The organism is Streptomyces sp. NPDC014864 (assembly GCF_043081525.1).
Taxonomy (GTDB): domain Bacteria; phylum Actinomycetota; class Actinomycetes; order Streptomycetales; family Streptomycetaceae; genus Streptomyces.
In genome coordinates this window covers 452,148-532,974 of record NZ_JBIBWT010000002.1, presented here as the reverse complement: position 1 = coordinate 532,974, position 80,827 = coordinate 452,148, and the positions used below count along the sequence as shown (strand labels likewise).

The window sequence follows — 80,827 nt, the reverse complement described above, 5'->3', positions numbered from 1 at the left end:
TCGAGAATCCGGCCTCGTCCTCGATGACGAGCCAGGCCCCGAGCGCCGCCACGGTCCTTCCACGCTCGGCCAGGTCTCCTTCACCCAGCCGGCCACCGCGGCCTCGTCCCGCTCGATCGCACGTCGGGCGGGGACCTGGCAGCTCCAGCCGTGCCGCTTGAGCAGGGCGGCCACCCCTTGCACGGTGTAGCTCTTGTGGAAGCGGCGCCCGATCAGCGTCTTGATCCGCGACAGGGTCCAGGTCTGGTCCGGCCAGCCGTGTGCCACCGGCCCCTTGGCCAGCTCCCGCTCCAGCACGGCGAACAGTTCGTCACTGAGCAGCGGCAGCGATGCCGGGCCCTTCGAGGCCAGGGCCCGGGGCCCGTTCTGCGACCAGGCTCTGCGCCAACGCTGTACCGACCGGATGCTGACCCGCAGGTCGTGAGCGATAGCCGTGTTCTCGTCGCCCTGCCGGAACCGCTCGGCCGCCTCCAACCTCAACTGCTCACGGAAGGCCCGCCGTTCGTCGGTCAGTCCGCCCCCTTGCGCATACCTCATGCGCTCGGCATACCGCAGGGATCAAGAGACGTCAGCCCCTACGACACCACCCTTTGAAGGTCAGTAACGGGAGTACACGCCCTCAACGCCGCCCGAGCAGCCGCCTATCCGCGCGACCTCTTAGCCGCGCCAGTACCGCCCGGCGGCGGTGCTCACTGCCGTGACGGGATGCGCGCCGCGAGCTCCTTGACCCAGCGCCCGGCCGCAGGCGCATGCGGCCCGCCGTCGGTGACGACGTCCCGCAGCCAGTCCAGCAGGTTGTGTGCCTCGTCCAGAGTCAGCAGCGGCAGCCTCTCACCGACCCCCTCCAGCGAAGCGAAGTCGATCTCGTCCAGTTCCAGGTCCTCATTGCTGTCCACGACTGTGGCAACGCCTTTGCTGCACCCACGGTCACGCCGACACCAGCGCGGACACGGGTCAGCCCCGGTGGCATGTTCACCACCGGGGCTGACCCGTCAGAGAAGTGTGATCGTGAAGGGCGGTCGCCTTCGCGGCGAAAGGCTATGCATGGCTTCAGCCGAACGATCGTCCCTGCAGGCAATAGGTGAGGCCGGGGACACTGTCCCTTCACCACCACGCCGTCTACAAACACGGCGGCCCAGCCCGCATTCCCGTCGCGCCCCCCATCCGAATCACCGGTCGGGCTTCTCCGGGTACGGCGCCGGTGCTCTCGTCGACGAGCACGGCGCCGTCGGCGGTTCACCGGGTCCGCGGGGCCTGCGATGACACGGTCGGCGGAGATCAGTAACGTGTTCACGGGGGTGGGGGTCTCCTCCCGTGCCTGCTGCTTCCCTGCGAAGCGTTCCGCGAGCCCTCCTACGGGAACTGCTTCTCCTCGCGGCCGATGTCGTCGATCGGGCCGAGAATCGTCCAGCCGGGCCCGAGGGGGCGGGTGGAGCGGAAGCCGTGGGCGTCCGCGTACTCCTCGGCCTCCTCCGCGGTGTCCTCGGGGGCGCGCATGATCGTGTAGCGCGGGGGGTCCTCGTGGTAGAAGCGGTAGAACGTGCGGCCCTCGTCCTTGGACTGGTAGAGGATCACGCTGACGCCCCAGAGGGCGTCGTACACCTTCTGGTCGCGCGGGGGCGTCGTCGTGCACGTGTCGGAGGGGCGGCCGGGCTCGCGGACGCAAGTCCGGTAGCCGCTCCAGTCGATGCGTACGGCGCGGGGGTGTTCCGCGATCAGCTTCCGCATCCGGGCGTCGGCCCGGGCGAAGGCGTCCTCGCGGCGGTCGTACTCCTGCTGCAGCCGGTTGAAGCGCTGCTCGTCCAGGCCGCTGCCGAAGTGGGCCTCCAGGCCCACGAGGACGGCGACCCGCCAGGCCAGGTACCCGGCCGTCACCACGAGCAGCGTGACGACCAGGACCCGGCCCGGCGATCGCCTGTGGGGCATCAGGTCGGCGAGGTCAGAACGTGCCGCTGATGGGGATCTCGATGTCCGCCTGCGCGATCGCCGGGGGGTACTTCCCGTCGAACCGGTCATAGTGCTGGAGCGTAAACCAGTCGATGAAGCCGTAGTTCGTGATCTCGTCGTCCGGGTCGAGACCGAAGTGGTCGTAGGAGTGGAAGACGAGCTTGCCGGAGAAGGAGTTCCCCTCGACCTTGTAGTCCTTCAGCGCGATCGTGTGGCCTTGGAACTGGTGGATCGCGATGGAGAGGGCACGCTGGTTGCCGTCCCAGAGCGAGAAGTCGTACACCGGGTACTTCACGTCCTGGCGGAGGAACTCCTGGAAGAGGAAGTTCTGGGTGAGGTCCTCCTGGACCTTGAGCTGATCGGTGCGGCCCTTGTTGTCGATGAGGGACTGCTTGATGATCTGGCCGGCCTTGTCGGTGTACGCCTTCTCCTGCGGAGAGGCGCCGACGGCGCGGGAGAGGGCCGTGCCGGAGCCGCTGTAGAGGTAGCGGCCGGGGTCGAAGTTGTCGTCGACGGTGACCGTGCCCGCGCTCTGGCCGCCGCGGCCGTAGCGGAAGGTGTTGCGGAGGTCGTCGACGGACTGGGCGTTGTCGGCGTCGGCGCCGAGCTTGCCGAAGTTCATGATGTCGTTGAACTCGGCCCACATCCAGGACTCGGGCGTGATGCCGGCGTCCCAGAACTCCCAGCCGAGGTCGGTGAGTTTGTCGTAGTTGTAGTCGTTGAAGGTGAGGTCGTCGGCGACGCGCGGGTCGGCCGGGACGGGCGGGTGCAGGGGGTCGGGGGCCTTGCGGTGGCCCTCGAGGTAGGACGACTGGTGGATCAGCATGTCGGTCGGGGGCGGGTCACCCGGGTCTCCGCCGTCGCCGGGGCCGTCGTCGAGGATTCGCTTGCCAGGGGCCTTGGGGCCTGCCTTGTCGAAGGCGTGGCTGTCGAGGACGACGTACTTGGCGGAGCCGTCGGCCGTGGCGGTGGCCGTGATCGTGCTGCCGCTGCGCTGCTGGCCCGACTGCTTGACGAGGTGGCGGGCCTTCTCGTCGTAGCGGTAGAGGGCCGGTGCGGTGCCCTCGATACGGTCGGGGTCGAGGCGGAAGGTGAGCCTTGCGGCGCCGTGCGCGGGGGCGGAGACCTGGAAGCCGTTGCCGAGGTAGCCCGGAGTGGACTTCGGGAACTCCCGCTGGTTGGCAGGGAGCCTGGTGACCTGGAAGCCGCCGACCTGCTTGGCGCGCAGGCCTTTGAGCGTGGCCTCGGCGGCGGTGGCGCCGCCGTCCGCGCGGCGGGTCACGTCGAAGGCGGAGTTCTTGGCGCGGGGGGAGGCGTTGAGCCTCGTCTCCTCGCCGTCCTGGACACCGTCGCCGTCGGTGTCGGCCTTGGTGGGATCCGTGCGGAGCTTCAGCTCGCGGGCGTCCGCGAGGCCGTCCTGGTCGGTGTCGGCGCGGGTGGGCGTGGTACGGAGCTTGAGCTCGCGGGCGGCCGTGAGGCCGTCCTTGTCGGGGTCCTCGGCGCCGTCCTTGGTGCCGTCGCCGTCGGTGTCGGCCTTGAATGGGGAGCTGAAGCCGTAGCCGAGCTCGGCGAAGTCGGAGAGGCCGTCGCCGTCGGTGTCCTCGGACTTGGGGTCGAGCCCGGCGCGCACCTCCAGGTCGTCGGGGAGGCGGTCGCCGTCGGTGTCCTCCGTCGGCGAGATGCCGTGCGTGGCGAAGGACGCCCAGGTCGGGGTATCGACCTCGGAACCGGGCTCGGCGCGGTACCAGACGGTCTCGATCCTGCCCGGCTGGAGGGTGTTCGTGGGGCCGACGCCCTGGAGCGTCGTGCGCGCGTCCTGGGGAGCGGCGAGCTTCGCGGCGGAGGTGTCCGTGATGCGGTCAGAGAGCTCGAAGGTCAGCGACCATTTGGAGACGGGGTGATCGGAGACGTTCTCGAGCTGGAGCCGGGCGACGTACGAGCCCTCCGTCGCTCTGCCGCGGAGGGCGGCCGGGACCTGGCTCCACGCCGCGTCGCCGGGGGCGACCTGGCGGTAGGAGACGTCGACCGTGTTGTCGCGGTAGAGCGTCGCCCCGTCGGTGGCCGCGCCGTCGCCGGGAGTTCCCGCGGCGGCGGGCACGGCCGTGCCGAGGAGAAGGAGTAAGGCCGCGCCGAGTGGCACGGCGGCGCTTCTGTTCATGGGTCCTCCCATGTCTGAAGCCATGTCTGAAGACATGCCTGTTGTCTCGAAGCTGCCGCTGTGCCAAGGCAGTTCGGAATCGAACGGGAAAGCTAGCAGACGTGGGGGATGGTTCCCAAGGTCCGGTGGCGACGAAATTGAGATGTTTGGGAGATTGGTAAGCCCTGTTCCGCTTGTGTTCCTGCTCTGCCTGGGCACCCGCCTGGCGACCAAGGAGGAGCTCGCGGCCAACGTCGGCTACGTGCTCTTCCCGAGCAATCCGACCTTCGAGTCCTACAACGTGGTCCTCTCCGGCGGCGTGGTCACGCGGGCCGCGGTGGTCAGCGTCGTCATCACCCTGGTCGGCACGGCGCTCAGCCTGCTCTGCACGGTGGCCCTGGCATACGGGCTGTCGCGGCCGGGCACGGTGGCGGGCAAGCCGCTGCTGATGATCGTCCTCGGGACTTTCCTCTTCACCCCCGGCATCATCCCCAACTACCTGGTCATCCAGGAGCTGGGCATGATCGACACATATGGTGCGCGACTGGCGTCGTCGATGGCCGGTTGAGGACACACGGACAGCATCCTGCGGTCCGTCAGGACGGCACTGACGCCGATGCCCGCATCGAGGGGACGCGCGTGGGCGTGGAATCGACGGCCCGCCAGAGCTTCCGGCACGGGGCTGGCGCGCGTCAGCAGCTTTCGGACCTGGTTCGCGTTAGCCCGCGGGAATGATTCACCGGTGCCGCTGGGTGAACTGTGGACGGTGTTTCCGCGTCGGTGGCAGTCGTAGGCCCGCGGCCGTTAGCGTCGGCTCCTGTGCCGCACAGCTACGCATTCGTGAACCTCAAGCCCGGAGTGGGGAAAACGACCAGCGCCGTCTGGTTGGCCCACGCACTGCACGCCTCGGGCCTGTCACCGTTGCTTGTGGACAGCGACCCCGCGTCCTCCGCGCTGCGCTGGAGCGAACTAGCGGGCGGGTTCCCGTTTCCCGTGCTCGCTCTGCCGGTGGGCGACGTGCACCAGCGGGTGAACGACTTCCTCGACAACCGGCGGGCCGTGGTGTTCGACGCCCCGCAGATGGAGGACCACGCCCACATCGCCCGGTCCATCATGAGGTACGCGAGCGAGTGGATCGTGCCCGTGACCCCGGCTCCCATCGAGCTGGACCGCATGGCCCCCATCGACCGGGAAATGGACGACATGCAGTCCCTGCGCACCAATCCGGCCCGGGCAGCCGTCTTGCTGAACCGCACCAATCGTCCCGACGCCACGCGGACCGGCCCCGATGCCGACGCCCGCGAGGCCCTCAGCGAGCGGGGTTTCGACGTGTTGTCCACGCACATCCCGCGGCTCGACCTGTACTCCCAATCCTTCGGCAGCCCCGTCGAGGTGAAGGGAACGGCCTACATGGACCTTGCCGACGAACTCATCAACCGTCAGGACTCCGTGTGAACCAGCGCAAGGACGCCTATCGAGCCGCGCTGCGGCGTCGGCCGGACGGCACCACTCCCGCCACCGACACCACTACCACCACCACGGTCACGACGCTGGAAACCCGCTACGTCAAGGTGATCATCGAATTGGACCACACCGTGGCGCGTGCCCTCAATGACTGCTTCGGACAACCGCTGTCCGCGCTCAAGCGCGCCGGTGCGGCGAGTGTGCGGCTGCTGAGACACAACCCGTAGCCATCACGCGCTCCAAGCCAGCATGGCCACAGGCGCCATGGCCACCGCTGCGCGGAGCACGTTGCGGCTCCGCTCGCAGGGAACCGGGACGGCATGCCCACCATGACTGACTGACGCACATTCAAGTCCCAACCTCCGTAGTCCAGGCATGCCCGGAGAGGCCGTCCGCGCAGACGTCGTGCCATCTCGACGCAGACGAACTCCCGGTGGGCGTCCTCGGCGAGGTGGTGCAGCGCGCGGTGGGGTCGTGTTCCAAACGACGGCATCGCTGTTGAGGCTGCGGCCAAGATCCGGACCGTTCCCGGACCACTGAGCCGCCTCAAACTTCGGTGGCACGAACTGCCCCTGGTCACCAATCTTCAGTGACCACGCTCAACCTTCGTTGCTACAGAGCAGCCGGCACGAGAAGGGCCGAGCTGGCGGCCGCGGTCCGGTTCGTGGTCGCCGCGGTTAAAGGTGTCGTGAAGCCTTGGCCATCACCTACGTCGTCGGGGAGATCGCCGCGTTCTCTGTGGCGTTCGCGATCAGCCCGAATCCGAAGGACGACAGTCCTCGCCGCCGTGCTGTGCCCGAGTGCGACCAAGGCCGTCGACGCGGCCCTGCTGCTGGCGGAGATGGCCGTCCCGCACCCCGCCCGCCTCACCTGGCCGGACATCCTGCGCGTGGACCATGCCCCGGCACCCCCCACCGGCGGCTGGCCACGCTGGACGAGCGCCTGGCCCAGGCCGCGGAGGGAAATGGGAGATCCACTACGACCCCCACGACATCCGCCAGATCTGGGTCCGCCTGCCCGACAGCCGGCTGACCGAGATCCCGTGGATCCACCGCGACCACGTCCACCAGCCGTTCAGCGACCGCACCTGGCAGCACATCAGAACCCTCGCCCTGCACGGACGAGGACGACAGCATCGACGACCTCAACGACCGCCCCGACACCGAAGACGACGGAACCGGCCTCCCCACCCCGTACACGGGATTCGGGCTCTACGACGCATACGAGGAAGCCGGCAGGTGGTGAACCCCCGCCCCCACAGCACCGCACCGGCCAGCACCACCGCCGACGGGGGCGGCGGCGCGGCCGAGCCGTCCTGGCCTCTGACCACCTGGCAGGGCTGGGACCGCTTCGCCACCACCGACCCGCCCGCCCCGCCCCGCAACACTGAAGAGCGTCTCGCCTACCACTCCGCGTTCGTCACCATCCGTACCCCCGCCATCAGCACCCTCGCCACCCAGGTCCGCACCCTGATGATCCTCGGCCGCCACCACCAGGCCACCGCACGGCCCTCGCTGATCGTCACCGGCCCCGCCGCAGCCGACAAAACCACCGCCCTCCTCCACGTCGGCCGCGCCTGCCACCTCGCCCACACCCGCAAAATCCCCACGCTGCCCGGGACAGCAGCCCACACCGCGGTATCTGTGGCGTACGTCCTCGTCCCGCCCGGCGCCACCGCGAAAACCCCCATCACCGAATTCGCCCGCTACCCCGGCATCCCCACCACCGCCCGCGTGCCCCAGACCCAGATCACCGACGCCGTCTGCCACACCTACACCCACGCCGGCATCCAACTCGTCCTCATCGACGAAATCCACCGCCTCAACCCCCGCACCACCACCGGCGCACAAGCAGCCGACCTCTTGAAAGACCTCACCGAACGCCTCCCCGCGACCTTCGTCTGCGCCGGCATCAACCTCCCCGACACCCCCCTGGTCACCGGCACCCGTGGCGCCCAACTCGCCGGACGCGCCACCCTCATCGACTGCCGTCCCCTCCCCGCCCGCCACGGATCACGTGAACCCTTCCGCGATGTCATCACCGACATCGAAAACGCCCTCGACCTCTCCCACCACAAACTCGGCACCCTCACCCACCACAAACCCGGCACCCTCCCCCGCCGCGCCCCCAACCTCCACCAGCGCCCCGCCGGCCGCATCGGGAGCCTCACCCGACTCATCCGCCAAGCAGCCATCACCGCCATCTGCGACGGCACCGAACGCATCACCAAGCAATCACTCGACACCATCCGCCTCGACCACCTCGCCGAACAACACAACCGCCCCACACAAATCCGCCGACTAACCCCACCCGCCGAGCACGCAGAACAGCCCTCACCAGCACAAATACACGCCCGACCTTTCGACGCTGGCGCTAGCTTCAACGAGCCCGGCCCCACTCAGTGCAAAAGACACAAACCCAGCTCACACACCCTGACCTCACCGCCCAAACCACTCCCCCAGCCTCTCAACGAACCATCAACACACCAGGCCAGCCGCCACCCCGTACACCAACAAGCCCCCCTCCGAGCGTCAGCAGTCCGTTCCGACACAACCCTTGACACTGCAGACGTCTGACGACTTAGCTACGCGGCACCGGCGGCGATCCGCAGAGCACCGCCGACGCGGCCGGGATGGCCCGTGTGCGGGATTGGCCCGTACCACCGTAGGAGGAATGTCCGTGACAGAGATGTCCAAGGAGAGCGCGACGCAAGAATCTTCAGGCCTGCGTCGCAATGCTGTCGGGCTTGGTGGTGCCGTGGTCATGTCCGCGGCCATCATGGGTCCGGCGGTGTCCACGTTCTTCAATCCGCAGTTCTCGATGCCGTTCTCCGGGGCGGCGACCCCGCTGGTCTACGCCCTGTGCCTGGTGGCGATCCTGATCACCGCCAGCGGCATCATGGAGATGTCCTCGCGGCTCCCGAGCGCCGGTGCGTTCTACACCTACGTCACGCGTGGCATCGGCCCGAAGTCCGGGTTCGTCACCGGCGGTCTGATGTTCGTCGCCTACGCTCTGCTGCCGCCCGCCGAGGTCGGCCTTGTCGGATCGTATCTGCAGAGCACTCTGCGCGACGAGTTCGGCATCGCGGTGCCGTGGTGGGCGATCGGCCTCGTGCCGGCCGCGCTCATGATCTTCCTGGCACTCGAAGGTGTCCAGTCGTCGCTGCGCACCGCGCTGGTGCTGTTCACTGCCGAGGTCGTCATCGTCGTGACGCTGGCGGTCATCGTCGTGGCGCACGGCGGCAAGCACGGTCTCACGCTTCAGCCGCTGTCCCCGAGCGCGTCGCCGCACGGGGTGGGCGGTCTGGTTACCGGTTTCGTGTTCGCCGCGCTGAGCTTCGTCGGGTTCGAGGCGGCGGCGACGCTCGGCGAGGAGGTGCGCAAGCCCGCCCGCAATGTGCCGAAGGCGATAGGACTGTCCGTGCTGTTCGTCGGCGCCATCTACGTCTTCTGCGTGTGGGCCGAGGTCGTCGGCGTCGGCGTGGGTGCGGCCAACAAGATCGACGGCACCTCGACCCCCTGGAACGATCTCGCCGCGACGTACGCGCCGTGGGCGAAGCTGCTCGTCATTCTCGCCGCGGTCTCTTCGATGTTCGCCGTCATGGTCAACTCCAACACCGGCGTCGTACGGATTCTGCACGTCATGGGGCGTGAGGGCATGCTGCCCAAGCTGTTCGCCCACGTCGATCCCAAGCGGAAGACCCCGACGTACGCCGTCCTGGTCCAGGGCATCTTCTCCGTCGTCATCGCGCTGGTCGTGGGGGCGGTCGCCGGAGGCCTCGGCAGCCCGGAGGGCGGCTCCAACGTCTACGGATATCTCGGCTTCCTGCTCACGCTGGGCATCCTGCCGGTGTACGTGCTGACGAACATCGCGACCATGCGCTTCTTCCGCAAGGAAGGCGGCTTCCGCCTCGTCCGCCATGGAGTGCTTCCGGGCCTGGCGATCCTGCTGATGGTGGGACTGCTCGTCGGCCAGGTCCAGCAGCAGACGACCGCGCCGTACACCTGGTTCCCCTGGCTGATCGCGGCCTGGGTGGCGGTCGTGGCCGCCGGCGCGATCTGGCTGGGCCGCCACCAGCCGGAGAAGCTGGCAGTCGCGGGCGCCGTCATGGCGACCGGAGAGGCGGAGGAAGGGCACGTCGTCACCCACGAGGCGGCGAGTGGTTCGGTCACCACCGCCCCCTGAGGTTGTCGGGAGGGGGCGCGGCCTTGGTGCCGCACCCCCCCATGTAAAGTCATCTGACGTCTGGAGACTTGGAGGCCGATATGGCTTACGTGATCGGGGTGGACATCGGCTCGCAGAGCATCAAGGGTGTCCTTCTCGACGAGTCCGGCAGTACGAGGGCTGTCGCCAGTGCTCCACTGACGATGCGCCACGCGCAGAGCTGCTGGGCCGAGCAGAGCCCCGCCGACTGGACGGCCGGCCTCAGCCTCGTCGTCCGGCAGTTGCTCGAGGGACGCTCGGTCCGGGTCGACATGCTGGGCCTGGCCAGCCAGGTCGACGGCGTCGTGCCCGTCGGCGCCGACGGCGCACCGCTGCGCGACGCGCTCATCTGGCTCGACCGCCGTGCTACGGCGCAGACCGAGGCACTCGTGGCCGCGGCAGGCGAGGATCAGCTGTTCAGGACCACGGGCCTGAACGCCGACGCCTCCCACAGCGCCCCCAAGATGATGTGGATACGCGACCACGAGCCGCAGGTGTGGCGGGAGACCCGCCGGCTCCTCCCCGTCGGGGGCTACCTGCTCGCCTGGCTCACAGGCACATGCCTGCAGGACCCGGCGAACGCCTCGTCCACCATGCTGTACGACCTGCGGACCGGCGACTACGACCCGCAGCTGTGCCAGGCAGCGGGCATCGACCCGGCGATGCTGCCCGCGGTCGCACCCGCGACCCGGATCGCGGGACGGCTCACCGCCTCCGCAGCCGAGGCCCTGGGGCTGCCACGAGACTGCGAGGTCATCGTGGGGACGGGCGACGAACACGCGGCCTCGCTGGCCGCAGGCGTGGTCGCGCCGGGCATCATCGCAGACGTCACGGGCACGGCCGAGCCGGTCACCGCAGCGGCCCGCGAGCTGGTCTTCGACGACGGCCGCCTCGTCGAGACGCACGGGCACGCGGTCGCCGACATCTACCTCGTGGAGAACCCGGGCTTCGTCTCCGGCGGGAGCACCCTGTGGCTGGCCGCGAACGTGCTCAGCGTGCCGCAGTCGGCCGTATTCGAACTCGCCGCCGAGGCACCCGCCGCCAGCGACGGCGTCCTCTTCGTCCCGGCCCTGACCGGCTCGACGGCGCCGCGCTGGAACGCCGGCATGCGCGGCAGCTTCAACGGCCTGTCCATGAACCACAGCCGCCCGCACCTCGCCCGCGCCGTGCTCGAGGGCTGCGCCTACGCCCTGCGGGACATCGTCGACCGGCTCGACTCGCTGGGCCTGGCCGGAGACGAGGTCCGCATCGTCGGCGGCGGCGGCCGCAGCCCCCTCTGGTGCCGGATCAAGGCCGACGTCCTCGGCCGACCGGTGCGCCAGGTCCTCTCCCAGGAGGGCACCGCCCTCGGCGCGGCGATGCTGGCGGGCATCGCCTCCGGGGTCTTCCGGGACGTCGAGGACGCCGTGGAGCAGGCCGTGCAACTGGCACCCGAACCCATCACACCCGACCCCGCCGCCACCGTTGCGTACGCCGAGTCCTATACCCGCTACCGCGCCCTGTTCGACGGCGTGGAAGGAGCCCTCGCATGACCACCGTCGGCGACACTCGTCGCCTTCCATCACTCGAGGACGTGGCTGCCGCCGCCGGCACCCCCGTCTCCTCGCTGGCGTTGCGCCATCTGTACGTCGGCCCGGGGGCGCTCGGCCAGGCCCCGCGCCTGGTCGGCGAGTTGGCGGCAGACCGGCGCGGGGACGTCGTCGTCCTCGCCGACAACGTCCCCTACGCGGGCCCGAACGGCGAGGTCAAGCGGAGCCTGCTCGACTCGCTCGCAGAGCGCGGGGCCATGCGCCTGGTCACCCTCCGCAGCGGCGCCGACCGGGTCCACGCGGACGCCGCGACGCTCGATGCCGCCAGCCGGGACGTCGGTCCGGCCGCCGTGCTCGTCACCGTCGGCTCAGGCACTCTCGCCGACATCGGCAAGGTGGTCGCCGAGCGCCACGACCTGCCCCACCTCGTGGTGCAGACCGCGGCCAGCGTCAACGGGTTCACCGACGACCAGAGCGTGCTGCTGGTCTCGGGAGCGAAGCGGACCACCCCCAGCCGATGGCCGGACGCACTGATCGCTGACACCGACGTCATTGCCGCAGCGCCCCGGGAGCTCAACCGGGCCGGCGTCGGCGACCTGCTGTCGATGTTCACCGCACCGGCCGACTGGCTGCTCGCCGACGCTGTCGGCCTCGGCCGCCCATACAACCCCGCACTCGTCGATCTCGTCCGCCCGCACGGACCGCGGCTGCTCGAGATCGCGGCCCGCCTCGACGAGCGCCGCCCCGAAGACCTCGCGGACCTGGCCCGTCTGCTGTCCATCAGCGGGCTCACCATGGGGCTGGCCGGTGCGACAGCACCGTCCTCCGGCACCGAGCATGTGATCTCCCACCTTCTCGAGATGCGGCTGACGGCCTCCGGCCGGGAAGCCGCCTGGCACGGTCAGCAGGTCGGCGTTGCCACGCTCGTGGCAGCCACCGTCTGGCGTCGCCTGCGCGCCACGGTCGGGGAAGGGCCGCTGCCCGCGCTGAGCCTGCCCGACGAGGACCACGCCCGGGAGCGGGTGCTGCGCGTGTTCGCACCGCTCGGGGAGGCGACCGCCCAGGAATGCTGGCGCGCCTACGCGAGCAAGCTGGCCACCCTCGCGAGGGAACCCGCGCGGCTTGCGGATCTGCGCCGCCGGTGGCCGGCCCTGCAACCCTCCCTGGACGCGCTGCTCGCCGCCCCAGCCGACCTCGTGGAGGCGATGCGCAGCGCCGGCGCCGCAGTCCGTTTCTCCCAGTTGGGTGAGGGCTACGACCCGTCCACGGTGACGTGGGCCGTCGCCAACGGCCACCGCATGCGGGACCGCTTCACCGTGACCGACCTCGCGGAACTGCTCGGGCTGTGGAACAACGGTGACGTCGACAGCGTCCTCGACGAGCTCGACGGGCTGGGGGCGGGACGATGAACGAGACGGCCACAGCGCCCGTCGCCACCGCTGCCGCCCCTGCGGCCGCCCTGCGTCCGTCGACGCGCCGCTACGCCGGCTACGCCCTGGACCTCGACGGCACGGTCTACCTGGACGATCACCTGCTGCCCGGTGCGGACGAGGCCATCGCCAGACTGCGCGCCGAGGGTGCCAGGGTGGTCTTCGTCACCAACAAACCCCTCGACCTCGCCCACGGCTATGCGGACAAGCTGACCCGGCTCGGCATCCCGACAAGCGCCGAGGACGTCGTCACCGCCCTCGACGCCCTTGTGCTCTACCTGCGGGAGCGCCACCCGCAGGCCCGGGTGCTCACGGTGGCCGAACCCCTGGTCGACTCCCTTCTCGTAGACGCCGGATTCACCTTGGGCTGCGAGCCCGAGGACGTCGACATCGTCGTCGTCTCCTTCGACCGCACCTTCGACTACGCGAAACTGCACGCCGCGTACCGCGCCGTCCGGGCGGGCGCCGCGATCGTCGCGACCAACCCCGACCCCTACTGCCCCACCGCCGACGGCGGTCTCCCGGACTGCGCCGCCATGCTCGCCGCCATCGAGGCGTGCACGGGGGCCCGCGCAGAGGCGATCGTCGGCAAACCGAGCTCCCACATGGCCAGGGCCTTCCTCGACCGGCTCGGTGTACCCGCGTCCGAGACGGCGATGGTCGGAGACCGGCTGGCGACCGATGTCGCCATGGGCAACACGGCGGGCATGGCGGGAATTCTCGTGCTCAGCGGTGCCACCACGCCGTCCGACCTCGCACGATCCGACGTTCGGCCCCACGCCGTCGTGTCCTCGCTGAGGGACCTGCTCTGATCCCCGTTCCTGTCATCCCACCCCGCTCCCACTCCTGAGAAAAGGAAGACCGATGATCGAGTTCATCTTCATGCTCACCCACAACGACCGCACGGTCGACGACGCCCCCGAGGTCCTGGAGTCCCTGCGCGACAGCGGTCTGCGCTACGTCGGCTTCAAGGACGTCGGCGCCACGCCGGAGCGCCAGCGCGAGCTCACCGAGGCCGCCCACCGGCTCGGCATGGAGGTCATGCTCGAGGTCGTCTCGACCTCCCGAGAGGACGAGCTCAACTCGCTGCGGGCGGCCCGCGAGGCCGGCGTCGACTGGGTGCTCGGCGGCACCAACGCCGACGCGGGCCTGGAGGTCCTCGCCGGCTCCGGCGTCCGCTACTGCCCCTTCCCGGGCGTGGTCTCCGGCCACCCCAGCGCGCTCTCCGGAGAGATCTCGGAAATCGCCGACCACGCCAAGAAGTTGACCGCCCTCGACGGCGTGCACGGCGTGGACCTGCTCACCTACCGTCATGCCGGGGCGGACCCCGAGGAGCTCACCCGGGCCGTTGCCGAGGCGGCCGACGGACCGGTCATCGCAGCCGGCTCGGTCGTCACCCAGGAGCAGATCCGGCTACTGGCTCACGCCGGCGCCTGGGGCTTTACCATCGGCGGAGCGATCTTCGAGCGCAAGCTGCCGGGCGGCGACACCGTGGCCGGGCAGGTCAAGGCCGTGCTCGCCATGGCGGCTGACGCCTGATCAGGGCTGTTCCAGAGCAGCCTCGAACAGGCGCAGCGCCAACCGCCAGGAACCGGCGAGGCCCAACCCAGGAGGACACATGCCACGGATGACCCTGGTGGAACAGGTGCGCAACGACTTGCTCCGCGAGATCGCCGGCGGCAAGCGCGTACTCGGAGAGAAGCTCCCCAACGAAGACGTGCTCGCCCAGCGCTTCGACGTGTCGCGGGCCACGGTCCGCGAGGCCGTCCGGGGACTCATCGAGGCCGGGTACGTCAGCCGGGTACACGGATCGGGCACGTACGTGACCCGGCTCCCGCGCCGGGAACACGCGCTGGACGCAAGTCTCAGCTACACCGAACTGATCGCCGCAGCGGGCGCCGAGCCGGGCATACGCATGCTCGACGCCCGCTTCTGCGAGGCCACGGCCGAGGCCGTGGCCCGGCTCGGTCTCGACGCCGAGGGCACCGAGGTACTGAGGGTGGAACGGGTCCGTACCGCCGACGAGCGGCCCGTCGTCTACTCCGTGGACCAGATCCCCCGCGACCTCATTCCGGACGCGGAGGCCGACCGCCTCAAGCCGTCGCTGCACACCCTGCTGGCCGACCACGGCCACGCGGTGCGCCAGGCCACCGCGCGCCTGCTGCCCGTCGTCGCCGACACACGCCTCGCCCGCGTCCTCGACGTCCGGCCCGGCACCCCCCTCCAGCACATCGACCAGACGGACTTCGACACCACCGGGCGAGCAGTCATGCTCTCCGCCGAGTGGCACGTCCCCGATGTCTTCGAACTGAGGATCAACAGAAGGGCCTGAACCCGATGAGCGGCCTCACCTTGAGGTGTGCGCAGAACCTGTGTGCCACGGCCCTGGCCGAAGCACGCGCCCTCGGAGCGAAAATCTCCTGCGCCGTCGTGGACAGCGGCGGCAACCTGATGGCCTTCGCCCGCGACGACGGCGCCGAGATCGCCGGCCCTGTCCTGGCCGTCGACAAGGCGTACACCGCAGTCGCCAACCGCATCGCCACCGACGAACTCGCACTGCTGGCCGCGCCGGGCCAACCCCTCTACGGCATCCACGCCACAGCCCAAGGCCGCTTCGTCGTCTTCGGCGGCGGCATACCGCTGACCTTGAGCGACGAGGTGGTCGGAGCCATCGGCGTCAGCGGCGGCACCGTCGACCAGGACGTCCGCTGCGCCCGGGCGGCCGCCCAGGAGTTCCCCACCCTCACCCAGGACCAAGGGGTCGGCCATGCCCACGTCTGACCTGAGCCCGGACGCTCGGCGCCGCGCACTCGCCGGGATCGACGTGACGACCTACGACGTGCTGGTGATCGGCGGTGGAGTGACCGGCGCGGGCGCGGCACTCGACGCCGCCAGCCGAGGTCTGAGCGTCGCACTGCTCGAGAAGCGCGACTTCGCCGCGGGCACGTCGAGCCGCTCGAGCAAGCTGCTCCACGGTGGCCTGCGCTACCTCGAACAAGCCGACTTCGCCCTCGTACGCGAGGCCCTGCAGGAACGCAGTCTGATCCTCACGCGACTGGCGCCGCACCTGGCCCGGCCCGTTCCCTTCCTCTACCCGCTCAAGCACCGCACCTGGGAGCGTGCCTACGTCGGCGCCGGTGTCGCCCTGTACGACGCGCTGGGAGGGCGCCGCCCGGCGGTACCGCGCCACCGGCACCTGTCGAAGACGGCGGCCCTGCGGCTGGCCCCCTCCCTGGCCGAGGACTCGCTGACCGGGGCCGTGCGGTACTTCGACGCCCAGGTCGACGACGCGCGCTTCGTCGTCACGCTGCTGCGCACCGCAGCGTCGCTAGGCGCCGTCTGCCTCTCCGGCGTCACCGTGACGTCGTTCCTGGAGGAGGACGGACGCGTCTGCGGAGTCCACGCGCACGACGCCGAGACCGGCAGCGAGCACACCGTACGGGCACGCGTGGTGATCAACGCGACGGGTGTGTGGACCACCGGGATGGAGCGGCTGGCCGGCGTGGCCGAGCCGATCCTGGTCAAGGCGTCGAAGGGCGTCCACCTGCTTGTGCCGCGGGAGCGCATCGAATCGGAGGTCGCCTGGATCCTGCGCACCGACAAGAGTGTGCTGTTCGTGATCCCCTGGTCCTCGCACTGGGTCATCGGCACGACCGACACCTCCTGGTCGCACGACCGTGACCATCCGGCCGCCTCTGCGGCTGACGTGCGCTACCTGCTCGACCACGTCAACCGCCAACTACGCCCGAGCGAGGCGCTGACCGAGGCCGATGTCGTCGGTGTCTACGCGGGGCTGCGGCCACTGGTGTCCAGGCCCGAGTCGGACTCGACCGACACCACCCGCATCTCACGGGAGCATGTGGTCCGGCTCGGCAAGCCCGGTTTCGTCAGCGTCGCCGGCGGCAAGTACACGACCTACCGCGTCATGGCCGAGGACGCCGTTGATCTGGCGGCCGAGCAGCTCGGCGTGCCCGTGGACGCCAGCCGGACCCGGGACCTGCCGCTCCTCGGGGCCCGCGGCCTGCCCACGGCCCGTGCACGCGTCCACGAGCACCCGGCGGCCTCGATCATCGGTCCCGGGGCGACGCAGCGCCTGCTGAGGCGCTACGGTTCCGTCGTCTTCGAGCTGCTCGACGCCGTCACGCGAACGCCGAGCCTGGCCCAGCCCTTTCCGGGTTCCGAGGACTACCTGCTCGTCGAAGCCCACCATGCGACGGCAGCGGAGGGGGCCCTGCATCTGGAGGACGTCCTCACCCGGCGCACCCGGGTCTCGATCGAGACACGGGACCGTGGAGCCGCGGCGGCCCCCGTGGCGGCGAGAGTGATGGGCAACGTCCTGGGCTGGAAGGACAGCACCGTGACCACTGAAGTGAAGCGCTACCTGGCGCGTCTCGAAGCCGAATCGAACGCCCTGGCCATGCCCGACGACGAATCGGCCGACGTCAGCCGGTCGGCGGTCAAGGATCCCCGCCTCGTTGCTTGATGCCCTGTCTCCACCGTCATGTCGCGTGGTGGGTGACCGAAGCGGGCGCCAGACCGCAGGCCGGCTTGGCGTCACCCGCCGCGCACACGGGGCACAGCCGCACCCTGCACCGGATCGGCCTTCCAGGTGCCGGCCAGGTAGCCGGGGATCGCAGGAGACGTTCCCGCTGCTGGATGCCCAGGCCGCGTACGCGACGGCTGTCGGAGATCTCCATCTCGACGAGGAGTTTCTGGGCCCGGACCTTGCCGATGGCGGGGAGGGATTCGGGCAGGGCGCGGACCGTCATCTTGCGGATGGCCTCGGAGTCGCTGGCCAGCACCTCGCGCAGCGACAGCCTACCGTGCTTGAGGGCATCCTTGATCTCGGCCCGCTCCCTTGCGTGCGGCGGTGGCCTTGTCGAGGGCAGCCCGGCGCTGTTCGGGCGTGAGCGGGGGCAGAGCCACGAGGGGGTTCATCCTCTCGTCGTACGAAGTGGAACGGTCCCATCATGTCCCCGCCGTCAGGGCTTTGACCGCACGTTTACGGGGTCTACACCGTCTCTACGGCGATGAGGACGCGCTCCGGGCGGGGCTGAGGGATGCCGTCGGCCGCTTGGAGGGCTGCGAAGTCGGCGTGGGCCTGCTCGACGGCTTCGGGTACGCCTCGCGCTTGGCGTGCTCGGCGAGGGCCCGGTAGGTGCTGGCCACGGAGGGGTTCTGGCCCTTGCGCTTGCCGGTGGGGATGATCAGGTGGGGGTGGATCTGCTCGACGGACTCGCCGCCCGCGCGGCGCCGCAGCACGGTGTGAAGCATGTCGTCGGTGATGACCGGCGGCCCGCCACCGTCATTGCCCTTGCGGGCCGCGGTGCCGAGTCCCTCCAGCGTGGACTCGCGGATGTTCTCCCGCTCGGTCTCCGCCATCGCCGCGAAGAACGCGAACAGCAGCTTCCCCAGACCGGTGGGGTCGTAGATGCCGGTCCTGCGATGGCTCTGTCGCATGTCCGGGTGAGACCACGCCTGCCGAATGGCCTACCTGAGTTGCCTTGAGCAGGCGCAGCCCGCCTTTGCTGCTTATCTTCACTCGAGGAACAACTCATCCCGATATGGACTATTACGGACTGAAGGGGTGAATCGGATAGAGCGGTTGAAGACTAGCGGCACCGCCATCGGAGAAGAATTCCGGGCACCAAGGAGGTCGGCAATGACGATGCGAGAGCCGCGGTCTCGCCGGACACGGAGAAAGACCCGCCGCACCGTCGGTGCCTGCATGCTCGCTGCGGGGTGCGTTGTCGCAAACTGCGTGCCCTCGGCCGCGACGAGTCCGCAGGGGGGCGCGTCCCGCCTGTGCGCGACGAAGCCCTTCCCTCCGTCGGAAAGTACTCCGCCCCCGATCCTGTCGGGCAGCGATGTGTGGAGTTTCGTTTCCGAGCCGGGCCTTCACCCCATGCGGGTGAGCGTGACGGCGAACAAACGGGGGACGGCTCTCGGAGACATCTTCGTCGCCCCGTTCAGCGCGGACCAGATGGTCGGCCAGACCGGGGCGCTGATCAACGAAAACTCCGGTGATCCGGTCTGGTTCCGCCCGCTGCCCTCCACGAACCTCCAGAACGCCGACTTCAAGGTCCAGACCTATTACGATGGCCGCAGGGACCGGGGACGACCGGTGCTCACGTGGTGGCAGGGGACCCTCGCGCTTCCTCCGGCGTACACGAACCTGCCGGCCGGTGCGCCCGAACCGGGCGGGTGCTACTACATCTACGACACCCACTACCGCCTGCTCAAGACGGTCTTCGCGCATCACGGCTACTACCCGGACGAGCACGAGTTCACCCTGACCCGCCGGGGTACCGCGCTGTTCATCGCATCCAAGCCCGTGCCCATGGATCTCACGCCCTACGGAGGCCCGCAGAACGGCTATATCGAGAACAGTGAAATCCAGGAGGTCGACCTCGCGACGGGCAGACTTGTCTTCTCGTGGAACGCACTGGACCACCTGGACCCCGCGGATTCCGAGGAGCCTGTCTCGAGTGCATCGTCGTCCGACGGGGTGTGGGATGCCTTTCACATCAACTCGGTCGATGAGGGGCCTGACGGCCGACTGCTGATCTCGGCCCGGAACATGTGGGCGATCTACGACGTCACCAAGAGGTCCGGGGAAATCCGCTATCAGATCGGAGGAAAGAAAAGCGACTTCACCTTCGGTCCGAACGCGGACTTCTACTGGCAGCACGATGCCCGGTTCCGGCCGGGAAACCGGATCAGCATGTTCGACGACGGCTGCTGCGACCTGCCCAACGGTGAACCCGAACAGGTGTCGCATGGCCTGATTCTCAACCTCGACTTGCGCAGCCGGAAGGCGAGCGTGGACAGGACCTACTACCACCAGCCGCCGCTGGAGTCGCCGACCCAGGGAAACACCCAAGCCCTCCCCAACGGCAACGAATTCATCGGATGGGGCCAGAGCCCGTACTACTCGGAGTACGCGGGTACGGGAAACACCCAGGGCAACGGCTCGCAGAACCTGCTCTACGACGCGAAGCTGCCGGGTTCCGACATCTCGTACCGAGCGTTCCGGAAAGAATGGATCGGCACACCGTACTACCCACCGAGTGCCGCGGCACGGTCCGGCGGCGGGCACAGTGTTGTCTACGCCTCCTGGAACGGCTCGACACAGACCAGAGCATGGCGGGTACTCGCCGGGGCCGACCCCCACTTGCTGTCGGTCGTTGTCAGACACGCCCCACGGTCCGGATTCGAGACAGCCATCACAACGAACGCCCCCGGACCGTACTTCCAGGTAAAAGCGCTGGATGAAGAGGGACACGTCCTCAAGTCCTCCGACGTCGTGACCCTGACCCGATAAGGGCCGGCACATGACGGAACCGCGCCCCGATCCCGACCGTCGCACCCACCTGGGCATGCGGCCGACGAACTCGACGGCAGATGGTACGCAGAGCGGCCAAGACCTCGACGGCTCGGTGATGTACCGGTACGCGGTAGTGGTCCCGATGCCGAACCCGGCCGCGAGCTGGGCATACGGGTGGCCGTTGCGGAGATGGGCAAGAGCGAGCGGGGCCTGCCGGCCGACACTCAGGCGCCACCGGCGGGTACCGAGCTCCTGGCGGCGCTGACGGAGCTTGGCGGACAGGGAGCGCAGGGCAGAACCGGACACGTCGACGCCCGACGGGTAGACAAGCACACGAAGCCTCTGATGGATACGGATTTCCTGGTCGAAAACCCATCCACCAGGGGCTTCACCTGCCGGTCAGCCCAAGTGCCTGTCCAGCCCGACAGGTTGGAAAGGGCTCACTGTTGACAGCCCTGAGCCGCGACCTGCCGGGGGACGCGCTCATCACCGGTCCCAAGGCCACCGCCCCGTACGCCGCCGACCGCTCCGGCAGCCGCCTGGACGGCCGGCCGCTGGCCGTCGTGCACGCGGCGAACCCCGGGCACGTGCGGACGAGACTGCGGCATGCGCACGCGCTGCGCGTGCCGGCGGTGCCACGCGGGGCCGGAACGGGACTGTCCGGCGGTGCGAACGCCGGCACAGGCGCGGTCGTGCTGGACCTGCCGCGGATGAAGCGGATCCTCGACCTGGACCCGCACGACCAGGTCGCCGTCGTCGAACCGGGCGTCATCACCGCCGAACTCGATCGCTCGGCCGGTGAGTTCGGGCTGCGCTACGCACCCGGTACGGCCAGCGCGGCGATCTCCACCGTGGGCGGCAACTTCGCCACCAACGCGGGCGGGCTGCGCTGCGCCGAGTACGGGGTGACCCGGGACGCGGTGCTCGGCCTCGACGTGGTCCTGGCGGACGGCACGCCGATACGGACCGGCCGACGCACCGTCAAGACCGTCCTCCCACTGGCCACCGGCGGCACCACCGCCCACGTCCTGGCCATCGCCTACGCGCTGCGCCCGGTCCTCGCATCCATGGGCCCCGCGCACATCACACCCGGTTGGTTCGTGCTGGACCGGCACCTCGAGGTCTGCAGGACGGCGGCGGCGTCGTCGAGCCGGGCGCGCAGAAGGCACTGGACCAGGTCGTCGACCAGTTCTCCGTAGCCCTCAGCGAGCGTCGGACGCTGAGGGCGGCGGCGTGAGCGATGGTCGCGACAAGCGGCAGCCGCCTTGCCTTTGACGCGGCCGGAACCACCCCACGGGCCCTACGGTTCTACGAAGAGCGCGGCCGCCTGGCGCGGCGGACAGGACGGGTGTAGGCCCTTCCTGCTGCCGGCATGCCACTCCCAGCCGAGGGGGCCCTGGCAGATCTCCCCTCCTGCCTGCCGAAAGCCCAGGTCAGCGGCGTACCCGGCGATGTGTCAGGTGGCGCAACAGTTCCGCAACACCACTATCCCTACCGGATGGGTATGGTTCCGGCCATGCCTCCGACCGACCGCATCCGAGACCACGTCGGCCAGGGCGCGACCACCGTCGCCGCCCACCGCGCGCGACGCCGGCTGCGCGCGGACCGGGCACGCCAGCTCGCCGACCTCCTCCGCCACCAGATCCTCGCCGCCGGCTTCCCCTCCGGCGCCCTCCCCCACGAGTCCACCCTCGCCACCGACTACCGCGCCTCCCGCAACACCGTCCGCGAGGCCCTGGACCTCCTGCGCGCCGAAGGCCTCGTGGACCGCCAGCCCGGTGTGGGCACCGTGGTCGTGGCCCGCAAGTACCCCCACGGTCTCGACCGCCTGATGGGCCTCGCGGAAACCCTCCACGAGCACGGCAGGGTCACCAACGAGGTCCGGACCATGGGCCCCGCCCCGGCGCCCCTCCCCGTCGCCGATCGCCTCCGCGTCCCACCCGGCACCGACATCCTCTACATCGAACGCCTTCGCCGTCTGAACGGCCTGCCCTTGTCCCTGGATCTCACCTACATCCCCCTGGACATCGGCACCGCTCTGCTCGGCTGCGACCTGGAGAACACGGACGTCTTCCGCCTCCTGGAAGCCGTCACCGGCCAGCCTCTGAGCCACGCCGAGATCACCCTGGAGGCGGTCAGCGCGGACGCCCACTCCGCCGCCGTGCTCCAGGCCCCACGCGGTGCGGCCGTCCTGATGCTGGAACGCCTCACGCACCTCGCCGACGGGCGCCCCGTCGACCTGGAGTTCATCCGCTTCCGCGGCGACCGCATCACGATGAGCGGCCTGCTGCACCGCGCCCTCTGACACCACCTCACTCAAGCACCTTCCTGGAGACAGCCATGCCCTTGGCGCCCCAGCGGGCCGACGTGCCCGTGACCATCGACGAGTCGAAGTGCATCGACGGCTGCACGCTCTGCGTGGACATGTGCCCGCTGGACTCCCTCGCCATCGACGTCAGCAGCGGGAAGGCGTACATGCACGTCGACGAGTGCTGGTACTGCGGCCCGTGCGCGGCCCGCTGTCCCACCGGAGCCGTCACGGTCAACATGCCCTACCTGCTCCGGTGAAAGGCCCCACCACCATGAAACGCACTGCAGTCGCAGTATCCGCGGTCGTCCTTCTGCTCCCGCTCAGCGCCTGCGGCGGTGGCGCCGAGGCCGGCGGCGGCTCCACGGTCACCGTCACCGTCGGCTACCAGTCCAAGACCATCAACACGGTCACGGCCGGCACCCTGCTCCGTTCCCTCGGCTACTTCGAGAAGCAGCTGAACTCGCTCGGCGACGGCGTCACCTAGAAGGTCGTCTGGCAGGACTACGCCACCGGTGCCCCTATCACCGCCCAGATGACCGCCGGAAAGATCGACATCGGGTCGATGGGCGACTTCCCGCTGCTCATCAACGCCGCCCGCGGCAAGCAACTCGGTCGCCCCACACATCTGGTCTCGGTCACCGGCTACAACCTGCGCGGCGGCCTGAACACCATCATCACGGCGCCCGACTCGGGGCTCACCTCCCTCAAGGACCTGAAGGGGAAGAAGGTCTCCACGAGCGTCGGCTCCGCCGCCGACGGCACCCTCGTACGGGCCCTGCAACGCGCCGGCATCGATCCCGACAAGGGGATCGAGAAGCTCAACCAGCAGCCCGCGGTGGGTGCTTCGGCCCTCGCCGTGGGCAGCGCGGACGCCCTGTCGCAGTTCGTCGCCTGGCCGGGCCTGCTCGCCCACCAAGGCAAGGCGAAGGCCTTGTACGACGGGGCGCAGCTGAACCTGCCCACCTTCCACGGCGTCACCGCTCGCGAGGACTTCGCGAAGGAGCGGCCGACCGTACTGGAGGCGTTCCTCAAGGCCCAGGCACAGGCCACCGACTACCTCAACGACCGTCCCGTCACCGCCGCCGAGAAGGTCGCAGAGGCCACCGGTCTGCCCGCCGAGGTCGTCTACCTGTACAACGGCGCCCACGGCATCGCCACCTTCGACCCGGCCCTCAAGCCGCAGCTCGTCTCCGCCCTGAAGCAGGACGTGTCGATCCTGAAGTCCGCGAAGCTGACCGGCGACGTGGACGTGGACTCCTTCGTCGACGACCAGTACGTGAAGAAGGCTCTGGGGAGGACGTACGCCGAGCGGCTCGCCCTCACGCCCCCGGCCGCCGCGAGCGAGGTGTGGCCGAAGGGCTCCGGGCAGACGCGGACCTTCAAGTCGCCCGCCGAACTGCTGAGTTACGTGTCGGCCCATCGCGATGCCATCCGCGCCGCCTACGTCCCCGACGCCACCACCGGCACCCTGTGGTTCGCGGACAAGGCGGTGTGGGTGGCCGACGGCGAGAAGCTGCTGCCCTTCGTCGCACCGGCGACCGCGCAGGCCTACGTCGACGGTCACGGCGGCGCGAGCGTCGTCACCTATGCCGAGGCGCTGGAGCGGGCGTCGTGACCCGGTACGCGCTGCGCGGGCTGTCCCTGGCCGTCGGCCTCGGCCTCTGGCAGTTGCTGACCAGCCTGAACGTCGACGTCTGGCTGCGCTTCTCGCAGTTCCCCACGGTCACCGACGTGGCCCGCGCCTTCGCCGACCGGCTGTCCGGTCCCGACTACTGGACGGATCTGACCGACAGCCTCACCCGTATTCTCACCGGTTTCCTGCTGGCCACAGCGCTGGGTGTGGCCACGGGCGTGCTCGTGGCCCGTTCACGGCTCGCCGAGGACCTGCTCGGCCCGCTGCTGGAAGTCGTCCGCCCCATCCCGGCCATCGCCCTGGTCCCCGTGGCGATCCTCCTGTTCCCCTCCAATGAACAGGGCATCGTCTTCATCACCTTCACCGCCGCCTACTTCCCGGTCCTGGTCTCCACCCGGCACGCGGTGCGCGCACTGACCCCCGTGTGGGAGGAGGCGGTGCGCACCATGGGCGGCGGCCGGTGGCGGATCCTCGGCTCGGTCGTCCTGCCGGGAGCGCTGCCCGGCATCTTCGGCGGCCTGTCGGTCGGCATCGGCGTCTCGTGGATCTGTGTGATCTCCGCCGAGATGATCTCCGGCCAGTACGGGGTCGGCTACCGCACTTGGCAGGACTACACCGTCGTCGACTACCCCGGCGTGTTCGTCGGCATGGTCACGATCGGCGTGCTCGGCTGGCTCACCTCCACGGCCGTCGAACTGCTGGGCCGCCGCCTGACCCACTGGCTGCCCCGCACGTCGTACGTCCCCGGCGGACGGCCCCCGCGACGGGTGCGCGACGCCACCGCCCTCATACCGGCCGGACCCGGTACCAAGGAGAACGTGTCCCATGACCAGCTCGTCTGACGTGCGTTCCCCCGCTCACACCGGTGCGGGACTGGCCCTGCGCGATGCCACCCTCGGACGGCCCGGCGCGCCCGTGCTCGGCGAGGTGGACCTCCATGTGGCCCCCGGTGAGATCCTCACCGTCGTCGGCCCCTCCGGCTGCGGCAAGTCGACGCTGCTGCGCACGCTGGCCGGGCTGCTGTTGCCCCTGGCCGGAGAAGTCACCCAGGACGGGGGCCCGCTGACTGGGCCTTCCGCCGACCGTGCGCTGATCTTCCAGGAGGACGCCCTCCTGCCCTGGCGCACCCTGCGCGCGAACGTCGAACTCCCCCTCGCCATCAAGGGGTTGCCCCGCTCCGCACGCCGTACCCAGGCCGATACCTGGCTCACCCGCGTCGGGCTGACCGAACAGTCCCGGCAACTGCCGCACCGCGTCTCCGGCGGGCAACGCCAGCGCGCCCAACTGGCCCGGGCCCTCGCGGGAGCGCCCCGTGCCGTCCTGATGGACGAACCGTTCGGCGCCCTCGACGCCCAGACCCGCGCCGGCATGCAGGACCTGCTCGTGGAGGTGCTGCACGACACAGGCGCCACCGTCGTCTTCGTCACCCACGACGTGGACGAGGCCCTGTTCCTCGGTGACCGCGTGGCCCTGCTCGGCGCCGGCCGCCTCATCGCCGTACGGGACGTACCGCGCCCGCGCGAGCGCGCCGCCCACGACGATCCGGCGCGTATCGCCCTGCGGCGCGACATCCTCACGTCACTCGGTTCTTGAAAGGCACCCTGGTGGACACCCTCTTGCAGATCCCGGCCCTCACCGACGCCGAGGAAGTGACCTGCGACGTCCTCGTCATCGGCGGCGGCACCGCCGGCACCATGGCCGCCCTGACCGCAGCAGAGCACGGTGCGGACGTCCTGCTGCTGGAGAAGGCGCACGTCCGCCACTCCGGCGCGCTCGCCATGGGTATGGACGGCGTCAACAACGCGGTCATCCCGGGCCGCGCCGAACCCGACGACTACGTCGCCGAGATCACCCGCGCCAACGACGGCATCGTCGACCAGTCCACCGTCCGCCAGACCGCCACCCGTGGCTTCGACATGGTGCAGCGGCTGGAGTCCTATGGCGTGAAGTTCGAGAAGGACGAGCACGGCGAGTACGCGGTCCGCCGGGTCCACCGCTCCGGCTCCTACGTGCTGCCGATGCCCGAGGGCAAGGACGTCAAGAAGGTCCTGTACCGGCAGCTGCGCCGACGCGAGATGCGCGAGCGGATCCGGATCGAGAACCGGGTGATGCCAGTACGCGTGCTCACCGCGGAGGGCCGGGCTGTGGGCGCGGTGGGCTTCCACACCCGCACGGGCGCCTTCGTCACCGTACGCGCCGGCGCGGTGGTCCTCGCGACCGGCGCCTGCGGACGGCTCGGCCTGCCCGCCTCCGGCTACCTGTACGGCACGTACGAGAACCCGACCAACGCGGGTGACGGTTATGCGATGGCCTACCACGCGGGCGCCGAACTGACCGGCATCGAGTGCTTCCAGATCAACCCGCTGATCAAGGACTACAACGGCCCGGCCTGCGCGTACGTCGCCAACCCCTTCGGCGGCTACCAGGTCAACCGGCACGGCGAGCGCTTCGTCGACTCCGACTACTGGTCGGGCCAGATGATGGCCGAGTTCGCGGCCGAGGTGGCGAGCGACCGGGGTCCGGTCTACCTGAAGCTGAGCCATCTGCCGGAGGAGTCGATCTCGGCCCTGGAGTCGATCCTGCACTCGACGGAACGCCCGACGCGCGGCACCTTCCACTCCGGCCGCGGCCACGACTACCGCACCCACGACGTCGAGATGCACATCTCCGAGATCGGCCTGTGCGGCGGCCACTCGGCCTCGGGCGTACGGGTCGACGACCACGCCCGTACGACCGTTCCCCGTCTGTACGCCGCCGGGGACCTGGCCTGTGTCCCGCACAACTACATGATCGGCGCGTTCGTCTTCGGGGACCTGGCGGGCGCGGACGCGTCCCAGTACACGTCCTACGAAGGGGAGCTGCCCCTTGACCAGCTTCAGGAGGCGCACGAGCTGATCTACCGCCCGCTGCGCAACCCCGACGGTCCGCCGCAGCCCCAGGTCGAGTACAAGCTGCGCCGCTTCGTGAACGACTACGTGGCTCCGCCGAAGTCCGGCGCCCGGCTGTCGCTGGCCCTGGAGGCGTTCGAGCGGATGCGCGCCGACATCGCCGCGATGGGCGCCCGCACTCCGCACGAGCTGATGCGCTGCGCGGAGGTGAGCTTCATCCGTGACTGCGCGGAGATGGCCGCCCGGGCCTCCCTGGCCCGCACCGAGTCCCGCTGGGGCCTCTACCACGACCGCCTCGACCATCCGCGTCGTGATGACGCGTCCTGGTTCCACCACCTCGATCTGCGTAAGTCCCCTGCGGGGGCGATGGAGTTCACGGCACGTCCCGTGGCTCCCTATCTCGTCCCGGTCGACGAGTTCAGGCCGGTCGGCGGACCCTCCCGTCATCTCGGCGAGGTCCACCCGGAACAGGTGGCGATCGCGGGGGCCCGGGAAGCGGCGCCGGTGGCGATGCGGCAGCAGCCCACCGCGGCCGGTACGGTCGGCCGCCCCGGTACCGACGCGGACGCGCCGGCCACACCGCGCCTGCTCGCACTGCTCTCCCTCGCGGAGGACGAGCCCACGCTCTCCGCACTGACCCCCTATCTGACCGACCCGGAGCCCACCGTCCGCCGAACGGCCGTCACGGTCCTGACGGAGACGGTGCCGCCGGGCACCGGCCCCGCACTGGCGGCGGCGCTCGCCGACACCGACGCCGGCGTCCGCGCCACCGCAGCCGCCTCACTGCGCGAACTGGTCGAGACGCTCGCCCCCGAACCGGCCCTGCGCGACGGCCTCGCGGCCGCCCTGTCCGAGGCCGACCCCGTCGTCCGTGCCGCCGCACTGGATGCTCTGCACGTCCTGCGCCTCGGCGACACCGGGCTGTTCACGGCCTCACTGTCGGACTCCGACATCGCCGTTCGCATCGCGGCCGTGCGAGCACTCGTGTCGGTCGACGCCGCCGGAGAGCTGGCCCGCGCGGCGACCGCCGACCCCTCCCGCGAGGTCCGCGTCACCATCGCCAAGGCCCTGGCCACCGTCACCGCGGGACAGCCCGACGGCACCACGTCGGCCGGCCCCGGACCCGACGTGGTCCTTTCGGCCCTCGCCGAGCTCATCGACGATCCCGACGCCCTGGTGCGTGCGGCCGCCTACGAAGCACTGGGCACGACCGGGTGCCCGGCACCACTGGCCACCCGCGCGGAGGCAGCCCTGTCGGACCCGGCCTGGCAGGTGCGGGCCGGCGCCACCACCGCCCTGTCCCTGGCGGCTCCCGGCCTCGCCGTACCTGCCCTCGCCAAGTCCCTCGCCGACCCGAACGCCGACGTCCGCAAGGCCGCCGTGACGGCACTGACCCGGCACCGTGCCACCGAGGACGCACGAGTGGCCCTGGCCACGGCGACGACGGACCCGGACGCGGACGTCAGGGCCTATGCGGCCCGGGCACTGTGACGGCACGGGAAAACACACGGGGGATGTGTCCGTGCGCCGGCTGACGACGACGCGGCGGGTGACCTGCGGGGACCGCCTCGGCGTCGTCGACATTCACGTGGTTCATCGTGGGCTTGCGGCGCCCGCGAAGGGGATCTGCGCCGAGGGGGCGGCCTGCTTGCCGAAGGGGTGCTGCCACAGGCCTTGGCCCTGGAGCCTCGGCAGGACGCCCTCGCCGAACCAGTACGCCTCCTCCAGGTGCGGGTAGCCGGAGAAGATGAACTCCTCGATCCCCAGGGCGTGGTACTCCTTGATCCGCTCGGCGACCTCGTCGTGGCTGCCGACCAGGGCGGTGCCTGCGCCGCCGCGCACCAGGCCGATGCCGGCCCACAGGTTGGGGTGGATCTCGAGGCGCTCGCGACTGCCGCCGCCGTGCAGGGCGAGCATGCGCCGCTGGCCCTCGGACTCGCTGCGGGCGAGCCCGGCCTGCACCGATTTCACGGTCTCCGGGTCGAAGCCGTCCAGCAGCCGGTTCGCCTCGGCCCAGGCCTGCTCGGCGGTGTCGCGGGTGATCACGTGCAGCCGGATACCGAAGCGGATGCTCCGGCCCTCCTTCTCGGCCAGCGCCCGGATCCACGCGATCTTCTCGGCGACCTGGGCGGGCGGCTCGCCCCAGGTGAGGTAGACGTCGGCGTGCCGGGCGGCGATCTCACCGGCGATCGGCGAGGAGCCACCGAAGTACACCTGCGGAACCGGGTCGGGCACCCGGGCCAGCCCGGCGCCGTCGACCTGGAGGTGCTCGCCGACCAGGTCGACGGTCCTGCCCTGCCACAACTCCCGTACGACCTCGAGAAACTCACCGGTACGGCGGTACCGGGCGTCCTTGTCGAGGAAGTCGCCGTAGCCACGCTGCTCCTGGCTCTCCCCGCCCGTGACGACATTGAGCAGCAGCCGTCCCCCGGTCTGCCGCTGGAAGGTGGACGCCATCTGCGCGGCGAGTGTCGGCGAGACGAAGCCGGGCCGGAAGGCCACCAGGAACTTCAGGTGCTCGGTGTTCTGGCTGACCATGGCGGTGGTCAGCCATGCGTCCTCGCACCAGGCTCCGGTGGGGGTGAGCGCGCCGGTGAAGCCCAGGTCCTCGGCGGCGCGGGCGATCTGGCTCAGGTAGGCGACCGTCGGGGGCCGGTCGCGCCCGGACTCCGTGGCGGGCGTGCCGTGGCCGCCGCCGACGACGTGGCGGCTGTCGCCGTTGGTGGGCAGGAACCAGTGAAAGGTGAGGGACATGCGGGCTCTCCGATCGGGATCGTCCGTTACAGCAGGCCGTGGCGGGGCGGCTGGGTGCCGTTCAGGACGTAGCGGCCGATGTGCTGGACCTTCCAGCGGGCCGGGTCGTGCAGGGTGTGGGTGCGGGCGTCGCGCCAGTGGCGGTGCAGGCCCAGGGAGTCGAGCGCGGAGCGGGTGCCGGAGACCTCGAAGAGGGCGCTGCCGACTTCCACGGCGGCCTCGGCGGCGGTCACCTTGGCCGCGGCCACCGCGATCGAGGCCGCGGCGGCCGAGTCGTCGGTCAGGTCGGCGCGGGCGGCGTCCACGGACCGCGCCGCGGTGGAGAGCAGCGCGTCGGCGGCCCGTACCCGGATCGCCAGTTCGCCGAAGCGCTGGATCAGCAGCGGGTCCTCGGTGGCGCTCTCGTGTCCTTCGGCGACGCTCTCGAACCAGGGGCGGCTCTTGGTGCGGACAAAGTCCACTGCCTCGGCCAGCGCGCCGTGGGCGATCCCGACGTCGATGGCGGCGTGCAGCAACTGGGCGACGGCGCCGTGGAGCTGGGGCCCCTGGAAGGTGAGGTGGTGCGGCACGACCCGGTCGGCGGGCACGGGCACCGACTCCAGGCGGACGGTTCCGCTGGCGGTGGTGCGCTGCCCCATGCCGTCCCAGTCGTCCAGCACCGTGAGGCCGGGCGCGTCGCTCGGTACGTACGCCACGTGCAGGTTGTCGTCGTCGGCGCGGGCGAGGACGGGGATCCAGTCGGCGAACAGGGCGCCGGTGGAGTAGTGCTTGACGCCGTCGAGGACGTACGACCCCTCGGGGCGCCGCGCGAGCCGCGTCCGGATGTCCTGTACATGGCTGGTACCCGCCTCGGACTGAGCGTTGCCGAACCGCTTCCCGCGCAGCACCTCGCCGAAGAAGAACTCCTGTTGCTCCTGAGTCCCCTGCCGGCGCAGCACGCCCACGTACACGAAGTGGCTCTGCGGGATCTGGGCGAGGCTCGCGTCGGCCGAGGCCAGCAGCCGGAACACCTCGGCGAGTGTCTCCGTACGGACGTCCGCGCCGCCGAACTCCGCGGGCACCGTCACGGCGAGCAGCCCGGAGGCGGACAACCGCTCCAGCTCCGCGTACGGCAGTCGGCGGACCGCGTCCCGCTCCGCGGCTCCCTTGCGGAAGTCCGCGGCCAGCTCGGCGGCGGCGGCGAGAGCCTCGCCGTCGCCGCCGATCACGGCCGGGGCGCTCATCCGGTGGCCGCCAGCAGCGTCGTCCGGCCGTCCAGTGCGAGCGAGAACTGGTCCGTGACCTGGGCCAGCGCCTCGGCCGAGGCGGGCGCGACGATCAGCGAGCCGTCGTCGCCGACCGTGATGTCCTTGTCGAGCGTGAACCAGCCCGGCGTGATGTGCGCGGGTCCCATGGAGGCCAGGACCGGACGCAGGGCGTAGTCGATGGCCAGGACGTGGGCGGTGGAACCGCCCGTGGCCAGGGGCAGCACGGTCTTGCCCGCCAGGGCGTACTGCGGGAGGAGGTCGAGCAGCGACTTCAGTAGCCCGGAGTAGGCGGCCTTGTAGACGGGGGTGCCGATGACGATGCCGTCCGCGCGCTCGACCAGGGCGGTGGCCTCGAGGATCGCGGGGTGCCCGAAGTCGGCGTGCAGCAGGGCCTCGGCCGGCAGCGTGCGGACGTCGAACGGGATCACCTCGTGGCCCTGGGCCGCGAGCCGGTCGTCCAGATGGCGCAGCAGCCGGGCGGTGCGGGAGGTGGCGGAGGGACTGCCGGAGACGGAGAGGATGGTGGCCATGCGAGGACCTTTCAGGAGTACCAGGTGGGCTGCGGCAGTTCGCCGGTGAGGACATGGCGGCCGACCTCGCGGCGCTTGTAGGCGACCGGGTCGTGGAGCGTGTGGGTGCGGATGTTGCGCCAGAAGCGGTCGAGGCCCTCCGCGGAGGCGGTGGCACGCGCACCGGTCACCTCGAAGATGCGGTTGGTGATGTCCAGGGCCACTTCGGTGGCGCGGGCCTTCACCGCGGCCACCCGCACCTCGAACTCGCCCCGGGCCTGTTCGGTGACCGCGTCCGGGTCGTCGTGCAGCTTCTGCCCATCGGCGGCCACGGCGTCGGCCAGGGCCTCGACGGCCCACAGCTGGGCGGTGAGGTCGCCGTAGATGTCGACGACGTACGGCTCGTCGACGGCGTGCTCATGGCCGCCGTGCAGCCAGGGCCGTGACTTGGTCCGGGTGTAGGTGGCGGCGGTCTCCAGCGCTCCGGCGGCGATGCCGAGGTAGAAGTTGACGAAGACGAGCTGGATGGTCGGCACGTTGAGGGTGTTGTAGACGCGCGGCCGGAACCGCTTGTCCACGTAGCCCGCCGCGGCCGACCAGGGGACGCGTACAGCGTCGAGGGTGACGCCGCCGCTCTCGGTGAGGCGCTGGCCGATGTTGTCCCAGTCGTCGTGGAAGGTCAGGCCCTCACTGTCGGACGGGACGATGGCGAAGACGTGGTCGTCGGTGCCGTCCAGGACGCCTTCCAACACGGTGACGTCGGAGACCTTGCTGCCGGTGGAGAAGGACTTGCGGCCGGTGAAGGTGAGCGTGTCGCCCTCGTCCTTCACCACCACATCCTCGTCGCGCGGGTTGACCGCGCCGCCGAAGAACCACTGGTTGCGGGCGGCCTCGGCCTCGACGTGCTCCCACTGTTCGCGGGTGCCGACCAGCCGGGCGGCCCAGTTCCACAGGTAGTGGTAGCCGAGCAGCTGGCCGATGGAGCCGTCCGCCTTGGCGACCTCGCGGACGACGCGGTAGGCGGTGGGCCAGTCCTGGCCCGCGCCGCCGTGCTCGACGGGGCCGAGGAGGGTGACCAGGCCGGACTCCTTCAGCAGCCGGACCTCCGCGTACGGGGTGGCGGCGGCCTTGTCCCGGGCGGCGGCGTCGGAGGCGAGGACGGCTGCCACCTCGGCGGCGCGGGCGATCCAGCCGGCGGCGTCGGTGGGGTCGGGGGCGGTCTTCCAGTCGGCCGGTGCGGCGGTGCTCATGGTGGGACCCTTTCTGTCGCGGGTTGGGGGGAGGGTTCTGTCGCGGGTTGGGGGGAGGGTTCGGGGCGTGCGGTCAGGCGCGGGCGGTGACGGGCTCCGACTCGAACTGCCGGGCCTCCAGTTCGCGTACGAGGGGCAGCACCCGCTTGCCGAAGTACTCGACCTCCTCGTGGTAGTGCAGGAAGCCGAGGAGGAAGAGGTCGACGCCGAGCCGCTTGTAGGCGACGATCCGCTCGGCGATCTGCTCGGGCGTGCCGATCAGGCCCGTACGGAAGCCGTCGTTGTACTGGACGAGGTCTTCGAAGCTGGAGTCCTGCCACATGCCCTTGCCGTCGGCGGTGGACTGCCCGGCCTGCTGGACGGCGTCGCGGAAGCCGTGGACGGCCGGTGTGTCGGCCTTGGCGACGATCTCGCGGAGCGTGTCGCGGGCCTCTGCCTCGGTGTCGCGGGCGATGAGGAAGCCGTTGAGCCCGAACTTCGGTGCTGTGCGTCCGGCTTGGGCTGCGGCGGCGCGGACGTCTTCGATCTGCTCGGTGACGCCGTCGAAGTCCTTGCCGTTGCTGAAGTACCAGTCGGAGACGCGGCCCGCCATGGTTCGGGCGGCGGTGGAGTTGCCGCCCTGGAAGATCTCCGGGTGCGGACGCTCGGGGGTGTTCAGCGGCTTGGGCTTGAGGGAGAAGTCGCGCAACCGGTAGAAGTCACCGGCGAGTTCGGTGTGATCCTCGGTCCAGATCTGGCGCAGGGCGGTGATGAACTCCTCCGCGCGGCGGTAGCGCTCGTCGTGCTCCAGCCAGGGCTCGCCGAGGGCCGTGAACTCGCCCTTGAACCAGCCGCTGACGACGTTGACGGCGAAGCGGCCGTTCGACAGGTGGTCGGCGGTGGCGCCGAGCTTGGCGAGGACGCCCGGGTGCCACAGGCCGGGGTGGACGGCGGCGATGACCTTCAGCCGCTCGGTGGCGAGCAGCAGGGCGAGGCTGAAGCTGGTCGACTCGTGCTGGTACTCGGCGCCGTAGCTGGCCATGTAGCGGACCTGGCTGAGGGCGTAGTCGAAGCCGTTGTTCTCGGCCAGGACGGCCAGTTCGCGGTTGTAGTCGTAGCTCCAGCCGGTGCGCTGCTCGATGGTGCTGGTGACCAGGCCGCCGCTGACGTTGGGCACCCAGTAGGCGAAGCGGACGGGGTCGGCTCCGGGCGGTACGGGCATGGGGAACTCCTGGCGGGAATGCGCATGCGAAAAGGCGCGTGCGGTGACAGGGAAACGTGTTCAGTGATCGGGATTCAGGCGTGCGGCAACGACGTTCCCGGGACGGCAGAAATCACCACGGAAAAGGCCGGCAGTGGAATCCAGGAAGGGAGTATCGGCGCAGGTTCGAGGGTTTCCCTCGGGTGCGCTCAGACCCGACAGCGACAGCAGGAGCTGGAGACACGCGCGAGGTCGACGTGGCGTCGCCGCGTGAGGTCCTGTCGCTTCATGCCTTCGATCAAAGCAGTGGGGGTCCGGCCGGTCAAGAATGCCCGGATGTCATTTCACATGCTGAGAGTCGGTATTCACGAGGTTGTGACAGGGATTCCCTTGAACGCGGCGCGCGGTGAACGGCAGTCTCCTTGCCATGCGTATCGAACAGCTCGAATACATCGCTGCCGTCACGCGGTTGGGGTCGCTGCGGCGCGCCGCAGAAGAACTGCACCTGTCCCAGCCCGCGCTCAGCGAGACCGTACGCAACCTGGAGCGCGAACTCGGCGTGGACCTGCTGGAGCGGAAGCGTTCCGGGGCGAAGATCAGCGACGAGGGCCGGGAACTGCTGCCGCACATCATGACCGTGCTGGATGCGGTCGACCGGCTGCGTGGCGCGGCCGGCGACCAGCACCGCATCAGCCGAATGGTCCGCCTCGGCACGGTCAACACGGCCACCGTCCCGCTGGTCATACCCACGGTGCGGGAGTTCCGGACCTCGCACCCGGCCACCCAGGTCGAGTTGGTCGGCGCACAGCAGTCCGAGATCCATCGCGGGCTGCTGGAGGGCGCGTTCGACCTGGGGCTGGTGAACTACCTCGGAGGCGACGACATGCCACCCGGCTTCGAGACCACCGAACTACTCCGGGGCCGGCCGGTGGTGTGCGTGCGCCCGGACAGTCCGCTCGCGGCCCTGGATGCGGTGGACGTGGACAGCCTCCTGACCGAGCCGCTGGTCGTGATGCGGTCCGGCTATGTCATGCACCGCTTTGTCCACCGTCTGCTGGGCGGCCGTACGCCGTCCTTCTCGTACTCCACCGACGGCGCCGAGATGGGCAAGCTGATGGTCGCCGAGGGACTGGGAGCCACGGTGCTGCCCGACTTCAGTGTCATCGGCGATCCCCTGGAACGGCGGGGCACGATCACCGTACGGCCGCTCTCCGGGGACGCGGCCGAGGTGCTGCTGATCCTGCAGCGCCGGCACTCCGGTTCCGTCCCGCGAGCCGTCCGCGATCTGCACGAACTGTTCGTGCGCAACGCCCGTGCACACCACGCCCCTTCCTGAATCAGACGTCGCGCCGTCCCCGTCGGCTCAGCAGGTGCTGCTCGGAACGGCTGGCCTCAGTCGAACGCAGCTCCCGCGAGTTCGCCGGCGTTCCGCCAGAACGACGCGGTCGCCCGCGCGCTCCTGCGTGCCCTGAGCGCCACCGAGGCTGACACGGCTACGTCACTGGTGGACGGCCGGCCTCTCAGAGTGTGAGAACTTCCCTACTTTTCCTATTGAATTACTGGGGAAGCCTTGACTGCGTCCGTCGGGGGTGCGCAGGATGATGAACATGTCCCGTAAGCAGCAACGACTCGTTCGTCGTCGGCATGTCGACTTTGGTCACGTCGTCAGTGCTGCCTGCTGCCGCGCGTAAGGCACGCCACTCGCACCTTCACCGTGCCACTCCGCTCCCCCCTTCACAGGCGATCAGGCGAATTCACCACTGCGCCTGACGGCCCGACAACTTCCGAGGGACAACCGCCATGACCACGGCACTTCCGGCCCAGGCCACCCCACACGATCCGCTCCCCGCCGACACACCCCATCTTCGCCTGGTGGGCGATACCCCTCAGCGAGCCATCCAGGGACACACTTCCGCGCTGCTCGTCGGCTACCTAGTGCTCGTCCCCGAGGGCACCGATCCCACCGAGCTCTTCGCCAAGGACAGGCCACGGCCCGACATCCGACCGGTCGCCGCCGCAGGCTCGGCCCCTGTCCGGCCGACGGCGGACGACGTCATCCACATCGATCCGGCGCGACATGTCGCCGAGGTCGACGGACGTGAACTCGGCCTCACCTACCTGGAGTTCGAGCTGCTGGCGCACCTCGTTCAGCATCCCCACCACGTGCAGCCCCGTGATCGGCTGGTGGCCGCCGTCTGGGGCTACGACCACATCGGCGACGGCCGCACCGTGGATGTCCACATCGCCCGCCTGCGCCGCAAGCTGGGCGAAGCTCACCGGCACCGCATCGTCACCGTTCGGCGCGTGGGCTACAAGTACGTGCCCGACCAGCAGGCGAGCGCCAACGCCGCGCCCTACGGCCGACCTTGAGGAGACCACTTCCATGGGCCTTGCCTCCGCACCGTCCCACCCCGCCTCGCCGTCCGACCGAACCGGGCCCGGCCATGCGCACTGGCTGCGCGTGGCCCGCGAGACGGCGGACGACCTGGCCACGGACGCGGCGGCCAGGGAGCAGGCGGGCAAGGCCCCGATCGACGAGGTGTCCCGGCTGCGCGAGGCGGGACTGCTGACGCTCCTGACGCCGACCGAGCCCCACGGAGGCGGCCCGGACTGGCCCACGGCCTACGCCGTCGTCCGGGAGATCGCCGCGGCCGACGGCGCGATCGGTCAACTGCTCGGCTGTCACTACTTCCTGTCGTGGAGCGCCCGGTTCTTCGCCGGGCCCGCTCTCGCCGCGCAGACAGAGGAGCGGTCCGCGGCTGAACAGTGGTGCTGGGGCGGCGGTTTCGCGCGTCAGGAGCCGCCTCTGATGCTGGCCAGGACCTCCAAGGGACTGGTGCTCGACGGTCGGCAGAGCTACACCACCGGGGTCCTGGTCGCCGATCGTCTCGCCGTGCGCGCCGTGCGGGAGGACACGGGTGAACCGCTCGCCGTCGTGGTGGATCCCGCCCGTCGCGGTGTGGTGATCGACGGTGATGCCGACACCTTCGGCCAGCGGCTCGCGGCCGGCGGCAGCGTGGAGTTCGACGACGTACCGGTGGGTGCCGACGACGTGCTCGGCTCCCTGTCCGCGGACGAGGACCTGCTGTCGCCCCGGGCCGCCCTGGCAGCCCCGGTCGGGCGACTCTTCTCCGCCCAGCTCCTTCTCGGCATGGCCGAGGGAGTGCTCGCCGAAGCCCGTGAGTACAGCAGGACGGGCCACGTACCCTGGCACCCCGCCTGGCCGGCCGGCACCCCGCACGACCCGCAGGTGCAGGCCGCCTACGGAGAACTCACCGTCCTCACCCGCTCAGCGTCGGCGCTCACCGATCAAGCACTGGAAGCCGTGCGAGGCGGCCTTGAGCGCGGCGAAGACCTCACCTACGACGAGTACGCGGACATCTCCGCCCTCGTGGCCATGGCCGAAACCGCCGCGGCCAGGGCAGCGCAGGAGTCCACCACCCGCGCCCTCGACATCATCGGCGCCCGCCCCACCTCCGCACGGCTGGGCTTCGACCGGTTCTGGCGCAATGCCCGAACCCACACCCTGTACGAGCCCGTCGCCCACCGGCTCCGCGATGTCGGGGAGTACTTCCTCAACGGCGCTCACCCTCCGTTCGTACTGCCCGCCTGATCGGGATGCGGGGACGTTCGGGAAGACCCATTCCGGGGATCGATTCCGCAGTCCGCCCATACCTGAGCCGATCGACCTGCTGCCAGGATCCCTCGCTACCGGGGTGCTCAGCAGCCCTGTGGGTCGGCAGCGGGACCACGGTGGCGATACTGGCCGACATTCGAATCGGAGGCCTGCCGTGACTTGGCCAACGGGGCTGGCCGGGCCGGCGGTCGGCCTGCTCGTAGCTGTGGTGACCGCGCCGGTGGGGATTCGGGTGCCGTCTTCCTGCTGCCCGTGCAGTTGAGTGTCCTCGGGGTGCCCAGTCCGGCGGTCACGCCCACCAATCTGCTGTTCAACGTGGTGGCCGGGCCCGGCGCCCTGCTGCGCCACCACCGCGAGGGCCTGCTGTACGGTCAGCTGACGCGCCGCCTCTTGACCGGCACTCTGCCCGGGGTGTTCATCGGCGCCGTGATACGGGTCTTCGCCGTCCCGGGAGCCACCGTCTTCCGCCTTCTGGTCGCCGCTCTGCTGATGCCACTGGGCCTGTGGCTCATCGGGCGCACCCTCGGTCCCGCCCGGCCGGCCCCCGCTGCGGAACCCTCGCCCCGGACCATCACCGGGCTCGCCCTCGTCGTCGGGGTCTACGGGATCGGCGGCGGATCCATCCTCGGCCCCGTACTGGTCGGCCGGGGCATGCCCGTCGCCCGCGTGGCACCGGCCGCCCTCGCCTCCACGTTCGCCACCTCCGTGACCGGGGCCGCGGCCTTTGCACTGCTGTCCCTGACGGGCCCCGGTGACATCGCCCCCGACCGGTACCTCGGTCTGGCCTGCGGCCTCGGCGGACTGATCGGCGGCTACCTCGGCGCGCACCTGCAACCTCGGCTGCCCTCAACGGCACTGCGTCTCCTGCTCGGCGCCCTGGCCACCGTCCTCGGTGCCCTCTACGCCGTGCAGTCACTGCGCAGACGGCGGTGGCGGCACAAACGGCAGTCACCACGACCCCGCCTGTCCGAAGAATTGTGAACGCCGCGCTTCATTCGCATGTCGGACCGTTGCAAACATATGACACATACGCAAGCGACATTGACCTGGCTGGATTTCGCTGCAACTCTCGTGGCTGTGAGCAAGTCCGAGACCCTCGCCGCGCGCCTGCACGTCGATCTGCGACGTCAGGCCAGCGCCATCTGTGCCGTCGGTCGCCGCACTCACTGACAGGCACAGCTCCCCTTCGCTCCATTTCACAGTCGGCTTCTACGCAAGCCGCTGCTTTTTTCAACAGACGTCGGCCCTCGTCATAGCCATTTCTGCTGAGATCTCTTCTCCGCCGTTCGACGTCTGCCCTTCCTTTCCCCGTTTCCCGAACAGGAACCTGCCATGGCCACGACGGCATCGACCCGACGTCACTTCCTCACCCTGCTCGGTCTTTCGGCGGTGTCGGTGAGCTGCGGCACGACCGCGTCCGGGACACCGGCCGCCAAGGACCAGAACAAGACGCTGAAATACCAGGGCTGGGCCGGTCAGGTCACGCCGCCCGAACTGGCCGAGGATCTCGGCTATCTGGAGGACGTGAAGCTGAAGTGGGTCGGCAACACGATCAGCGGACCGCAGGACATCCAGTCCGCGGCCACCGGGCAGGTCGACTTCGGCGGCGCTTTCAACGGCGCGGTCGTCAAACTGGCCGCCAACAACGCACCCATCAAGGCCGTCATCAGTTACTACGGCGCCGACAAGTACGCCTACAACGGCTTCTACGTCCTCAAGGACGGCCCGATCCGCTCGGCCCGGGACCTGATCGGCAAGAAGGTCGGGATGAACACCCTGGGAGCCCACTCCGAGGCCATGCTCGACATCTACCTTCAGCGAGGCGGTCTGTCCCGGGCGGACGTCGGCAAGGTCGAGCCGCTCGTGGTGCCCCCGGTCAACACCGAGCAGTCCCTGCGACAGAGGCAGATCGACGTGGCCGTACTCGGCGGCATCCTGCGCGACAAGGCCCTGGAGACCGGCGGCGTCCGCCCACTGTTCACGGACTACCAGTTGCTCGGCGCGTTCAGCGCCGGCAGCTACGTGATGACGGACCGCTTCCTGAAGCAGAACCCCGACACCGCCCGGACCTTCGTGACCGCCGTGGGGCGGGCCATCGAGTGGTCCCGCTCCACTCCGCACGACGAGGTCGTCGACCGGATGACGGAGGTCGTGAAGAAGCGCGGCCGCAACGAGGACACCGCACCGCTGAAGTTCTGGCGGTCCTACGGCGTCGCGGAAACAGCGGGCCGGATCACCGGCAAGGAACTCCAGTTGTGGATCGACTGGCTGGCCGAGCGGGGCGACATCAAGAAGGGCCAGGTCACGCTGTCGGACCTCTACACCAACGAGTTCAACGCCTACAAGAAGTCCTCCGCCGCGAAGAGCGGGAGCTGATCCCATGCCGGAAGACACCACGCAGTCCACGACGCCCAAGATCGTGTTCGAGGACGTACGGAAGGACTTCACCGTCAAAGACCGTACGAGGGCCGGGCAGGCCACCCGTTTCACCGCCCTCGACGGTATCGACCTGGAGATAGCGGACGGCGAGTTCGTCGTCCTGGTCGGTCCCAGCGGCTGCGGAAAGTCGACACTGCTGGAGCTGCTCGGCGGCCTCACCCAGCCCACTGGCGGACGGATCCTGGTGAACGGCGAACCCGTCACCGGGCCGGGCCTGGACCGGGGCATCGTCTTCCAGCAGTACGCGCTGCTGCCGTGGCGCACGGCGCAGGGCAACGTCGAGTTCGGCCTGGAGGCCACCGGCGTCCCGCGGCACCAACGAGCCGCACACGCCCGGGAGTTCCTGGACCTGGTCGGCCTGACCGGGTTCGAGGAGCGGCATCCGCACGAGCTGTCGGGCGGGATGCGGCAGCGGGTGGCGATCGCCCGCAGCCTCGCCTACGACCCCGACGTCCTGCTGATGGACGAGCCGTTCGCCGCGCTGGACGCCCAGACCCGGGAGTCGCTCCAGGACGAACTGCTGCGCATCTGGCAGCGCACCGGCAAGACCGTCGTCTTCATCACCCACGGCATCGACGAGGCCGTCTACCTGGGGCAGCGCGTCGCCGTCATGACGTCGAGGCCCGGCCGGATCAAGCAGATCGTGCCGGTCGCGCTCGGCTCCCGTACGGCGACGGACGACCTCCGCTCCAGTGCCGAGTTCGCACGGCACCGCCACGAGATCTGGTCGCTGCTGCACGACGAGGTGGCCAAGGCCCAGCAGTTGGAGAAGGAGGAGGTCTCCGTATGAGCTCCACGACCGGCACGACCGCAGAGAAGGCCGACGCGACCCACGCGACCGACGCGGCGAACACGACAGAAGAAGTCCAGGCGCCTTCCCTCACCAAGCCCGCCGAGTCGGCCACGTCCCCTGAGGCCGGCACATCCACCGCGCTCACGCCCGGCGCCTCGTCACCCCCGGACGCGCGCCGGGCTCCCTCCCTCACGGCCCGTGTCCGCCGGACGGCGCTGCGGACGGTCCGCCGACTGCCGTACCTGGTGCTGAAGGGGGCGATCAAGTCCGTGGCCATCGTGGCCCTGCTCCTGCTGTGGGAGATCGCGCCACGAGCCGGCCTGGTGGACCGGACCTTCCTGCCGCCGTTCAGCGAGGTCGCCGACGCCTGGTGGGGGCTCGCCACAGACGGTCAGCTCGCCGACAACGCGCGTGCCAGTCTGGCGCGTTCGTTCAGCGGATTCGGTATCGCCGTGGCCGTCGCCGTACCGCTCGGGCTGCTGATCGGCTGGTACCGGCCGGTCGCCGACCTCCTCGGACCGCTGCTGGAGGTGTTCCGCAACACCGCGGCGCTGGCCCTGCTGCCGGTGTTCGTCCTGCTGTTGGGCATCGGCGAGACATCGAAGATCTCCATCGTGGTGTACGCGTGCACCTGGCCGATCCTGCTCAACACCATCAGCGCGGTCCGCAACGTCGACCCGACCCTGCTGAAGCTGGCGAAGTCGATGGACCTGTCCGCGCCTCGGCTGTTCCAGAAGGTCATCCTGCCGGCCTCGGTGCCGGTGATGTTCACCGGCATCCGGCTGGCCGGAGCGGCGTCGATCCTGGTGCTGGTCGCCGCCGAGATGATCGGCGCCAAGGCGGGCCTCGGCTATCTGATCAACGCCTCGCAGTACAACTTCGCGATCGCGCAGATGTACGCGGGCATCATCACGATCTCCGCCATCGGCGTGGTCTTCAACCAGTTCCTGGTGACCGTCGAGCGGCGGCTCAGCTCCTGGCGCGTACCCGCGGGTGGCTGAGCCGCCCGTCACCGCCCCTCCCGTCACACCCTCCCCTCCTCCCCCTGTCGCCCGCTCCTCTCGCTGCCCCTGATTCGAGGAACCCATGACCGCGCCCAGACCCCGTCAGCTGCATCTCAACGCCTTTCTGATGAACGCGGGCCACCACGACGCCGCCTGGCGGCACCCACGCACCCAGCCCGAACGCGTCACCGACCTGCGCTACTTCCAGCACCTCGCGCGCACCGCCGAGCGCGGTCTGCTCGACTCGGTGTTCCTCGCCGACGGCCTCGCCCTGTGGGGAAAGGTCCGCTACAACGCCCTCGGCGGCTTCGAACCACTCACCTTGCTGTCCGCCCTGGCGGCGGTCACCGAGCACGTCGGTCTGATCGCCACCGTCTCCACCACCTTCAACGAGCCCTTCCACACCGCACGCAAGTTCGCCTCCCTGGACCACATCAGCGGCGGCCGGGCGGGCTGGAACATCGTCACCTCCGGCACCGTGAACGAGGCCCGCAACTTCGGGCAGGACGAACACCTGGAGCACGCGCTGCGCTACGAGCGAGCGCGGGAGTTCGTCGAGGTCGCCACCAAGCTCTGGGACAGCTGGCAGGACGACGCGATCCTCCTCGACCGAGAGCGCGGCGTCTACGCCGACACCGACAAGGTGCGGGAGATCAACCACCTCGGAGAGTACTTCGGGGTGCAGGGCCCGCTGAACGTACCGCGCAGCCCGCAGGGCTACCCGCTGCTGGTGCAGGCCGGCTCGTCGGAGGACGGCAAGGAGTTCGCCGCCCAGTACGCCGAGGCCGTCTTCACCGCCCAGCAGACCCTCGCCGACGGCCAGGCCTTCTACAAGGACCTCAAGTCCCGGTTCGCCCGCTACGGCCGCACGGGGGACCAGCTGCTGGTGCTTCCCGGCATCGCGCCCGTCATCGGCTCGACGGAGGCGGAAGCTCGCTCCCTGGAGCGGGAGTTGACGGAACTACAGGTCCCGGAGTATGGGCTCGCCCAGCTGTCCGGGATGCTCGGCACCGATCTGACCGGGCTGCCGCTGGACGGGCCGCTGCCCGAGCTGCCGGAGGAGCGGGACATCAACGGCAACAAGAGCCGCTTCACGCTCGTCGCCGAACTCGCCCGCCGCGACGGCCTCACCCTGCGGGAGCTCATCGCCCGCCTCGGCGCCGGACGCGGCCACCGCGTCTTCGCCGGCACTCCCGAGCAGATAGCCGACGAGATCGAGGAGTGGTTCACCGAGGGCGCCGCCGACGGCTTCAACATCATGCCGCCCCACCTGCCGGGCGGCCTGGAGGACTTCGTCGACCACGTCGTACCGATCCTGCAGCAGCGCGGGCTGTTCCGTACGGAGTACACCGGCCGCACCCTGCGCGAGAACTACGGCCTGGCCCGTCCCGCCAACCGGTTGACCGCGACAGCCGCAGGAGAAGGAGTGGCCGTATGACCGGTCTCGACCTCACCACGGACGTCCTGGTGGTCGGTGGCGGCCCCGCCGCCACCTGGGCCGCGCTCAAGGCGGCCCAGGCCGGGGCGGACGTGGTCCTCGCCGACAAGGGCTACTGCGGCACCAGCGGCGCCACCGCCTCCGCCGGAACGGGCGTCTGGTACGTCCCCCCGGAGCCCGCCGCGCGGGAGGCGGCCATGGCGAGCAGGGAGGGACTCGGCGGATACCTGGCGGACCGGCGCTGGATGGCCCGGGTACTGGACCAGACATACGCCGGGATGAATGAGCTCGCGGCGGCGGGGCGCTACCCCTTCCCGACCGGGCCCGACGGCAAACAGCTCAGGAACGGCCTCCAGGGGCCGGAGTACATGCGCAGGATGCGGATCCGCGTCCAGCGGGCCGGGGCACGCGTCCTCGACCACAGCCCGGTCGCCGAACTGCTCACCGATCCCTCCGGAGCGGTCGCCGGGGCCCGGGGGCACCGGCGGCAGGCCGGGCAGCCGTACCGGGTGCGCGCCGGGGCGGTCGTCCTGGCCACGGGCGGCTGCGCGTTCCTCAGCGGCGCGCTCGGCTGCAACGTCAACACCGGCGACGGCGCGCTGTTCGCCGCCGAGGTGGGCGCGGAGCTGTCGGGGATGGAGTTCTCCAACGCGTACGGCATCGCGCCCGAGGGCACCTCCGTCACCAAGACCGCTTTCTACTCGTTCGCGACCTTCTACCACGAGGACGGTACAGTCCTGGAGGGTGCGGCCAGCCAGGGCGGCCGATCCGTGATCGCTCGGGCGCTGCTCAGCGAGAAGGTGTACTGCCGCCTGGACCGGGCGGACGCGGCGGCCCGGCAGGCGATGCGGCTGGCCCAGCCGAACTTCTTCCTCACCTTCGACCGGCTCGGCATCGACCCCTTCACCCAGCGCTTCGCCGTCACGCTCCTCGCCGAGGGCACCGTGCGCGGCACCGGCGGCATCCGCATCACCGGCGACGACTGCTCCACCACCGTCCCCGGGCTGTACGCGGCCGGCGACGCGGCGACCCGTGAGCTGATCTGCGGTGGTTTCACCGGCGGCGGCAGCCACAACGCCGCCTGGGCCATCTCCTCCGGCATCTGGGCGGGCCGGGGCGCGGCCCGCCACGCCCGCTCGCTCGGCGCACGCGCCGCCACGAGGCGCCTGGTGGCCGTGGGTGGGGCCGGGCTGCGGCCCACCGGGGCAGCGGGTCCGGCCGATGGCTTCCGCGAGGTCGTCGCCGCGGTCCAGGCGGAGGTGCTGCCGTACGAGAAGAACTACCTGCGCCACGGCGATCGGCTCACCGCCTCGCTGGAGGTCCTCGACAGCGTCTGGGAGCAGTCGCGGGCCTCCCTGCACGCCGTGGGCGGGGACACCGTACGGGCGAGGCAGGCGGCGGCGATGGCGGCACACGCCCGCTGGATGTACGCGGCCGCACTGACCCGTACCGAGACCCGCGGTATGGCCAAGCGGCTCGATTTCCCCGCGCAGGACCCCGGCCAGCACCACCGCATCACGACGGGCGGTCTGGACCGGGTGTGGACCCGCGTCGAGCCCCTGTCGAACGCGTCGGCCACGTCAGCCGCACCCCTGGAGGTGGCTTCGTGATCGAGCTGGTCTCGGCGGAACGCTGCATCGCCTGCGACAAGTGCGTCAAGGTCTGCCCGACCGATGTCTTCGACCGGGGCGAGGACGGCATCCCGGTGCTCGCCCGCCGCGACGACTGCCAAACCTGCTTCCAGTGCGAGGCGAACTGCCCGGCCGACGCCCTGTTCGTCGCACCCCTGACCCAGCCGCTGCCCGACGACTCCACCGCCCGGGACGAGGACCACCTGGCCCGTGCCGGCCTGCTCGGCAGCTACCGCCGGCACATCGGCTGGGGGCGGGGCCGCACACCCGGCGCGCTGCGGGCCGTCGGCCCTTCCCTCAGCCCGCCAGGGGCCCAGGGAACCTCACCGCCCATCACTTCGTGACCACCCGACCGATCACCTCCCGGCTGATCACCCCTCGAAAGGACACCCGCGCATGACCACCAGCACCGACTTCGAGATCCGCAGGATCGGCGGCCGTATCGGCGCCGAAATCCTCGGCGTGGATCTTTCCACCGACCTCGACCCCGCCGTCGTCACCGAGATCAACTCCGCGCTCCTGGAACACAAGGCGCTCGTCTTCCGCGACCAGGACCTGGACGACGCGGGCCAGCTCCGCTTCGCCTCCCTCTTCGGTGAGCTGACCACCGCGCACCCGACGGTCCCCTCCGTCGACGGCCAGCCGAACATCCTGCCGGTCGACGGCGACGAGGGGATCCGCGCCAACCAATGGCACACAGACGTCACCTTCGTCCGCACGCCCCCGAAGGCGTCCACGCTACGCAGCATCGTGGTCCCGCCCTACGGCGGCAACACCCTCATCGCCGACTCGGCCGCCGCGTACCGGGACCTGCCCGAGCCGCTGCGCGAGCTGGCGGACAAGCTGTGGGCGGTGCACACCAACGACTACGACTACGCCGCCCCGAAGAGCGAGAAGGCGGCCGAGCACCGCAGGCGGTTCGTCTCCCGAAAGTACCGCACCGCCCACCCAGTCGTCCGCGTCCACCCCGAGACCGGGGAGCGCGGGCTGTTCGTCGGCGGCTTCGCCCAGAGCATCCTGGGCCTCGGCCCGTCCGACTCCCGCGACCTGCTGCGCATCTTCCAGTCGTACGTCACGCGTCCCGAGAACATCGTGCGCGTGGCCTGGACGCCCGGGGACCTCCTCCTGTTCGACAACCGCATCACCCAGCACTACGCCCCCGACGACTACGGCGACCTGCCGCGCCTGCTGCACCGGGTGACCGTCGCGGGCGACGTCCCGGCCGGTGTCGACGGCACTCTCAGCCACGTCATCGAGGGCGACGACGCCACCCACTACACCCCGGCCGCAGCCTGAGCACCGCACCCGCCACGCACGGCCGCCGGGCAGGGGTATCCGCTCCCGCCCGGCGGCCTGCCAGCAGCGGATACCGACCGAAGCCTTAGTGGATAATGGACGCATGCGGATCTCAGCCAGAGCGGACTACGCGGTACGTGCCGCACTGCAGCTCGCCGCGTCACGCGATGACGGGCCACTGAAGGCCGAGGCCATCGCCGACGCCCAGGACATCCCGCACAAGTTCCTCGAAAGCATCCTGAACGACATGCGCCGGGGCGGTCTCGTGCTCAGCCAGCGCGGCGGCAACGGCGGCTACCGACTGGCCAAGCCCGCCGAGTCGATCAGCATCGCCGACGTCATCCGCGTCGTGGAGGGACCTCTGGTCTCGGTACGCGGGGTCCGCCCGCCCGAGCTGTCCTACACCGGCCCCGCCGAGTCACTGCTCCCCCTGTGGATCGCGTTGCGGTCCAACGTGCGCGAGATCCTCGAGGGCGTGTCGCTCGCCGACGTCGCATCGGACCAACTGCCCGCCGACGTAGCCGCACTGACCGACGCCCCGAAAGCCTGGGTAAACCCCTGACAGGCCGGGCCGTCGACCGACGGTCCCAAAAAGCGAGATAGTCGCGTCCATCATATGAACACCCCCTTGGGGTGAACGCCGCCTTCTGCCACGATCCCTATCAGTCAGGTAGGAAACCTAGGGATCCGTGGGGGGGTGGCCATGCGAACGCGCAGTCGCGCAGACCTCTCGCTCCCCCTGCTGACCTCGCGCCGCCACATCGACCTCGGCCTCACGTCCAGCGCCATCTGTCGGCCCGCCTGAGGCCATCGACAGAAGATCCTTCGGTCGGCAGCGTCACCCGCGCCCGCCCATCCCCGCACAGCTCCGCTTCCGGACCCGCGACGGCATTCCCGCCGCCGAGGGCCGACGAACGAAGCGCAGGCGCATGCCCATGAGCTTTGCGCCTCGCGCTTTCGGCATCTCCCTGATCAACCCATTTCCCGAGAGGACACCTCCGTGTCTGCCGCAAGACCGCTCACCACCCTGCGCACCATCGCCGTCGTAGCAGCGCTCCCCCTCCTGCTCACCGCCTGCGGCTACGGATCCGACGCCACCGACGACGGCAAGCAGACCGAGGTCGCGGCGGGCGCCAAGAAGCTCTCCGCCGACGAGGTGAAGATCGGCTACTTCCCCAACCTCACGCACGCCACGGCCCTGGTGGGCGTCCAGGAAGGCCTGCTCCAGAAGGAGCTCGGCGGCACAAAGATCAAGGCCTCGACCTTCAACGCCGGCCCCTCCGAGATCGAGGCGCTGAACGCCGGGTCCATCGACATCGGCTGGATCGGCCCCTCCCCCGCCATCAACGGCTACACCAAGTCGGGCGGCAAGAACCTGCGCATCATCAGCGGTTCCGCCTCCGGTGGCGTGAAGCTCGTCGTCAACCCGAAGAAGATCAAGTCCCTGGACGACGTCAAGGGCAAGAAGATCGCCACACCGCAGCTCGGCAACACCCAGGACGTGGCGTTCCTCAACTGGATCGCGGAGAAGGGCTGGAAGGTCGACGCCGAGAGCGGCAAGGGCGATGTCTCCGTCGTCCGCACCGACAACAAGATCACCCCGGACGCCTACAAGTCCGGCTCCATCGACGGCGCCTGGGTGCCGGAGCCGACCGCTTCCAAGCTGGTCGCCGAGGGCGCGAAAGTGATCCTCGACGAGGCCGACCTGTGGCCCGACAAGAAGTTCGTGATCACGAACATCATCGTGTCGCAGAGCTTCCTCAAGGATCACCCGGACGTCGTCGAGGCCGTGCTGCGCGGCTCGGTGAAGACCAACGAGTGGATCAACGCCAACCCGGACAAGGCCAAGGCCGCCGCCAACACAGCACTGAAGGAAGAGTCAGGCAAGGCCCTGCCCGCCGAGGTCATCGACCCGGCCTGGAAGTCCATCACCTTCCTCGACGACCCGCTGGCCTCGACCCTCAACACCGAGGCGGAGCACGCGGTGAAGGCCGGCCTGCTGGAGAAGCCCGACCTGAAGGGCATCTACGACCTCGCACCGCTCAACAAGGTCCTCAAGGCCGAGGGCAAGGACGACGTCGACGACGCCGGTCTCGGCGCCAAGTAGCCGAACAGCCGGCAAGCGACAACCGCCCCGATGAGTACCCAGGAGGTGACGACCATGGCCACCACGACCGCCAAGGCTGTCCAGGACCCCACGACGGTGACGCACGCCGCCCGTATCGAGCACGTCTCGAAGTCCTTCCCCGCTCCGGGCACACCCGGCGGGCAGCAGCTCGTGCTGGACGACATCACGCTCGATGTCGCACCGGGCGAGTTCGTCACCCTCCTGGGTGCCTCCGGCTGCGGCAAGTCCACCCTGCTCAACCTGGTCGCGGGACTGGACCTGCCGTCCACCGGCTCCATCGGCACGGACGGCAGGCCCGCCCTGATGTTCCAGGAGCACGCCCTGTTCCCCTGGCTGACCGCGGGCAAGAACATCGAACTCGCGCTGAAGCTGCGCGGCGTCGCCAAACCGGAGCGCCGCGCCGAGGCGGAACGACTGCTGGAACTCGTACGGCTGCAGGGCGCGCACGGCAAGCGGGTGCACGAACTGTCCGGCGGCATGCGCCAGCGCGTCGCACTGGCCAGGGCGCTCGCCCAGGACAGCCGGCTGCTGCTCATGGACGAACCGTTCGCCGCGCTGGACGCCATCACCCGTGACGTGCTGCACGACGAGCTGACCCGCATCTGGCACCAGACGGGACTGTCGGTGCTGTTCGTCACGCACAACGTGCGCGAGGCGGTGAAGTTGGCCCAGCGGGTGGTGCTGCTGTCCTCCCGGCCGGGACGGATCGCCCGGGAATGGACCGTCGGCATCCCGCAGCCGCGCCGCATCGAGGACAGCACGGTCGCCGAGCTGTCCGTCGAAATCACCGAAGAACTGCGCAGGGAGATCCGCCGCCATGGCCAGCACTGACACCGGCACCGACGCCAAGAAGGACGGCTCATCGGCAGCCGGGGAGTCCCAGGACACGCAGGATCTGGCGGGGCTGGAGACCGGGCTCGACGCGCTGGACTCGGTACAGACCGACCGTACACCGCTGCGCGAGACGCTGATACGCAAAGCACTGCCGCCCATCACCGCCGTCGCACTGGTGCTGGCGGTCTGGCAGCTGCTGGTGTGGGCCGAGGTCGCCCCCGACTACAAGCTGCCGTCGCCATCCGCGGTGTGGGACGAGGTGACCGACGCCTGGCGGCAGGGCACGCTCCTCGACTACATCTGGACATCCGTCTCGCGCGGCCTGCTCGGCTTCCTGATGGCGCTCGTCATCGGTACGCCGCTTGGCCTGCTGGTCGCCCGGGTGAAATTCGTCAGGGCGGCCGTCGGCCCCATCCTGTCCGGTCTGCAGTCGCTGCCATCCGTGGCCTGGGTGCCGCCCGCCGTACTCTGGCTGGGCCTGAACAACTCGATGATGTACGCCGTGATCCTGCTCGGCGCGGTCCCCTCCATCGCCAACGGCCTCGTCGCGGGCATCGACCAGATCCCCCCGCTGTTCCTGCGCGCCGGACGCACCCTGGGCGCGACCGGCCTGCGCGGCGCCTGGCACATCGTGATGCCGGGCGCGCTCCCCGGCTACCTCGCCGGACTGAAGCAGGGATGGGCATTCTCCTGGCGATCGCTGATGGCCGCCGAGATCATCGCCTCCTCGCCCGATCTGGGCGTCGGCCTCGGCCAGTTGCTGGAGAACGGGCGCAACAACGCCAGCATCTCGCAGGTGTTCCTGGCCATCTTCCTGATCCTGTTCGTCGGCATCGCCATCGACCTGCTGATCTTCAGCCCGCTGGAGCGGCGGGTGCTGCGCGGCCGGGGCCTGCTGGTCACCCCCTGAACAAACGGATCGCCAGCACCACCGCTCCGCCGACATATAAGTCGTGGTCGCGTGCAAGTACTCAACTGGCAGCCCTGCCCAGGGCAGTGAACCGGCCGCCGGGTGATGGACGAGACCGGGTTGGTCCGCAGGCCCGACACTGAACCGCTCCGGAATCGAGCCTCCATCAGACCCGGAGCGGTTCAATTCGCTGGCGTCCCTCGAACATGCACCTGGTACCGGCCCTGCGTAACGACGCCGGCCCCGGTCAGTTGCCTTGGTTTCAACGGCTGACGTGGTGTGAGCGTTGGCCTGTGCGCCTCTGGCCGGATCGCTGCCCAGGGAACTGCCGGGGTCGTCACATCTGCGGGTCTGCACGGTCGGCCACCGCTCATCGACGGGTCAGTGGCCGTTGATGGTGAGTTCGTAGTCGCCGATCAGGTCGCCCAGCAGGGTGCCGGCGGTGAGGTCGCTGGGGACGTGGCCGGCCATGTAGAGGCGGGAGTAGAGGACTTCGGCCCGCATCCACTCGTAGTCCTCGGCGCGGTGCGGGGAGAGGGCGGAGAGGAAGGTGACGGCCGCGGCGGAGCGGGCCGCGTGCCGGGAGGGGTAGGAGTACGGGCCCTTGGCGCCGGGCTTGATGTGCTTGTCCGGGCGCAGCGTCGGGTCGAGGACGAAGGGGGCGGGCTGCTTGTCCTTGGCCGCCAGCTGGTCGCTGATCGTCTTGGCCAGCTTCAGGGCCGCCTTCAGCTCGGCCTTCTCTGCCGTGCCCTGCGCGGCGGGGATCAGTTCGCGCTGGTCGTGGAGGTAGAGCTTCCAGATGTCCTTCTTGCCGTACAGCTCCAGCCAGGTGGCGGCCTTCTGCCCGGCGGCGGTGCGGGTCTTGGCGAGCGTCTGGACCTGGTGGAGTTCGGCGGTGCGCTGCTTCGCCGTCGGCGGGGCCGGGACCTGCTGCGCGGCCCAGGCGGCGAACGCCTTGTCGTCGCGGGTGGAGCCGTGCGCGGCCTTCCAGTGGGCGAAGAGGGCGTCGGCCTTCGTGCGCTCGGCCGATGCCTGCTTGCCGATCGTGGCGATCTGGGCGTCGGTGAAGAGCGCGGGCGGCGGGTTCTGCTTGATCAGGGCCGTCGCTCCAGGCTTCTTCTTCGCGGAGGTGGAGGAGGCGGCCGGAATCAGCTGCGGTCGCAGAAGGCCGATGGCGGCAGCGGCGACGGCCACCAGCGCGATCACGGCGTACGGCCATTTGATGCCGCGCAGGGCGTTCATGCGGCGGGGGTCCTTTCGAGGAGCGGTACCGAGGTCGCCTCGGTGGTGAAGTGGGTGCGGGCGAGGCGGCGTACGTCGTTGTCGGGCAGGCCGGGGGTGAGAAGGGACTGGCCGATGACGTACTTGCTGAGGGAGACGGGCCTGCCGCCCAGGCGCAGCAGCAGCCGGTCGGCGGGGGCGGGCCGGGTGCTGCCCTTGGTCTCGACAAGCACATGGGCGGCGTCGAGGGCGGCGGTGCGTTCGCCGTGGTGGCAGGTGAGGTGGCTGTCGAGGGTGACGCGGGTGCCGTGGTCCAGGTCGGCCAGGGCGGCGCGGATGTAGCGGATCTCGGCGCCAGGGGTCAGCTCCCTGGCCGTGACGGGGATGCCCGATGCGTCCAGCACGTCGTCCACGAACTCGGCCGCCTGGGCGCCGAGTTCGCCGTAGGCGGTGGCCGGGACCTTGAGGGCATGCTTGACCGTGGCACCGCGGCCGTCCTTCGTCTTCACCTCCACCCGGCACAGTCCGTCCTCGGCATACAGACGGGTGCGGACCTTCCAGCGGCGGCGCCGGCCCTGCACGTGCGCACGCCACGCGGCCAGCTGCACGGTGTCGAAGTAGGTGCTGATGTAGCTCGTCGTACGGCGCCCGCCAAGGTCGAGGACGTGGTGGCGGTCCGCGAGCAGGCGGACGAAGGCGCGCGCCTGGTCGAGCGGGAGAAGGTACTTGCGGTCAGTGCGGTGCTGCAGGGCCGCGGCCGCGTCGACCTCGGCGAGCGTGGCGCCCCGCAGGGCGGACAGACCGAGCGCTGTCGTGAGCGAGGACGCCGGCGTCACGACGTCAGTACCTGCTCACGTGGCTCGGTCTCCGGGACGGCGGCGCGCTCGTCCGGTGCTGCCGGATAGCGTGCCGAGACCCGGGTGGTCTCGCGTACGTAGTCCACCTCGTCGACCACGACCGACAGCGGGACCTGGCCGAAGCGGAGCGCGACGTCCTGAGCGATCAGGGAGGGATCGTCGTAGATCCGGTCCAGCGTGAGCTTCACCGTACGGGTGGGCGGCTCGTACGACCGGGGGTCGTCGACGACCAGGACCGCGACCAGCACCACCGTGGCCAGGACGATGACCAGCCAGCTGTCGCGCTGCGGCAATCCGGTGCACAGGGCGATGACCAGCGCGACGAAGGTGTAGGCGACGTCGCGCAGGGTGAACGCCGCGCTGCGCAGCCGCACCAGGGAGAGGATGCCGAACAGCCCGAAGCCGACGCCGGCAGGGAACTTCCCGGCGCTGATCGTGCTCATCGCGGCGAACAGGCCGACGTTCAGCGCGACCAGGACCAGCGGCATCGCCGGTACGCTGGGGCGCCGGCGGTAGAGCCAGCCGACCAGGACGAGCAGGGCGACGACGTCGAGGGCGCCGCGGGTCATCAGGTCCATGGGGGCGATGTGGGCGGTGATGCCCTTGGCGGCGAGCACCGTGACCGCTGCGTGCATGGGTGTCCCTTCCGTCCCGGCACGTCGGACGGCGGACCGGTCGCGGTCCGCGGTGCACCGCGACGTGAACGACGGTAGGGAGTTCACATGAACAGACCATGAAGCCTTCCCGGCGGCAGGGGCGGGCCGCTCGGGCGGTTAGCCTGGCCGGCATGCACTACCTGGTGATCGACGACGAGACGCGCCTCACGGACCTGGTCGTCCGCTACCTCACCGAGTCCGGCCACACCGCGGAGGGCCGCTACGACGGCCCGAGCGGGCTGATCACCGCCCGCGATCCCCGCGTCGACGCGGTGGTCCTGGACGTCATGCTGCCCGGCACGGACGGCATTGAGGTGTGCCGCACGCTGCGCGCCGAGGGCAGCGACGTGCCGGTCATTCTGCTGACCGCGCGCGGCGCGATCGACGAGCGGGTGGCCGGGCTGGACGCCGGCGCCGACGACTACATGGTCAAGCCGTTCGCCATGGAGGAGCTGCTGGCCCGGCTGCGGGCCATCTCGCGGCGTCGCCCGGACGGCTCCGGGCGCCTGCAGGTCGGCGATCTTGTCCTCGACCCCGAACAGCAGCGGGCCTGGCGTGCGGATGCGGAACTCGACCTCGCCCGCCGCGAGTTCGACGTCCTGCGGGTGCTGATGGAGAACGCCGGCCGGGTTGTGACCCGCCTCCAGCTGCTGGATGAGGTCTGGGACGGCGAGACCGACCTGCGCAGCAACGCCATCGACGTGCACGTCTCCAAGGTCCGCGCCAAGGTCGACCGTGCCTTCGGCCGTACGACCATCACGACCCTGCGCGGACGCGGCTACCGCCTGGAGACCACCGCGTGAACCTGCGGGACTGGTTGCGGCGGCTGCCCGTCGTCACCCGCCTCGTGCTGTCCGTCGCCCTCACTATGTCCCTGGTCCTGACCGGGGCTGCCGGACTGGTCTACTCGCGGGTCAAGACAGCCCTGGACCAGCAGCTCAACGACGACCTCACCGCCTACCAACGCAGCCTCGACCAAGCGGTACGCGCCGAGACGCCGCTCCCACCGGGCCCCAGCGGAAGCCTCCAGCAGGTCCTCGACGCGCACGGCCGCGTCCTGCACTCCAGCGACGCCCTCCGCCACCAGCTGCTGCTCACGCCCGCCGAGCTGCACGCGGTCGCGCACGGTGCCACCGTCCGGCGGGACGTCGGTTCCCTGCTGCCCATCACCTCCGACACCTTGCGCCTGCAGGCCAGGCGAGTGACGGCCGGCGGAGAGCCCCGGATCGTGGTCGCCGCCGTCCGGCGCGGTCACCGCGACGAGGCATTGCGCGAACTCCTCGCTCAGCTCGCCTTCGCCTCCGCCCTGACCTTGGTCGCGGCCTCGTACGTCGGCTACCGCACGGCCCGCGCCGCCCTGCGCCCCGTCGAGCGCTACCGCAGCGGCGCGGCCACCCTCGCCGACGGAGCCCAGAACACGCGACTCGACGTGCCCGCCGACCGCCATGACGAGATCACCCGTCTCGGGCACACCCTCAATCACATGCTCGACCGCCTGGAGGCGTCCGCGGAACGCGAGCGCCGGTTCGTCGCGGACGCCAGTCACGAGCTGCGGACCCCGCTGACTTTGATGCGTGCTGAGCTCGACGTCGCCCTGCATCGCCCGCGCTCCGCCGGGGAACTCACGGACACCCTGCGCTCGGTGGACACCGAGGTCCAGCGACTGATCGACCTCGCCAACGCGCTCCTCGACCTGGAGGAGCTCGGCAGCAGCCATCACCTCACCCGGGCCCGGGTACGCCTGGCCGAGCTCGTCGAGGCCGCCGTCGCGCCGCATCTGCGCACCGCCCAACGAGCGGGGCGGGTCGTGAGCGTCGACGTGCCCGACACGGTCATCGAGAGCGACGCCCGCTGGCTGCAGCCCGCGATCGGCAACCTGCTCGACAACGCCCTGCGTCACGGCCACGGAACCGTCCGCCTCACGGCCACCGTCCACGAGGGCAGGCTGCGGCTGTCGGTCACGGACGAGGGGCCCGGCTTCCCGGCCAAGTTCCTGCCCCGGGCGTTCGACCGGTTCGCCCGTGCCGAGGCCAGCCGCACGAGCGAGGGCTCCGGACTGGGACTCGCCTTCGTCCAGGCGGTCGCCATCGCCCACGGTGGTACCGCGCACGTCGAGAACACCGAACACGGGAGCGCGGTCATCCTCGACCTGCCGTGCTGAGCGACGCGCCGGCTCGGGGGCGCGGCGTACGGTGCAGGTACGGCGCCGCCCCTGCCGGGTCTGCTGGCCACCTCGCCCCGCTGCTCGGACACTACGGCTACTGGGCCGTCGGCGCCGTGGTCTTCGTCGAGGATTTCGGCGTCCCCGCCCCGGGCGAGACCATCCTGATCGCCGGGGGGATCTATGCCGGGGCCGGCCGGCTGAACATCGTGACGGTCGCGGTGATCGCCTTCGCCGCAGCCGTCGCGGGCGACAACGTCGGCTATCTGATCGGCCGCTGCGGCGGACGGGCCGTCGTGCACCGCTGGGGCCGCTATGTCCTCCTCTCCCCCGAGCGCTTCCATAAAGCGGAGGAGTTCTTCACCCGCCACGGCGGCCAGATCGTCACCGTGGCCCGCTTCATCGAGGGGCTGCGCCAGGCCAACGGCATCATCGCCGGGACCAGCGGCATGCCCCTGGCGCCGCTTCCTCGCCTACAACGCGCTCGGTGCCGCACTCTGGGTCGGCCTGTGGGCGACGCTGGCCTTCGTGGCCGGCACCCGCATCACCGCTCTCTACGACGAGATCACCCGCTACCAGCTCTACGCACTGATCGCTCCCGCGGTTGTGGCCGCCGCGCTTATCGGCTGGCGTGTGCTGCGGCGCAGACACCAGAGCTGAGGTGACAACTGAGGCCATTCACCCTTCGGCGCTCGGATGGGGTACGGACTCCGGCGAGCGGCGGTGAATGAACGCCGCCACCGCAAGGGCACCGGTCAGCGCGGCGAGCGCCCCGAAACCGTAGGTGAGGGCAGCAATCGAGGCGACGGCTGCGACGAGCAGCGGGCCGCCCGCGTCGCCCAGTTCGCGGCCCAGTTCGGCGGCACCCATGGTCTGTCCGAGCCGCTCCGCGGGCGTGCTCGCGGCGAGTGCGGCGAAGCCGAGTGGGGTGATCAGCCCCGTACCGGCACCGATCAGGGCCGCGCCGAGGAGGATGCCGGTCAGCGCCGGCAACGTCGCGCAGGCCAGCCCCGCGGCGGTCACCGACAACCCCGCGGCCAGGCCGGTGCGGGTGGTGAGGCGGCCGTCGTCCAGGGCGCGTCCGGCGCGTGGCTGGACAAGGGCCGCGCAGCCGGCGAGCACCGACACCGCTGCCCCGGTCGCGACCGTGCCCAGCCCGACGGCACGGCCGGAGACAGGCAGGAAACCGACGCCGACCGACAGGGCGGCGGTGGCCGCCGCGAGCGCGGCCGTCGGGGCGAGAAAGACCGGGTCGGCCAGCCGTCGGGCCAGGTCGAGGACCGTCTGCCGGGCCTTGGGCAACGGCGGCACGACGGGTACAGCGAGCAGGGCCCAGACGGCGACCGCCGCGCCGAGCACCACGAGGACCGCGAACAGCAGGCGCAGACCTCCGGCCCACACCAGGACGCCGCCGAGCAGCGGGCCGAGGGTGTAGCCGACCGACTTGTAGAAGCCGTAGCTGCCGAAGGCCCGCCCGTGCTTGGCCGCCGGGTTGAGGCGGGCCACCAGCGCGGAGGCGGACGGCGAGAAGGCGGAGGCCGCGGCCCCCTGCCCAAGACGTGCGGCCCACAGCCACCCGGGGCTGTCGACGACGGCGTACAGCGCGGAAGCGGCGGCGAAGGCGACGAGCCCGCCGAGCAGCACCGGGCGGGCGCCGATCCGGTCGGCGAGGGTGCCGAAGAGCGGCTTGAGGAGGACCTCGGCGCCGTCGTAGAGGGCGAGCAGCCCGCCAAGTACGAGCAGGGAGGTGACCGCGTCGTCGGTGTGGCCGCCGAGGTTGGCGGCGATGCCGTGGGCGCCGAAGGCGGTGGTGAACCCGGCCGCGTACAGCGGCCACATCTGCCGGGCCGAGGCGGAGGGCGCGGTCACAGGTCCGCCCCCGGCGTCTGGTGGAGGGCGGCGAAGACCCGCTCGGCGTAGTCCTCGCAGGCGGCGGCGCACTCCTTGAGCCGCCGACCGGCCTCGGCCGCCTCCGGGGCGCCGAAGACGTCCCGCGCGGTCAGGTCACGGTGCCAGCGCCGCAGCCGTTCCAGCGACTGCTCCTCTTCCTCCAACTCGGCCAGGGTGAACTTGGCGATCCGGATCTCCTTGCCCAGCTCCGCTTCGAACTTGCCGCAGTCGGCCAGGAATTCCGTCCAGTCCGCCGAGCGGGCGGCGGTGAACATGGCCTGGAAGCGGGCGGCGTCGTCGGTGCTGCGTCCCGAGGCGTTCAGGGACACGGCCTGTCCGCCGGCCTGCTCGGCGAGCGTCACTGCCCGGCCGACCCCTGCGGCGAAGACCGGCACGTCCGGAACGGCCCAGACCCCCTGCCCGAGCGAGAGGGCACCGGCCTTGCGCAGCTCCCGCCAGACCGCGACCCGGTGCCGGGAGGGCTCGGCGGGCAATTTGATCACGAGGACGAGCCAGCGGCTCCCCGGTTCCGGATTTGACACAACGGCGAATGTAGCACTTGTTACATCCCTTGATGTATCAGGTGAATGGTCAGGCGTCGAGCACACCGGTGGTCAGCAGCCCCAGGAGCGCCCGCAGCTCTCAAATAACACCGCTTCACCAGTGTTCCCACACCACCGCCGAGGGGCTGATCGCAGGAGTCACCGGGGCACTGGCCTCGCCGACCACGTTGCTACTGGCCCGGTACGACGCGGTTGGGCTCCTGCGGCTGACCGCCCGGAGCACAGCACACCGCTTGCCACCGCCGTACGGCGCGAGCTCGCCGAGCGGCTGCATCAGGCCGATCCGGATCACCCCTGGCACGCGCCGCTTCTCCGCCGAGTGGGGCACACGCGGTGACCTGGACTACCACCCCGTACGGCCCGACCTGGTGCCGGAGTTCCTCGCCGACACCGCCGTCACGAAGGTCTCTCCGTCACCCGGTGCGCCTCCTGCGGGCTACGCGACGACCTCACCGCGCAGCAGGCCCCGCCCTTCGGGACCTGACCACGCTCTGCGTGATCCTCATCCGCGGCCGACTGCCTGCGTTCGACGGCCGCGGGTTCGGCGCGTACCGAAGTCCTCTCCCCGCGGCGGCACTTCGCTTGGGCGGGCAGGGACGGGGCGCAGCCGGATGCGGGCGTCGAGGCCGGTCCCGGGGGCGGGGTGGAGGGTGATGGTGCCACCGGAGACGTCGACGAGGTGGCGGACGATGGGCAGGCCCAGGCCGGTGCCATCGTGGTGGGAGTCGGAGGAGCGCCAGAACCGGTCGAAGGCGCGCTCCCGGTCGGCGTCGCTCATGCCCGGGCCCTGGTCGACGACATGGAGTTCGCCACCCGGAGCGCGCTGCAGGGTGATGGTGGTGCTGGGTGGGGAGACGCGCAGGGCGTTGGCGAGGAGGTTGTCGATGATCTGCTCCAGGGCGCCGGGGATCGCCCACACATGACCGACAGGCGGTCCGGCGATGTCGAGGGCGACGTACTGCTCGGCCGCCAGTGACTCCCACATCGCCACCCGCTCCGCGACGACCGCGTCCAGGTCGACGGGTTCGGGGGTGGTCGCGGCGTTCTCCAGGCGGCCCAGCGCGAGCAACCCCTGCACCATGCGGCCGAGGCGTTCGACCTCACCGACGGCCTCCTCCAGGCTGCCGTGCGCCCGCGGATCCAGGTAGGGCTCGAAGTTCTCCAGCCGCAGCCGCAACGCCGTCAGCGGGGTTTTCAGCTGGTGGGAGGCTTCCGAGGCGAACGCCTGCTGGGCTTCCAGCAGGTGCTGCAGCCGGGTCGCGGTGTGCGTGAACGACGCCGCCAGACGCCGCAGTTCGGGCGGTCCGGTGGTGGCGTCGGGCGGATGGGCCAGGTGCCCGTCGGCGAGCTGGGTGGTCGCCGCCTCCAGGGTGCGCAAGGGGCGGGTGATCCAGCGGGCCAGGCTGAAGGCAACCAGGGCAACCGCGGCGAGGATGCAGGCCCCGGCCAGGGCAAGCGCGGCCCAGATGCGGTGCACCCGGGTGCTGACCTGGTCCAGGGGATAGGTCAGGCGCAGGGCGCCGCGGATCGTGGTCCCGGAGGAGCCGGGCATGGTCGCGGACAGCACATCCCGGCCGACGCCGTCGGTCGTGGTGGCGACGGTGGGCTGGTTGTGCAGAGCGCGGGCGATGTCCGGCTGGGCAGCGAGGCTGACGCCGGTCCGGCCGGCCGGATCGGAGTCGGCCAGGACGATGCCCTGTTTGTCGGTGACGACGACGTGGCCGCCGGTGCGGGTGGCGTAGTCGCCGACCACGTCCGGCAGTGCATCGAGCTGGCCCTTTTCAATGTTCTCCTCGGTGACCTCGGCGAGCATGGACGCGTCGCGTTCCACGCTCTGGGAGGCGCGGGAGGTCTCGCCGCGGGCGTAGATGTAGCCGAGCGGGATCTCCAGCCCGGCCAACACGAACACGGCCAGGGCGAGGTAGCTGAGCAGCAGACGCCTGGTCATCCGGCCGCCTCGGAGACGCCCGGGACACCGGGGACGGTGAGGCGGAAACCGACGCCGCGGGCGGTGGTGACCCAGCCCGGATCGCCCAGTTTACGGCGCAGGGCAGCCACGTGCGCGTCGAGCGTCTTGGTGGGGCCGAAGAAGTGCGGGTCCCAGACCGTGTCCATGATCTGCTGCCGGGAGTACACCGTGCCGGGATCGTCGGCAAGGAAGGCGAGCAGGTCGAACTCCTTGGGCGTCAGGGCGACGTGGCGACCGTTCAGGTGGACTTCGCGGGTGCGGCGGTTGAGGGCCAGCGGCCCCAACAACTGGGCGCCGGAGGCAGGCTGGTGCGGTTCGGGCGTTTCCGCGGGTCCAGTCGGTGCGTAGGCGGGGGCGCCGGCGCGCCGGGTGACGGCGCGGATACGGGCGATCAGTTCCCGCACGCCGAAGGGCTTGGCGAGGTAGTCGTCGGCGCCGAGCTCCAGGCCGACGATGCGGTCGGCTTCCTCACCCCGGGCGGTGATCATGATGATGGGGACGGCGGAGCGGGCGCGCAGGCTGCGGCAGACGTCCAGGCCATCCATGTCGGGCAGGCCGAGATCCAGCAGGACCAGGTCCGGTGCGGCCGTGCTGTCGGCAAGGCCGGCGGCGCCGGTGCGGACGTGGTCCACGGTAAAGCCGTAGCGCCCGAGTCCTTCGGAGAGGGGGCCGGCGATTCGGTCGTCGTCTTCGATGAGCAGCAGCCGCATGGCGCCAGGCTCGCACAGCTGTGCCAGGGGAGTTGGAGGGTTCACGGGAAGCCGCCAGGGATCAGAGAAGAGGTTCGGGACGATGCCGGACAGGGATGTGCCGTCCGGGCGACGTGAGCGGGAGGACGGCGTCGGCCGGACGGCAGTGGCGGGACGTCGGGCAACGCCGACCGGGGAGTCAGCCGTCGGCGTTGTCGCCGTCCTCGCGTCCCTGGTCCTCCCGCCGATGGTCCTCCTCTCGGTCCCGGTCCTCGCCGGTGCCCGGCGGCAGGCTGGCCGACGTGGATGTAGCGGCCGGGCTCGCGGTGTCGCCAGGAGGCTCGACGGTGGCCGGTGCTGCCGACGACGGTTGCGTGGTCGGCGACTTCGGAACGGAGACCTGAGCGGTGCCGGCCGGGGCGGCTGGGGAGGTGACTGTGTCGCTGACTGTGGACAGAGCGAGTCCGAAACCGCCGAGGACCACGAGCGCGGCGGCGCCCGTGAGGATCGACCGGGGCCGGACAGCCGCGTTTCGCCAGCCGTTCGCGCTTCGCACGGCCCTTCCCTTGGGGCTGCGTTGGCCGACGGGCACTGGCGGCTCGGCGCCCGGTTCACCGGCGCCCGTCGGGGCTGGGTCGGCAGAGCAGGAGTGCGCGATTGATGAAGGGTAGTCGAAGGCGTCCTCCGCGAAGCGGTCGCCGTAGCCGCCCGTTGCCAGGGCGCCGCGCACCGGATCCAGGATAGTCGTCTCCTCGGCGTCCGTGGGCGCGCAGGAGGGCTGCTCGGGCTCGGGCGGCATCGGGTTTCTCCCTTCCTCGGGTCAGGCCCCGGCCGTCAGCTGGCGTCCTCGGTCTCCTCGGTGCCTTCCTTCTTGGTGTCGGTCACCTTGTAGGACTTGTCGAGGTAGACCTCGATCGAGGTGCCGTCGGCCTGCTTGACCTCCACCGCGTACATGCCGGGCTTCTCCGCGTCCTCCTCAGACTTGACCACCGTGCCCGGGTACGCGGCGAGCGCGGCGGCCTCGGCCTTCTGCTTGATGTCACCGGTCAGCGGCGGCTCCGTCTTGTCGTCGGTGTCACCGCCAGCTGCCTCGGCGCCGCCCGCGCTCTGGGCCTGCTGCTGGGTGTCCGCAGCCTTCGAGTCGGAGCCGGAGTCAGATCCGCCACAGGCGACCAGCGCGAACATCAGCACAGCAGCCGGAGCAACAAGCACGGCACGACGGGGCAGAGCACGCATCAGGGCATCTCCAAACACTGGGGAATCTTGCGGGTGCGAAGGCGGTGGAGCCGGCCTTCGGGGGATGACAACGACCCTAGGAACCCGCTGTTGAGAGACAGCCCAGCAAACGGAGAGAGGCAGACCAGCAGACCGCCAATCTTTCGCGACGCCTCGCGCTGTACACGATGGGCAACACGTGATCAGCACTTGGGAGGCGAGAGCGGACAACGGACAGCACCAAGACCGTGTCCTAAATGGGCAGCTTGAGGAGCCGTTTGTAGCAGCAGAGGGCAGCTGCCAGTCCGAGAAACACCGAAGCTCGGGGCCTGGATTGGCGGCAGTCAGCGCGACGGTTCCATGACCGGTGGGCGTGGTTCGGCGTCAGAGGGTTCGGGCCGCTGCGGCGTCGCGGAGGAGTCCGGCGAAGGTCAGGGCGCCGGGGGTGAGCGAGTGGTCGGCCATGCGAACCAGGAGGATGCGGCGGATGGGGGCCGGCGGCTGGAGGGGCAAGACGTTGACGCCGGGTCGGATGCCCTCAAGAGCCAGGGTCGGGGCGAGGGCGACGCCGATGCCGGCAGCGACCATGGCCTGGGCTTCCTGGTAGTCGTGGGCCTCATAGGCGATGTGGGGCTCGAAGCCGACGGCGCGACAGCCACGGACGAGGGCTTCGGCCACCGGGTGATGGTCGGCGCGGGTGATCCAGGGGTCGTGTGCGAAGTCGGCGAGTGAGGCGGCGTTACGGCCGGCGAGTGGATGGTGGTCGCTGACGAGAAGGGCCGGCGGGTCATCGAGGAGTGGGGTGACGACGATGTCCTCCCGGTCGATTCGGCTCCAGTTGTAGTCCCACATCAGCGACATTTCGATCTCCCGGTTCTCCAGCATCGTCCAGAGTCCGGCGATGCGGGCGCTGCGGACGGTCAGCCGTACGTCGGGGTGGGCGTCCCGGAAGGCAATCACGGCCTGCGGGAGGAGCGAGGCGCCGACAGTGGGGAAGGTGCCGATGCGCAGGGTGCCCGCGCGCAGGCCGGCGTAGTCGGCGAGTTCGTTTTCCGCGGCCTGCAGTTCGCGTTCGATCCGGCGCCCTCGTTCGGCCAGCACCCGTCCGGCATCGGTGAGGGTGACGCCCCGGGCGTGGCGTTCCAGCAGGGGCTGCCCTGCCTCCGTTTCCAAGCGGCTGATCTGCTGCGATACCGCTGACGGGGTGTAGTTGAGGGCGCGGGCTGTCGCGGTCACCGAGCCGCGCCGGGCGACCTCCGTGAACAGCAGGATGCGCCGGACGTCGAGCATGCCGCCACCTCCAGTGTTCACTTGAGCTTAATAGCCATGCAGATTTCCGAGATTGTACTTCACGCTGGTGTAACCCACTGTGGGGGACACCACGCACGGCGAGACCGTCGGTGGGCTTCCCCTTCCACGGCTGTGAGGAGTCAGTTGTGCTGCGTCTGCAGGGCGAGATGATCCGCGGAGGAACCAGCAAATGCTGGATCTTCGACCATCGCGACGTGGCCGCCACGGGCGTGGACGTCGATGCCCTCCTGCTCGCCGCCTTCAACGCCGCCGACCCCCGCCAGATCGACGGCGTGGGCGGTGCTTCCTCCACCACCTCCAAGGCCGCCGTCGTACAGGCGTCCGCCCAGGCCGGCGCGGATGTCGAGTACGCCTTCGCACAGGTCGGAATCGGCGACGAGCGCGTGGAGTGGGCCAGCAACTGCGGCAACTGCGCCACCGCCGTGGCCCTGTACGCCGTCCACCACAAGCTCGTGCCGATCGCCTCGGACACCACCACCGTCCGCATGCTCAACGTCAACACCGGCGCACGTCTCACCGGCACGATCCCCACCCCCACGGGCGTGGCCCCTGAGGAGGGCACGGCCGTGGTGCCGGGAACCTCGGCGCCGGGCGTGCCGGTCCTGCTCGGGTTCCAGGACCCGGCGGGAGCGACGACCGGCCGCGCTCTGCCGACCGGCCGGGCACTGGACGAGCTGACCGGCCCGGACGGTCCCGTCGAGGCATCCCTGGTGGACGCCGGCGCGCCGGCCGCGCTGTTCGAGGCCAAGGCGTTCGGCCTCGATGGCACGGAATCCCTCAGCGCGTTCGCCACCGCAGTGCCCGCGCTGACACTGCTGCGCCGCCATGCAGCGCTGGCCATGGGCCTGGCCCGCGAGGACGGTCCGGTCAGCCACGCGTTGCCGAAGGTGGGCATCGTCGCCCGGCCTGCCCCCTACCGCACCACACAGGGCACACTCGTCAACCAGGACGAGTACGACTTGGCCGTGCGCATGGTCTCCATGCACGCCCCGCACCCGGCGATCGGCCTGACCTCCGCCGTGGCCCTGGCCACGGCCGCCGCCACCCCTGGCACCCTCGCCCACCGCGTCGCCCGGCAGACCGCCGACGGCACGCTGCGCCTGGGCACCCCCGCCGGCGTGGTCACCACCCAAGCCGTTCCCGCACCGGACGGCGCGTCCCCCACGGTGCTGCTGCACCGCGCCGCCCGGCGTATCGCCCGAGCCGAACTCCTCGTTCCCGTCCTGGAAGGACGCCCCGCATGAGCCGCAACGACGCCGCCCCGGGTACCGTCACCGCACCACCGGGCCGTATCCGCCGGATGCTGTCCCACCTCTACATCCAGTGCCTGATCGCCGTTCTCCTCGGCGCCGCCGTGGGCGGGCTATGGCCGTCCGTCGGCGCTGACCTCAAGCCGCTCGGCGACGGCTTCATCGCACTGGTGAAGATGTTCATCGCGCCGATCATCTTCTGTACGGTCGTCCACGGCATCGCCTCCATGGGCAACGCCCGCGCGGTCGGCCGCGTGAGCCTGAGGGCTCTGGTCTACTTCGAGGTGCTGACCACGGTGGCCATGGTGATCGGCCTGGTCGTCGTCAACGTCGTCAAGCCGGGCAGCGGTCTGCACGTCGACCTCTCGACCCTGTCCCCCAAGGGCCTGCCGCCGGAGGCGACCGCGGCCCATGAGGGCTTCGCCGAGTTCGTCCTCGCCATCATCCCGGCCACCCTGGTCAGCGCTCTGACCGGCAACGAGATCCTGCCGGTGCTGCTGGTGTCGGTGCTGTTCGGCTTCGGCCTGCACGCCAGCGGGGAGGCCGGTCTGGGCATCGCCCGGGGCGTCGAGAAGTTCTCCACGGTCCTGTTCACGCTCATCCGCTGGATCATGCGGCTGGCCCCCATCGGCGCGTTCGGCTCGATGGCCTTCACCATCGGCAACTACGGCCTGGGCACCCTGCGCCACCTGGCGCTGCTGGTCGGCTCGTTCTGGCTGACCGCCCTCTTCTTCGTCCTGGTCGTCCTCGGTACCGTGATGCGCCTGAACGGACTGCGGCTGCTGCCCTTCCTGCGCTACATCAAGGAAGAACTGCTGATCGTCCTGGGCACCTCTTCCACCGAGCCCGTCCTGCCGCGCATGATGGCCAAGCTCCAGCACGCAGGCGCCTCGAAACCGGTCGTCGGCATCACGCTGCCCGCCGGGTACTCCTTCAACCTCGACGGCACCGCCATCTACCTGACCATGGGCTCGGTCTTCCTCGCCCAGGCCCTCGGCATCGACCTCAGCCTCACTCAGCAGCTGGCCATGCTCGCCGTCATGCTGCTCACCTCCAAGGGCGCCGCAGGCGTCACCGGCTCCGGCTTCATCGCCCTGGCCGCCACCCTCAGCGCCGTCCCGCACGTCCCGGTCGCCGCCCTCGCGCTGATCTTCGGTGTCGACCGGTTCATGTCCGAAGCCCGCGCCCTGACCAGCCTGGTCGGCAACGGCGTCGCCACTTTGGCTGTCGCCCGGTGGGAGGGCGAACTGGACGAGGACCGTGCCAGGGCCGTCCTGCGCGGCGAGATTCCCTACGCCCCTGTCCCCGCTCCTTCTGCGGTGACAACCAAGCCCGGTCCGCAGCAGATGCCCGCACCCGAGGCGATGCCCGAACCGACTCGCGACCCGGTCTCCGCCACAAGCTGATATCGCGTGGGTGGGCCGGCCCGGAGCAGACGCTCCTGGCCGGCCCACCCACGTCTCAACAGGACGTCGTACTCGCCGTCCGGGCTGATCAGGAGCTCGACGGGCGCGATGAAGTCCACCACATACACCTTCGGCCCACTGGACCGCACCGCGTCGAAGCCGGCAGGGGCCGGCGGGAGGTTCTCAGCGCCCTACACATGCGCGCCGCCCAGCACCGTCATTCCGGCCCAGAGTCTCAGGGCGGGGCGGCGGTCCGGATCTTCGGCGAGCCACTGGAGTCGGGCGTCTCGCAGGGCGCGGACGGGGTCGACGCCCTCGGCAAGGCGACGCCAGTACAGCTGCATGATTTCGCTGGTGGCGCGGTCGTCGATGGCGAAGAGGCTGCCAAGGACAGTGGTGGCGCCGCGGGCGAAGAGGGCGAGGGGGAATCCCGCCAGTTCCAGGTTGTCCCTGAGCCGGATGTTGCTGTGGCAGGAGGCCAGTACACAGAGTGCGGGATACGACAGTGCCATCGCCTGAGCCGCGGTGAAGACCGATCGGTCGGGCAGTTGTTTGATCTGCCCCCAGCCGTCCTTGTCGTCGTAGCCGTGTACGGCCATCGCCAGTATGCGGTAGGCGGGCTGTCCTTCTCGCAGTCGGTCGAAGACCTCTCGCCGCTCCTGCAGGGTGTACACGGGCTGCAGGTGGGTGCGTAGGGAGGCGAGTTCGGCCTGCGCGTGGGACAGTGCGGTGGTGTCGTAGATGGCGACGGTGCCCTGTCGGCCGGAGGGGGGCGATTTCCTGAGCAGGTGGGCCATGGTGGTCAGGGAGGTGTGAACACTGAGGACTGCCACGTCGATCAGGTAGCGGTTGTCGTCCACCGGCAGTGCGTCGAAGGCGAGGTCGAACAGGCCGGAAGGTACCAGGAGCAGCCGCAGCGGCTGTGTGCCCTCACGTAGTCGATGGAGCAGGGCTTCCGGCAGCAGGTGGGTGGTGAGGCGGCTCAGCTGCGGCCAGTAGCGCACGTCGCCGGTCTGCATCCGGGTGAGGTTGTCCACCGTGGTCACCGCGTCCAGGTGCTCGCTGATCCGGCCGTCGGGGTGTCGCCAGGTCAGTCTGCGGTACAGGCGCCGGGATCGTGGGCCGTCTGCGAGTAGCCCGGTGCCCTCCGGGCAGAGTTGGAGGATCGCGGCCTCGGTGCCGGGACGGTGCAGTGCGAGGACTTCGGCGGCGGTGACGTGGGACAGGCCGTGTCCGTCGGCCATGGAACTTAGGACGCCGAGGATGTGGTCGGCTTGCCGGATGCTTTCGATGCGGTTGTCGTGGATGCGGTCGGCGATGTTGCCGAGGGTGCGATCGCGCTGCTCGTTGCTGACCTGTCCGTCTTCCGAGGGGCGAGGAAGGGTGGGGGCGGCGTTGTTGGCTGCGATGATCCTCTCGGCGGCGGACCGGATCGCTTCTGCCACGTCGTCGCGGATGGTCAGTTCGCTGAGCAGCAGACCCACACGGTCGCGCCGTACGGCCTCCATGATCAGGTCAGCGGCGAGGGTGTCTCCTCGCCCGACGGCGAGTTCGGCCGCGGCGGAGAAGATCCGGCCGTGCTCTTTGACTAGCCGGATCCGGTCCTCGGCGTGGGAGGACGTGATCAGCAGCTCGGTGACACCGCGGATCACCTGGAGCATGCGGTGCAGTCGCTCTGCTTCGGTAAGGTCGGCTGCGGCCTGGCCCGTGCGTCCGCAGGACGCGGCCGCGATGGTCCAGGCCTCGACGATCAACTTGGCATTGACCAGTACGCCGTTGACCTCCAGCGCCTGGGCGGCGGCAAGCGCGTCCTGCTCCGCACGACGCCAGGCGCGGGCGGTCTCGTCGGCCGGCGCATCGACGTGTTCCAGGTGTTCGGCCAGTCGGCGGTACCACCGGGCGCGGTAGAGGAGTCCGCTTCCCCGCTGGTGCGGAGTGGCGGCATCGATGAGTTCGTTCAAACGTTCCCGCACCCGCTCGTCCCCGGGCCGGCACCATAGAGCGGCCATGCCGGCGGCGTTCGCCCGGGACCCGGCGATCAGCCCTTCCTTGCTGACGTCCAGCGCGATGCCGGTGACCTGCTCCGGGTCGAAGGCCGCCGCGTCGACCAGCAGACGCGCGCGGGTGAGGCGGATGACGAGGAGCCCGTTGTGGCCCTCCTTCTCCCAAGCTTTGGCGGCGACGTCCAGCCACTGGCCGGCCTCCTCGCGTGCTTCCTCGCTCTGCGCAGTCCGCCGCGAACGCCACAGGGCCAGAGCCGCGTCGTATGCGGCGTTGCCCAGCGCGATCTGTCGCGCCCGCATCCCGCGGTCCTCCAGCGCGTCCGCCAGCGGCAGGTACGCGTGGGGCGCCGCGCCTGGCGGCGGCGTGACGTTCAGGCCCTCGCCGCACGCTCGCATCCGCGGTAGGTGGAGTTCGTAGGCGCGGCCGTAGTCGTGCAGGTGGGCAGCATTGTCAGCAGCCACCGCCAGCCAGCCACGGGTGGCTCGGTTGGAGCCACTCTCCTCGGCCCACAGCCGAAGCCTGCGTTCGATCCGCCGGAACTCGTCGCGATCGCCGAGGTGGCGGGCCAGCCCGGCGGCCTTGCTCAACGCCTCGGCGGGCATGGTCGGTCTGGCCTCGACGAGCGGCTCAGCCAGTTCGACCATCCGCCGTGTACTGGCTTTCCAGCGGTCCAGGTCCCCCAGCACGGCGGCGACGGAGCCGGTCTCTTTCAGGGAACGGCAGGCGATCATCCGCTGTTGCACGTCCATCGGTTCGGCCCACGGGGGCGGAGTGTCGCCGGCCGCGCCGAAGGCGCCCCGGTGGGTGCCGGGGTGCGCAAGAAGCCGTACGGCCGTAGCGGTCGCCTCCTCCAGCCGGGTCAGCGCCCGCTGCCAGCGGGTCAGCCGGCGCTCTGCCTTGCCCAGGTAGTACAGGCACATCGCCAGCAGGACGTCGTCCGCCAGCTCGCGTGCGATCGCTGTCGCCTGCTCGCAGCGCTCGGCGTGTGCCCGTAGACCGAGGCCGGGGTCAGCCGCCGATACGTCCCATCGGCCTTCGATCGACAGGAGAGCGACTGCTTCCTGATAGCGCGCCTGGCGCCCCGGACGGGCCCTCGCCGCACGGAGCAGTACCTGTGCGGCGCCGGTGAGAACGGCGGGTGCCGGTCGGCCCGGAGGCAATCCGCCGGGCCGCCCACCCAGCGCATGCTCCGGCATCAGCCGGCAGCCGGCCAGACAGACTTCGGCCAGGAGGTTCAGCGCCGTCTCGTCCGTCTCTGCCCGGCCGGCCAGGTCCGCCGCCGTCTGCTCCCAGGCGGCGCCGTTGGCCTGGGGACCCGTGCTGGTGGTCATCAGTGTTCGGCGCGCAACTCGACGTGCAGGTCGGTGCATGCCGCCTGATCGCTGTCGACTTCCAGCGTCCCGCGCAGTTCCACGACGTCATCGGGTTCGCCGGTGGTTCCTTGGCGCGCGGGAAGGAGCTCCACCGTCTTAGTCCACCGGGAGCTGCTCACCAGGGCGGTGATCGCCACTCGCTGCACGTCGTAGGCGGGCATGCAAAGGATCAATGTGACCAGCGACGGCTGCTGAGGGGAGCCGTCGGACCGGCTCACCTGCATCTCGGGCCAGGGCTCGACACCGCGGCGGTGCCGACCGGTCACTACCGTGAAGAACGTGCTGTCGGTGACGGGGTGGATCGTGCTGTCCGTGCCACGCACCGCCGCTGCCAGTTCGGTGCGCCAGACGGCCACCGCCCGTTCCAGGTCCGCATCCCGGACCGGCGAGCGGGCTGCGAACGCACCGGCCTTGACCTGTTGCAGTCGGCCCTGGACGTCGAGCATGCCCTCCAGCGCCTGGTCCATGTGCGCGGCACCCCGCCGCAGCATCCGGTCGAAGGCCTCGTCGTCGCCGCTCGCACGGCGGATGGCGTTCCCGTGCTCACTGCTACGGTGTTCGTTGTCGTTCATGTCGGATCTTCCCCTTCCCGGTCCCGTTCGGCAGTTCAGCCGAGGTCTTCTTCGTCGATCCACTGCCGCAGACTGCTGCGCCCGTGCCGAAGGTTCGACCGGACGGTGGCGACCGGCTTGTCCAACAGTTCGGCGATCTCGGCCGGCGTGTAACCGTCGCAGAACAGCGCCACCACCACCCGCTGTTGTGGCGGCAACCGGGGCAGCAGATCAGCGACAAGACGAGCCTCCATGCCGTCGCCGAGCCGGGACCGCAGCTCACGATCCAACTGATGCGCCTCAACCGGCACCTCACGACTGTTGCGCCGGATCAGACGGAGCGCCGTGGTGCTCGCGTATGCGCGGGGATTGCCGATCACCTCCCACTTCTCGAAAACGATCGACATGGCCTCGGCTGCGGCGTCGTCAGCTTCACATGGCGGCGCGCCGCACCGGATCAGCAGGCCCACCAGCGACGCGTACTGCTCACTGAAGAACGCCTCATAGGATTCCTGACCTTCCACCGGCATCGCTCCTTCGTCACTGGAAGTAAGAGCGTCCTGGTCCTTTCGGCGTGCAATCGCGGTGCCCGATTCCCCACGAGCGGAGTGCAGATACGCGCACAGGCCGGCCAACACCACGGCGAACGCCCCTCCCGCCGCCGTCAGCACGGTCGAATGCGTGGCCGCATACAACCCCCCGACGCCTCCCAAGATGGCGTTCACCACCGCGACCACGACAACGACCCCATGCGGCGCCTGTCCCTCAGACGAAGTGCCATCCGTCTCTGCTGGCATCCCCTCTCCCCACCCTCGCTGATGCGCGGACATCAGGAAGAGCACAGAACCCGCCTCCCCGTGCAACCCCCCGCGGCCCAGGCACGACCGGGCCGCGACCGGGCAGCCCGGCTTCCGGCCGTCCCTGACCCACCCCCACCCCCGGCCCCGGCCCCGGCCCCGGCCCCGGCCCCGGCCCCGGCGGCAGACTGCCGAGGACCGCGGGTGAGGTCATCGCCCAGAGTGAAGACCTCCAGGCGTGGAGGGCGCAGTGCTGGTGTACGCGGGACGCTGCAGGCTCGAGCCACCCACCCACCCACCCGCCCGGGCGGGCCGGCCCCACCGCAGGACCACCGCCGCCCAAAGCCCCCAAGCCCAACCGGCATGCGGAAAAGGTGCCCGTGCCCAACAAGGGCGACAAGCGATACCTCCGCCCTGCTCACCGTCCGGCCGCTGAGCGCGAAGACCTGGCAAGATCCCGTACGTCAACCAGGTCAGGGCCATACCGGAGCCTGGCCAACTTGATCCTGCGCAACCGGACGAAGAACTCCTACGCCCAGAACTACGACTTCGCCGACAAGAAGGTCAAGTGCTTCACCGGCAGACACCGCGTGTCCACGTTCGCCCTGACCAGCCAAGTACTGCACCACCCGCAATGGACCCCGCAACTGCTCCACAAGTGGCAGCAACACCTCCTCGGCCTGCTCGCCGACGAATGGGACCTGTAGAAGCCGAACCGAAAACACCACCACGCCCCATACACACGCCCTCCCCGACACCTCGGCGACTTCTACGTCGTCGTGGGCGCGAAGTGCTGCGCAATGCCCCTGGACATGTCGACGACGCGGACGCCTCCAGGTAAGCGGACGTGGAGGTCCGCCTTCCGCAGCGGATCCGCATCACACCCTTCGCGGACCGCGACGTGTACGCCACCGACGCCGCGCGGCCGCCCCGGGCACGCACCCAGCGCACCATGGTGACCGTGGGACCCTGCGAGGGCGCCGCCCCGTACGCGCGAGCCGACGTGCTGCCGTAGTTCTCCTCCTCAGCACCCGCTTGGCGGCCGCTCACGCGTTGCCGGTGCCGGCGAGCACGCTGGCATCACCTCGCCCAGTCCAGCAGCCGGGCCGGGCGCCACGGTAATCGCCCGCAAGAACCGGGCGGCTGCGCTTCACCATGGACTTCGCCGAGGTGGCCGCGTTCGGCGCTGCTCGCCGGCGACGCCGCGGCCCGGGGCAGGAACCACTGGGGCAGGTAGTCCAGCCCGGGACCCGCCTCACCACGGACCGGCCGGGCCCACAGCGCGAGCGGCCGGGACCGCACCTGGCAGTGGCGGCCTGGGCTGCTGCAGAAGGGGCCGATGCCGTTCGCCCCGTGGACAGCACTTGACGATAGCTCGCCGGCCCATACGATCATCCGTCATGACCTGACCGGCCATCCCGATCGCAGCTGCCGCCGCCAGTTCGACGGGCTGACCCCGCGCGCCCGCTTGAACGCCACACTGAACGCGAACGCGTCCTCGTACCCCACCTCGCGCGCCACCGCGGCGACGGTCTCCTCCGTGTCGCGCAGCAGATCCGCCGCCAGGGCCATCCGCCAGCCGGTGAGGTATGTGAGCGGCGGCTCGCCGACCACGCGGGTGAAGCGCGCGGCGAAGGCGGCCCGTGACTGGCCGACATGCGCGGCCAGTTCGGCGACCGTCCATCGATGCGCCGGGGCCTCGTGCAGCAGGCGTAGCGCGTCGCCGACGTACGGGGTGGCCAGTGCCTGGTACCAGGAGGGGAGTTGGGTCTGCGGCCGGGCGCACCAGGCGCGCAGAGCCAGCACCAGTACGAGGTCCAGCAGCCGGTTCAGGACGGCGTCCTGACCGGGCTCGTCGTGGGCTACCTCGGCGGCGAGCAGGTCCAGCGCCGCCCGAGTGCGCGGCCCGGCGGGCACGACAGCCAGCGACGGGAGCATGTCCAGCAGGCGCTCGCCCACGTCGCCTCGGAGTTCGTAGGCACCCCGGAGGAGGGTGGTGGCACCGGGCAGTCCGTCACCGTACGTGCGGGGCCCCAGGTTCTGCCGGGCCGCCGTCCCGCTGTCGATGACGTGTTTCTTTCCGCCGCGGATCACCACCTGTGGCGGGGTGTCCGGGGCGTCGGCGATCGTGTACCGGTTGGTGCTGCTGATGAGGGCGATGTCCCCGGCGGCCAACCGCACCGGCTTGGACTGCGGGTGGTCGTCGAGCCGGACTGACGCGTGGCCGCCGAGGGTGGCCACGACCGTGAGCGAAGGCGCGTCGGCGAAGGTCATCGACCATGGTGGCCGCTGGATCAGCCGCCGGATCTGTGCGTTCCTGGCGCGGGCCCGGTGCAGCAGTTCGCTCAGGACATCCATGCCGACCACGCTAGACGATCACAAAGGGATTGACGAGGATCTCCCATGGATCGTCTTCCTGCACGGGGGTTGTCTGGAGGGCATGAAGAACATCCTTGTCCTCGGCGGTACTGGCAAGACCGGCCGCCGCATCGTCCGCCGCCTGCTGGCCGAGGGCCGGCCGGTCCGCACGGCGTCCCGCACCGGCGGCGACGTCCACTTCGACCTGGACGACCCGGCGACGTGGGCGCCCGCCCTCGACGGCGCCGCCGCCGTCTACCTTGTGGAGCCGAACCTGCAGTCCGGCGTGGACCGGCAGGCGCGCATCCCGCGCTTGGTGGCCGACGCGGTCGCCGCTGGCGTGCGGCGCCTGGTGCTGCTCTCCGCCCACGGCGTCGGCCGGGCCGACGACGGCCACCCGCTCAAGGCCGCCGAACTGGCCGTCCGCGACTCCTGCGTCGACTGGACCATCCTGCAACCCGATTGGTTTGCACAAAACTTCAGCGAGTCCTTCTGGCTGTCGGGCGTCCTGGCCGGAAGCCTTGCCCTGCCCACCGGTGACGGGTGCACGCCGTTCGTCGACGCCGAGGACATCGCCGAGGTCGCCGCCGCGGCGCTGACCGAGGACCGCCACAGCGGACACACCTACCAGCTGACCGGCCCGCGGGCCATCGGCTTCGGCGAGGCGACCGACCTGATCGCCGCCGCCACCGGCCGGACGGTCCGTCACCTCGACATCGACCCCGACGCCTTCGCGGACCGCATGGTCGCCGAAGGCGTGCCTGCCGACGTCGCTCGTCTGCTCACCGGCCTGCTCGTGGACATCCGCGACGGCCGGGGCGCGGGCGTCTCCGACGGTGTGGAGCGGGCACTCGGCCGACAGCCCCGATCGTTCGAGGACTACGTCGTCGAGGCCGCCGCCGCAGGCCGCTGGAGCTGACCCGACGGGCCACACGGGCCCGCCCAGCGGCGGTGGCGACGCCAGCACTCCGGCGTGACTTCGCGATCTTGCGCCGGCCCCCGGAGCGAACGGGAAACGGCCACTGAGCTCTTTCCAACCTGTCGGGCTGGACAGGCAGTTGGGCTGACAGGCAGGTGAAGCCCCTGGTAGATGGGTTTTCGACCAGGAAATCCGTCTCCACCGGAGGCGTCGTGTGCTTGTCTACCCGTCGGGCGTCGACGTGTCCGGTTCTGCCCTGCGCTTCCAGTCCGCCAAGCTCCGTCAGCGCCGCCAGGAGCTCGGCACCCGCCGGCGGCGCCTGAGTGTCGGCCGGCAGGCCCCGCTCGCTCCTGCCCTTTCTCCGCAACGGCCACCCGTATGCCCAGCTCGCGGCGGGTTCGGCATCGGGACCACTACCGCATACCGGTACATCACCGACGCCGTCGAAGCCTTGGCCGCTCTCGCGCCGACCTTTACGGAGACGGTCCGGACAGCATCGTCGAAGGCGTTCGTGCTGCTGGACGGGACCCTGCCGCCGATCGAACGGATCGCCGCGGACCGGCCCTACTACTCGGGCAAGCACAAGAGGCACGGGATGAACGTGCAGGTCCTCGCCGATCCCTTCGGCCGGCGGTTGTGGGCCTCACCGGCCCTGCCCGGAGCCGTCCACGACGTCCGCGCGGCCCGCGAACACGGCATCGTCGACGCCCCCGCCGAGGCCGACATCACGTGCTGGGCTGACAAGGGCTACGGGGGTGCCGGCGGCACCGTCCGAACCCCGCGCTGGGGGCGCTGGGAGACCCCTTCCACCGGTCAGCAGGCGGTCAACCGGTCCCACGCCAAAATCCGCGCCCTCGTCGAGCAGGCCATGGCCGCCCCCAAGTCGTGGCGGCTCCTTCGCAAGCTCCGGTGCTCGACCACCCGGATCACCTGCCTCGTCCAGGCCGTCCTCACCCTGCATTTGGCCAGCTCAGACCGATGATGAAAAAGCCTCACTCTCAGTCCAGTCTTTTCCCCATGCGCGCTGAGAACTTCTCTGTGTCCTTTGTGTGCCACCACTCGAACAGGTGGGTTCGCACAAGCATCCCGAGGTAATTCAGGCTCTCTTGGGAGAGGTCTCCGCTCACCAGACTCGCTTCATGACCCTGGTAGTCAAGTGAGACTTCCCAGAGTTGCCCTGAGACGCTGACCTGGATTTCCAGAAGCAATTTAGGGAAGACAGACGTCACCTTCACCGCAAGGACTTCAAGAGAGGTTCCTCCTCCCTCGCTCTGCAGTCCTGAAAGTCTTTGGGCGAGTGCTTCCCTTACTTGCTCCGGGGTGGCCATATGGGTCCTCTCAGCACTTTGCCTCTGCACTCGCTGACGCTGCAGCTACGGCCGGGGTTGTGTACTCTACCGTGGCCGTAATGATCCCCTGGGGCGTCAGACCGCCCGGCATCCCTCCAAGGGGGCCCTTGTTGACGACCACCTTGAAGTTCTTCCTCGGCGGCTTCGAGGAGCAACCAGTGCCCACCTTGTATCGGTAGTACACCCCGGGGGTCCTCTCGTACCGTTGAAGAGGGTGTCGCTGATCTTGTTCTTGAAGCTGGTGCTCCAGCGTCCACGCTCAACTATGTGGTTGTAGCCCCAAGTTTTCGTTCCGCAGCGCAGAGGCATCTTGCTCGGGCCGATGTAGAAGGTATAGGCGACCTTCGAGTAGTGCTGCGACTTGCAGGGGTTTGACGCGCTCGCCGTGGCTGCTGCGGGCACCTCGGTGGATGCATTCGCGGGTATAGATGCGGTTAGCAGGATAGCGGCCCCCGCTGCCGCGATGAACGTCGCGGTGGACCTGCTGAAATACGTAGCGCGCACGTCTTCTCTTTTCGCTGCCGGATGCTTCTGTATGTCTTCTGTGAGCTTCCTTATGCTCTCCTTCTGAGATTTGTATTTGCAAGGAATCACCGCGTGACCATGTTCACGCTCCGGAGTGGAACCGATACGCTGAGCTGTTCATCTTGCCCAGAATGCCTGGTGTGCTCAAGACCGTTCCCTATGTGGTGGGGCGGAGGACTCGCCTGTAGCTGCACAGAACGGCGGCGACTCCGAGAAATGCCAGGTAGTCCGTGAGGCCCTCGGCATGGAATCGGTGGCCGAGCGGGCGACAGCCGGCCGGCGCGCCCGTGGCCGGTCCCGCACCGGCCGCCGCACCGCGTCCGGCGCGGGACGCCCGGCCGTCGCAGACCTCGCGCCGTCCCGCCGCGCCGAAGGCCGCCCCGGCCCACACGCCTGCGCCCTGCGGCGCGTACGCGCACGGTCCCCTGCTCGTCCTGGACGCCGACGCCGACCGGCAGGTCACCGGCTACGGCATCGGCGGTGCGTGATCCTGGATGTCCCGGCCAAGTCCCTGCCCGCGCTGGTGGAATGGACGCTGACCGAGGCGCAGCTCGGGGCGGACAGGCTGCACGGCTGTGGGAAGGACACCGACCCGCTGCTGGTCCTCACTGAGGCGGCGTGCGAACGCTACGGCCTGCCGCTGCTCTGTCCGAAGCGGAGCGGCGCGCCGGGCGGCTGACGGGGCACAAGGTCCTCAAGCATCTCCAGCGTGCCGACTGGCAGCTCGCCAAGCGGGGGTTCGGGCCTGGGCGCGGATCGACCGTCCCCGCCCCGGGGCGGCCGTCGGCAGTGCGTGCAGCTGTGCATCCCCTCGTGACACGCCCTCGACGACCACGCCTGGGGCCACGCCGCACAGCTCGAGCCCGCCCAGCGCGCGCGGGGGCCGGGCGTGGTCGTCAGTGGCGCAGGGGCGGTGACCTTGTCGTTGACGTTGTTCAGCGGCGCAGGGGAGTAAGCCGACTACCGCTGCGGCCGTCAGCCGCCCAGCAGCGGTACCCGAGCCGGGCTTCGCGCCGGTGACGGCGTGCTGCACGCCGGGGTGAGCAGGCGCCGTCGCCGAGGCGGTGGGCGGGGGCACCAGCCAGCCGCGTGCGTTGCGTTCGCCCGCGACGTCGGCCGTGTCGGCATCACCGGTGTCTCCAGCAGCTACTGACCTTTGCGGCGTGATGTCGTTGGGGGCTGACGAGGTGTGATCGTCGCGGTATGCCGGTTGTGTGAGATATCCGCAGGGCGGTGGGCTGACGCCTGAACGGCAGGCGTTTCGCGAGCGGATCCGGCTGGAGGCCGCGGAGCGATTCGCTGTGGGTGCCTCCAACGTCGAGGTCGCCAAGGACTTACGGGTGAGTGTGCGCTCGGTGCAGCGCTGGCGCCGGGCCTGGCGTGACGCCGGCGCGGAGGGGCTGCGGTCTGCCGGGCCCGTCTCACGGCCCAAGCTGAGTGAGGCCCTGTTCGCCGTGCTCGAGCAGGAGGGCGCGAAGGGGCCGGTCGCGCATGGCTGGCCGGACCAGACGTGGACGCTGGCGCGGATCAAGACGCTGATCGGGCGCCGGTTCCACAAGAGCATGACGCTGTCGGCGATCGCGCAGATGCTGCACCGGCACGGCTTCAGCCACCAGGTCCCGGCCCGCCGCGCCATCGAGCGCAACGAGGGGGCCGTGGCGGGCTGGGTGAAGGAGACCTGGCCGCAGGTGGAAGGTCCCTGGCGGCGCTCGACGCCTGGCTGTGCTTCGAAGACGAGGCCGGCTTCTCGATGACGCCGCCCACCGCACGGACCTGGGCCAAGCGCGGACACACACCCGTCATCCGGGTACGGGGACGCTCCCAGCGCCGCTTCTCCATTGCCGCTCTGGCCTGCTACAAGCAGGGTGACCGCTCACGGCTGATCTACCGACCCAAGCGGCACGTCGATCACAAACGCGGCGGCAGACGCAGTTTCACCTGGACCGATTACCGCGACCTGCTCATCGCCGCGCACCAGCAGCTCGGCGCACCCATCGTGCTCGTGTGGGACAACCTCAACGTCCACAAGGACCGTCGACTGCGGGAGTTCATCGACACCCACGACTGGATCACCTGCTACTTCCTGCCGGCCTACGTACCCGACTTCAACCCTGTCGAGGGTATCTGGTCCCTGCTGCGACGCGGCAGCCAGGTCAACACCGCCTTCACCGACCCAGACCACCTCATCAGCACACTCCGACACGGTCTCCGCCACATCCAGTACCGCAGCAACCTCATCAACGGATGCCTCGCCGAAACAGGCCTCACCATGACGACACCACGCCAACAAAGTCAGTAACCGATCGTGGCAGAGTGCCCGCCCCCACCGTCTCAGGGTGGGCACGCTGGTACTCAACGCCGTGCGCTCCTCCACACCCCGACAGCCGCCCACCCGAGTCCGACAGCAAGCAGCAGATCGAAGGGGTCCCTGTCCCTGGCCGCGCCCATCAGTCCGTTGAGGCCCAGGCAGCCCAGCATCAGGGCAAACACCCCGCCCTCGGCCGAGTCTGCGGGCCCAGAGGCAGAGTGCCCTGGCGGGCGGGATCCATCCCGTACTCGCGGAGCGTGTGCCCGGCAAGCGCCACCGCTCGGCCGGGAGCCGGCCGGAGCTGGGCGTGGCGTGGGCCGTGGCCAGCCAGGGCCCCGATCATGACGTGTCCGCCGTCGACACCGATCCCTTCGCGGGCGCCGGGGGGTGCGTCCCCCCGGCGCTCGACGAACAGAGCGGGGATGCGCAGTGGGCGACGTCAGCTACAGGTCCGGTAGTCGTAGCCGGCGAGCCGTTTGTTGTCGTAGCCGTCGTTGAAGCCGTACCGGCCTTCACTGTCACGCCAGACGCTGAAGTTCCACGGCTCGCCGTCATAGGTGTCAAGGGCACCGTTGCCGTCCCAGTCCCTCAGCCGCCCGTCCGCTACCGCGAAGGTGTCCTTGCCGACCACTCCGTCATCGGACAGTCCGCGGGACCGCTGCCATGCCCGGGTCGCGTCCCTGGTGCCGGTTCCAAAGATGCCGTCGACGTCCGCGCGCGAGCCGAGGAAGCCGTCCGCCCACAGGATTTTCTGCCACAGGCATGTAGCGTTGGAGTACGTGTTCGTGCTGGTCGACAAGATGCCTTCATCGCCCCAGTCGTCGCTGAAGGCACCTGCCCCGTAGACGTAGGCACGACCGCTGTAGGTCCCGCTCGCGGCAGCCGGCGAGGTGCTCACAGCAAGGACGGCAGCAGTCAGTGCGCCGATCGTGCCAGCAGCCAGCTTGATCCGCTTGGGGCGGAAATTCATGAATCCTCCTTGATTGGGGCTCGTGCCCGGAACGGTCACGGCTGTCGAAGCGCGCGCCACCAGCCTGTGCTGACCAGGCCCGCCACCGCGACATTCCGTGCCACGATTCGAACAGGTTCGACGTGAACGGCCGCGGGGCCGGCACGATCAGACAGCGGGAGAGGCATGATCGAGCTCACCATGGAGGCCACCGGGCTAGCCCGCTCCCGCTTCGCCATCTCGCCGTTGCACGAAGTCGTCGCAACGCTGCTGCCCTGGGGTCTGCGACCGACCCCGGATGCTGATCCGTGGGTCGCTCGCGCACGGCGGGTGCTGCACCGGGCCCGGCTGCCACTGCTGTGCGAACTGGCCCTGGACAGGGGCGGATACGTGCCCGACTTCCTCAGCCCGCACCCCTGCGGGCCCTCCCCCACGATCGAGGAGGAGCTGGAGCGGATACGCTGCACCCCACCCGAGCGAGTCCTCAGCGAGCTGGAAGCGCTGCGCGAGGGGCGGCCGCGCAACGGCCTCGCCGGTACCCAACTGCCGGCGGGGGTGAAACAGGCCATGAGACGGGGCGGCGCGTACGTGGCCCGGCAGATGACCGATGAGATGCGACGCTACTGGGAACTGGCCTTCGCCCCCCACTGGGAAGCCGCCAGAAGCGCCCTCGACGCGGAGGTCGACCGATGTGCCGGCGTGCTGGCCCGCCACGGGGCAGCCAGGCTCTTCAACTCCCTACACCCCGACATCCGGTGGGCCAACGGCACAGTGCGCGTCGAGAGCCGGTTCCAGATCGCACTGCCCGCGCCCCTGGTGATCCTCGTGCCATCACTCATCGCACCCGCGCCGAGTGTGGCAGTCGACCCCACACGTGACGGAGACCGGCCCCCAATCCTCGTCTACCCGGTGCGCAACAGCACCGCCACCCACACCATCGCCCCAGCAATCCCCTCCACCGAGATGGCCCAGCTACTCGGCCCCTCCCGCGCCGGGCTCCTCGCCGCACTGACACAACCCGCCTCCACCACCCAACTGGCGGCACGTCACTTCCTCAGCCCCGCCACCGTCTCCTACCACCTCGGCGTCCTACACCGCGCCGGCCTCGTCACCCGCACCCGATCCGGCCGATCAGTGCTCTACCGCCGAACCCCCGAAGGATCCCGACTGACAGCCCGCCAGTAGACAGGCCACCACCCCGCCCTCGGAAGGCAGACTCATCACCTGGCGCAGCGGCTGGACGTCGATGTCGCAAAGGGCGAACCGGTCGAGGAGCCTTTCAAAACCAGCATCGGCGTGTCGCCGTCCCCGAGCCAGGGACCGTTGTCCGTGGGCGGAAATACGGTGCGGGACACGGACTCGGTACAGATCACCACCGCCTTCATCCCCGTCGCAGAACAACCTCTGGGCCGGCCGCCACCCCCACGCGCCCGAGGAGCAGCTCGCACATCTCCCCCACCGAGGAAGCCGGCGACGAGCGACGACTTCTCGACCCGGAGCCAGTAACAGCCATACCTGTCGGACACGTTGACTTGCGACGAGCACACCTACACTATGACCGGGTGGTCACATGACCGTCCGGTCACATGAAGGAGTGTCCATGCCCACTCCCACCTGGAGCCGGCTGTCGCCCGCCCGCCGCGAGCGGGTCCTGGTCGCGGCGATGGACGAGTTCGGCACCCATGGCTACTCCACGGGCAGCCTGAACGTCATCGCCCGTGAAGCGGGGGTCGCCAAGGGCTCCCTGTTCCAGTACTTCTCGGGCAAGCTGGACCTCTTCTCCTACGTGGCGGAGCAGACCTCGCTGCGTGTCTACGCGTACATGCAGCCCTGGCTCGGCGGCTACGACGGCACCGGCGACTTCGCCACCCACCTCGTCGACGCGCTGGAGGCCTGGCTCGAGTACTTCGCCGGACAGCCGCTCGAGCGGGGGGTGGCCGCCGCCACCAACATGGAGATGGACCCCGCGGTCCGCGACGCGGTCAGGCGACCCGTGACCGCCATGTACCTGGCCGGTCTCCGCCCTCTCCTCCAACGGGCCGTCGACGCCGGCGACCTGCGCAAGGACGCCGACCTGGACGCGCTGCTGTCACTCCTTCTGGTGCTCCTGCCGTACCTGGCTCTCGTCGCGCACGTCCCGACACCAAACAGCCCCGTGCAGCTCACCGGAGTCGGCCCCCAGGTCCGGCGCGGGAATCTCGAACGTCTCGTCATCCCGCTGCTCGCTGGTTTCAAAGCGCGGGACGAGCCATGACGGAACGCGACCGCGACATCGTCATCACCGGTACGGGTTCCGGTCCGGCTCCGGCGCGCTTCTCAGCCCGGTGAGCTTTCCCCTTAACACCGCTCGGGCTCACGGGTGGGCCCGCGGCAAAGGGGCCTTCGGCCTCAAAGTCCCAACACACCCGGACAGCACGGAGACGTACCACCAGACATCACTGCTTCATCCCCGCGCAGAAAAGGTGATCTCGTGTTCCGTACACTCCTGCGGTCCCTGACCGCGCTGCTGCTGTGCGCGGCAGCCGCCTTCGCCCTCGCACCCGCCGCCCACGCCTCGCAGGCAGCCGCCCCGGCCCGGGCGGCGGAC

Annotated in this window: 74 protein-coding genes and 7 pseudogenes (1 of these 81 running past the window's edge); 51 read left to right on the top strand and 30 right to left on the bottom strand. The window is 70.1% G+C overall.

All coding sequences use genetic code 11. From position 1 onward, the window contains the following. The 4 genes from ACF1A5_RS06435 to ACF1A5_RS06420 all read right to left on the bottom strand — a co-directional run. A partial coding sequence (locus ACF1A5_RS06435) for a winged helix-turn-helix domain-containing protein (RefSeq protein WP_392191671.1) occupies positions 1 to 537 on the bottom strand: 537 nt, incomplete at its 3' end. Between the two features lie 152 nt (positions 538 to 689). Beyond that, on the bottom strand, positions 690 to 896 hold the full coding sequence (locus ACF1A5_RS06430) for a DUF6417 family protein (RefSeq protein WP_392191670.1): 207 nt from the start codon (positions 894 to 896) through the stop codon (positions 690 to 692). A gap of 457 nt (positions 897 to 1,353) precedes the next feature. Continuing rightward, the gene (locus tag ACF1A5_RS06425; RefSeq protein ID WP_392191669.1) at positions 1,354 to 1,926 is read right to left on the bottom strand and encodes a hypothetical protein; all 573 of its coding nucleotides are present in this window, start codon (positions 1,924 to 1,926) and stop codon (positions 1,354 to 1,356) included. 13 nt (positions 1,927 to 1,939) lie between these two features. Beyond that, positions 1,940 to 4,105 carry a DUF3289 family protein gene (locus ACF1A5_RS06420; protein ID WP_392191668.1) on the bottom strand — a complete coding sequence of 722 codons (2,166 nt, stop codon included), beginning with the start codon at positions 4,103 to 4,105 and terminating at the stop codon, positions 1,940 to 1,942. A gap of 175 nt (positions 4,106 to 4,280) precedes the next feature. Between ACF1A5_RS06420 and ACF1A5_RS06415 the strand changes: the two genes are divergently transcribed. The 12 genes and pseudogenes from ACF1A5_RS06415 to ACF1A5_RS06360 all read left to right on the top strand — a co-directional run bounded on the left by ACF1A5_RS06415 (position 4,281) and on the right by ACF1A5_RS06360 (position 17,193). Next, on the top strand, positions 4,281 to 4,652 hold the full coding sequence (locus ACF1A5_RS06415; RefSeq protein ID WP_392191667.1) for a hypothetical protein: 372 nt from the start codon (positions 4,281 to 4,283) through the stop codon (positions 4,650 to 4,652). A gap of 191 nt (positions 4,653 to 4,843) precedes the next feature. Further along, positions 4,844 to 5,539 (top strand): AAA family ATPase, encoded by a 696-nt coding sequence (locus ACF1A5_RS06410; protein WP_392191666.1) that lies wholly within the window; start codon positions 4,844 to 4,846, stop codon positions 5,537 to 5,539. Further along, positions 5,536 to 5,775 (top strand): hypothetical protein, encoded by a 240-nt coding sequence (locus tag ACF1A5_RS06405; protein ID WP_392191665.1) that lies wholly within the window; start codon positions 5,536 to 5,538, stop codon positions 5,773 to 5,775. Before ACF1A5_RS06410 ends, ACF1A5_RS06405 begins: the two co-directional genes overlap by 4 nt. 1,095 nt (positions 5,776 to 6,870) lie before the next feature. Further along, positions 6,871 to 7,860, top strand: a pseudogene (locus tag ACF1A5_RS06400) (TniB family NTP-binding protein); the annotation flags it as partial. A 451-nt stretch (positions 7,861 to 8,311) separates the two neighbouring features. Continuing rightward, positions 8,312 to 9,733 (top strand): APC family permease, encoded by a 1,422-nt coding sequence (locus ACF1A5_RS06395; RefSeq protein ID WP_392191664.1) that lies wholly within the window; start codon positions 8,312 to 8,314, stop codon positions 9,731 to 9,733. An 80-nt stretch (positions 9,734 to 9,813) separates the two neighbouring features. Beyond that, positions 9,814 to 11,283 (top strand): FGGY-family carbohydrate kinase, encoded by a 1,470-nt coding sequence (locus ACF1A5_RS06390; RefSeq protein ID WP_392191663.1) that lies wholly within the window; start codon positions 9,814 to 9,816, stop codon positions 11,281 to 11,283. Next, complete coding sequence (locus ACF1A5_RS06385) at positions 11,280 to 12,689, top strand: iron-containing alcohol dehydrogenase (RefSeq protein ID WP_392191662.1); 1,410 nt, start codon at positions 11,280 to 11,282, stop codon at positions 12,687 to 12,689. Before ACF1A5_RS06390 ends, ACF1A5_RS06385 begins: the two co-directional genes overlap by 4 nt. Beyond that, a complete protein-coding gene (locus tag ACF1A5_RS06380; RefSeq protein ID WP_392191661.1) occupies positions 12,686 to 13,522 on the top strand; it encodes an HAD-IIA family hydrolase in 837 nt (278 codons plus the stop codon). The genes ACF1A5_RS06385 and ACF1A5_RS06380 overlap by 4 nt, the downstream gene beginning before the upstream one ends. 52 nt (positions 13,523 to 13,574) lie before the next feature. Next, complete coding sequence (locus ACF1A5_RS06375) at positions 13,575 to 14,249, top strand: hypothetical protein (protein ID WP_392191660.1); 675 nt, start codon at positions 13,575 to 13,577, stop codon at positions 14,247 to 14,249. A gap of 79 nt (positions 14,250 to 14,328) precedes the next feature. Next, positions 14,329 to 15,042 (top strand): GntR family transcriptional regulator, encoded by a 714-nt coding sequence (locus ACF1A5_RS06370; protein ID WP_392191659.1) that lies wholly within the window; start codon positions 14,329 to 14,331, stop codon positions 15,040 to 15,042. Positions 15,043 to 15,047: 5 nt separating this feature from the next. Then, a complete protein-coding gene (locus tag ACF1A5_RS06365; RefSeq protein ID WP_392191658.1) occupies positions 15,048 to 15,491 on the top strand; it encodes a heme-binding protein in 444 nt (147 codons plus the stop codon). Next, positions 15,478 to 17,193 carry a glycerol-3-phosphate dehydrogenase/oxidase gene (locus ACF1A5_RS06360; RefSeq protein WP_392191657.1) on the top strand — a complete coding sequence of 572 codons (1,716 nt, stop codon included), beginning with the start codon at positions 15,478 to 15,480 and terminating at the stop codon, positions 17,191 to 17,193. The genes ACF1A5_RS06365 and ACF1A5_RS06360 overlap by 14 nt, the downstream gene beginning before the upstream one ends. A gap of 148 nt (positions 17,194 to 17,341) precedes the next feature. Here the strand turns inward: ACF1A5_RS06360 and mihF are convergent. Both mihF and ACF1A5_RS06350 read right to left on the bottom strand, forming a co-directional pair. Next, a pseudogene (gene mihF / locus ACF1A5_RS06355) lies at positions 17,342 to 17,636 on the bottom strand (integration host factor, actinobacterial type); the annotation flags it as partial. Between the two features lie 96 nt (positions 17,637 to 17,732). Beyond that, positions 17,733 to 18,170 carry a recombinase family protein gene (locus ACF1A5_RS06350; protein ID WP_392191656.1) on the bottom strand — a complete coding sequence of 146 codons (438 nt, stop codon included), beginning with the start codon at positions 18,168 to 18,170 and terminating at the stop codon, positions 17,733 to 17,735. A 445-nt stretch (positions 18,171 to 18,615) separates the two neighbouring features. Between ACF1A5_RS06350 and ACF1A5_RS06345 the strand changes: the two genes are divergently transcribed. Further along, entirely contained in the window at positions 18,616 to 20,034 is a 1,419-nt protein-coding gene (locus ACF1A5_RS06345) for an arylsulfotransferase family protein (protein WP_392191655.1), read from the top strand. An 88-nt stretch (positions 20,035 to 20,122) separates the two neighbouring features. On the opposite strand, the pseudogene ACF1A5_RS06340 reads toward ACF1A5_RS06345, so the two are convergent. Beyond that, positions 20,123 to 20,370, bottom strand: a pseudogene (locus ACF1A5_RS06340) (transposase family protein); the annotation flags it as partial. Positions 20,371 to 20,483: 113 nt separating this feature from the next. On the opposite strand from ACF1A5_RS06340, the gene ACF1A5_RS06335 reads away from it, so the two are divergent. The 7 genes and pseudogenes from ACF1A5_RS06335 (at position 20,484) to ACF1A5_RS06305 (ending at position 28,360) form a co-directional block, all read left to right on the top strand. Further along, a complete protein-coding gene (locus ACF1A5_RS06335) occupies positions 20,484 to 21,236 on the top strand; it encodes an FAD-binding protein (RefSeq protein WP_392191654.1) in 753 nt (250 codons plus the stop codon). Between the two features lie 317 nt (positions 21,237 to 21,553). Next, positions 21,554 to 22,342 carry a GntR family transcriptional regulator gene (locus ACF1A5_RS06330; protein WP_392191653.1) on the top strand — a complete coding sequence of 263 codons (789 nt, stop codon included), beginning with the start codon at positions 21,554 to 21,556 and terminating at the stop codon, positions 22,340 to 22,342. Between the two features lie 35 nt (positions 22,343 to 22,377). Further along, positions 22,378 to 22,605 (top strand): ferredoxin family protein, encoded by a 228-nt coding sequence (locus tag ACF1A5_RS06325; protein WP_055491243.1) that lies wholly within the window; start codon positions 22,378 to 22,380, stop codon positions 22,603 to 22,605. A gap of 14 nt (positions 22,606 to 22,619) precedes the next feature. Then, positions 22,620 to 23,963 (top strand): annotated as a pseudogene (locus ACF1A5_RS06320) (ABC transporter substrate-binding protein). Beyond that, positions 23,960 to 24,823: an ABC transporter permease gene (locus ACF1A5_RS06315; protein WP_392191652.1), complete on the top strand. Its 864-nt coding sequence runs from the start codon at positions 23,960 to 23,962 to the stop codon at positions 24,821 to 24,823. The pseudogene ACF1A5_RS06320 and the gene ACF1A5_RS06315 overlap by 4 nt, the downstream one beginning before the upstream one ends. Next, complete coding sequence (locus ACF1A5_RS06310) at positions 24,807 to 25,574, top strand: ABC transporter ATP-binding protein (protein WP_392191651.1); 768 nt, start codon at positions 24,807 to 24,809, stop codon at positions 25,572 to 25,574. Before ACF1A5_RS06315 ends, ACF1A5_RS06310 begins: the two co-directional genes overlap by 17 nt. An 11-nt stretch (positions 25,575 to 25,585) precedes the next feature. Further along, on the top strand, positions 25,586 to 28,360 hold the full coding sequence (locus tag ACF1A5_RS06305) for a fumarate reductase/succinate dehydrogenase flavoprotein subunit (protein WP_392191650.1): 2,775 nt from the start codon (positions 25,586 to 25,588) through the stop codon (positions 28,358 to 28,360). Between the two features lie 102 nt (positions 28,361 to 28,462). Here ACF1A5_RS06305 and ACF1A5_RS06300 read toward each other — a convergent pair whose 3' ends face one another. From ACF1A5_RS06300 to ACF1A5_RS06275, 6 genes are all read right to left on the bottom strand, one after another. Continuing rightward, entirely contained in the window at positions 28,463 to 29,623 is a 1,161-nt protein-coding gene (locus ACF1A5_RS06300; RefSeq protein ID WP_392191649.1) for an LLM class flavin-dependent oxidoreductase, read from the bottom strand. 26 nt (positions 29,624 to 29,649) lie between these two features. Further along, complete coding sequence (locus tag ACF1A5_RS06295) at positions 29,650 to 30,846, bottom strand: SfnB family sulfur acquisition oxidoreductase (RefSeq protein WP_392191648.1); 1,197 nt, start codon at positions 30,844 to 30,846, stop codon at positions 29,650 to 29,652. Continuing rightward, complete coding sequence (gene ssuE / locus ACF1A5_RS06290) at positions 30,843 to 31,400, bottom strand: NADPH-dependent FMN reductase (protein WP_392191647.1); 558 nt, start codon at positions 31,398 to 31,400, stop codon at positions 30,843 to 30,845. Before ssuE ends, ACF1A5_RS06295 begins: the two co-directional genes overlap by 4 nt. Positions 31,401 to 31,411: 11 nt before the next feature. Further along, on the bottom strand, positions 31,412 to 32,629 hold the full coding sequence (locus tag ACF1A5_RS06285; protein ID WP_392191646.1) for an acyl-CoA dehydrogenase family protein: 1,218 nt from the start codon (positions 32,627 to 32,629) through the stop codon (positions 31,412 to 31,414). A 73-nt stretch (positions 32,630 to 32,702) separates the two neighbouring features. Further along, a complete protein-coding gene (gene sfnG, locus ACF1A5_RS06280; RefSeq protein WP_392191645.1) occupies positions 32,703 to 33,830 on the bottom strand; it encodes a dimethylsulfone monooxygenase SfnG in 1,128 nt (375 codons plus the stop codon). Positions 33,831 to 34,018: 188 nt separating this feature from the next. Further along, positions 34,019 to 34,099 carry a putative leader peptide gene (locus ACF1A5_RS06275; protein WP_351078001.1) on the bottom strand — a complete coding sequence of 27 codons (81 nt, stop codon included), beginning with the start codon at positions 34,097 to 34,099 and terminating at the stop codon, positions 34,019 to 34,021. A gap of 137 nt (positions 34,100 to 34,236) precedes the next feature. On the opposite strand from ACF1A5_RS06275, the gene ACF1A5_RS06270 reads away from it, so the two are divergent. From ACF1A5_RS06270 to ACF1A5_RS06195, 16 genes and pseudogenes are all read left to right on the top strand, one after another. After that, complete coding sequence (locus ACF1A5_RS06270; RefSeq protein ID WP_392191644.1) at positions 34,237 to 35,145, top strand: LysR family transcriptional regulator; 909 nt, start codon at positions 34,237 to 34,239, stop codon at positions 35,143 to 35,145. Between the two features lie 464 nt (positions 35,146 to 35,609). After that, on the top strand, positions 35,610 to 36,179 hold the full coding sequence (locus ACF1A5_RS06265) for a winged helix-turn-helix domain-containing protein (RefSeq protein WP_392191643.1): 570 nt from the start codon (positions 35,610 to 35,612) through the stop codon (positions 36,177 to 36,179). A 13-nt stretch (positions 36,180 to 36,192) separates the two neighbouring features. After that, positions 36,193 to 37,422, top strand: a complete 1,230-nt coding sequence (locus tag ACF1A5_RS06260; protein WP_392191642.1) for an acyl-CoA dehydrogenase family protein — start codon at positions 36,193 to 36,195, stop codon at positions 37,420 to 37,422. A gap of 178 nt (positions 37,423 to 37,600) precedes the next feature. Further along, positions 37,601 to 38,367, top strand: a pseudogene (locus ACF1A5_RS06255) (TSUP family transporter); the annotation flags it as partial. A 78-nt stretch (positions 38,368 to 38,445) separates the two neighbouring features. Continuing rightward, positions 38,446 to 38,616, top strand: a complete 171-nt coding sequence (locus tag ACF1A5_RS06250; RefSeq protein WP_392191641.1) for a putative leader peptide — start codon at positions 38,446 to 38,448, stop codon at positions 38,614 to 38,616. Between the two features lie 162 nt (positions 38,617 to 38,778). Further along, the gene (locus tag ACF1A5_RS06245; protein ID WP_392191640.1) at positions 38,779 to 39,822 is read left to right on the top strand and encodes an ABC transporter substrate-binding protein; all 1,044 of its coding nucleotides are present in this window, start codon (positions 38,779 to 38,781) and stop codon (positions 39,820 to 39,822) included. A 4-nt stretch (positions 39,823 to 39,826) separates the two neighbouring features. Next, positions 39,827 to 40,675 (top strand): ABC transporter ATP-binding protein, encoded by an 849-nt coding sequence (locus ACF1A5_RS06240; protein ID WP_392191639.1) that lies wholly within the window; start codon positions 39,827 to 39,829, stop codon positions 40,673 to 40,675. Continuing rightward, positions 40,672 to 41,679 (top strand): ABC transporter permease, encoded by a 1,008-nt coding sequence (locus tag ACF1A5_RS06235; RefSeq protein ID WP_392191638.1) that lies wholly within the window; start codon positions 40,672 to 40,674, stop codon positions 41,677 to 41,679. Before ACF1A5_RS06240 ends, ACF1A5_RS06235 begins: the two co-directional genes overlap by 4 nt. An 85-nt stretch (positions 41,680 to 41,764) precedes the next feature. After that, complete coding sequence (locus tag ACF1A5_RS06230) at positions 41,765 to 43,120, top strand: LLM class flavin-dependent oxidoreductase (protein ID WP_392191637.1); 1,356 nt, start codon at positions 41,765 to 41,767, stop codon at positions 43,118 to 43,120. Continuing rightward, complete coding sequence (locus ACF1A5_RS06225) at positions 43,117 to 44,730, top strand: FAD-binding protein (RefSeq protein ID WP_392191636.1); 1,614 nt, start codon at positions 43,117 to 43,119, stop codon at positions 44,728 to 44,730. The genes ACF1A5_RS06230 and ACF1A5_RS06225 overlap by 4 nt, the downstream gene beginning before the upstream one ends. Beyond that, on the top strand, positions 44,727 to 45,095 hold the full coding sequence (locus tag ACF1A5_RS06220) for a 4Fe-4S dicluster domain-containing protein (RefSeq protein ID WP_392191635.1): 369 nt from the start codon (positions 44,727 to 44,729) through the stop codon (positions 45,093 to 45,095). Before ACF1A5_RS06225 ends, ACF1A5_RS06220 begins: the two co-directional genes overlap by 4 nt. A gap of 52 nt (positions 45,096 to 45,147) precedes the next feature. After that, the gene (locus tag ACF1A5_RS06215) at positions 45,148 to 46,047 is read left to right on the top strand and encodes a TauD/TfdA dioxygenase family protein (RefSeq protein ID WP_392191634.1); all 900 of its coding nucleotides are present in this window, start codon (positions 45,148 to 45,150) and stop codon (positions 46,045 to 46,047) included. A gap of 103 nt (positions 46,048 to 46,150) precedes the next feature. Beyond that, entirely contained in the window at positions 46,151 to 46,609 is a 459-nt protein-coding gene (locus ACF1A5_RS06210; protein WP_392191633.1) for an RrF2 family transcriptional regulator, read from the top strand. A gap of 438 nt (positions 46,610 to 47,047) precedes the next feature. Further along, positions 47,048 to 48,154: an aliphatic sulfonate ABC transporter substrate-binding protein gene (locus ACF1A5_RS06205; protein WP_392191632.1), complete on the top strand. Its 1,107-nt coding sequence runs from the start codon at positions 47,048 to 47,050 to the stop codon at positions 48,152 to 48,154. Between the two features lie 54 nt (positions 48,155 to 48,208). Beyond that, complete coding sequence (locus tag ACF1A5_RS06200) at positions 48,209 to 49,006, top strand: ABC transporter ATP-binding protein (protein ID WP_392191694.1); 798 nt, start codon at positions 48,209 to 48,211, stop codon at positions 49,004 to 49,006. Then, on the top strand, positions 48,993 to 49,919 hold the full coding sequence (locus tag ACF1A5_RS06195; RefSeq protein ID WP_392191631.1) for an ABC transporter permease: 927 nt from the start codon (positions 48,993 to 48,995) through the stop codon (positions 49,917 to 49,919). Before ACF1A5_RS06200 ends, ACF1A5_RS06195 begins: the two co-directional genes overlap by 14 nt. Positions 49,920 to 50,300: 381 nt before the next feature. On the opposite strand, the gene ACF1A5_RS06190 is transcribed toward ACF1A5_RS06195, so the two are convergent. The 3 genes from ACF1A5_RS06190 to ACF1A5_RS06180 are packed head-to-tail and all read right to left on the bottom strand — an operon-like array spanning position 50,301 to position 52,632. Next, positions 50,301 to 51,161, bottom strand: coding sequence for a phosphatase PAP2 family protein (locus tag ACF1A5_RS06190; protein ID WP_392191630.1), 861 nt, complete (start codon positions 51,159 to 51,161; stop codon positions 50,301 to 50,303). Then, a complete protein-coding gene (locus ACF1A5_RS06185; protein ID WP_392191629.1) occupies positions 51,158 to 51,976 on the bottom strand; it encodes a polyphosphate polymerase domain-containing protein in 819 nt (272 codons plus the stop codon). Before ACF1A5_RS06185 ends, ACF1A5_RS06190 begins: the two co-directional genes overlap by 4 nt. Further along, on the bottom strand, positions 51,973 to 52,632 hold the full coding sequence (locus ACF1A5_RS06180; protein ID WP_392191628.1) for a DUF4956 domain-containing protein: 660 nt from the start codon (positions 52,630 to 52,632) through the stop codon (positions 51,973 to 51,975). The genes ACF1A5_RS06185 and ACF1A5_RS06180 overlap by 4 nt, the downstream gene beginning before the upstream one ends. 152 nt (positions 52,633 to 52,784) lie before the next feature. On the opposite strand from ACF1A5_RS06180, the gene ACF1A5_RS06175 reads away from it, so the two are divergent. The 3 genes from ACF1A5_RS06175 (at position 52,785) to ACF1A5_RS06165 (ending at position 55,479) form a co-directional block, all read left to right on the top strand. After that, the gene (locus ACF1A5_RS06175) at positions 52,785 to 53,456 is read left to right on the top strand and encodes a response regulator transcription factor (RefSeq protein ID WP_392191627.1); all 672 of its coding nucleotides are present in this window, start codon (positions 52,785 to 52,787) and stop codon (positions 53,454 to 53,456) included. Further along, the gene (locus ACF1A5_RS06170; RefSeq protein ID WP_392191626.1) at positions 53,453 to 54,814 is read left to right on the top strand and encodes an ATP-binding protein; all 1,362 of its coding nucleotides are present in this window, start codon (positions 53,453 to 53,455) and stop codon (positions 54,812 to 54,814) included. The genes ACF1A5_RS06175 and ACF1A5_RS06170 overlap by 4 nt, the downstream gene beginning before the upstream one ends. Before the next feature lie 116 nt (positions 54,815 to 54,930). Further along, positions 54,931 to 55,479, top strand: a complete 549-nt coding sequence (locus ACF1A5_RS06165) for a DedA family protein (RefSeq protein ID WP_392191625.1) — start codon at positions 54,931 to 54,933, stop codon at positions 55,477 to 55,479. Between the two features lie 13 nt (positions 55,480 to 55,492). On the opposite strand, the gene ACF1A5_RS06160 is transcribed toward ACF1A5_RS06165, so the two are convergent. The 8 genes from ACF1A5_RS06160 to ACF1A5_RS06125 all read right to left on the bottom strand — a co-directional run bounded on the left by ACF1A5_RS06160 (position 55,493) and on the right by ACF1A5_RS06125 (position 62,430). After that, positions 55,493 to 56,653, bottom strand: a complete 1,161-nt coding sequence (locus tag ACF1A5_RS06160; RefSeq protein WP_392191693.1) for an MFS transporter — start codon at positions 56,651 to 56,653, stop codon at positions 55,493 to 55,495. A gap of 26 nt (positions 56,654 to 56,679) precedes the next feature. Further along, positions 56,680 to 57,246: a Chromate resistance protein ChrB gene (locus tag ACF1A5_RS06155; RefSeq protein ID WP_392191624.1), complete on the bottom strand. Its 567-nt coding sequence runs from the start codon at positions 57,244 to 57,246 to the stop codon at positions 56,680 to 56,682. Positions 57,247 to 57,361: 115 nt separating this feature from the next. Beyond that, positions 57,362 to 57,568, bottom strand: a complete 207-nt coding sequence (locus tag ACF1A5_RS06150) for a hypothetical protein (protein WP_392191623.1) — start codon at positions 57,566 to 57,568, stop codon at positions 57,362 to 57,364. Between the two features lie 201 nt (positions 57,569 to 57,769). Next, on the bottom strand, positions 57,770 to 59,215 hold the full coding sequence (locus ACF1A5_RS06145; RefSeq protein ID WP_392191622.1) for a sensor histidine kinase: 1,446 nt from the start codon (positions 59,213 to 59,215) through the stop codon (positions 57,770 to 57,772). Next, positions 59,212 to 59,946 carry a response regulator transcription factor gene (locus ACF1A5_RS06140; protein ID WP_392191621.1) on the bottom strand — a complete coding sequence of 245 codons (735 nt, stop codon included), beginning with the start codon at positions 59,944 to 59,946 and terminating at the stop codon, positions 59,212 to 59,214. Before ACF1A5_RS06140 ends, ACF1A5_RS06145 begins: the two co-directional genes overlap by 4 nt. Before the next feature lie 178 nt (positions 59,947 to 60,124). Then, positions 60,125 to 60,724, bottom strand: a complete 600-nt coding sequence (locus ACF1A5_RS06135) for a hypothetical protein (protein WP_392191620.1) — start codon at positions 60,722 to 60,724, stop codon at positions 60,125 to 60,127. 35 nt (positions 60,725 to 60,759) lie between these two features. Continuing rightward, positions 60,760 to 61,161, bottom strand: a complete 402-nt coding sequence (locus ACF1A5_RS06130; RefSeq protein WP_392191619.1) for a peptidase — start codon at positions 61,159 to 61,161, stop codon at positions 60,760 to 60,762. A gap of 363 nt (positions 61,162 to 61,524) precedes the next feature. Further along, a complete protein-coding gene (locus ACF1A5_RS06125; protein ID WP_392191692.1) occupies positions 61,525 to 62,430 on the bottom strand; it encodes a LysR family transcriptional regulator in 906 nt (301 codons plus the stop codon). A 146-nt stretch (positions 62,431 to 62,576) separates the two neighbouring features. On the opposite strand from ACF1A5_RS06125, the gene ACF1A5_RS06120 reads away from it, so the two are divergent. After that, entirely contained in the window at positions 62,577 to 63,695 is a 1,119-nt protein-coding gene (locus ACF1A5_RS06120) for a PrpF domain-containing protein (RefSeq protein WP_392191618.1), read from the top strand. Beyond that, the gene (gene dctA / locus ACF1A5_RS06115; protein ID WP_392191617.1) at positions 63,692 to 65,107 is read left to right on the top strand and encodes a C4-dicarboxylate transporter DctA; all 1,416 of its coding nucleotides are present in this window, start codon (positions 63,692 to 63,694) and stop codon (positions 65,105 to 65,107) included. Before ACF1A5_RS06120 ends, dctA begins: the two co-directional genes overlap by 4 nt. 191 nt (positions 65,108 to 65,298) lie before the next feature. Here the strand turns inward: dctA and ACF1A5_RS06110 are convergent, their stop codons facing one another. Genes ACF1A5_RS06110 through ACF1A5_RS06100 form a run of 3 tightly spaced genes read right to left on the bottom strand, consistent with a single transcriptional unit; the run spans position 65,299 to position 69,832 of the window. Continuing rightward, positions 65,299 to 68,442 carry a CHAT domain-containing protein gene (locus ACF1A5_RS06110; protein WP_392191616.1) on the bottom strand — a complete coding sequence of 1,048 codons (3,144 nt, stop codon included), beginning with the start codon at positions 68,440 to 68,442 and terminating at the stop codon, positions 65,299 to 65,301. Beyond that, positions 68,442 to 69,056 (bottom strand): hypothetical protein, encoded by a 615-nt coding sequence (locus tag ACF1A5_RS06105; RefSeq protein ID WP_392191615.1) that lies wholly within the window; start codon positions 69,054 to 69,056, stop codon positions 68,442 to 68,444. Before ACF1A5_RS06105 ends, ACF1A5_RS06110 begins: the two co-directional genes overlap by 1 nt. A gap of 35 nt (positions 69,057 to 69,091) precedes the next feature. After that, positions 69,092 to 69,832, bottom strand: coding sequence for a sigma-70 family RNA polymerase sigma factor (locus tag ACF1A5_RS06100; protein ID WP_392191614.1), 741 nt, complete (start codon positions 69,830 to 69,832; stop codon positions 69,092 to 69,094). Between the two features lie 374 nt (positions 69,833 to 70,206). On the opposite strand from ACF1A5_RS06100, the gene ACF1A5_RS06095 reads away from it, so the two are divergent. Further along, positions 70,207 to 70,539: a DUF1524 domain-containing protein gene (locus ACF1A5_RS06095; protein WP_392191613.1), complete on the top strand. Its 333-nt coding sequence runs from the start codon at positions 70,207 to 70,209 to the stop codon at positions 70,537 to 70,539. Between the two features lie 140 nt (positions 70,540 to 70,679). After that, positions 70,680 to 70,847, top strand: a complete 168-nt coding sequence (locus ACF1A5_RS06090; RefSeq protein ID WP_392191612.1) for a hypothetical protein — start codon at positions 70,680 to 70,682, stop codon at positions 70,845 to 70,847. 383 nt (positions 70,848 to 71,230) lie between these two features. Here the strand turns inward: ACF1A5_RS06090 and ACF1A5_RS06085 are convergent, their stop codons facing one another. Continuing rightward, complete coding sequence (locus ACF1A5_RS06085) at positions 71,231 to 72,190, bottom strand: AraC family transcriptional regulator (RefSeq protein WP_392191611.1); 960 nt, start codon at positions 72,188 to 72,190, stop codon at positions 71,231 to 71,233. A gap of 82 nt (positions 72,191 to 72,272) precedes the next feature. Between ACF1A5_RS06085 and ACF1A5_RS06080 the strand changes: the two genes are divergently transcribed. Together ACF1A5_RS06080 and ACF1A5_RS06075 are read left to right on the top strand one after the other, a co-directional pair. Then, positions 72,273 to 73,109, top strand: coding sequence for an NAD(P)H-binding protein (locus tag ACF1A5_RS06080; protein ID WP_392191610.1), 837 nt, complete (start codon positions 72,273 to 72,275; stop codon positions 73,107 to 73,109). A 214-nt stretch (positions 73,110 to 73,323) separates the two neighbouring features. After that, positions 73,324 to 74,091: pseudogene (locus ACF1A5_RS06075) on the top strand (transposase family protein). Positions 74,092 to 74,107: 16 nt separating this feature from the next. On the opposite strand, the gene ACF1A5_RS06070 reads toward ACF1A5_RS06075, so the two are convergent. Then, positions 74,108 to 74,437 (bottom strand): hypothetical protein, encoded by a 330-nt coding sequence (locus ACF1A5_RS06070; RefSeq protein ID WP_392191609.1) that lies wholly within the window; start codon positions 74,435 to 74,437, stop codon positions 74,108 to 74,110. Positions 74,438 to 75,252: 815 nt separating this feature from the next. Here ACF1A5_RS06070 and ACF1A5_RS06065 point away from each other — a divergent pair. From ACF1A5_RS06065 to ACF1A5_RS06055, 3 genes and pseudogenes are all read left to right on the top strand, one after another. Then, positions 75,253 to 75,902 (top strand): annotated as a pseudogene (locus ACF1A5_RS06065) (transcriptional regulator); the annotation flags it as partial. A 295-nt stretch (positions 75,903 to 76,197) separates the two neighbouring features. Beyond that, positions 76,198 to 76,737, top strand: a complete 540-nt coding sequence (locus ACF1A5_RS06060) for a winged helix-turn-helix domain-containing protein (RefSeq protein WP_392191608.1) — start codon at positions 76,198 to 76,200, stop codon at positions 76,735 to 76,737. Then, entirely contained in the window at positions 76,734 to 77,282 is a 549-nt protein-coding gene (locus ACF1A5_RS06055; RefSeq protein ID WP_392191607.1) for a transposase, read from the top strand. Before ACF1A5_RS06060 ends, ACF1A5_RS06055 begins: the two co-directional genes overlap by 4 nt. A gap of 448 nt (positions 77,283 to 77,730) precedes the next feature. Here the strand turns inward: ACF1A5_RS06055 and ACF1A5_RS06050 are convergent, their stop codons facing one another. Next, positions 77,731 to 78,261 (bottom strand): peptidoglycan-binding protein, encoded by a 531-nt coding sequence (locus ACF1A5_RS06050; protein ID WP_392191606.1) that lies wholly within the window; start codon positions 78,259 to 78,261, stop codon positions 77,731 to 77,733. A gap of 165 nt (positions 78,262 to 78,426) precedes the next feature. Between ACF1A5_RS06050 and ACF1A5_RS06045 the strand changes: the two genes are divergently transcribed. From ACF1A5_RS06045 to ACF1A5_RS06035, 3 genes are all read left to right on the top strand, one after another. After that, a complete protein-coding gene (locus tag ACF1A5_RS06045; RefSeq protein ID WP_392191605.1) occupies positions 78,427 to 79,425 on the top strand; it encodes an ArsR/SmtB family transcription factor in 999 nt (332 codons plus the stop codon). Between the two features lie 415 nt (positions 79,426 to 79,840). After that, complete coding sequence (locus tag ACF1A5_RS06040; RefSeq protein ID WP_392191604.1) at positions 79,841 to 80,494, top strand: TetR/AcrR family transcriptional regulator; 654 nt, start codon at positions 79,841 to 79,843, stop codon at positions 80,492 to 80,494. Positions 80,495 to 80,710: 216 nt separating this feature from the next. Continuing rightward, positions 80,711 to 80,827: the start of an alpha/beta hydrolase family protein gene (locus tag ACF1A5_RS06035; RefSeq protein WP_392191603.1), read on the top strand. It continues 819 nt past the right edge of the window; only the first 117 of its 936 coding nucleotides appear in the window; its start codon is at positions 80,711 to 80,713; its stop codon lies off the right edge, out of view.

Excerpts from the sequence above, each read along its gene's own strand:
- ACF1A5_RS06215 (WP_392191634.1), top strand. The coding sequence starts at position 45,148 with ATGACCACCAGCACCGACTTCGAGATCCGCAGGATCGGCGGCCGTATC.
- ACF1A5_RS06160 (WP_392191693.1), bottom strand. The coding sequence starts at position 56,653 with ATGTGGCCGCTGTACGCGGCCGGGTTCACCACCGCCTTCGGCGCCCAC.
- ACF1A5_RS06190 (WP_392191630.1), bottom strand. The coding sequence starts at position 51,161 with ATGAACGCCCTGCGCGGCATCAAATGGCCGTACGCCGTGATCGCGCTG.
- ACF1A5_RS06100 (WP_392191614.1), bottom strand. The coding sequence starts at position 69,832 with ATGCCAGCAGAGACGGATGGCACTTCGTCTGAGGGACAGGCGCCGCAT.
- sfnG (WP_392191645.1), bottom strand. The coding sequence starts at position 33,830 with ATGCCCGTACCGCCCGGAGCCGACCCCGTCCGCTTCGCCTACTGGGTG.
- ACF1A5_RS06105 (WP_392191615.1), bottom strand. The coding sequence starts at position 69,056 with ATGAACGACAACGAACACCGTAGCAGTGAGCACGGGAACGCCATCCGC.
- ACF1A5_RS06300 (WP_392191649.1), bottom strand. The coding sequence starts at position 29,623 with ATGTCCCTCACCTTTCACTGGTTCCTGCCCACCAACGGCGACAGCCGC.
- ACF1A5_RS06425 (WP_392191669.1), bottom strand. The coding sequence starts at position 1,926 with ATGCCCCACAGGCGATCGCCGGGCCGGGTCCTGGTCGTCACGCTGCTC.
- ACF1A5_RS06175 (WP_392191627.1), top strand. The coding sequence starts at position 52,785 with ATGCACTACCTGGTGATCGACGACGAGACGCGCCTCACGGACCTGGTC.
- ACF1A5_RS06080 (WP_392191610.1), top strand. The coding sequence starts at position 72,273 with ATGAAGAACATCCTTGTCCTCGGCGGTACTGGCAAGACCGGCCGCCGC.
- ACF1A5_RS06385 (WP_392191662.1), top strand. The coding sequence starts at position 11,280 with ATGACCACCGTCGGCGACACTCGTCGCCTTCCATCACTCGAGGACGTG.
- ACF1A5_RS06310 (WP_392191651.1), top strand. The coding sequence starts at position 24,807 with ATGACCAGCTCGTCTGACGTGCGTTCCCCCGCTCACACCGGTGCGGGA.
- ACF1A5_RS06085 (WP_392191611.1), bottom strand. The coding sequence starts at position 72,190 with ATGGATGTCCTGAGCGAACTGCTGCACCGGGCCCGCGCCAGGAACGCA.
- ACF1A5_RS06420 (WP_392191668.1), bottom strand. The coding sequence starts at position 4,105 with ATGAACAGAAGCGCCGCCGTGCCACTCGGCGCGGCCTTACTCCTTCTC.
- ACF1A5_RS06125 (WP_392191692.1), bottom strand. The coding sequence starts at position 62,430 with ATGCTCGACGTCCGGCGCATCCTGCTGTTCACGGAGGTCGCCCGGCGC.
- ACF1A5_RS06325 (WP_055491243.1), top strand. The coding sequence starts at position 22,378 with ATGCCCTTGGCGCCCCAGCGGGCCGACGTGCCCGTGACCATCGACGAG.
- ACF1A5_RS06270 (WP_392191644.1), top strand. The coding sequence starts at position 34,237 with ATGCGTATCGAACAGCTCGAATACATCGCTGCCGTCACGCGGTTGGGG.
- ACF1A5_RS06365 (WP_392191658.1), top strand. The coding sequence starts at position 15,048 with ATGAGCGGCCTCACCTTGAGGTGTGCGCAGAACCTGTGTGCCACGGCC.
- ACF1A5_RS06040 (WP_392191604.1), top strand. The coding sequence starts at position 79,841 with ATGCCCACTCCCACCTGGAGCCGGCTGTCGCCCGCCCGCCGCGAGCGG.
- ACF1A5_RS06140 (WP_392191621.1), bottom strand. The coding sequence starts at position 59,946 with ATGCGGCTGCTGCTCATCGAAGACGACGACCGAATCGCCGGCCCCCTC.
- ACF1A5_RS06045 (WP_392191605.1), top strand. The coding sequence starts at position 78,427 with ATGATCGAGCTCACCATGGAGGCCACCGGGCTAGCCCGCTCCCGCTTC.
- ACF1A5_RS06265 (WP_392191643.1), top strand. The coding sequence starts at position 35,610 with ATGACCACGGCACTTCCGGCCCAGGCCACCCCACACGATCCGCTCCCC.
- ACF1A5_RS06245 (WP_392191640.1), top strand. The coding sequence starts at position 38,779 with ATGGCCACGACGGCATCGACCCGACGTCACTTCCTCACCCTGCTCGGT.
- ACF1A5_RS06240 (WP_392191639.1), top strand. The coding sequence starts at position 39,827 with ATGCCGGAAGACACCACGCAGTCCACGACGCCCAAGATCGTGTTCGAG.
- ACF1A5_RS06360 (WP_392191657.1), top strand. The coding sequence starts at position 15,478 with ATGCCCACGTCTGACCTGAGCCCGGACGCTCGGCGCCGCGCACTCGCC.
- ACF1A5_RS06295 (WP_392191648.1), bottom strand. The coding sequence starts at position 30,846 with ATGAGCGCCCCGGCCGTGATCGGCGGCGACGGCGAGGCTCTCGCCGCC.
- ACF1A5_RS06330 (WP_392191653.1), top strand. The coding sequence starts at position 21,554 with ATGCCTCCGACCGACCGCATCCGAGACCACGTCGGCCAGGGCGCGACC.
- ACF1A5_RS06210 (WP_392191633.1), top strand. The coding sequence starts at position 46,151 with ATGCGGATCTCAGCCAGAGCGGACTACGCGGTACGTGCCGCACTGCAG.
- ACF1A5_RS06235 (WP_392191638.1), top strand. The coding sequence starts at position 40,672 with ATGAGCTCCACGACCGGCACGACCGCAGAGAAGGCCGACGCGACCCAC.
- ACF1A5_RS06110 (WP_392191616.1), bottom strand. The coding sequence starts at position 68,442 with ATGACCACCAGCACGGGTCCCCAGGCCAACGGCGCCGCCTGGGAGCAG.
- ACF1A5_RS06225 (WP_392191636.1), top strand. The coding sequence starts at position 43,117 with ATGACCGGTCTCGACCTCACCACGGACGTCCTGGTGGTCGGTGGCGGC.
- ACF1A5_RS06200 (WP_392191694.1), top strand. The coding sequence starts at position 48,209 with ATGGCCACCACGACCGCCAAGGCTGTCCAGGACCCCACGACGGTGACG.
- ACF1A5_RS06055 (WP_392191607.1), top strand. The coding sequence starts at position 76,734 with ATGACGCCGCCCACCGCACGGACCTGGGCCAAGCGCGGACACACACCC.
- ACF1A5_RS06050 (WP_392191606.1), bottom strand. The coding sequence starts at position 78,261 with ATGAATTTCCGCCCCAAGCGGATCAAGCTGGCTGCTGGCACGATCGGC.
- ACF1A5_RS06380 (WP_392191661.1), top strand. The coding sequence starts at position 12,686 with ATGAACGAGACGGCCACAGCGCCCGTCGCCACCGCTGCCGCCCCTGCG.
- ACF1A5_RS06395 (WP_392191664.1), top strand. The coding sequence starts at position 8,312 with ATGTCCGCGGCCATCATGGGTCCGGCGGTGTCCACGTTCTTCAATCCG.
- ACF1A5_RS06370 (WP_392191659.1), top strand. The coding sequence starts at position 14,329 with ATGCCACGGATGACCCTGGTGGAACAGGTGCGCAACGACTTGCTCCGC.
- ACF1A5_RS06130 (WP_392191619.1), bottom strand. The coding sequence starts at position 61,161 with ATGCGTGCTCTGCCCCGTCGTGCCGTGCTTGTTGCTCCGGCTGCTGTG.
- ACF1A5_RS06345 (WP_392191655.1), top strand. The coding sequence starts at position 18,616 with ATGCGGGTGAGCGTGACGGCGAACAAACGGGGGACGGCTCTCGGAGAC.
- ACF1A5_RS06350 (WP_392191656.1), bottom strand. The coding sequence starts at position 18,170 with ATGCGACAGAGCCATCGCAGGACCGGCATCTACGACCCCACCGGTCTG.
- ACF1A5_RS06285 (WP_392191646.1), bottom strand. The coding sequence starts at position 32,629 with ATGAGCACCGCCGCACCGGCCGACTGGAAGACCGCCCCCGACCCCACC.
- dctA (WP_392191617.1), top strand. The coding sequence starts at position 63,692 with ATGAGCCGCAACGACGCCGCCCCGGGTACCGTCACCGCACCACCGGGC.
- ACF1A5_RS06145 (WP_392191622.1), bottom strand. The coding sequence starts at position 59,215 with ATGACCAGGCGTCTGCTGCTCAGCTACCTCGCCCTGGCCGTGTTCGTG.
- ACF1A5_RS06250 (WP_392191641.1), top strand. The coding sequence starts at position 38,446 with ATGTCGGACCGTTGCAAACATATGACACATACGCAAGCGACATTGACC.
- ACF1A5_RS06275 (WP_351078001.1), bottom strand. The coding sequence starts at position 34,099 with ATGAAGCGACAGGACCTCACGCGGCGACGCCACGTCGACCTCGCGCGT.
- ssuE (WP_392191647.1), bottom strand. The coding sequence starts at position 31,400 with ATGGCCACCATCCTCTCCGTCTCCGGCAGTCCCTCCGCCACCTCCCGC.
- ACF1A5_RS06260 (WP_392191642.1), top strand. The coding sequence starts at position 36,193 with ATGGGCCTTGCCTCCGCACCGTCCCACCCCGCCTCGCCGTCCGACCGA.
- ACF1A5_RS06390 (WP_392191663.1), top strand. The coding sequence starts at position 9,814 with ATGGCTTACGTGATCGGGGTGGACATCGGCTCGCAGAGCATCAAGGGT.
- ACF1A5_RS06230 (WP_392191637.1), top strand. The coding sequence starts at position 41,765 with ATGACCGCGCCCAGACCCCGTCAGCTGCATCTCAACGCCTTTCTGATG.
- ACF1A5_RS06135 (WP_392191620.1), bottom strand. The coding sequence starts at position 60,724 with ATGCCGCCCGAGCCCGAGCAGCCCTCCTGCGCGCCCACGGACGCCGAG.
- ACF1A5_RS06195 (WP_392191631.1), top strand. The coding sequence starts at position 48,993 with ATGGCCAGCACTGACACCGGCACCGACGCCAAGAAGGACGGCTCATCG.
- ACF1A5_RS06180 (WP_392191628.1), bottom strand. The coding sequence starts at position 52,632 with ATGCACGCAGCGGTCACGGTGCTCGCCGCCAAGGGCATCACCGCCCAC.
- ACF1A5_RS06375 (WP_392191660.1), top strand. The coding sequence starts at position 13,575 with ATGATCGAGTTCATCTTCATGCTCACCCACAACGACCGCACGGTCGAC.
- ACF1A5_RS06070 (WP_392191609.1), bottom strand. The coding sequence starts at position 74,437 with ATGGCCACCCCGGAGCAAGTAAGGGAAGCACTCGCCCAAAGACTTTCA.